The organism is Mucilaginibacter gynuensis (genome assembly GCF_039541195.1).
GTDB lineage: Bacteria > Bacteroidota > Bacteroidia > Sphingobacteriales > Sphingobacteriaceae > Mucilaginibacter > Mucilaginibacter gynuensis.
On the sequence record NZ_BAABFT010000009.1, the window covers coordinates 1 to 111,702 of the forward strand.

At 44.8% G+C, this 111,702-nt stretch carries 128 protein-coding genes, 1 tRNA gene and 1 pseudogene (1 of these 130 only partly in view); 59 read left to right on the forward strand and 71 right to left on the reverse strand.

The window, feature by feature from the left end; all coding sequences use genetic code 11:
• Positions 1-92: 92 nt before the first annotated feature.
• Complete coding sequence (locus ABD894_RS16820; RefSeq protein WP_345212231.1) at positions 93-2,318, forward strand: catalase; 2,226 nt, start codon at positions 93-95, stop codon at positions 2,316-2,318.
• Between the two features lie 46 nt (positions 2,319-2,364).
• Here ABD894_RS16820 and ABD894_RS16825 read toward each other — a convergent pair whose 3' ends face one another.
• The 5 genes from ABD894_RS16825 to ABD894_RS16845 form a co-directional block, all read right to left on the reverse strand.
• A complete protein-coding gene (locus tag ABD894_RS16825) occupies positions 2,365-2,835 on the reverse strand; it encodes an ankyrin repeat domain-containing protein (RefSeq protein ID WP_345212232.1) in 471 nt (156 codons plus the stop codon).
• Between the two features lie 172 nt (positions 2,836-3,007).
• Positions 3,008-3,379, reverse strand: a complete 372-nt coding sequence (locus ABD894_RS16830; protein WP_345212233.1) for a DUF4385 family protein — start codon at positions 3,377-3,379, stop codon at positions 3,008-3,010.
• An 11-nt stretch (positions 3,380-3,390) separates the two neighbouring features.
• A complete protein-coding gene (locus ABD894_RS16835) occupies positions 3,391-4,362 on the reverse strand; it encodes an SDR family oxidoreductase (RefSeq protein WP_345212234.1) in 972 nt (323 codons plus the stop codon).
• 222 nt (positions 4,363-4,584) lie between these two features.
• Positions 4,585-5,100 carry an antibiotic biosynthesis monooxygenase gene (locus ABD894_RS16840; RefSeq protein ID WP_345212235.1) on the reverse strand — a complete coding sequence of 172 codons (516 nt, stop codon included), beginning with the start codon at positions 5,098-5,100 and terminating at the stop codon, positions 4,585-4,587.
• Between the two features lie 190 nt (positions 5,101-5,290).
• Entirely contained in the window at positions 5,291-6,166 is an 876-nt protein-coding gene (locus tag ABD894_RS16845; protein WP_345212236.1) for an NmrA family NAD(P)-binding protein, read from the reverse strand.
• 85 nt (positions 6,167-6,251) lie between these two features.
• On the opposite strand from ABD894_RS16845, the gene ABD894_RS16850 reads away from it, so the two are divergent.
• From ABD894_RS16850 to ABD894_RS16860, 3 genes are all read left to right on the forward strand, one after another.
• Positions 6,252-6,800 carry a lipocalin family protein gene (locus ABD894_RS16850; RefSeq protein WP_345212237.1) on the forward strand — a complete coding sequence of 183 codons (549 nt, stop codon included), beginning with the start codon at positions 6,252-6,254 and terminating at the stop codon, positions 6,798-6,800.
• Between the two features lie 216 nt (positions 6,801-7,016).
• Complete coding sequence (locus ABD894_RS16855; RefSeq protein ID WP_345212238.1) at positions 7,017-7,427, forward strand: hypothetical protein; 411 nt, start codon at positions 7,017-7,019, stop codon at positions 7,425-7,427.
• A 101-nt stretch (positions 7,428-7,528) separates the two neighbouring features.
• Positions 7,529-8,116: a hypothetical protein gene (locus ABD894_RS16860; protein ID WP_345212239.1), complete on the forward strand. Its 588-nt coding sequence runs from the start codon at positions 7,529-7,531 to the stop codon at positions 8,114-8,116.
• Here the strand turns inward: ABD894_RS16860 and ABD894_RS16865 are convergent.
• Positions 8,100-9,116: an SMP-30/gluconolactonase/LRE family protein gene (locus ABD894_RS16865; RefSeq protein ID WP_345212240.1), complete on the reverse strand. Its 1,017-nt coding sequence runs from the start codon at positions 9,114-9,116 to the stop codon at positions 8,100-8,102. The two genes, ABD894_RS16860 and ABD894_RS16865, sit on opposite strands and share 17 nt — an antisense overlap.
• A gap of 675 nt (positions 9,117-9,791) precedes the next feature.
• Between ABD894_RS16865 and ABD894_RS16870 the strand changes: the two genes are divergently transcribed.
• Positions 9,792-11,309: a GAF domain-containing protein gene (locus ABD894_RS16870; RefSeq protein WP_345212241.1), complete on the forward strand. Its 1,518-nt coding sequence runs from the start codon at positions 9,792-9,794 to the stop codon at positions 11,307-11,309.
• Positions 11,310-11,315: 6 nt separating this feature from the next.
• A complete protein-coding gene (locus ABD894_RS16875; RefSeq protein ID WP_345212242.1) occupies positions 11,316-15,383 on the forward strand; it encodes a chemotaxis protein CheB in 4,068 nt (1,355 codons plus the stop codon).
• A gap of 343 nt (positions 15,384-15,726) precedes the next feature.
• Here ABD894_RS16875 and ABD894_RS16880 read toward each other — a convergent pair whose 3' ends face one another.
• The 11 genes from ABD894_RS16880 to ABD894_RS16925 form a co-directional block, all read right to left on the reverse strand.
• The gene (locus ABD894_RS16880; protein WP_345212243.1) at positions 15,727-16,101 is read right to left on the reverse strand and encodes a response regulator; all 375 of its coding nucleotides are present in this window, start codon (positions 16,099-16,101) and stop codon (positions 15,727-15,729) included.
• Positions 16,085-17,299, reverse strand: coding sequence for an ATP-binding protein (locus tag ABD894_RS16885; RefSeq protein ID WP_345212244.1), 1,215 nt, complete (start codon positions 17,297-17,299; stop codon positions 16,085-16,087). The genes ABD894_RS16880 and ABD894_RS16885 overlap by 17 nt, the downstream gene beginning before the upstream one ends.
• Positions 17,296-18,306, reverse strand: coding sequence for a PP2C family protein-serine/threonine phosphatase (locus tag ABD894_RS16890; RefSeq protein ID WP_345212245.1), 1,011 nt, complete (start codon positions 18,304-18,306; stop codon positions 17,296-17,298). The genes ABD894_RS16885 and ABD894_RS16890 overlap by 4 nt, the downstream gene beginning before the upstream one ends.
• Positions 18,299-18,712 (reverse strand): anti-sigma regulatory factor, encoded by a 414-nt coding sequence (locus tag ABD894_RS16895; protein ID WP_345212246.1) that lies wholly within the window; start codon positions 18,710-18,712, stop codon positions 18,299-18,301. The genes ABD894_RS16890 and ABD894_RS16895 overlap by 8 nt, the downstream gene beginning before the upstream one ends.
• Positions 18,693-19,103 carry an STAS domain-containing protein gene (locus tag ABD894_RS16900; protein ID WP_345212247.1) on the reverse strand — a complete coding sequence of 137 codons (411 nt, stop codon included), beginning with the start codon at positions 19,101-19,103 and terminating at the stop codon, positions 18,693-18,695. Before ABD894_RS16900 ends, ABD894_RS16895 begins: the two co-directional genes overlap by 20 nt.
• A gap of 11 nt (positions 19,104-19,114) precedes the next feature.
• Entirely contained in the window at positions 19,115-19,978 is an 864-nt protein-coding gene (locus ABD894_RS16905; RefSeq protein WP_345212248.1) for an STAS domain-containing protein, read from the reverse strand.
• Positions 19,979-20,773: 795 nt separating this feature from the next.
• On the reverse strand, positions 20,774-20,992 hold the full coding sequence (locus ABD894_RS16910) for a hypothetical protein (protein WP_345212249.1): 219 nt from the start codon (positions 20,990-20,992) through the stop codon (positions 20,774-20,776).
• Between the two features lie 295 nt (positions 20,993-21,287).
• Positions 21,288-22,286, reverse strand: coding sequence for an SDR family oxidoreductase (locus ABD894_RS16915; protein WP_345212250.1), 999 nt, complete (start codon positions 22,284-22,286; stop codon positions 21,288-21,290).
• 1 nt (position 22,287) lies between these two features.
• Positions 22,288-22,350 carry a DUF6496 domain-containing protein gene (locus ABD894_RS28200; RefSeq protein WP_425562976.1) on the reverse strand — a complete coding sequence of 21 codons (63 nt, stop codon included), beginning with the start codon at positions 22,348-22,350 and terminating at the stop codon, positions 22,288-22,290.
• A gap of 116 nt (positions 22,351-22,466) precedes the next feature.
• Positions 22,467-23,273, reverse strand: a complete 807-nt coding sequence (locus ABD894_RS16920; protein ID WP_345212251.1) for an SDR family NAD(P)-dependent oxidoreductase — start codon at positions 23,271-23,273, stop codon at positions 22,467-22,469.
• Complete coding sequence (locus ABD894_RS16925) at positions 23,273-24,481, reverse strand: zinc-dependent alcohol dehydrogenase (RefSeq protein ID WP_345212252.1); 1,209 nt, start codon at positions 24,479-24,481, stop codon at positions 23,273-23,275. The genes ABD894_RS16920 and ABD894_RS16925 overlap by 1 nt, the downstream gene beginning before the upstream one ends.
• Before the next feature lie 316 nt (positions 24,482-24,797).
• Between ABD894_RS16925 and ABD894_RS16930 the strand changes: the two genes are divergently transcribed.
• Positions 24,798-25,205, forward strand: coding sequence for a hypothetical protein (locus tag ABD894_RS16930; RefSeq protein ID WP_345212253.1), 408 nt, complete (start codon positions 24,798-24,800; stop codon positions 25,203-25,205).
• A 605-nt stretch (positions 25,206-25,810) separates the two neighbouring features.
• Here the strand turns inward: ABD894_RS16930 and ABD894_RS16935 are convergent.
• On the reverse strand, positions 25,811-26,635 hold the full coding sequence (locus ABD894_RS16935; RefSeq protein WP_345212254.1) for an amidohydrolase family protein: 825 nt from the start codon (positions 26,633-26,635) through the stop codon (positions 25,811-25,813).
• A gap of 141 nt (positions 26,636-26,776) precedes the next feature.
• A complete protein-coding gene (locus tag ABD894_RS16940) occupies positions 26,777-28,933 on the reverse strand; it encodes a prolyl oligopeptidase family serine peptidase (RefSeq protein WP_345212255.1) in 2,157 nt (718 codons plus the stop codon).
• 580 nt (positions 28,934-29,513) lie between these two features.
• Between ABD894_RS16940 and ABD894_RS16945 the strand changes: the two genes are divergently transcribed.
• From ABD894_RS16945 to ABD894_RS16955, 3 genes are all read left to right on the forward strand, one after another.
• Positions 29,514-30,104, forward strand: coding sequence for a Crp/Fnr family transcriptional regulator (locus tag ABD894_RS16945; RefSeq protein WP_345212256.1), 591 nt, complete (start codon positions 29,514-29,516; stop codon positions 30,102-30,104).
• 131 nt (positions 30,105-30,235) lie between these two features.
• Entirely contained in the window at positions 30,236-31,396 is a 1,161-nt protein-coding gene (locus tag ABD894_RS16950; protein ID WP_345212257.1) for an MFS transporter, read from the forward strand.
• Between the two features lie 8 nt (positions 31,397-31,404).
• On the forward strand, positions 31,405-32,520 hold the full coding sequence (locus ABD894_RS16955; RefSeq protein ID WP_345212258.1) for an FAD binding domain-containing protein: 1,116 nt from the start codon (positions 31,405-31,407) through the stop codon (positions 32,518-32,520).
• 51 nt (positions 32,521-32,571) lie between these two features.
• On the opposite strand, the gene ABD894_RS16960 is transcribed toward ABD894_RS16955, so the two are convergent.
• Positions 32,572-33,423, reverse strand: coding sequence for a Gfo/Idh/MocA family protein (locus ABD894_RS16960; protein ID WP_345212259.1), 852 nt, complete (start codon positions 33,421-33,423; stop codon positions 32,572-32,574).
• Positions 33,420-33,584, reverse strand: a pseudogene (locus ABD894_RS28205) (hypothetical protein); the annotation flags it as partial. The gene ABD894_RS16960 and the pseudogene ABD894_RS28205, both read right to left, overlap by 4 nt.
• 41 nt (positions 33,585-33,625) lie before the next feature.
• Here ABD894_RS28205 and ABD894_RS16965 point away from each other — a divergent pair.
• From ABD894_RS16965 to ABD894_RS16990, 6 genes are all read left to right on the forward strand, one after another.
• A complete protein-coding gene (locus ABD894_RS16965; protein ID WP_425562977.1) occupies positions 33,626-33,841 on the forward strand; it encodes a lipocalin family protein in 216 nt (71 codons plus the stop codon).
• A gap of 49 nt (positions 33,842-33,890) precedes the next feature.
• Entirely contained in the window at positions 33,891-34,277 is a 387-nt protein-coding gene (locus ABD894_RS16970; protein WP_345212260.1) for a TraR/DksA family transcriptional regulator, read from the forward strand.
• Between the two features lie 13 nt (positions 34,278-34,290).
• Positions 34,291-34,539 carry a DUF3253 domain-containing protein gene (locus ABD894_RS16975; protein WP_345212261.1) on the forward strand — a complete coding sequence of 83 codons (249 nt, stop codon included), beginning with the start codon at positions 34,291-34,293 and terminating at the stop codon, positions 34,537-34,539.
• Between the two features lie 95 nt (positions 34,540-34,634).
• On the forward strand, positions 34,635-35,225 hold the full coding sequence (locus tag ABD894_RS16980; RefSeq protein ID WP_345212455.1) for a PAS domain-containing protein: 591 nt from the start codon (positions 34,635-34,637) through the stop codon (positions 35,223-35,225).
• A gap of 3 nt (positions 35,226-35,228) precedes the next feature.
• Positions 35,229-35,441, forward strand: coding sequence for a hypothetical protein (locus tag ABD894_RS16985; protein ID WP_345212262.1), 213 nt, complete (start codon positions 35,229-35,231; stop codon positions 35,439-35,441).
• Between the two features lie 81 nt (positions 35,442-35,522).
• A complete protein-coding gene (locus tag ABD894_RS16990; RefSeq protein WP_345212263.1) occupies positions 35,523-35,783 on the forward strand; it encodes a Ku protein in 261 nt (86 codons plus the stop codon).
• Between the two features lie 69 nt (positions 35,784-35,852).
• On the opposite strand, the gene ABD894_RS16995 is transcribed toward ABD894_RS16990, so the two are convergent.
• The 3 genes from ABD894_RS16995 to tal all read right to left on the reverse strand — a co-directional run bounded on the left by ABD894_RS16995 (position 35,853) and on the right by tal (position 38,364).
• On the reverse strand, positions 35,853-36,755 hold the full coding sequence (locus tag ABD894_RS16995; protein ID WP_345212264.1) for an NAD-dependent epimerase/dehydratase family protein: 903 nt from the start codon (positions 36,753-36,755) through the stop codon (positions 35,853-35,855).
• A gap of 197 nt (positions 36,756-36,952) precedes the next feature.
• Positions 36,953-37,375 carry a hypothetical protein gene (locus tag ABD894_RS17000; protein ID WP_345212265.1) on the reverse strand — a complete coding sequence of 141 codons (423 nt, stop codon included), beginning with the start codon at positions 37,373-37,375 and terminating at the stop codon, positions 36,953-36,955.
• Between the two features lie 65 nt (positions 37,376-37,440).
• A complete protein-coding gene (tal, locus tag ABD894_RS17005; protein WP_345212456.1) occupies positions 37,441-38,364 on the reverse strand; it encodes a transaldolase in 924 nt (307 codons plus the stop codon).
• A gap of 14 nt (positions 38,365-38,378) precedes the next feature.
• Here tal and ABD894_RS17010 point away from each other — a divergent pair, with 14 nt between their 5' ends.
• Genes ABD894_RS17010 through ABD894_RS17040 form a run of 7 tightly spaced genes read left to right on the forward strand, consistent with a single transcriptional unit; the run spans position 38,379 to position 41,010 of the window.
• A complete protein-coding gene (locus ABD894_RS17010) occupies positions 38,379-38,507 on the forward strand; it encodes a hypothetical protein (RefSeq protein ID WP_345212266.1) in 129 nt (42 codons plus the stop codon).
• A gap of 1 nt (position 38,508) precedes the next feature.
• Positions 38,509-38,850, forward strand: coding sequence for a hypothetical protein (locus ABD894_RS17015; protein ID WP_345212267.1), 342 nt, complete (start codon positions 38,509-38,511; stop codon positions 38,848-38,850).
• A gap of 34 nt (positions 38,851-38,884) precedes the next feature.
• Positions 38,885-39,127, forward strand: a complete 243-nt coding sequence (locus tag ABD894_RS17020; RefSeq protein ID WP_345212268.1) for a hypothetical protein — start codon at positions 38,885-38,887, stop codon at positions 39,125-39,127.
• Between the two features lie 7 nt (positions 39,128-39,134).
• Positions 39,135-39,911 (forward strand): exodeoxyribonuclease III, encoded by a 777-nt coding sequence (gene xth, locus ABD894_RS17025; protein WP_345212269.1) that lies wholly within the window; start codon positions 39,135-39,137, stop codon positions 39,909-39,911.
• A 4-nt stretch (positions 39,912-39,915) separates the two neighbouring features.
• Positions 39,916-40,398, forward strand: a complete 483-nt coding sequence (locus tag ABD894_RS17030) for a DUF4385 domain-containing protein (RefSeq protein WP_345212270.1) — start codon at positions 39,916-39,918, stop codon at positions 40,396-40,398.
• Entirely contained in the window at positions 40,385-40,513 is a 129-nt protein-coding gene (locus ABD894_RS17035; protein WP_345212271.1) for a DUF2256 domain-containing protein, read from the forward strand. The genes ABD894_RS17030 and ABD894_RS17035 overlap by 14 nt, the downstream gene beginning before the upstream one ends.
• Positions 40,504-41,010: a 2'-5' RNA ligase family protein gene (locus ABD894_RS17040; RefSeq protein ID WP_345212272.1), complete on the forward strand. Its 507-nt coding sequence runs from the start codon at positions 40,504-40,506 to the stop codon at positions 41,008-41,010. The genes ABD894_RS17035 and ABD894_RS17040 overlap by 10 nt, the downstream gene beginning before the upstream one ends.
• An 82-nt stretch (positions 41,011-41,092) precedes the next feature.
• Here the strand turns inward: ABD894_RS17040 and ABD894_RS17045 are convergent, their stop codons facing one another.
• From ABD894_RS17045 to ABD894_RS17060, 4 genes are all read right to left on the reverse strand, one after another.
• The gene (locus ABD894_RS17045; protein ID WP_345212273.1) at positions 41,093-41,542 is read right to left on the reverse strand and encodes a hypothetical protein; all 450 of its coding nucleotides are present in this window, start codon (positions 41,540-41,542) and stop codon (positions 41,093-41,095) included.
• Position 41,543: 1 nt separating this feature from the next.
• Complete coding sequence (gene ligD, locus ABD894_RS17050; protein ID WP_345212274.1) at positions 41,544-44,285, reverse strand: DNA ligase D; 2,742 nt, start codon at positions 44,283-44,285, stop codon at positions 41,544-41,546.
• A 4-nt stretch (positions 44,286-44,289) separates the two neighbouring features.
• Positions 44,290-44,463, reverse strand: a complete 174-nt coding sequence (locus tag ABD894_RS17055) for a DUF3606 domain-containing protein (RefSeq protein WP_345212275.1) — start codon at positions 44,461-44,463, stop codon at positions 44,290-44,292.
• A 64-nt stretch (positions 44,464-44,527) separates the two neighbouring features.
• Complete coding sequence (locus ABD894_RS17060) at positions 44,528-44,710, reverse strand: DUF3606 domain-containing protein (protein WP_345212276.1); 183 nt, start codon at positions 44,708-44,710, stop codon at positions 44,528-44,530.
• 346 nt (positions 44,711-45,056) lie between these two features.
• On the opposite strand from ABD894_RS17060, the gene ABD894_RS17065 reads away from it, so the two are divergent.
• Entirely contained in the window at positions 45,057-45,353 is a 297-nt protein-coding gene (locus ABD894_RS17065) for an ATP-binding protein (protein ID WP_345212277.1), read from the forward strand.
• Positions 45,354-45,864: 511 nt separating this feature from the next.
• The gene (locus tag ABD894_RS17070) at positions 45,865-46,983 is read left to right on the forward strand and encodes a redoxin domain-containing protein (RefSeq protein ID WP_345212278.1); all 1,119 of its coding nucleotides are present in this window, start codon (positions 45,865-45,867) and stop codon (positions 46,981-46,983) included.
• Positions 46,984-47,158: 175 nt separating this feature from the next.
• On the opposite strand, the gene ABD894_RS17075 is transcribed toward ABD894_RS17070, so the two are convergent.
• Both ABD894_RS17075 and ABD894_RS17080 read right to left on the reverse strand, forming a co-directional pair.
• A complete protein-coding gene (locus tag ABD894_RS17075) occupies positions 47,159-47,308 on the reverse strand; it encodes a hypothetical protein (protein ID WP_345212279.1) in 150 nt (49 codons plus the stop codon).
• A 5-nt stretch (positions 47,309-47,313) separates the two neighbouring features.
• A complete protein-coding gene (locus ABD894_RS17080) occupies positions 47,314-47,640 on the reverse strand; it encodes a hypothetical protein (protein ID WP_345212280.1) in 327 nt (108 codons plus the stop codon).
• An 825-nt stretch (positions 47,641-48,465) separates the two neighbouring features.
• Between ABD894_RS17080 and ABD894_RS17085 the strand changes: the two genes are divergently transcribed.
• Positions 48,466-48,972, forward strand: a complete 507-nt coding sequence (locus ABD894_RS17085; protein WP_345212281.1) for a DUF5131 family protein — start codon at positions 48,466-48,468, stop codon at positions 48,970-48,972.
• 52 nt (positions 48,973-49,024) lie between these two features.
• Positions 49,025-49,180: a DUF5131 family protein gene (locus tag ABD894_RS28210; RefSeq protein ID WP_425562973.1), complete on the forward strand. Its 156-nt coding sequence runs from the start codon at positions 49,025-49,027 to the stop codon at positions 49,178-49,180.
• 241 nt (positions 49,181-49,421) lie between these two features.
• On the opposite strand, the gene ABD894_RS17090 is transcribed toward ABD894_RS28210, so the two are convergent.
• From ABD894_RS17090 to ABD894_RS17100, 3 genes are all read right to left on the reverse strand, one after another.
• A complete protein-coding gene (locus tag ABD894_RS17090) occupies positions 49,422-49,709 on the reverse strand; it encodes a hypothetical protein (protein ID WP_345212282.1) in 288 nt (95 codons plus the stop codon).
• 239 nt (positions 49,710-49,948) lie between these two features.
• Entirely contained in the window at positions 49,949-50,188 is a 240-nt protein-coding gene (locus ABD894_RS17095; protein ID WP_345212283.1) for a hypothetical protein, read from the reverse strand.
• 42 nt (positions 50,189-50,230) lie between these two features.
• Complete coding sequence (locus ABD894_RS17100; protein WP_345212284.1) at positions 50,231-50,377, reverse strand: hypothetical protein; 147 nt, start codon at positions 50,375-50,377, stop codon at positions 50,231-50,233.
• Between the two features lie 257 nt (positions 50,378-50,634).
• On the opposite strand from ABD894_RS17100, the gene ABD894_RS17105 reads away from it, so the two are divergent.
• Complete coding sequence (locus ABD894_RS17105) at positions 50,635-50,805, forward strand: hypothetical protein (protein WP_345212285.1); 171 nt, start codon at positions 50,635-50,637, stop codon at positions 50,803-50,805.
• Between the two features lie 445 nt (positions 50,806-51,250).
• Positions 51,251-51,655, forward strand: coding sequence for a hypothetical protein (locus tag ABD894_RS17110; RefSeq protein WP_345212286.1), 405 nt, complete (start codon positions 51,251-51,253; stop codon positions 51,653-51,655).
• 324 nt (positions 51,656-51,979) lie between these two features.
• Here the strand turns inward: ABD894_RS17110 and ABD894_RS17115 are convergent, their stop codons facing one another.
• The 5 genes from ABD894_RS17115 to ABD894_RS17135 all read right to left on the reverse strand — a co-directional run bounded on the left by ABD894_RS17115 (position 51,980) and on the right by ABD894_RS17135 (position 54,221).
• Positions 51,980-52,246: a hypothetical protein gene (locus tag ABD894_RS17115; protein ID WP_345212287.1), complete on the reverse strand. Its 267-nt coding sequence runs from the start codon at positions 52,244-52,246 to the stop codon at positions 51,980-51,982.
• Positions 52,224-52,403, reverse strand: a complete 180-nt coding sequence (locus tag ABD894_RS17120) for a DUF6922 domain-containing protein (protein WP_345212288.1) — start codon at positions 52,401-52,403, stop codon at positions 52,224-52,226. Before ABD894_RS17120 ends, ABD894_RS17115 begins: the two co-directional genes overlap by 23 nt.
• 21 nt (positions 52,404-52,424) lie before the next feature.
• Entirely contained in the window at positions 52,425-52,622 is a 198-nt protein-coding gene (locus ABD894_RS17125; protein ID WP_345212289.1) for a helix-turn-helix transcriptional regulator, read from the reverse strand.
• Between the two features lie 61 nt (positions 52,623-52,683).
• The gene (locus tag ABD894_RS17130) at positions 52,684-53,940 is read right to left on the reverse strand and encodes a site-specific integrase (RefSeq protein ID WP_345212457.1); all 1,257 of its coding nucleotides are present in this window, start codon (positions 53,938-53,940) and stop codon (positions 52,684-52,686) included.
• Positions 53,934-54,221, reverse strand: coding sequence for a helix-turn-helix domain-containing protein (locus ABD894_RS17135; RefSeq protein WP_345212290.1), 288 nt, complete (start codon positions 54,219-54,221; stop codon positions 53,934-53,936). Before ABD894_RS17135 ends, ABD894_RS17130 begins: the two co-directional genes overlap by 7 nt.
• 303 nt (positions 54,222-54,524) lie before the next feature.
• Here ABD894_RS17135 and ABD894_RS17140 point away from each other — a divergent pair, with 303 nt between their 5' ends.
• Positions 54,525-54,797 carry a helix-turn-helix domain-containing protein gene (locus ABD894_RS17140; protein WP_345212291.1) on the forward strand — a complete coding sequence of 91 codons (273 nt, stop codon included), beginning with the start codon at positions 54,525-54,527 and terminating at the stop codon, positions 54,795-54,797.
• Positions 54,798-55,113: 316 nt separating this feature from the next.
• Here the strand turns inward: ABD894_RS17140 and ABD894_RS17145 are convergent, their stop codons facing one another.
• Positions 55,114-55,503, reverse strand: coding sequence for a hypothetical protein (locus ABD894_RS17145; protein WP_345212292.1), 390 nt, complete (start codon positions 55,501-55,503; stop codon positions 55,114-55,116).
• Between the two features lie 862 nt (positions 55,504-56,365).
• Between ABD894_RS17145 and ABD894_RS17150 the strand changes: the two genes are divergently transcribed.
• Positions 56,366-56,698, forward strand: a complete 333-nt coding sequence (locus tag ABD894_RS17150; protein ID WP_345212293.1) for a hypothetical protein — start codon at positions 56,366-56,368, stop codon at positions 56,696-56,698.
• A gap of 20 nt (positions 56,699-56,718) precedes the next feature.
• Here ABD894_RS17150 and ABD894_RS17155 read toward each other — a convergent pair whose 3' ends face one another.
• The 3 genes from ABD894_RS17155 to ABD894_RS17165 all read right to left on the reverse strand — a co-directional run bounded on the left by ABD894_RS17155 (position 56,719) and on the right by ABD894_RS17165 (position 59,324).
• Entirely contained in the window at positions 56,719-56,901 is a 183-nt protein-coding gene (locus ABD894_RS17155; protein ID WP_345212294.1) for a hypothetical protein, read from the reverse strand.
• 199 nt (positions 56,902-57,100) lie between these two features.
• Complete coding sequence (locus ABD894_RS17160; RefSeq protein WP_345212295.1) at positions 57,101-58,378, reverse strand: hypothetical protein; 1,278 nt, start codon at positions 58,376-58,378, stop codon at positions 57,101-57,103.
• Positions 58,379-58,415: 37 nt separating this feature from the next.
• Complete coding sequence (locus ABD894_RS17165) at positions 58,416-59,324, reverse strand: HEPN domain-containing protein (RefSeq protein WP_345212296.1); 909 nt, start codon at positions 59,322-59,324, stop codon at positions 58,416-58,418.
• Between ABD894_RS17165 and ABD894_RS17170 the strand changes: the two genes are divergently transcribed.
• Together ABD894_RS17170 and ABD894_RS17175 are read left to right on the forward strand one after the other, a co-directional pair.
• A complete protein-coding gene (locus ABD894_RS17170; protein WP_345212458.1) occupies positions 59,323-59,922 on the forward strand; it encodes a helix-turn-helix transcriptional regulator in 600 nt (199 codons plus the stop codon). The two genes, ABD894_RS17165 and ABD894_RS17170, sit on opposite strands and share 2 nt — an antisense overlap.
• 33 nt (positions 59,923-59,955) lie before the next feature.
• On the forward strand, positions 59,956-60,741 hold the full coding sequence (locus tag ABD894_RS17175) for an enhanced serine sensitivity protein SseB C-terminal domain-containing protein (protein WP_345212297.1): 786 nt from the start codon (positions 59,956-59,958) through the stop codon (positions 60,739-60,741).
• A gap of 4 nt (positions 60,742-60,745) precedes the next feature.
• On the opposite strand, the gene ABD894_RS17180 is transcribed toward ABD894_RS17175, so the two are convergent.
• Both ABD894_RS17180 and ABD894_RS17185 read right to left on the reverse strand, forming a co-directional pair.
• Positions 60,746-61,954, reverse strand: a complete 1,209-nt coding sequence (locus ABD894_RS17180) for a relaxase/mobilization nuclease domain-containing protein (RefSeq protein ID WP_345212298.1) — start codon at positions 61,952-61,954, stop codon at positions 60,746-60,748.
• Positions 61,929-62,420, reverse strand: coding sequence for a MobC family plasmid mobilization relaxosome protein (locus tag ABD894_RS17185; protein ID WP_345212299.1), 492 nt, complete (start codon positions 62,418-62,420; stop codon positions 61,929-61,931). The genes ABD894_RS17180 and ABD894_RS17185 overlap by 26 nt, the downstream gene beginning before the upstream one ends.
• 15 nt (positions 62,421-62,435) lie before the next feature.
• Here ABD894_RS17185 and ABD894_RS17190 point away from each other — a divergent pair, with 15 nt between their 5' ends.
• Positions 62,436-62,699, forward strand: a complete 264-nt coding sequence (locus tag ABD894_RS17190; RefSeq protein ID WP_345212300.1) for a hypothetical protein — start codon at positions 62,436-62,438, stop codon at positions 62,697-62,699.
• Positions 62,700-62,815: 116 nt separating this feature from the next.
• On the opposite strand, the gene ABD894_RS17195 is transcribed toward ABD894_RS17190, so the two are convergent.
• A complete protein-coding gene (locus ABD894_RS17195; RefSeq protein ID WP_345212301.1) occupies positions 62,816-63,502 on the reverse strand; it encodes a hypothetical protein in 687 nt (228 codons plus the stop codon).
• Positions 63,503-63,734: 232 nt separating this feature from the next.
• Here ABD894_RS17195 and ABD894_RS17200 point away from each other — a divergent pair, with 232 nt between their 5' ends.
• Both ABD894_RS17200 and ABD894_RS17205 read left to right on the forward strand, forming a co-directional pair.
• Complete coding sequence (locus tag ABD894_RS17200; protein WP_345212302.1) at positions 63,735-64,010, forward strand: ArsR/SmtB family transcription factor; 276 nt, start codon at positions 63,735-63,737, stop codon at positions 64,008-64,010.
• A gap of 65 nt (positions 64,011-64,075) precedes the next feature.
• Positions 64,076-65,275 carry an MFS transporter gene (locus tag ABD894_RS17205; protein WP_345212303.1) on the forward strand — a complete coding sequence of 400 codons (1,200 nt, stop codon included), beginning with the start codon at positions 64,076-64,078 and terminating at the stop codon, positions 65,273-65,275.
• Between the two features lie 314 nt (positions 65,276-65,589).
• Here the strand turns inward: ABD894_RS17205 and ABD894_RS17210 are convergent, their stop codons facing one another.
• Genes ABD894_RS17210 through ABD894_RS17225 form a run of 4 tightly spaced genes read right to left on the reverse strand, consistent with a single transcriptional unit; the run spans position 65,590 to position 67,363 of the window.
• On the reverse strand, positions 65,590-66,189 hold the full coding sequence (locus tag ABD894_RS17210) for a hypothetical protein (protein ID WP_345212304.1): 600 nt from the start codon (positions 66,187-66,189) through the stop codon (positions 65,590-65,592).
• Entirely contained in the window at positions 66,186-66,419 is a 234-nt protein-coding gene (locus ABD894_RS17215; RefSeq protein WP_345212305.1) for a hypothetical protein, read from the reverse strand. Before ABD894_RS17215 ends, ABD894_RS17210 begins: the two co-directional genes overlap by 4 nt.
• A gap of 26 nt (positions 66,420-66,445) precedes the next feature.
• Positions 66,446-66,892, reverse strand: coding sequence for a nuclear transport factor 2 family protein (locus ABD894_RS17220; RefSeq protein WP_345212306.1), 447 nt, complete (start codon positions 66,890-66,892; stop codon positions 66,446-66,448).
• A gap of 12 nt (positions 66,893-66,904) precedes the next feature.
• Positions 66,905-67,363 carry a nuclear transport factor 2 family protein gene (locus tag ABD894_RS17225; protein WP_345212307.1) on the reverse strand — a complete coding sequence of 153 codons (459 nt, stop codon included), beginning with the start codon at positions 67,361-67,363 and terminating at the stop codon, positions 66,905-66,907.
• Positions 67,364-67,585: 222 nt separating this feature from the next.
• Between ABD894_RS17225 and ABD894_RS17230 the strand changes: the two genes are divergently transcribed.
• Positions 67,586-68,764 (forward strand): sensor histidine kinase, encoded by a 1,179-nt coding sequence (locus ABD894_RS17230; protein ID WP_345212308.1) that lies wholly within the window; start codon positions 67,586-67,588, stop codon positions 68,762-68,764.
• Positions 68,727-69,461, forward strand: coding sequence for a LytR/AlgR family response regulator transcription factor (locus tag ABD894_RS17235; RefSeq protein ID WP_345212309.1), 735 nt, complete (start codon positions 68,727-68,729; stop codon positions 69,459-69,461). The genes ABD894_RS17230 and ABD894_RS17235 overlap by 38 nt, the downstream gene beginning before the upstream one ends.
• Before the next feature lie 20 nt (positions 69,462-69,481).
• On the opposite strand, the gene ABD894_RS17240 is transcribed toward ABD894_RS17235, so the two are convergent.
• Positions 69,482-69,838 carry a DUF5655 domain-containing protein gene (locus tag ABD894_RS17240; RefSeq protein WP_345212310.1) on the reverse strand — a complete coding sequence of 119 codons (357 nt, stop codon included), beginning with the start codon at positions 69,836-69,838 and terminating at the stop codon, positions 69,482-69,484.
• Positions 69,839-69,876: 38 nt separating this feature from the next.
• Here ABD894_RS17240 and ABD894_RS17245 point away from each other — a divergent pair, with 38 nt between their 5' ends.
• From ABD894_RS17245 to ABD894_RS17255, 3 genes are all read left to right on the forward strand, one after another.
• Positions 69,877-70,392: a sensor histidine kinase gene (locus ABD894_RS17245; protein WP_345212311.1), complete on the forward strand. Its 516-nt coding sequence runs from the start codon at positions 69,877-69,879 to the stop codon at positions 70,390-70,392.
• Positions 70,393-70,502: 110 nt separating this feature from the next.
• Entirely contained in the window at positions 70,503-71,132 is a 630-nt protein-coding gene (locus tag ABD894_RS17250; RefSeq protein WP_345212312.1) for a Crp/Fnr family transcriptional regulator, read from the forward strand.
• Positions 71,133-71,210: 78 nt separating this feature from the next.
• Positions 71,211-71,885 (forward strand): NAD(P)H-dependent oxidoreductase, encoded by a 675-nt coding sequence (locus ABD894_RS17255; RefSeq protein WP_345212313.1) that lies wholly within the window; start codon positions 71,211-71,213, stop codon positions 71,883-71,885.
• Positions 71,886-72,138: 253 nt separating this feature from the next.
• Here ABD894_RS17255 and ABD894_RS17260 read toward each other — a convergent pair whose 3' ends face one another.
• Both ABD894_RS17260 and ABD894_RS17265 read right to left on the reverse strand, forming a co-directional pair.
• The gene (locus tag ABD894_RS17260; RefSeq protein ID WP_345212314.1) at positions 72,139-73,869 is read right to left on the reverse strand and encodes a serine hydrolase domain-containing protein; all 1,731 of its coding nucleotides are present in this window, start codon (positions 73,867-73,869) and stop codon (positions 72,139-72,141) included.
• 59 nt (positions 73,870-73,928) lie between these two features.
• Complete coding sequence (locus tag ABD894_RS17265; protein ID WP_345212315.1) at positions 73,929-74,732, reverse strand: helix-turn-helix domain-containing protein; 804 nt, start codon at positions 74,730-74,732, stop codon at positions 73,929-73,931.
• Between the two features lie 238 nt (positions 74,733-74,970).
• Here ABD894_RS17265 and ABD894_RS17270 point away from each other — a divergent pair, with 238 nt between their 5' ends.
• The 3 genes from ABD894_RS17270 (at position 74,971) to ABD894_RS17280 (ending at position 76,531) form a co-directional block, all read left to right on the forward strand.
• Entirely contained in the window at positions 74,971-75,414 is a 444-nt protein-coding gene (locus ABD894_RS17270; RefSeq protein ID WP_345212316.1) for an Hsp20/alpha crystallin family protein, read from the forward strand.
• Between the two features lie 73 nt (positions 75,415-75,487).
• The gene (locus ABD894_RS17275; protein ID WP_345212317.1) at positions 75,488-75,784 is read left to right on the forward strand and encodes a hypothetical protein; all 297 of its coding nucleotides are present in this window, start codon (positions 75,488-75,490) and stop codon (positions 75,782-75,784) included.
• A gap of 330 nt (positions 75,785-76,114) precedes the next feature.
• Positions 76,115-76,531, forward strand: coding sequence for a response regulator (locus ABD894_RS17280; protein WP_345212318.1), 417 nt, complete (start codon positions 76,115-76,117; stop codon positions 76,529-76,531).
• A gap of 77 nt (positions 76,532-76,608) precedes the next feature.
• Here the strand turns inward: ABD894_RS17280 and ABD894_RS17285 are convergent, their stop codons facing one another.
• Positions 76,609-78,483, reverse strand: a complete 1,875-nt coding sequence (locus tag ABD894_RS17285) for a glycoside hydrolase family 97 protein (RefSeq protein ID WP_345212319.1) — start codon at positions 78,481-78,483, stop codon at positions 76,609-76,611.
• A 122-nt stretch (positions 78,484-78,605) separates the two neighbouring features.
• Between ABD894_RS17285 and ABD894_RS17290 the strand changes: the two genes are divergently transcribed.
• Both ABD894_RS17290 and ABD894_RS17295 read left to right on the forward strand, forming a co-directional pair.
• Entirely contained in the window at positions 78,606-78,908 is a 303-nt protein-coding gene (locus ABD894_RS17290) for a cyclic nucleotide-binding domain-containing protein (protein WP_345212320.1), read from the forward strand.
• Between the two features lie 334 nt (positions 78,909-79,242).
• The gene (locus tag ABD894_RS17295) at positions 79,243-79,710 is read left to right on the forward strand and encodes a DinB family protein (RefSeq protein WP_345212321.1); all 468 of its coding nucleotides are present in this window, start codon (positions 79,243-79,245) and stop codon (positions 79,708-79,710) included.
• Between the two features lie 441 nt (positions 79,711-80,151).
• Here ABD894_RS17295 and ABD894_RS17300 read toward each other — a convergent pair whose 3' ends face one another.
• The gene (locus ABD894_RS17300; protein WP_345212322.1) at positions 80,152-80,424 is read right to left on the reverse strand and encodes a tyrosine-type recombinase/integrase; all 273 of its coding nucleotides are present in this window, start codon (positions 80,422-80,424) and stop codon (positions 80,152-80,154) included.
• A 33-nt stretch (positions 80,425-80,457) separates the two neighbouring features.
• The gene (locus ABD894_RS17305) at positions 80,458-81,201 is read right to left on the reverse strand and encodes a site-specific integrase (protein ID WP_345212323.1); all 744 of its coding nucleotides are present in this window, start codon (positions 81,199-81,201) and stop codon (positions 80,458-80,460) included.
• Between the two features lie 66 nt (positions 81,202-81,267).
• Between ABD894_RS17305 and ABD894_RS17310 the strand changes: the two genes are divergently transcribed.
• From ABD894_RS17310 to ABD894_RS17335, 6 genes are all read left to right on the forward strand, one after another.
• On the forward strand, positions 81,268-81,843 hold the full coding sequence (locus tag ABD894_RS17310) for a TetR/AcrR family transcriptional regulator (RefSeq protein WP_345212324.1): 576 nt from the start codon (positions 81,268-81,270) through the stop codon (positions 81,841-81,843).
• Positions 81,844-82,012: 169 nt separating this feature from the next.
• Positions 82,013-82,684, forward strand: coding sequence for a putative quinol monooxygenase (locus tag ABD894_RS17315; protein ID WP_345212325.1), 672 nt, complete (start codon positions 82,013-82,015; stop codon positions 82,682-82,684).
• A 33-nt stretch (positions 82,685-82,717) separates the two neighbouring features.
• Complete coding sequence (locus ABD894_RS17320; protein ID WP_345212326.1) at positions 82,718-83,563, forward strand: aldo/keto reductase; 846 nt, start codon at positions 82,718-82,720, stop codon at positions 83,561-83,563.
• 64 nt (positions 83,564-83,627) lie between these two features.
• Complete coding sequence (locus ABD894_RS17325) at positions 83,628-84,605, forward strand: aldo/keto reductase (protein WP_345212327.1); 978 nt, start codon at positions 83,628-83,630, stop codon at positions 84,603-84,605.
• A gap of 76 nt (positions 84,606-84,681) precedes the next feature.
• Positions 84,682-85,266, forward strand: coding sequence for a hypothetical protein (locus ABD894_RS17330; protein WP_345212328.1), 585 nt, complete (start codon positions 84,682-84,684; stop codon positions 85,264-85,266).
• A gap of 9 nt (positions 85,267-85,275) precedes the next feature.
• The gene (locus tag ABD894_RS17335; protein ID WP_345212329.1) at positions 85,276-85,635 is read left to right on the forward strand and encodes a hypothetical protein; all 360 of its coding nucleotides are present in this window, start codon (positions 85,276-85,278) and stop codon (positions 85,633-85,635) included.
• A 231-nt stretch (positions 85,636-85,866) separates the two neighbouring features.
• Here ABD894_RS17335 and ABD894_RS17340 read toward each other — a convergent pair whose 3' ends face one another.
• The 9 genes from ABD894_RS17340 to ABD894_RS17380 form a co-directional block, all read right to left on the reverse strand.
• Complete coding sequence (locus ABD894_RS17340; protein ID WP_345212330.1) at positions 85,867-86,730, reverse strand: SDR family oxidoreductase; 864 nt, start codon at positions 86,728-86,730, stop codon at positions 85,867-85,869.
• A gap of 78 nt (positions 86,731-86,808) precedes the next feature.
• Positions 86,809-87,378, reverse strand: a complete 570-nt coding sequence (locus ABD894_RS17345; protein ID WP_345212459.1) for a Crp/Fnr family transcriptional regulator — start codon at positions 87,376-87,378, stop codon at positions 86,809-86,811.
• 441 nt (positions 87,379-87,819) lie between these two features.
• On the reverse strand, positions 87,820-88,728 hold the full coding sequence (locus tag ABD894_RS17350; RefSeq protein WP_345212331.1) for a helix-turn-helix domain-containing protein: 909 nt from the start codon (positions 88,726-88,728) through the stop codon (positions 87,820-87,822).
• 25 nt (positions 88,729-88,753) lie between these two features.
• Positions 88,754-89,722 (reverse strand): DUF6268 family outer membrane beta-barrel protein, encoded by a 969-nt coding sequence (locus tag ABD894_RS17355; protein WP_345212332.1) that lies wholly within the window; start codon positions 89,720-89,722, stop codon positions 88,754-88,756.
• Positions 89,723-89,822: 100 nt separating this feature from the next.
• Positions 89,823-90,176 carry a hypothetical protein gene (locus tag ABD894_RS17360; protein WP_345212333.1) on the reverse strand — a complete coding sequence of 118 codons (354 nt, stop codon included), beginning with the start codon at positions 90,174-90,176 and terminating at the stop codon, positions 89,823-89,825.
• A gap of 222 nt (positions 90,177-90,398) precedes the next feature.
• Positions 90,399-90,758 (reverse strand): hypothetical protein, encoded by a 360-nt coding sequence (locus tag ABD894_RS17365; RefSeq protein ID WP_345212334.1) that lies wholly within the window; start codon positions 90,756-90,758, stop codon positions 90,399-90,401.
• A gap of 37 nt (positions 90,759-90,795) precedes the next feature.
• Positions 90,796-91,761, reverse strand: a complete 966-nt coding sequence (locus tag ABD894_RS17370; RefSeq protein WP_345212335.1) for an SDR family oxidoreductase — start codon at positions 91,759-91,761, stop codon at positions 90,796-90,798.
• Between the two features lie 206 nt (positions 91,762-91,967).
• Positions 91,968-93,206, reverse strand: a complete 1,239-nt coding sequence (locus tag ABD894_RS17375) for a site-specific integrase (RefSeq protein ID WP_345212336.1) — start codon at positions 93,204-93,206, stop codon at positions 91,968-91,970.
• Between the two features lie 241 nt (positions 93,207-93,447).
• A tRNA-Asp gene (locus ABD894_RS17380) sits at positions 93,448-93,524 on the reverse strand.
• A gap of 243 nt (positions 93,525-93,767) precedes the next feature.
• On the opposite strand from ABD894_RS17380, the gene uxuA reads away from it, so the two are divergent.
• The 5 genes from uxuA (at position 93,768) to ABD894_RS17405 (ending at position 98,698) form a co-directional block, all read left to right on the forward strand.
• Positions 93,768-94,970 carry a mannonate dehydratase gene (uxuA, locus tag ABD894_RS17385; protein ID WP_345212337.1) on the forward strand — a complete coding sequence of 401 codons (1,203 nt, stop codon included), beginning with the start codon at positions 93,768-93,770 and terminating at the stop codon, positions 94,968-94,970.
• A gap of 99 nt (positions 94,971-95,069) precedes the next feature.
• Positions 95,070-96,092 carry a PfkB family carbohydrate kinase gene (locus tag ABD894_RS17390; protein WP_345212338.1) on the forward strand — a complete coding sequence of 341 codons (1,023 nt, stop codon included), beginning with the start codon at positions 95,070-95,072 and terminating at the stop codon, positions 96,090-96,092.
• A complete protein-coding gene (locus ABD894_RS17395; protein ID WP_345212339.1) occupies positions 96,085-96,744 on the forward strand; it encodes a bifunctional 4-hydroxy-2-oxoglutarate aldolase/2-dehydro-3-deoxy-phosphogluconate aldolase in 660 nt (219 codons plus the stop codon). The genes ABD894_RS17390 and ABD894_RS17395 overlap by 8 nt, the downstream gene beginning before the upstream one ends.
• A gap of 10 nt (positions 96,745-96,754) precedes the next feature.
• Positions 96,755-98,035, forward strand: a complete 1,281-nt coding sequence (locus ABD894_RS17400) for an MFS transporter (RefSeq protein ID WP_345212340.1) — start codon at positions 96,755-96,757, stop codon at positions 98,033-98,035.
• A gap of 51 nt (positions 98,036-98,086) precedes the next feature.
• Positions 98,087-98,698 carry a hypothetical protein gene (locus tag ABD894_RS17405; RefSeq protein WP_345212341.1) on the forward strand — a complete coding sequence of 204 codons (612 nt, stop codon included), beginning with the start codon at positions 98,087-98,089 and terminating at the stop codon, positions 98,696-98,698.
• 625 nt (positions 98,699-99,323) lie between these two features.
• Here ABD894_RS17405 and ABD894_RS17410 read toward each other — a convergent pair.
• The 6 genes from ABD894_RS17410 to ABD894_RS17435 all read right to left on the reverse strand — a co-directional run bounded on the left by ABD894_RS17410 (position 99,324) and on the right by ABD894_RS17435 (position 108,670).
• Positions 99,324-101,516, reverse strand: coding sequence for a M56 family metallopeptidase (locus tag ABD894_RS17410; protein WP_345212342.1), 2,193 nt, complete (start codon positions 101,514-101,516; stop codon positions 99,324-99,326).
• 12 nt (positions 101,517-101,528) lie between these two features.
• Positions 101,529-101,900 (reverse strand): BlaI/MecI/CopY family transcriptional regulator, encoded by a 372-nt coding sequence (locus tag ABD894_RS17415; RefSeq protein WP_345212343.1) that lies wholly within the window; start codon positions 101,898-101,900, stop codon positions 101,529-101,531.
• A 1,413-nt stretch (positions 101,901-103,313) separates the two neighbouring features.
• Positions 103,314-106,379, reverse strand: coding sequence for a translation initiation factor IF-2 (gene infB / locus ABD894_RS17420; protein WP_345212344.1), 3,066 nt, complete (start codon positions 106,377-106,379; stop codon positions 103,314-103,316).
• A gap of 64 nt (positions 106,380-106,443) precedes the next feature.
• Positions 106,444-107,679, reverse strand: a complete 1,236-nt coding sequence (nusA, locus tag ABD894_RS17425; protein ID WP_345212345.1) for a transcription termination factor NusA — start codon at positions 107,677-107,679, stop codon at positions 106,444-106,446.
• A gap of 4 nt (positions 107,680-107,683) precedes the next feature.
• Complete coding sequence (rimP, locus tag ABD894_RS17430) at positions 107,684-108,148, reverse strand: ribosome assembly cofactor RimP (RefSeq protein ID WP_345212346.1); 465 nt, start codon at positions 108,146-108,148, stop codon at positions 107,684-107,686.
• 102 nt (positions 108,149-108,250) lie between these two features.
• The gene (locus ABD894_RS17435; protein WP_345212347.1) at positions 108,251-108,670 is read right to left on the reverse strand and encodes a hypothetical protein; all 420 of its coding nucleotides are present in this window, start codon (positions 108,668-108,670) and stop codon (positions 108,251-108,253) included.
• A gap of 57 nt (positions 108,671-108,727) precedes the next feature.
• Between ABD894_RS17435 and ABD894_RS17440 the strand changes: the two genes are divergently transcribed.
• Both ABD894_RS17440 and ABD894_RS17445 read left to right on the forward strand, forming a co-directional pair.
• A complete protein-coding gene (locus tag ABD894_RS17440; RefSeq protein ID WP_345212348.1) occupies positions 108,728-109,237 on the forward strand; it encodes a GNAT family N-acetyltransferase in 510 nt (169 codons plus the stop codon).
• Positions 109,238-109,319: 82 nt separating this feature from the next.
• Positions 109,320-110,342, forward strand: coding sequence for a hypothetical protein (locus ABD894_RS17445; RefSeq protein ID WP_345212349.1), 1,023 nt, complete (start codon positions 109,320-109,322; stop codon positions 110,340-110,342).
• 79 nt (positions 110,343-110,421) lie between these two features.
• Here the strand turns inward: ABD894_RS17445 and ABD894_RS17450 are convergent, their stop codons facing one another.
• Positions 110,422-111,702: the 3' portion of an FAD-dependent oxidoreductase gene (locus ABD894_RS17450; protein ID WP_345212350.1), read on the reverse strand. It continues 534 nt past the right edge of the window; only the last 1,281 of its 1,815 coding nucleotides appear in the window; its start codon lies off the right edge, out of view; its stop codon occupies positions 110,422-110,424.

Genomic DNA, 111,702 nt, shown 5'->3' on the forward strand with positions numbered 1-111,702 from the left:
AGCAGCCGATCAATTATTGACCGATGTCGCTGAAAACGACGTGAACTATAAAGCTTCAGAAGAAGCCTAACCTAATCCCAATACATAAGATAATGGCAACAAAAAAAGTCACCGGGAAAGGTGAAGACAAAACCGCCGATACAAAAAATGTTAGCAAAGGCACACAGCCGGTTAACGATAAGATAGAAAACCTTGCGCCACATACGGCGGACAGTACCGGCGAGTTCATGACCACTAACACCGGTTTGAAGATCAATGATGATCAAAACTCCCTGAAGGCCGGGGACCGTGGCGCAACCCTGCTGGAAGATTTTATACTGCGTGAAAAGATCACGCACTTTGACCACGAACGTATTCCGGAAAGGGTAGTGCATGCCCGTGGTTCGGGCGCCCATGGTGTGTTCAAAGTTTATGAATCGCAGTCAGCTTTAACCAAGGCATTGTTCTTAAACGATACAGCAGCAGAAACGCCAGTGTTTGTTCGCTTCTCTACAGTAGCCGGTTCAAAAGGCTCGACCGACCTTGCGCGTGACGTGCGTGGTTTCGCCGTACGTTTTTATACACAGGAAGGAAACTTTGATTTGGTAGGCAATAATATGCCGGTGTTCTTTATCCAGGATGCCATCAAATTCCCTGACCTGATACATGCCGTAAAACCGGAGCCTGATAACGAAATTCCGCAGGCAGCTTCGGCGCACGACACTTTCTGGGACTTTATTTCCCTGACACCCGAATCTTCCCACATGATCATGTGGGCAATGAGCGATCGCGCGTTGCCGCGCAGTTACCGCATGATGGAAGGGTTTGGTGTACATACTTTTCGTTTTGTAAACGCCAAAGGCGTAGCCAGCTTTGTTAAATTTCACTGGAAACCATTGCTGGGCGTACATGCCGTGGCCTGGGACGAAGCGCAGAACATATCGGGCAAAGACCCCGATTTTCACCGACGCGACCTGTGGGACGCCATCGACAGCGGTGCCTTCCCGGAATGGGAGCTGGGTGTACAGATCGTGCCGGAAGAAGATGAGTTCAAGTTCGAGTTTGACCTGCTCGACCCGACCAAGCTGATCCCCGAAGAACTGGTGCCTGTTCAACGTATCGGTAAAATGACACTAAACCGTAACCCGGATAACTTTTTTGCTGAAACGGAACAAGTGGCTTTTCACTTAGGGCATATAGTACCCGGCATCGATTTTAGTAACGACCCGCTGCTGCAGGGCAGGCTGTTCTCCTATACAGATACACAGCTGACCCGTTTAGGCGGCCCGAACTTCCAGGAGATCCCGATCAACCGGCCCATTGTTCCGGTGCATAATAACCAGCGTGACGGCTTTATGCGGCAGACCATCAACAAAGGTAAGACCAGTTACAGTCCGAATGCTATCGGAGGTAATGATCCAAGGCAGGCCAAAGAAGCGGAAGGCGGTTTTGTCAGCTATCCTGAACGTATTTCGGCCAGCAAAGTCAGGGCAAGAAGCAAAAGCTTTTTCGACCATTTCAGCCAAGCCACGTTATTTTTCAACAGCCAATCGGAACCGGAAAAGAATCACATTACCGATGCTCTGAGTTTTGAATTGGGCAAAGTAAAAACCGTGGCAATCCGCGAGCGTATGCTGGCGATACTGGCACAGATCGATAAAGGTTTGGCAGCAGCAGTTGCTTATGCACTTGGCATTCACATCCCGGAGAACCTGGCCGAGCAATTGAACCAGAATATTCCGGCCGATGGCGACCCGGCAGATTATGCTTCATTGCAGGTAGAAAGTTCTTTGGCGCAATCAACGGCGTTAAGTATGGCCTACACCGTGAAAGATTCTATTCAAACACGTAAGATCGCGATATTAGCCGCGGACGGCGTCAATGAAAAATCACTGACCGCTGTTAAGACGGCCGTTGAATCGGCCGGTGGTGTAGTAGAAATCATAGCTCCGCGTTTAGGTTTTATCACGGCTGATAATGATGCTAAGATCCATGTGGATGAAAGTTTACTGGGTGCGGCATCCGTGCTATTTGACGCAGTCTATGTGCCCGGCGGTACCAACAGCGTCGCCACACTGGAGGCAGACGCAGATGCGGTGCATTTTCTGAATGAAGCCTTTAAACATTGTAAAGCCATTGCCGCCGACAGTGATGCGGCGCAGGTATTGGAAGCGACATACTTTAGTAAGAAACTTCCGGATGAGTATAGTGAAGAAACGGTGTTGTCCGAGGGTATTGTCTTAAGTGATGAGGCGAAGAAATTAGCCACCTTATTTATTAAGGCTATTGCTCAGCACCGTTTTTGGGAGCGGGAAAAACCGAGAAAGATCCCGGCATAACGAACCCGCCAAAAAAGCCGCTCCTGTTTCAGGGGCGGCTTTTTATTTATGCCAATAGCGAGAGCGCTTCCTGGTTGCCCTGCTGCACCGCCAGATCAGTTACCGACAGGCCACGCGTGTCAACAATAGTTTTGTCAGCACCATGCCCGACCAACAGTCGCACCAGGTCATTTCTGCCAAACATGGCTGCAAACATTAAGGCCGTACCACCATTGCCATGCTGCAGGTTCAAATCAGCGCCATGACTGATCAATAGCTCCGCAATAGCAGGGTAGCCCTTAAAAGCAACACCCATCAATGCGGTATTACCGCCGTTATCAGCTGCGTTAACGTCTGCACCGTTTTCCAGGAGCAATTTAGCCGCTTCATAACGATCATTATAACAAGCAATGATCAGCGGCGTGTAGCCTTTTTCGTCACGCGCATTCACATTTGTTTGCTGGTCTAATAACTCTTTGATCACGGCCACTTCGCCTGTGCGGGCCGCATGTATCAATACGTCGTTGTAATTGGTCATTTCAAAGTTTTATTAGTAAAGGCATGGCAGCGCAGAATGTTTTATTAAACACCTGATCCGCGTATTAGCCGCATGGTGCAACTGGACACTAAAATGCACAGCGGCCCTGGGTTACATTTAAGGTTGCTTCCACTGATCAAAGAATATGGCCGCGGCTTTTGCTTTTTCTTCTTCACCGGTTCCGCGCCAAAGCAATATGATCGTGCTCTTTATCATACTTTTTACCACCTTTATAATTGGCGTAACGCCGCGCGCGGGTAAAACCCATTTGCAGGTATTTACGCGCCATATCAGCGCCAATAAAGTCATTCTTTTCCAAATAGCTCAGAAAAAGCTCATATATTTTTGCACTGCTCTCTTTAGCAATTTCTACTGTTTTGAACCGCCAGTACGGACCGATCTCGCTCTTATAAGGTTCGCAGATCAGCACACCTTGTTCACCTTTGCCTACACGGTATAGTTCCGGATGCTTGCGGTAATCGATTTCCGGCTTCCAGGCATAAGCCTTAGTATCGAAGTTGAGATAGCTGGGTTTGTCGACCATACCGCTGACATTTATTTCTTTGATGAGCCCAATAGCAGAAACCCCGCCGCAAAGCCTGCCAGCAGCGCGCCGGCAATATATTTACGGTGCGCTTTTGGCGCGCCCGGTATACCAAATCCCCCGTGCACGCTCATCCCGTAATCAACCGTATTAAAAAGGTTACCGTTGGTCGGTGCGATATCATCCGCGACCTTGAAATATTTGCGCATCACCAGCGCGGTCATTTTGGTGGTCAGTTCAGGAAACAGCGCGTGAGAGAATTTTAGGAGGAGGGAAGCGCTGCCTACATAGGTATTGGACTTAGGATTGGCGGCGACTTTTACCATCGCTTGGGCTACCCGCACCGGGTCATAAACCGGCGGGGCAGGTTTTAATACCTTACCCGTATAATTGCCTGCATGCAAGATGCCCGGCGTATCCAAAAACGCCGGAAAAAGATCACAAATGTAAATATCAGGCCAAGCGCTGAGCTCCGCTTTCAGCGCTTCCGAGAAACCACGCAAGCCAAACTTACTTGCCGTATACCCGGCGCCATACGGCACCGGCAAAAATCCGCCGATGGAAATATTGTTGATCAGCACGCCATAACGTTGCTGCTTAAATATGGGTAGCACCGCGTGCGCGCCATTCATATAGCCCAGCAAATTCGTTTTAATGACCTGTTCATGTACCTCCATGGGCGTGACGTCAAAATCACCGCCAGCCAGTACGCCCGCATTATTGATCCAGATATCAATGTTACCATGCCATTCGCCCGCCGCATCCGCCAGTCTGATCATGGCTTTCGGGTCGGCCACGTCTGTCGGCAGCACAAGTGTTTCGGCACCAAGCATTACACATTCTTCTGCCAGCTCCTTTAAAGCAGTTTCATTCCGCGCCGCCAAAACCAGGCGGACACCAAGTGGTGCAAATTCAAGTGCGGCTGCCCGGCCTGCGCCGCTGGAAGCCCCGGTAATAACAATGGTCTTTTTATGTAAATTCATAGCGCTTGGATGTGGATGATCACTATTTTAAGAAACTTAATTATGGTGATCCGATACTATGGTCAAACGTAATATGAGGCGTATGGTTTCTATTTAAGTAATTAACTTAATTGATCGCTACCGAGATCGTTAAAGCGCACGATGGAAGCATTGGTGTACAAAGTACTGGTCAGGATGGCTCCACTTTCTTTTTGATTTGCCGTTATTAAATCTGTGAGGTAATTACGGCTTAAGCCACCGGTGTAATGCTTTGGTCAGAAACGGCATAACGAGCCAGTTTAATAAGCCAACCATACAAGCGGATGTAATCAGTAAACGAACCGGCACGGGCAAATCCTTAATGATAAGACCTACGGTGTAGAAAAGAAGAAGGCTGGTAGGAAATACGCCGAGCAGAATCACCAGCGCCATTTTCCAGCGGGGTGGAGCACCGGTGGAAAGGAACCAGAACTCAAGACCATTCAGATCACGGTAAACCGGCGGTTCCGTAAGCGTCAGGGCATAGGCTTCCCATTTCTTAAATTGCTCGGACTGGTAAAAAGCATCCCGTTCGGCCGGGTCTTGAAAGGTCCGCAGAATACCGATCTCGCTTTCATCACCCGGTAATGATGTGATCATGCTTGCGCCATGCACGCCGCCTTGCGTAAAAGATTCACCCATGAATTTCCGGAGTGCCTGTTTGAATTCGTCCTCCTTACCGGGTAAAATTCTAAGGGTAATAGCGACGTGTACCGGCATAGTTTATGATTTGACCAAATTTACATATTTATCTTGCAGTACCATGGGTAAGAATAGCTTTTAAGGTAACTCCAGTAATTGAATGCGATCCGCGTAAAATAAGCTAATGTTCACCCGTCGGATAATCAGCACTGAGGCTTAGATCCTTCAATGCCTCAAAGTTCTCCTTTAGCTGGTCCATGGAATTATATTATGATTTACGGGGTTGAATATAATCTTCAATTTTACTCCAGGCCAGTTCCGCATAGCGGCTGTTGTCCGTCACCTCATTATGCGCACTAAACATGCTGTGCATATACATGCTTTGCTGCCATTTGGCGTACAGTTCCTGTTCGCCCTCGGGGTGCTCCGCCCGTTGCTGGCGGTTATATTGGTCAAGTCCGGCGAGGGGACCCATGTCTTTTAGCGTATAGCCAGTCAACTCAGTCAATTCTCTCGGGCTGGGCTGGAAACTGGCGATACGCAGGTAGCGCGGCGCTGTGTTATCGAGGGCGGCTTCAGCGGTAAACGTAGCCGTATCATTCATGCTCGTAAAATCTACTTTCCAGTCCGGCTTTTCCCAATAACCGATGGTTTGCTCTTGATGATCAAGCAGCGGGATATTATAGGTCAGCAGTTCGGCAAATGCACCGTTGAAAATACTGGTTGGCGTGATCGGCTGCTGATCCAGCATTCTGGCAAATTCCCGGCGCAGGTCAAAGTTCCGGTTCTCCCCGTCGGCCAACTGTGTATAGTCCGTACAAAAGTCAGAGGGAATAAAACGCGGCACGCCAGCCTTAACTGCTGCTTCCAGCAATAGGCCTTGCGTATCTACAATGACGTCCCGCAAGCCAGCAAGCGCGGAAACAACACAAGAGGCCCCTTTTAAAGCATCGGCCAGTGATGCAGCATCAGTCATATCTACCTCAATAATCCTTGCGCCTAAACTGTCCAGTTGTGCTACTTTCTGCTCATCACTGCCCGGACGGACGATGGCCTGCACCTTTGCACCTTTGCTGAGTAAAGCTTTAATGATCCGGCCGCCGAGGTTACCGGTGCCGCCTGCTACTACGATCTCTTTTTCCATAACCAGGTAACGGGCGGCGGGCCCTTTTGTTCGGGGAAATACATGGCCCCGCCAAACCGCAGGCGCTGACATTTGTTATTCAATCATGATCAGGAGATGGAATAAATGGCAGACAGGCGTGGTGCTTGGTATCGGCGCGGCGGCGATCGCGATAAATTTTGCATCATGTGTAAGCATACCAAAAGGTGCCAGGGCGGTCAGTCCTTTTGATATAGACCGTTACTTAGGCAAGTGGTATGAGATCGCACGGATGGATTTTAAGTTTGAAAAAAACCTGGACCACGTGACCGCGGAATATTCATTGAATGCAGATGGCTCGATCCGGGTAGTTAACAAAGGCTATCATTACCTCAAAAAACAATGGAAGGAAAGTATCGGTAAGGCCAGATTTGTCAAAAGCCCTGATACCGCCCGTTTAAAAGTTTCCTTTTTCGGACCCTTCTATGCCGGTTATAACGTCATCGCCATCGACCCGGAATACCGCTACGCGATGGTAGCCGGCAATAACCTGGATTACCTGTGGCTGCTGTCCAGGGAAAAATCAATCCCTGCCGCTGCACAAACTGCCTATTTGAAACAGGCTGTAAACCTTGGTTACGATGTGAGCAAATTAGTCTGGACGAATCAGCAATAATTTTTTAATGTTTAGTCATTGGACAAGATTCGTTTTATGATGGCTCATGACCTGCGTGGTTTCAGGGCAAATAAATACCCCATACCATGTTGGAAAATTTACCGGCGGCAAAGTGAATCGTTAAGGCCCCTTCGGTAATTTATAGACATTCATCCGGTGGCTTTGCTGATAGATCGGATCGTTGACCAAAATTGTTTCACCGGAAGCTTTCCAGGGATGATCCCAGATATTCAACCCTTCCAGGCGCAGCTCTTCACCGTCGATAACCGATCTGTAAAATTGCCAATTTTCCATGTCATCACAACATTCGTCGTGCCGGCTTGTTTGTTTAGCATCATACCACTCCAAATGAAAATCTTTTTGACGCTCATTTTCTTACATGTGGCATTTTATTGCTCAAATCCAGCGCTGGCGCAAAAAGCGTATGAAATGATCAGTTATAAAACTACAATAGCCGGCAAGGCAACCACTTTGCAATTAGCAGATGGTTACTTGCTGGCGAGTAAGGTGAAAATCTTGTCAAAATTGGGTAACCAGGAATTTTCGCCATCAGCTGATGAGCCGGATGCCAAAGGCGATCTGAGATTTGATCCGGTGAATTCAAAAAACAACAAGGATCCTGTATAACATTAAAAAAAATAACCGGGACGGAATATCCGTCGCGGATTGAGGCCGCTTATTGGGATGGTAAAGTCCAACATACGCTGGTCTTTAAACAGAAGTAGGCCATGTCACCGCACCGAAAATATTGCACACCTGATTTTGTTTTTGAGCAAGTCTTTACGCAGCCGTATGTAGTAATTTATCCGGCAGTACTTGTTGGAATTGTTCCGGCAGTCTTGTTTTATGTATTGTTCATCCGCCATTTTTTTAAGCACGTCGGCCTGGCGCTCTCATTAGGGATCGTGATCATTATTGTGTCGCTGATCACCAGTTTATTATCAAAGACCGTCCGGATTTACTTTGATGAGAAATCAATTTTTATCAGCGATAGCCAAGGCGATTTTACCAGATATTTGAAAAGAGAAATTGCCGGGATTTATTGTTACGATTACGAAACCAACAATAAGCCGAACGTATCCATTACTATAATCCTGACAAATGGTAAAAGGTTTGATTTAAATAGTATCAACCTGTTTGAGCGGCCTGATCAGGCAAAAGCACAAATGTTAAGGCAGTTTTTTACAGCGGCTAAAAAAAGACTTCATTTAACTTATGTACGAAAAAACAGATGGCGCGGGCTTCAAGGTTTAGGAGCCAACTGGTATGTACCGTTAAGGAATGATTTGCTTGGCAACACTACCATGGTAATTTAACTTTATAAACCCGGTAGGGGTAATCCGTCTTATCTGCTCCCTTATGGAATTTAGGCAGCCTGTTCAGCTGCGACGCGCTGAAATACAGGTAACCGTCAGGGCCAACACCCATGGAGTCGGGCCAGCTGATACGGGGATTTTTGATCAATGTATGTAATTTTCCGTCGGGACTAAAATAGGTAATGGCGTTGTCGGGTGAATCACTCAGAAACACATTGCCCTTAGCATCGGCCGTCATGCCATGGCAAACACCTGTCTCTGCTACTTTTTCCACTTTTCCTGCGGTCTCTCCACTTGCCAAGTCAGTCGTTTTGATGCGGTACAGCCAGGTTTGGTTAATGGCCCTGAAGTAAAAATACCGGTTATCCGTACTGAGTGCGATCCCATTGACATTGGACGAAAAGGCGTTACCCTTATCATCAACCACATCTTCACCATCCAAATACAGTTTGAAAGCAGGATCAGCTTTTGTGGTCGGGTCATCTTGCAAGGCCAGCCGGGTTTTACCGCTTTTCAGGTCCAGCACGACAATCGCAGAAAGCCCGGGGTCGGATAGATAAGCTAAATGGTGCAAATGATCTACCCGTACATCGTTCAGGGCACTTTTTGTTTTATCTAAATCGTCAAACGTATACGTTCTTTTTACGGTATTGCTGGCGAGCTCAAATTGGACCAACTTGAATTTTCCAACTATCATGCCGCCACCAGGCGCTGAATCCAGCACCCATAGGTTATTCTGTTCATCCGTCCAAAGGTCCTGTACATTATTGAACTGGCTTTGATAAGCCGCATCAGGGTAGGGAACCCGCTGCCCGTTTTTGATCTCGGTCAGCGCGTAAAGAAAGGGCTCATGATGCGGAAAGCCGACAAACAAACGTCCTGAAGGGGATACTTTACAGCCAATGGGCTGGTTTTTTCCGAAGGAGGCGACTTCAATAAGTTGTTGTGCTTGCGCGATGGAAGCGATCCCCGCAAAGAGTAATAAACAAGCAATTTTCATAAAAAGATAACACAATATCTCAGATTGGGTTTATTAAAAATAAGAAGCCAGATAAACAATTTAAATGCATAGTTATAGGCTATTTTCGCGGCATGAAGAACTTTATGATAGATGCGGAGAATAATACTTTTTCTTTCAATTCCATGAACCGGCGCAAATTGTAGTTGTTTCAGGTCAATGTGAGCCATGAAGGTCAGCCATTCAGGTTTCACCTACAGTTGAATGAAACTATGGATGAATTTTACATTGCTGCAGATAAATCAAGCTGTAAGGAAGTCTATTATCCGGCGGAGAAACTCGGCAGAGCCGCCTGCAAGTCCATGGTCATATTCTTAGCTGGTATCGCCATTAATGAAAGCTTCGCGTCATTATGATAAGGGCAACTGCCTTTCAGTACCTTTCGGCGGTACGTGAAAACCAAAGCACTATGCAAAGATTTTATAGATTTGCTGATCGACATCATCCGGGTGATATGTAATTTTATGAATTTGATGGTTACGGGTAGGGTATTCCTATGGGTTGTATCCGCCAAGGCAATTTGTTTTCCTTATAAGAAATCTATACTTTAGCCTTACATCTGCTATATTCCCGTCTATTCACCGTTCATCTAACGGCGTGCAAGACGCTTTAGCTGTGTTTGAAAAATCCAAAAGATCCCTGTTAGAAAAAACGTGAATGGCTAAGAGAAATAACTATGACTCAGAATTTTGTGGCAGTTTGCCCCTGAATCATATCAATGTGATCCAAACATATGGGTACCTGGTAGTACTTGACGCAGGTAGCTACCGCATCCTGCAGGTCAGTGAAAACTGTGCCGGGCTTTTCCAAGCCGATTTGCCGGAGATCACCAGCAATTTATTCAGCGTTTATGCCGGTACGGGGCAACTGAAAGAATTGCAGCAACGTTTTGCGGAACGCTCAAAAGTCAAGATACCGCTGCCGTTGACCATCGCCGGCAAGCGGTTATTGGCGCTTGCACATTTTAAAGAGAAGCTGATCATTCTGGAGATAGAAAAAGAGGACGCCGGAACAGAACGGTCTTTTACCAATGTTTATGATGAGGTCAAATATGCGATGGCCGCGATGGAATCTGCCGAAACGATCGAAGAGGTCAGCCGGACAGCGGTTTATGAATTAAGAAGGATCACTGGTTTTGACGGGGTGATGATGTACCGTTTTGATGAGGAATGGAACGGCACTGTCATCGCAGAAGAGAAAGAAGGAAACCTTGAGAACTACCTGGGGCACACATTTCCGGCTTCAGATGTACCCAAACAGGCACGGGAACTTTACTTGAAAAATCCTTACCGGCTAATCCCTGACCGCCAGTATGTGCCGGTGAGACTATATCCAGTCATTAATCCGGTTACCCGCGCTTTTATTGATCTTTCTGATTGTAACCTGCGGGGTGTAGCGGCCGTGCACCTGGAATACCTGAAAAACATGAACGTGTCCGCTTCGATGTCAATTCGGGTCATCCATAATAATACCTTGTGGGGGCTTATCGCTTGTCATCATCTGGAGCCTCATTACCTAAGCTTTGAACTATGTTCCGTATGCGAAATGATCTCGTCGGTCATTTCCAACAGGATATCCGCCATATTGAATAAAACTTTGTTCGACGTGGAAAGCGAGTTGCAAAAACAACAAACCGCGCTAATCGCACAGGTGTATGCGGAAGACGACCTGGTAGCCGGCTTGCTAAACGAGAACGGCACTAACTTGCTAACTATGTTTCAGGCCTCCGGCGCAGTAGCTGCTTACCGGGGCGGCTATTACACTCTGGGGGATGTTCCTGACCACGACATGGTTGAAAATCTCCTGCTTTGGCTGCAAAATAAAAATATTGAACGGGTATTCTGCACCGATCAGTTACCCGGGCTTTTTGACGAGGCTGTGCCTTACGCGGCGAAGTCCAGCGGTTTGCTGGCCATTGCCATCGCGAAGGAAAAAGGAGAGTATATTCTGGCCTTCCGCCCGGAAGTAGTACAAACGATAAATTGGGGCGGAGATCCGACCAAGACGATCAACTTTGACCCTGATGGCACAAAATACCACCCGCGTGCCTCATTTAAGATATGGCAACAACAGGTACACCATACGTCGGATGCCTGGACCGTTCAGGAACTGGAAACAGCAGAAAATCTGAGAACCTTTATTTATGAATTCAGTACCAAGCAAGCAAATTACTAAGAAGGCGTGGCGAAGAGAACCTTGAAAATTCCAGAACACAGGTCGCTGGACCGGTATATCGTGGCCATCGGTGCATCCGCCGGAGGCCTGGAGGCCATCCATGAATTTTTTGACCATATGCCGGACAATTCCGGTTTTACATTCGTGGTAATCCAGCATCTTTCCCCCGATTACAAGAGCCTGCTGGCCGAACTAGTGGCCAAACACACCCGTATGAAAGTGCTGGAAGCGGCCAATGACGAGAAACTTCAGCGTAACTGTGTTTATATTATACCGACCAAGAAGCTGATGACTATTAAAGGACATCAGTTAAAACTGGCAGACAAAATCAAAGATAAAACGCCGAACACAGCTATAGATACATTTTTCTTTAGCCTGGCCAAGGATAAAAAAGATAAAGCGATTGCCATTGTGCTCTCGGGAACCGGTACCGATGGTACCAAGGGGATCGAAGCCATCAAAGAAGCCGGGGGGATGGTTATGGTCCAGGAACCGTCCTCCGCTAAATTTGACGGTATGCCTAATAGCGCCATCACTTCGGGTAATGCCGACTTTATTCTGCCTCCTGCAAAAATGCATTTGGAACTGCACAACTTTGTGCAGCAGAAATCCGCGCCGGAACTAGCAGCGGAACAAGTGGATGACGGACTGATGAGTGAGCTTTTCCAACTGGTCAGCCAAAACAGCGATCAAGATTTTAACTTGTATAAAACGCCTACTATTTTGCGCCGCATTGCCCGGCGTATGGCCGCTGTCGAAGTTCCCGATCTTCGGGATTATGTGGACTTGCTGCACCAGGACGCCGGAGAGGTCAGCCTGCTGGCCAAGGATTTCCTGATCGGCGTGACCAAGTTTTTTCGTGATAAGGCAGCCTTTGATGTTTTGGCCAAGGATATAATCCCGGAGCTGATCCGGCAAAAGCAGGATGGCGATCTGCTGAAGGTTTGGGTCTGTGCCTGTAGCACCGGCGAAGAGGCATACTCCATTGCTGTACTAATCAACGATTGTTTATTACAGGCCGGCAAAAGCCTGGAAGTAAAGATCTTTGCGACCGATGTGGATGAAAAAAGTATCGAGATCGCCGGTAAGAACAGTTACCCGCTGACGGTGGCCAAGGAAATCCCGGCATCATTACTCAAAAAATATTTTGTAAAAGACCGTAAAAGTTATTCGGTCATACCATCCATCCGCAAACAGATCGTTTTTGCCCGGCACAATGTGATCAAATCACCGCCTTTTATCAAAAATGACCTGATCACCTGTCGCAATATGCTGATCTACATGAATAGCCTGCTGCAGCAGAAAGTCGTGGCTACCTTTCATTATTCCTTGAACAGGGAGGGTTTTCTGTTCCTGGGTTCCAGCGAGAATGCATCTAGCATCAAAGAGGGGATCACCGAGATCAGCAGCAAATGGAAGATCTACCAAAAATCAGGTACGATCAATTATGGCCTGCACCACACGTACACCGCTGCCGCCCCATCTTTGAAAGTGCCCGAGAGTAGGCCCCTGAAAACGATCGATTCTGGAAAGACCATTGAGCAGGAATTCCTGGAATTGATGACCGAGGAATTTGATGCGGTGGCGATTTTTATCGATAAGAATTATATTGTTCAGGACACAATCGGAAATTATCGCAGGTATTTGAACCTGCCGGAAAAGAAACTCGACCTGAATATCCTGAACCTGGTCAGCCGGGATGTTGCGATCGTGTTGAATACCGCTATCCGGCGGGCCTGGAAAGAGCATAAAAAGACCTATCTCAACAAAATACGCATCAAGCGGGAAAATGAAGAACTGTATTTGCAGATTACCGTTAAGCCACCTGAAGGAGGTTCCCCATCTGGCTACACGCTGCTGATGTTTACCGAAACTAAAGCCGAGCCGGGCACTAAAGAAGGTATTACGCTGCAAACGGTAGGGCCGGAGCATCAGCAGGAACATTTACTCGAAGTGGAAGCTGAATTAAATGAGACTCGGGCAAATCTGCAAATGGCGGTCGAAGAAATGGAGACCACCAATGAAGAACTGCAGTCCAGTAACGAGGAATTGCTTTCGGCCAATGAAGAATTGCAGTCGGGTAATGAAGAACTTCAGAGCTTGAATGAAGAGCTGCACACGCTGAACTCGGAGCATCAGGTTAAGATCAGGGAATTAATAGAGCTAAACGATGACCTGGACAATTATTTTAAAAGCACGGATATCGGCCAGATCTTTATCGACTCGGGTATGCGGATCCGCAAATTCAACCCTGCGGCCATTCATATCGTTAACCTGATTGAAGCAGACATAGGCCGACCTATTAGCCATATTTCCAGTAATTTACAATACGATCATTTGGTGAACGATATCCACACCGTACTGTCGAGCGCACAAATGTCGGAAAAGGAAATCAGGGTCAGGAACGGGACCAATTACCTGATGCGCATCATGCCTTACGTACGTAAAGACAAGCAACGCGATGGTGTCGTGATCAGTTTCATTGATATTACGGTCATTACCGAGCTGAATAATATAATTTCGGGCGTATTCAATGCCAGTTCGGCGGCTATCCTGGCTTTCAGGGAAACGCGTAACCGCTCGGGTAAGATCAATGATTTTAAATGTATCGCTTATAATAATGCGGCACTGCAGCTTGTCGGCAAATCCGCAGAGATGATGGAAGCCCAGCCGTCCGTAAAGGAATTTGCTGATCTTTCGCACACCATTGCATTTGATCAGTTCGTCAAGGTAGTCGAAAGCGGTAAAGCCCTTCATACCGAATTGCAAACCCTGTCCAATGACTGGTATCAGGTGGTCACAGCCAAAATGGATGACGGTTTTGTTATCAGTTTAACCAATGTTACCGACCGGCGCAATGCGGAACAAAAACTCCGGAAAAATTACCACGAACTGATCACGGCCAGGGAAGGATTGAAAGACCTCAATAACCAGTTGGAGGACAGGGTTTTCGAACGCACCCGGAAGTTGACTGAAAGCGAAGAACGTTTTAACCTGGTAGCCAAAGCCACCAATGATACCATCTGGGACTGGAATCTGATCAATAATACCATGTGGCGCAGTGAGAACTTCACGGTCATGTTCGGTTACGAACGGGATGAAGCCAGTAATCATATCGGCTTCTGGTTTGAAAAGGTTCATCCGGCAGACCGGGAACGGGTACAGGACAGCGTTTACTACGCTATTAACCACCAGGAAAAACACTGGTCGGCAGAATACCGCTTCCTGAAAGCGGACAATACCTACGCCTACATTCTCGATCGCGGCAGTATTCTGGAAGATGAGTTCCGGACGCCCTACCGCCTGGTGGGCTCGATCATTGACATCACCCGGCAAAAGGAAACAGAAACTCACCTGATCAAAGCACAGGAGGCAACCGAGGAATTGATGCGTAAAAAGGACGAATTTATGAGCGTAGCCAGCCACGAACTGAAAACGCCGGTAACCAGCCTCAAAGGTTCTTTGCAGATATTGCAGCGCATGGCGTCGAAAATGGACAGGAAGGACCCGATGGTATCCTTCATAGATAAGGCGGAGAGGCAAACGGGCAAGTTAACTGTGCTGTTAGACGATCTGTTGGATGTGACCAAAATCCAGGAAGGAAAACTGCTGCTGAATTATACCCGATTTGATGCCGTAAGCATGCTACGGGAAAGTATTGAGGAAGTACGTGCGCAGGGCGGAACACATCGCTTGGTTTTTTCCTGCGATGACGTTGCGGAAATTAACGCAGACCGCACCCGGTTGGAGCAAGTTGTTAATAATTTTCTGACCAACGCGATCAAGTATTCGCCCGGTGCTGACCAGATCGTTATTACTTGCGGCGTGGAAGGCGCATACTTTAAAGTAACGGTGCAGGACTTTGGCATCGGCGTGCCGGACAGCAAACGAAATTTCCTGTTCGATCGTTTTTACCGCGTCCAGGAATCATCGACGCATTTTGGCGGATTGGGCCTCGGTCTTTATATCTGTGCGGAGATCGTTGAACGGCACCATGGTGATATAGGGGTCGAGAGTGAGGAGGGAAAGGGTTCCGTATTCTGGTTCAAGGTGCCGGTGGATAAAATGGAATAAACGCAGGTTATCAGCCTGTTTTGAATAAGTAACACCGTTGGCGGGTTGCCCTATTTAATATTCAAAAATAAATGATCCAAATTCAAAAGCATTCATTACAGAATGCTTTTATTAGTCTTTTAAATGGATATTCCGGGTTCATGACCATCGTTTTCCGAAAACGGGTGCAGTGCTTTCTGTTGCATTTTGAGCATGCTAAGACCTGATTTGTAAATTTGAATATAAAAACCTCAATGCACTTCGCTGACCAGATAGTACGGAACTGCATAGTGAAGCTTACCGGAATGTCCAGTCAATAATTGAATACCGTTTTTTAATATTGATTGAATTGCAATATTGCATGTCAGTGGGCTTCAATAGCCTGGGTCGTTATGTGACGAAGTTGATCAAGATCGAAGGGCTTGGATAGTATGAGATCCGCACCTGCATCCGCTGCCAGCATTTCAATATCGCTGTTGGCTGAAAAATAGATAACAGGAATATGCGCCAGAGAACTGTTAGCCTTGATCTTTCGGGTAGCTGTCACTCCTCCTTCTTCCGGAATCCAATTGTCCATCAGGATTACATTTGGCGCAAATGAAGTGATCCGTTCCGTAAGGTGATTGCAATCTTCATACGCCAGCACCTCCCAACCATCCTCTTCAAGTATATAAGTGCATATACTTACTATATCCTCGTCATCATCAAAGATGAGTATTTTCTTAACTTTCACGTTCATTTTTTTCTATGATCAATGGTAATGTAAAACAAAAGGCAGATCCTTTTCCTTCTTCGCTTTCCACCCAAATCTTACCGTGGTGGTCAGTAACGATCTTGGAGGTTATATACAGTCCCATCCCAAGCCCGGTGTGGCTTTTTATAACATCCTTTGCCCGGTAAAATTTATCAAAAACAGATGTCATGACCTCGGGAGACATCCCGCGCCCTTCATCACTAATAGTTACAGTAACTGATCCGGGTACAGTCTTTTTTGTCTGAAGTACGATCCGCGTATTTTTGTCGGAATATTTGCCTGCGTTTCCTAAAAGATTGGCCATTACCTGCTCCATTCTGAGCTCATCGATCAGCACCTGGACATCATCCCCTAAAATGATCTCAAAACGGTGATGGGGTAAGATGTGCTCCATTACTGCTATCTGTCCTCTTAAAAACTCATTGAGGTTCGCCGGTTGAATATTATACTGGAGATTGCCGTTTTCTATCCTGGAAATATCCAGGAGTTGTTGTACGAGCGCATGCAGCTTATTCGACTGGATATCGATCTTGTTTAATAACCCGCGTAAATGATCACTAACAGGTTCTTTCGTGGCATTGGCCAGTTGCGTATACGCCTTTAAAATGGTCAGGGGCGTTTTAATCTCATGACTGGCAACAGAAATGAACTCTGTTTTCTTTTCATCGATCAGTTTAGACTGGCGTAGCTCTTCATCTTTTTCTGTCGCAAGCCGGTTTAGCGTCGCGTTCCGCTGTTTGATTTCTTCGTAGGCGTTCAGCGGCGATTCCTCCTCAAAATGGTTTTTAAGTATATTGACCTTGACAGGATCAAGTTTTAAGGAACGGGGTAAACCGATCTTCAAGGTGATCAGGTTGCTGTTTGCTGACTCACTCAACTCAAACTCAGGTACCAGCTTTTGCGCGTAATAGAACCCGGAATCCGCATTGGTAAACCTGATCTCTTTTTCAAAAGTTATGTTAGCTACCAGGCTGTAACGGGTTTTGTATTGGTCCAGGCCGATCTCCAGGATGCCGGTGTCTGTGTGTTCGATTACCGTTCTGGCGATCTCGGATACCGCCGTGGCGAATGTGGTTTGCGTGGCAACGGTCAGGCCCAGGCGCTCCGCGACTTTCATAGACCGCTTATGTGCCAGCACAAGGTCCATTTCATTTTCCAGGGTAATTGATACGATTGCTGTCATTTTACTTTTGCGATTACCACCGACATGTCGTCATTCCGGCGGGCGTGATCTTTATAAATAGCGGCGGCTAAAATGGTCAGGTCATACTTATACATCATCGGATATCGCATCAGCTCGATCCGTGTCTTAATTCCGTCTGAGCAAAGCATGACCTGGTTATAATCTTCGACGGCGTAATCCTGGTCATTCATGGTATTTGGAATATTATGTCCCACGATACCATTATATGACATATGGTTTTTAAAATTAACCGGCCCGAATACACGTGCTGCGATATTACCCACACCGGCAGAGGTCCAGACCCTGCGTGAAAAATCATACCCTAAGATATTGATCACCGCGCCCCGGGTCTTCTTGATGCTGCTGTGTATAAACCGGATCGTTTCCGTCGGACTATAATCCGGAAAGACTTTAAAGGCATTGGCCGCCTCGTTTATCGCGAAGTTGGCCTCCGGGCCGTGCCCCAGTCCGTCAGCCAGCATCATTTTTAGAAATTTATCGGTTTGTTTAAAGGTAAATCCGTCGCCGCTTGTTTTTTCTCCTGGCTTGTAGACCACAATCGGACGCATGATCACCTTGCTTTTTTCTTTTATTCTTTCAGGGTCACTGTACACCCGGCTCAGCGCGATGGTGCCCCAGCCGATCTGCGAGTATAATTCAAATGTATCGGACAGGCGTTTCATGCTGCCCAGGCCATGGCCAAGTGTGTTGGAGGTCGAGACACCATCCTGCATCATCCTGGTTGGATTGACCATGCCGGGGCCATTATCAATGCTGATCAGTTCGACATAAGGATTGCCGCCATTGGGAAACACGCCCATCAGCAGTTCGCCGTCGTCGCTGTATTTAAACAGGTTCGAGGTCATCTCTGCGACGATTAGGTCAAGCGCGTTGATCCGCGCCGGCGCAATGCCGCCATCGGTAGCTATCCGGTGAATTTCTTTTTTGATCAGCGAAAAGTAACTGCGGTCATTGGCCGTAAAACTGATATGCGTTGCATCAACCATTGGCCCATTTTAAGATTGTTACCACTGTGCCTTCACCTACTTTACTTTTAATATCAAATTCATTGACCAGCCTTTTGGAGCCGGGTAGCCCCAGGCCCAGACTTTTACCCGTAGAAAAACCGTCCCGCATGGCCGCGGCAATGTCCGGTATGCCGGGACCCCGGTCGGAAAAGGTCAGGCGGACACCATTGTTGCGCCCGCTGGAAACCACCTCCACGATACAGACGCCGCCATCGGCATAACGCATCATGTTGCGCACAAGTTCACTGCAGGCGGTCAGTAAACGGGTCTGGTTGACCAGTCCCATTTTTATCTTAACCGCGGTTTCCTTAACGCGGTTCTTCAAAAAAACCACGTCCTGCTCTTTGAGTATCTGTATGGTATCTTTATTCAGCGATAAGATCATCTGCGGTCTGGTCTTCGTCTGCGTCCTCTTCGGTCTCGTCAATCATGGACTTCAGCAGGTTCATGCCTTTTTCCATATCCAAAGCGGTGTGCACGCCTTTCAGCGGCAAGCCCAGCTCAATTAATGTAATTGCTACCGCAGGCTGCATGCCCACGACCACGGTTTCTGCGTCAAGTATCTTGGACATGCTGGCAATATTGCCGATGATCCGTCCCATAAATGAATCCACAATGGAAACGGCCGAAATATCGATCAAAACCCCTTTTGCATTGGTCTTGTTGACCATTTGTACCAGGTCGGCCTCCAAGTTGAGGGCCAGCCGATCGTAAAGGTCAACTTGTATTGTCACCAATAAAAAGGCTCCCATCCGGAGAATAGGAATTTTATCCATGAGCTTAGAAATTAAAATTTGCTAACTGTACCGGTCTTTTTTACTTCCAGGCGCATCACTTTAAACGAATAGGCCAGCGCGCTTGCCAAAGTCGCCTTGGTGATGATATTGGAAAGATCGATACCTAAATGTACAACCGTTTGTGCGATTTCGGGACGGATACCGCTGATAATGCATTCAGCGCCCATCAGACGTGTCGCACTAACCGTTTTAATTAGATGCTGGGCGACCAGTGAATCCACGGCGGGTACTCCGGAAATATCCAGAATGGCGATGCTCGAACCTGTTTCCACAATCTCCTGCAACAGGTTTTCCATGACGATCTGTGTGCGTGCACTGTCAAGCGTGCCGATGATCGGCAATGCCAGGATGCCGTCCCAAACCCGAATCACCGGCGTTGAAATTTCGGTGATTTCATCCGTCTGGCGCAGGATCACTTCTTCACGTCCTTTAATAAAGGTTTCAAAAGTGACCACGCTAAGGTTGTCCATGATCCGGTTAACCTTCAGGCTTTCCTGAAAAAGAGCCGTGGGATCATTGGTCATCTCCTGCTGCAATACTTCCAGGATGGCTTCTTTCAGCGAAAAAACAAAGTTACCCGTTTCTCGTGGACTGAAGCCCTGCCGGGCACGCGTAATAGCGATGCCACCCAGTATTTCAATTACAGGGCTCCATTCATCAGCATCAAGGTTCGTGAAATTCTCAGAAGATAAATTACCGACTAAAGCTGTGATCAGCTCTTCAGACTGGCTACGTAGTTCATCGTTACTGATGAGGTCCTCACGCAACCCGTCATCAGCTAATTGGTTCTTCATCCAGCGCTCCAGGATGTTTTTTTTCTTGTTTTTTAACAATTGATGTGTTTTAAGTGACATGAGTGAAGAATACAGGTTAAACGATAAGCTATATGATCCAAACTTGGCAAAGTTGAATTAAAATAATGCGGAAAGGTAGAGAATCACTTTGATAATCTAAAATCTTATTCCGCGCCGTAAAAAACAGATCATGAATAATTTTGAAAAAATCCAGTAAAATGGGTCGGAACAACCGGTCAACGAAGCATGAACAGACAATGAACAATTACAAAACCAATGGCGGAACCACCAGGTCAATTTCTTGTTTTTGAATGTAGTCCCAACCTTAGTTTTCCAGTCGTAACTGTTATTTTCAGATGTGTCTATTCGCTTCTAAGATCGTTCCTACTGACCTTTAAGTCTACGTATTGCAGCGTTCAGTTCGGGGCCCAACGCTCTTTTTACGAAAATGGATTTAGGCATGATATCTTTCAGCGATAGAAAGTTGTAGGATATTTTTGATTTGTCAGTTTAGTCCATTAAAGTCAGGGCCTTTTTTTTGCGGACATCAAAATATGATGTTTCAATGCCCTCCAGTTTCGCATAATAAACGTTGTATTTACAATAGCAATTCGACAGCATTTAATCTGAAGCTTTCCTTTGAAGTATGCCGTTGGCAAGATCGTTTATAGCGATCAACCGGGTGACTAAACGTATAAAATGCATTTTTAGCGCCGCATTAACTAATCTGATCAGTTAAAACAAATAGGCCCTATCATAAACTGGATAATCCCGCTTAAAAACCATCACCTTTAATATTTTTCATGTCTTCCGCTACTTCCTTGCTGAATCTATCCTGCCTTGCTTCAAGATCAGCTATGATACTTTTTCGATAATGTGGGGAATGATATGGATCTGCCTGAAAACTTTTTGAATATCCAGCCACTTTACCTTACTGGTCTGCATACGGATAAAGCCCGTTGTTACCAAAAACTTATCAATTTTAAGACTTCGGACGTAACGATAATCATCGAACGCGGCAATGGGCTTATCATAGGTTAATCTGCTGATGAGTGTTTTAGCCTGCTGCACCATTTCATCACTGAAACCTAACTGATCGGCAATCTTGTGGAACGGACGACGGGTTACCTCTTCTTTGGCCAGCTGCTTAACATGATTACTATGGGAAAGCTAAAAAACAATTAGCAAAAAGTAAGATGAGGCGCGGTGATGCCATGGCAATTGATTGAAAGAAGAGGCTTTAGGAGACAGCCTTTTCTTTTGTTTGATTTATTCGGATAGTTGAGGCGGCTGAGACAGTTATCGTACGGATGATTCTCAGAGCCTCAATCTCATTTCTGAGATAACCTCTTCTTTTTATGCTTGTGGATCAAGGCTGGCCGCCGCCACCGGCGGCACCATAGACCTGGCCCGTCGCGTAACTCGCGTCGCTGGCGGCCAGCTGCACGTAAATGGAAGCCAGTTCCACCGGTTGGCCGGGACGACCCAATGGCGTTTGACCGCCGAATTGTCTCAGTTTCTCCATGGTCGAGCCACCACTCACCTGCAAAGGTGTCCAGATGGGACCCGGGGCTACGCCATTCACGCGGATACCTTTCGGGCCTAACTGTTTAGCCAGTGATTTAACATAATTGGTTGTCGCCGCCTTGGTCTGGGCATAATCATAGAGTTCCGCCGAGGGGTCATACGCCTGCTCGGAGGTGGTACCGATGATGACCGAACCGGGTGGCAAATGCGGCAGGGCGGCTTTGGTCGTCCAGAAGGGGCCATAGATATTCGTTTTCATGGTGGCGTCAAAAGCTTCGCTGGTAATATCCAGGATGGATTTTTGCGTTTGCTGCCTTGCCGCGTTATTCACGAGGATATCCAGTCCGCCTAATTGACGCACGGCGTCATCGACCAGCTTTTTACAAAAGGCCTCGTCGCGCAGGTCGCCGGGAATAGCGATGGCTTTAACGCCTTTCTTTTTCATCAGGGCGATCACCTCCTGGGCATCCGCTTCCTCGCTCGGGTAATAGTTGATGGCCACATCCGCGCCTTCATGGGCACAGGCGATAGCCGCTGCACGGCCCATGCCGGAATCGCCGCCGGTGATCAGTGCTCTGCGGCCTTTTAAACGGCCGGAGCCTTTATAACTGGTTTCGCCATGGTCGGGTTTCGGGTTCATATTACCAGCCAGTCCCGGCCAGGGCTGTGACTGTGCCTGGAAAGGAGGGCGTGGATATTTGGTGGTTGGGTCCTCCAGTTTCAGGCTGTCCGCCGGTTGATTGTTTACGGCGCCGAAGGCCGGTGCCACGGTAGCGGCGGCCAGGGTGGTGCCCAGGCTGGCCACCATCTGCCGGCGGCTCATTTTTTGATTCTCTTCCATATCAGTCTTTCTTTTTAGGCGCTTTGGCACCGTCCTTCCGGGCTTCGGAAAGCCCGATGTCGATGGCTCGTTTTTTACTCGTTACCTTTTTACCGCACGCTTTTCAGCGTGCCTTCTTTTTCTTCGTTTAAGGCCTGGCGGACCTTGTCCTGTGCTTTTTAGAATATTTCACCATGATGATTATGGGATTTGCTGCTGTTGTTTTTGTTCAACCGGTTTTTGCTGTTCATACATCGTATGGGCCACGTTGCTGTCGGGCATGAGGTTGCTCATATTCACTTGTGCCTTATTCTTAAAGCCGGAGATCACGCGGTCTGCACCGGCCATTAGTGCGTTGTAGCCATCTTTGGCGACATCGGCTGGATCCGATAGTGCTTCTTTATCCTGAACTACTTTGCTGTTCTGCATACCGGCTTTATTAAAGAAATCCGTGTCGGTAGCACCCGGCATCAGCGAGGTAAAGGTGATGCCCGAATCTTTAAGTTCTTCGCGGATGGCGGTAGTGAAAGAAAGCACAAAGGCTTTGGTCGCGTGATACACTGCCTGCCAAGGGCCGGGTAGTTTACCGGCGACCGACCCCAAATTGAGGACTTTGCCTTCACCACGCACGGCCATTTCTTTGACGAAATGTTTGGTCAGGATCACCAGGCTGCAGATATTAAGGTGTATGATCGATAGTTCACGTTCCAGGTCGTTGTCTTTGAACAAACCGTACACGCCCATACCTGCATCGTTAACTAAGACGTCGACCGGGGTGTTCACTTCAGCGCATAAAGCCCTTGCCTGTTCCATGTCTGAAAGGTCTTTGGCGATCGTTTGTACCCGGATGCCAAATATTTCCAGCTCAGCGGCAGTATTTTCCTGCTCATGCTGGCTGCGGGCCACAATGATTAAGTTATAATGATCGTTGGCGAACAGCTTCGCCAGTTCTTTGCCGATACCGCTGGTCGCCCCCGTGATCAGGGCTGTTTTTTGTTGATTTTCCATTAGTTCTCGATTTTAACAGGTTCTTTGTTTTCGGTCAGTTTTTGCTGCTCCCAGGGTTTGAGCACCACTTTCACACAGTCTTCTTCCTTTTTATTAAAGATCTCATATCCGTGTGTAACCTCACTTAAAGGCAGGGTATGGGTAATGATATCATCCAGCACTACCTTTTCTGTTTTGACCAGTTCGATGAGGTGATCAATATAATTCAATACCGGAGCCTGACCCATCTTCAGCGTAATGCCTTTATCAAAAGCACGGTGCAGCGGGAAATTATCATAGGTAGAACCATAAACGCCCATGATAGATACGGTGCCCATACGGCGTACGGCTTTTAGGGCCAGATCGATCACTTTCATACTACCCACTTCAAAATTGATCAACGCTTTGGCCTTGTCGAAAATATTGCGTTCGGGTTCAAAACCAACTGCATCCACGCAAACATCGGCGCCGCGGCCGCCGGTCATTTCGCGGATCGCTTCTACCACATCGACTTCGTTAGGATTGAGTGTATCCACTTTATTTACTGCTTTAGCCTTCGCCAAACGATAATTCAGCGGGTCTATAGCAATAACACGGCTGGCACCATTCAGCCAGGCCGCTTTTTGGGCCATCAGGCCAACAGGGCCCGATCCGAAGATCGCCACGACCTCACCGCCTTTCAGCTGTGCCCAGTCAATCGCAGACCAGCCTGTAGGAAAGATATCGGTCAAAAACAGAACCTGTTCATCGGTCATGTTATCCGGTACGATACGTGGACTAATATCAGCGTACGGAACGCGTACATATTCCGCCTGCCCGCCGGAATAGCCGCCATACAGATCCGTATAACCAAATAAGGCGGCGCCTTTTTGATCGGCCATATCGCCGTTAGGGCCGTAATGTTTGTAATTAGAGTTCTCGCAGGCCGGCGAGGCATCATGCTGGCAAAAAAAACAGTGCCCGCAGGAAATGGGGAACGGCACAACGACACGATCTCCTTTTTTGAGATTTTTAACCCCTTTGCCGACTTCTTCGACGATCCCCATAAACTCGTGGCCCATGATCATCGGTTTGGGTTGCGGTACCCCGCCGCTGAGAATGTGCAGGTCTGAACCGCAAATGGCGGTTGAAGTAACTTTTAAAATAACATCGGTGTCTTCCTGTAATCGTGGGTCCTCAACTGTATCATAACGTATATCGCCGGGTTTGTGAAATACTGCTGCTTTCATGGTGGTTTTTCATTAGTTTGATGTCTTTGTTTAACTTGAAGTAAAATAATTTGTTTAATAATATTTGAGATTGTTGTAAATCGTTTTGTATTACCTTAGCCGTAAGGTAAATTTCTCAAATGGTTCGGCAGCTCGCCTATCTGAAAGAGCACAGGTGTTGATCTCCTGCATGCTAACGATCAGACCATGCAGGCATTCAGTGATCTGGACCCTGAATATTTGACCTGACGCTGCCGGCGAAAGCCCATATCATATTTCAATCGGTACAAGGGCAAACAATCGCCGGATTTTGTAAATTTATTCCCCAATTTGAAGTATGCGCATCGTCTCCCTGATAAATCTGATCGCTGAAGCTGAGCAGCCCATGAACATCCTTCTTGCCGACGTACCGCACTTCACCATTGTTGCTTACAATCAGGCATATCAGCAAGCGACTTACACGCATCACTGTAATACTGTAGCTGAACCCCTTGGGAGGCATTTGAGCCCGACAGGGCGGGTTGGAGTGAAAGGCGCTGCTGGATGCACTTTGCCGCGCCCTGGAAACCGATACGGCTTTTACGACCGTTCCGTTCCATTACAACATCCCTGCAGTTCAAATCTGAACCTGGCGGAGTGCTGGTGGCAGTTGGATATTGTTCCGGTGCAAGAGGCCGGCGGCCAAGCCGGTTATTTACTGGTCACTTGTTATAATATCACAGAGCGGATGAGCAGGGCGAAATAGCCGGACAGGCTATTTCTTTAAAGGTCTTTAATCCGCAGAGCAACGCCATCGGGTAACCGGCCACTGTCTCATCGGCGTTGCCCGGTTCACGTAGCAGTCGACAATCGGTTCAATGTATAATTTAGACCGGCCTTGGACTACAGCCGTTTTATGATCCCGATACCTCTCTCGTTTTCATTTATCTTTCCCTCTTTTTTTGCAACGATTAAGTCAACAATCATCAAATTAAAATCATAAGGATCCATCCCTTAAATTGCTGTTCCCGTTGGCAGTTGAGTTCCTCGTCAATAATCACCTACGTACGGTCCCGGATGGTAAGGTAAAGAGACTTTTTGAAAATGATACAGAATTGATGGTTTGGAAGTTTAGTATGATAGTTCCTAGCGGGAGCGCTTTCATGTAAAGATTATTGATTATTCGCGCGATGTTGATATGTTCTCCTAATTGGCCGCTGCGACGACAGGCCGCAGCCAATGCCTTAGAAGTGAACCCTTATGGCAGGTGTCTTACATTAGGCTTGTTGATCAAAACAGGCGCCAAATTTTTTGCTCGAACATCTCTAGCGCTTTCAATGATGACGGCGATTTGGTTGCAAAATGCGTGGCCTACTGAAGATGGAAAAAGTTCGCCGCATTGTTATAAAACAGGTCGTTCTTTTGCTGCGTATTTAAAAACGGGGCATTCTCAACGTTTTTTATCGATAATGGGATGGCATCTTCCCATATCATTTGATCTGATCCATACATCAGGCGCTTACCGAAGCCCGCCGTGAGCAAAGCTTTCAGATAATCATAAAATTCCTGAACGGGAAGTATCCAGTCAATCACGGAAAAATCCGCATACACCTGGGGGTATACACCCATGATCGCTTTTGTTTCCTCCAGATAGGGATACCCCATATGCATCATCTGAATCTTAAGTTTAGGATGTTTTTTTAATACTGGCTCAAGACAGGACGGTTTCCCGGCAGCTATGGTAAAGTTGGGGGATCCGTGGTAGGGTGTTTCCGGCGGCCCGATTCCAGTATGCACAGCAACCGGAATGTCATACTGTTCACAAATAGCCAAATAAGGTTCAGATATCGATTCATCCAGTGTCCGCCCTTCATATTGTAATCCCAATTCACCAAAAACAGTAAATTTCTTCGCCATGACCATCTTCCTGAAAGTGGCGGTATCCGGTATGGGATTATTTTGATGATCAGGATATTCCAAAGAACTGATGAAACGTTCAGGATCGGCGCTTATATAATCTGCATTCCTCTTCAATGTGCCCGAGCAGATTGCTTTTACGACATTATACTGCTTCAGCAAATGATAATTGCTGGAGAGGATTGCCTCATTGCTGCCTGCGTTCGGCTTCTTGCCTGTCGCCGGATTAGGCGGGGGCTGCAACCCATAATCACCGGCTGATCGCGTATGAAAATGCACATCAATAATCTTCCGTTGCTGCCCCAGGCAGTAAGAACTTAAGGAAATAATAATAGTATGGTTAACGAACGCATAATTTATTGCAGTTTGTTGGATGAATGATAGTGGTGAAATAGATGTTTTTTTGAAATACCTGGCTTTTTATCTGATCTTAAACCCCGGATGCCCTGCCTGCCATAAGGCGAAGGCGTACATGTTTGCAAAGTTGCGAAATGTAACCGTCTTATCTTCCGTAAAATGCCCGTTATCATAGTTGACCTGCAGGAGAACAGGTTTACCGGAAGAAGTCGAATTTTGCAGGGCGGCGGTAAATTTTCCCGGCTGCCAGATGATCACCCTTGGGTCGTTCATGCCGCCAACGCTGATCACAGCGGGATAGGGTGTGCCTTTTTTAACGTGATAAAGTGCGTCCATTTCATACAGGGCTTTGCTTTCCACCGAATCTTTAAACGTACCGAATTCCGCGATGTTATCCGAATTCGGTGTCAGTTCAAAGCGCATGACATTGGTGACGCCCACGTTATTAATAGCCGCGGCAAAAAGATCCGGCCGCTCGGTGATGGCGCGGCCAATCAGTATGCCGCCGGCGCTGGTACCTTCTCCGATCAGGTGGCGGGCGCTGGTATAGCCCGCCCTGATCAGGTATTCGCCTGAGGAAATAAAATCCTTCCAGGTATTTGGCTTGGTCGTTTTAAAGCCCGCTTTATACCAGGACAAGCCCTTCTCACTGCCACCACGGGGATGGGTAACGGCGACGATGACGCCCTGATTAAGCAAGGCGAGATATTTCGGATCGAAATGAGGCGTGGCTGAATGTCCATAGGCGCCGTAGCCGGTCATAAAACAAACAGTGGAGCCATCTTTTTTCAATCCTTTGCGGTAGATGATACTCAGCGGGATCAGGGTCCCGTCATGCCCGGGAATCTCAATCTCTTCCACTGTCAGCTGATCAAGTCCCGGGTATTTGGACTGCCGGTGAAAAGTGCTTGGCGTAAGTTTACCGATTGGCGGCGAATAGTTATAAGTTACGGGCGGATAAAGCCAGGAAACGAGCGATACATACAAATCGTTTGCCTGAGGATCATAGCTTCGTATACCGCCTACACCACTTACAGGCAGGGGGATATTGTGCAGTTGACGGGTAGCGGCATGATACGTTTGCAGGTATGATCGCACCACATCGTCTTTGGTGATCAGCAGGTAATCTTTACTGGCGCCGATTTCATAGATCTTATTGCCTTCCGCGACCGCGACCTTTGCGACCCGCACGTCAGGACTCGCCAGTGAGGTCACCAGCACACGTCCATTGGGCGCGCCCTTGATGCTGTGCAGAAACAGCTGCCCGCCAACATCTGTCAGCCCGGCTATACTATCCTCACGGCTGATCAAAGGCTTCCAGTTGATCTTTGCTTTTGCCAGGTCAGTTATCGGTGCGATCACCACATGCATTCGGTAATCAACCGTCATCAGATTCCCGATCAGGTGCTGTAGATCATTACTTACATACACGGTAGGGACTTCGGTCTTGCTTATACCGAGCTCCGGATTTTTGGAGGCGGATAAGATTACCCGATCATTCTGCGGATTAGTTCCCAATGCATGGTAACAGGCCTGCGTATTCATCTGAAAATTGACATCAAAGGGATCTGCCGAATTTAATACGGTATAAATAATACCCCGGCTATCAGGAGCCCAGGTAAATTCTTCCCGGACAGGTGACAGTTTGTCGGATAGAAATTTGTTACCGCCGACGTCAATGACCCGCAATGTGGCAATCTCGCCACCGCCATTGGCAATAGCAATTGCGACCATCTTTCCGTCATGGCTGGGCAGGTGATCTAACATATAATAGCCTTTACCGTTCTGATATGTGGAAGGATCGAACAACAGTATTTCAGCGCCATGCTCACCCTGCTTGTAGTATAACTTGCCAATGTTTTCTCCCGGCATGGTTTTGCGGAAAAAATATCGTCCGGCGCGTCGTTTGATGGCCGAATAGCGTTCTGGCTGCATTCGGTCAAAGCCGGTTAAGGTGCTGATCAGGCTGTCCCGGCCCGGAATGCGGTCGAGCAGTCGTTTGGTATATTCGCCCTGTGCCATTACCCATTCTTTCACATCCGGGGCGCTCACATTTTCCAGCCAACGGTAATTATCTTGAACCGTTTTGTCGAAATAGCGGTCCTCAACGGTGGTTATGCGTGTTTTGGGCGGCGTCAGTTGCGCCAATGCCGGCATAAGCGGAAATATTGATACAATCAAAAAGATGGACAGAGGTGTGGATGGCCAGGTTGACTTCATGTATAAAGCGTTTATTGATCACTAAATTAGGTGTTCTGACAAGACTTGTCAATCATATTTCTTAAGATTTTGAGGTTGATATCGCCTACACCGAATTTTAACACTTTATTAAGACATTGACTCGTTTCCATATAATTACATGATGCATCAATAAAATCAGAAACAAGTACCCGTTGGCCATTTCTTCAATGGTGCCACCCCGTTTAACAAGATAACCCTAAGCGTTCGTGGATCGGCGTTTTCATATGTCCCGGCGACAACACATTTACCTCCGTTAATGTGCCTGGTTGGGTGCAAGCCTACGATACAGCCACTTGGCTTTCCTCGCTCAAAAATTCGCCAAAAATAGCGTTAGAATGAATTTTTATGATCTTGTATAAACGCCGGAAAGATCTTATGTCGGGTATTTGCTGTAAGTATGGGAAACACCGATAATAAGTATATCCACCTGGTGGACACTGGCTTGAATGGAGATCAACAACAGAATTAAATACTTTATTATAAGACCTTTTAGTAAAGTTTTTATGATCTATGATTATCTTGCTTCCAGATTTATTTACTTACAGGCTTAAACGCTCACATGGCAGAATTTGATCCGCTTGCAACACATATCCGAAAACGCATCAGTATAACAGATGATGAGCTCAATGAGTTCTGTCGAAGTTTTAAACTGGTTAAAGTTAAAAAACGGCAGTTCATTGTACAGCCTGAATTCGTCGCCAAATACAGATTCTATGTTGTCCAGGGCAGTTTCAGGGCTTATGTTATAGGCGACGAGGGCCAGGAACATACCATACAATTTGCTATTGATGATTGGTGGATCTCCGATTACAACAGTTATATTTTTCAACAGCCTGCTTCGATGTTCGTGATGGCCCTGGAGGACAGCGTAGTGCTACAGATCAGCTATGAAGCAGAGCAGGAGCTTAAAAAGCGCAGGCACGTTTATGAAACTTTCTTCCGCATACTGGCCGAAAACACTGCAGCTCATATGGCGCGCCGGGTTATCGTCAATCTGACCAAAACGGCCGAGCAACGCTATGAACTTTTCCTGGAGCGTTATCCGGTCATCGTAAGCAAAGTGCCGCAGTATGCCCTGGCTTCCTTTCTCGGCATGACCACCGAGTACCTTTCGAAGCTCCGGAATAAGCGGGTATCACGGGAAAGTTAATCTGGTTCAACATTTTTTGTTGATCCAGTTCGCCCTTATTTCCTAAACCAGTTCATTGGCGCGAAGCACGCATTGTAACCAACTTTGTATTGTCCGGTCAGGATAATAACAATACAATAAAAACGCTTACAATGAAATCTTTAACACGAACTCAGGTTTTAATTATGGCAGCTACCGCCGGGATTGCCGTAGCGAATGTTTATTACAGCCAACCTATATTGCATGCCATTGCACAACAATTTCACATCAGTGCGGAAAAAGCGGGCACCATATCTGTGTTATCTCAAATTGGCTACGGCTTAGGCTTGTTCTTCCTGACACCTATTGGTGATATGATCGAGCGCAAAAAGCTCATTCTTTATCTTCAGATAGGCTTGATCCTTTCCTTATTACTGGTTGCCTATTCGCCTACACTTACCATACTATACGCTGGAAGCCTGCTAATAGGTGTATTTTCGGTTGTAGCACAGGTTATCCTGCCTATGGCCGCCAGCTTGGTTAAAGAGAACCGGGGCAAAATAGTAGGGCAAATATTCACAGGTATACTGGTGGGCATTTTAGTAGCACGTGTATACAGTGGTTTTATTACGGGATGGTTGGGCTGGCAATATGTTTACCTCTTATCGGCTGCTATGGTATTTTGTACTGCTATATTGATGCAAGTGGACTTCCCATCAACCACCGAGTGGTTTACCGGAACCTATGGCGGGCTTCTCAGATCAACAGTTGCCCAGCTACGCAGATTTCCATTACTACGCCGCACTGCCTTGACCGGTATGCTGGCCTTTGGCACACTTAGTGCTTTTTGGGTAACCCTTACTTTTTACCTGAGTGATGCACCGTTTAATTATTCTGCATCTCATATCGGCTTATTTGGATTACTTGCCGCAGCAGGGGCTTTGATAGCGCCGGTATTTGGTAAACTGGCAGACAATGGCACACCTCGCAGGTCTTTACTATTTGCCACCGGCTTAACATTAGTAAGTATCCTTGTGTTAATATCGTTTCCGGGTGCTATTGCCGCGATCTGGGTCACCGTTATCCTGCTTGATATTGGTGTTCAGGCTACCCAAGTTACCAACATCGCCGTTATCTATTCTCTGGATCATCTGGCTAACAGCCGCATCAATACCGTTTACATGACGAGTTATTTTATCGGCGGCGCTTTGGGCTCCTTTATCGCTATACAATTGTATAATGCAGGCGGCTGGGGCTGGTCAACCTCTTTTATGGCGCTGTTAGCAGTTGCAGCAATTGTAAATGTGGTTACAAGCGGGTCTAAATCTAAATAATTAACACAATGAATATCATTATAATAGGCGGTTCCATTGGCGGATTGTGTGCAGGTATCGCACTGCAGGAAAAAGGGCATTTGGTAAGCATTTATGAACGCTCGCCCGGCGATATGAAAGACCGTGGTGCAGGGTTGGTCATCCAGCCCGATCTGATGGACTACCTGATAGAAAAAGGCATAGCGCCACGGGAGGTATTTGGCGTACCGGCTACGCAGCGGCAGGTATTGGATGATAACGGTAGTATAGCACTGATCTATCCTAACGATACCATATTTACATCCTGGAATTATTTGTGGCGCAGGTTAAAAGATTTCTTTCCATCGGCTAATTACCTTACTGGTTTTGAACTGGATGGTGTTACTGATAATGGCGGCACCGTAACGGCGATATTCAAAAACGGTGAAGAGAGAACTGCGGACCTGCTCATTGGTGCAGATGGATTTAACTCGGTGGTTAGAGAATATGTAGGTCCGAACATTCACCCGCTTTATGCCGGCTATGTTGCTTACCGTGGATTGATTCCCGAGAGTGAATTAACTAAGGAGGAGGTGGCTTTCTTCAGCGACAAGTTCTCTATCTATCCTTATGATAACTCACACCTTTTATGCTACCTGGTTCCTGGTCTTAACGGCGAATTAACGGAGGGCAAAAGACTATACAACTGGGTTTGGTACCAAAATAAAACGAAGGATGAATTAAGAGATTTATTAACAGATCAAAATGGCCTGCAACGTGATTTTACTGTTCCGGCCGGTTACTTGAGTAAGGCAAGTGTGGAAGATCTCAACCAAGCTGCATTTGAACAACTACCGCCGGTATTGCGTGATCGAGTGCTTCAAACAGCTCAGCCATTTTTACAGGTAATTCTGGATATGGCGGTACCACAGATGTACAATGGCAATGTGGTGGTCCTGGGAGATGCGTCAAGCCTGGTAAGGCCTCATACCGCTTCAGGCACTGCAAAGGCGTACCGGGATGCGGTCACTTTAGCTATGAGCCTAGAAGAACACCCGGATACGAAAACCGCGCTAGGGTTTTGGAATAAACAGCAATTCCGCCATGCAAAAGCCCTGGCCATACATGGTCAGCAACTGGCTGCACGAAGTGGATTAGGAAATTGATCGAATATGTTGCTGAATATTGGCAGCATTCTCTGTTGTCCGATCGGCAGTCTATTCACTTGACGGGGGCTTATTATTTATCTTGTTCGCTTGTGCAAATCTTTCTACACGGTCAATTAGATCATGAAGGGCGACACCATCTTCGAAATTAGGCGCCTTTCGTGACCCTGTTCGTACATCTTCAGCAATAATTGCGTAAAGGTGAGCAACATTACGTGCTCCTGAAAACGACGGCCAACCATCGTAAGCAATCGGGGGCGGCAAGAGCGTTTTCATATCTTTTTCTTCACCTTTCGCGCCTTTGATCGCAAGTTGAACAATTTGGCCATGGCCATTTTCGCCGGTCACCTGCAGGTCACCCTCAGTACCGTTGATCTCCCATAATAAGTTGGTGCCGCGGGTTATCCCGCCACGGTAATGTACGGACAAGGCGGCGCCGCCTTGTAATGTTCCGTGAATCATTATCTGATCCGGGGTGTTTTTTTTCTTCAGGTCTCCTGTTTCAATAACTTTAACGTGATCGAAGTGAGTAAGTGTCCGGGCTGACAACTGGTCTATACCTCCGAGAACCTCCGTTAAGCCTGCCAGCGTGTGTGTTAAAGGAATGGCTTGCAGCGTTGCGCCACTAGCCTGTACGTAGAGATAATAATGGTCCTCAGTTATTTCATTTCCCCAGCTACCGCCAGCGCCGATCAGGGTGGTGGATAATACTTTACCTACATACCCATCTGCGATCAACTGTTTCAGGTAAGTCACCTCGGGGGCGTAGCGCATTTGTGTTCCGATAGCAGCAACAACACCCTTCTGTCTGGCCAGCTCGGCCAGTTTCCGGGCTTCCTCCGATCCATTACCCAGGGGCCATTCGCAAAAAACATGTTTGCCCGCATTCAACGCTTCGCTCACAAGTTCAAAAAGTGATATGGAACTTTAACGGTTACCACGACCAGGTCGATCTCCGTGCAGCTTACCAGTGATCGCACGTTGTCAAAGGCATAAGGTAGGTTTAATGCCTCTGCTGATTTTTTTGAGCTCTCATAGCTGCGGTTAGCCACACCTACGATCTCAAAATCATCGGCTAATGTGAGTGCGACCTATTCACTGAATCCTGACGGTTCGATTCTATGCCGGTTATAATGTGATCGCTATTGACCTGGACTATCGCCATGCGCTGGTGGCCGGCAACAACCTGAATTATTCATGTCTGCTATCGCGCGAAAAGGTGATACCGGCAGCGATTCAAACGGCTTACTTGAAACAGGCCAACGCATTAGTCTACGATGTGTCCAAGCTGATTTGGACGAAGCATGAACATGGAAGATAAGGCGTTGATTTTTTAGCAAACCATCTCCCTGTTTTGTTGTTGAAAGCACATGCAAAACGAATACAACAAGACCCGCTATAACGATACCGAGCTGCTGGAATTTAAGCAGCTGATAGATGATAAGATCAGGATGGCACGTGAAGAACTGGACGAATTGACCGCAGCCTTAAGCTCATCGAACAGTAATGGCGATGATGCGGCCATTGCGGGTAAAACCCTGGAGGACGGTTCGGCGACCTATGAAAAGGAACAAACGAATCAATTAGCGGCCCGGCAGAAAAAATTCATCGAACAACTGGAAGCCGCGCTGGTCCGCATCCAAAATAAAACTTATGGTATTTGCAAGGTGACAGGAACACTGATTCCGGCAGAACGCCTGCGCGCCGTGCCGCATACTAGGATGAGCATGGCCGCCAAATTAAAACAGGTGTCCTGATTATTTGGACCTCATGTCCGTTAAGCCTGATATCGCAAAAGCTATCCTTCAAAGCGCCGCAGAACGCGGCGCCTTGAAGACGACCTGCCCCTCCGAGGTCGCACGGGCGCTTTTTCCGTCGGACTGGCGTAGCCACATGGGCGAAGTGCGCGGCGTAGCTTTTCAATTACAGGAAAAAGGAAAGGTCGTGATTACCCAAAAAGGGATGCCCGTTACCGGCGAACCGGTGAAAGGGCCAATTCGTATCGGACTTAAACTATAAGTCTCTGTTTTTCCCGGATCGCGTTCAGCGGTTTTGATAGGATTGTTCTGATGAATAATTTAAAACAAATCCGGCGCCGGCCCGCTTATGAGAGCATGCATCGCTATGAACAGATCAACCAATTCTTAAATGCCTCGGCTTTCTTTTATACGATTGCGATCGGCATGGACAGCGTTTACACCTATGTGAGCCCGAACTATGATCGCAACTTTAGTTTTGGCAAGGGTACCCTGCGCGGACAGCATTTTTCGGTTACGCTCCACCCGGAGGATGTCCAGATCTGTGAAGCCGCCGGTCCGCAATGTTTCCAGGACCCGGGCCACCTGTTTCCGGTCACTTTGCGTAAACATGATGGCCGCGGCGGGTTCGTGACCACGCAATGGGAAATGCAGGCGATGCTGGATGAGCAGGGCTTACCGCAGGGTATTTTCTGCATAGGTTATAATATCACCGAGTTTGTAGACACCAAAACGAAACTGAACCTGGCCGAAACGCACCTGGACGAGATCAGCTTCATCCAGTCTCATGGGGTACGGAAACCACTCGCCAATATCATGGGCCTCACTAAATTATTACGCAGCGCAGAGAATGAGGCCGAGCGTGAAGAGCTCATGAATATGCTGGCCTTGAGCGCCGATGAGTTCGACCAGATCATCCAGGAAATATCCGCAAAAGGCAGCGCTTAAACAATGCGGTGGTTAAACAGTTATGTAAGTATGGAAAATTACCCGATCACGATCAGTGTTGACAAGGCAGTGCATCATTTCGAGGTGGGTGAATATCCCCATCATAATGAGCAGCAGTGCAAGTATAAAGTATTCGAGAACGGCGTATATGTGGCCAGTTTTGAGCCGGATGCGCAGTATTTCTGCCTATCTGCCAAAACCCGGAGAGATCAATGAAGAAGTGCTGCGATTGCTGGCAGATCAGATCGAAGGGCACCACCCGCATGGCATCAATGATAATATTAGAAAACTGAAATTATGAGAAGCATTTGGACCGGTTCGATTGGCTTTGGGCTGGTGAGTATCCCCATTAAACTGTTTTCGGCGGTGCAGGAAACCCGGCTTGACCTGGATATGCTGGTTAGCCGCGACCACGCGCACATTAAATTCCAGCGGCTGAATGAGAACACCAAGAAAGAAGTGCCTTATGATAAAATCGTCAAGGGTTATAAATATGATGAGGACTACGTGATCATCGAGGATGCGGATTTCGAGGCTGCGGCTTACGCACTTCAGTAAAGGAAGATTAAGTTTCCAAAATATTAAGAGTAATTTAAGAGTTTGGTGGACAAGTTTCCAAACAAACTGTTAGTCCACCTTCACATATTTCCGCCAGTTATGTTGTTCTTTGAATCCCAGAAGCTCACGGATTTTGCGGTTTGAAAACAGGGCTTCATGTACCTCCAATTCACGGGTAATGGGCACACCGGGAAAAAAATTTTCAGCCAATTCTATGCTTGGAATAATCGCACCATTGTGATCATTACCAGCATTAAAAACCTGAAAACCGAGATTATCTTTTTTCAAACATAAATCTACAATTTGTCCGAGATCACGTGCATCAATATAACAGAAAGCATTCCTGCGACGCGCTTCAGGATGTTTTAAATAATAAGGAAACAGTTCTGTGTATTCTTGGGGCTCAATTACATTGCCAATACGAAGTGCATATATATCAAAGCCTGAGCGTCGCTGGAAGGCCCGTGCCGTTTTCTCATTCACAACTTTCGACAATCCATAGCTGTCCATTGGGTCGACATCATAGTCTTCTTCTAATGGCAGCAAATGAGGGTCGGTTTTGCCATCTGAAAAACAAATTCCGTAAGTGGTCTCCGACGAGGCAATAATGATTTTTTTAATTCCAAGTTTTACGGCTGCTTCAATCACATTATAAGTACCTATGGTATTGACCCGAAAAGTTTCATTATCAGTTGTAAGTAAGATCCTTGGCACAGCAGCAAAATGTACTACAGCATCAAATTTTGGTACGCCGTCACCCTGTTCCAACTCATCTAATCCTGCGTACGAACTCATGGCATTAAACATTTGCCCTGAATCGGTAATATCAGCCATCAGATTGTCTACGCCCGGGTAATCTAAACGTGCCAGGTCTACATTCATCACCCTATACCCCTGGTTCAGGAGGTAAGGTATCACGTGCTTTCCTGCTTTTCCTGATCCCCCCGTAAAAAATATCCGCTTTATACTCATGATTTTACTGATTTATAATGATTTAGATTTTTGTCCCCGCAGGTGTTCATTGCTTCACCGTTAGTGATTACATAGGTAGGAACAATGGAATCCTATGAATGTTAATGATTGATTTGACTTATTTTTCATGCATCATGTACATTTATCTGATATATCGCCTTATTCATTATTTGTTCAATAACATCAAGGTTTTTTAATCAATTATGGTTCTTGGGAAACGCCTTTGCAAGGTTGATTCCTGACGTTCCAACTAAGTTCCTGGATGCTGTTCCCTTCGCAAACTGTTTTCTCGCTCGTCGCGACATGGCAGATGATTGACATTTCGCCTTTTCGGCTGCGTTGTCCTTTGCCAGATCGAAATCATCGAATGTTTTCATCGGACCATCATAGTCCATATTCAGACATATATTCATTCCTGCATCTTTCAGTTCTTTTTCAAGTGCATAGCAGTCCGCCACATGTTGAAAGGGCGTGGTTAAAATGTCTTCCCGTATATTTTCAAATACGTCGCTGCTAACGTACTGTTTTAATAAAGAGAACAGGTCGTTGTACATATCGTCGGCCACAGACCGGGCCGGATAGACCGCATCGTCAAGATCAAATAGAAACGCTTTTTTCATGTGTAGCGTAGTGCCGTATGATGTTCGTAATTGTTTGGCGCACTTATCATAGGTGTAAGAGTAGTTTATCGTTTTATTTTTTCAGTGATGGAGGCAAGAAGTTTTTTATACGGGATTTCAAATTTTTTTATTCCCTCTTTTTCCAGCTGCAAAGCCACTTCTTCCATATCAATTCCGGACTGGGCTATCGCCTCCAGGATGGTCAACGCCTGTTCAGGCTTTTGCTCCAGTCGGTTATCCGGCAGACCATGGTCCCTGAATGCCTCGATCGTAGCCAATGGGACGGTATTGACGGTATCAGGGCCGATGAGTTCTTCGACATAAAGCGTGTCTTTAGTTGCCGGATTTTTATTGCCCGTGCTTGCCCATAGCAGTCGTTGTGGTTTAGCTCCGGCAGCAGCCAATCTATCCCAGCGTTCGCCACTAAAGATCCTGCGGTAGAGTGTAAAAGCTGTTTTAGCCGAAGCTATAGCTGCCTTACCTTCGAATTCGACCAACCCCTTTTCTTCAAGTAAAGGATCTACCATCAGGTCGATGCGGCTAAGGAAAAAGCTGGCCACAGACGCGATCCGTCCGATCTTTTCCCCTGCAGCCAATCTGAGTTCCAATCCCTCGATATAAGCGTTGGCGATGGCTTCATAGCGTTCCAGGCCAAAAATGAGCGTGACGTTGATATTTATTCCCTCACTGATCGCTGTTTTGATCGCCGGTAGGCATGGCAGCGTACCAGGGATTTTGATCATCACGTTTTTGCGGTCAACAGCCTGCCATAATTGCCTTGCCTGGGCGATCGTATTTTCTTCATCTAAAGCAAATAACGGGGATACCTCAAGGCTTACATAGCCGTCTGCTCCGTCAACTTCCTCATTGTAAAGTGGCAAAAACAGGTCGGCCGCGTCCTGAATGTCCTTGATGGCCAGTTGATAAAATATGTTTTCCGGATCGGATTCGGATTTTGTAATTTCAAAAATAGAAGTATAAGGATGAATACCATACGGAACTGATGAATATCATTGAGCAAAAAGCCAAAGGCAAACGCCCGACCATCAAGAAGCTGAAACCGAAAGCAGCGAAAGGCGACGATCTTTATGGTCAGTTGATGAGCAGCCTGACCGCTAAAAAAGGTGCCTGAGATGATGCATCCGGTTCAAACGAGCATTCCGCAGGTAGATGGCAGCGATCGTTATGTGGTCATCGAACCGGTCCTTGAAAGGGATGGTGATAATGGCCTGCGCTCAACAGGCGTTTTTAAAATCTATAAAGACGCATTCGGTGATGAACCCCATTTGTTTACCGAACCAGCAGAAAGCGACGGGCCGGCCGACGAATTGCCGGATGAGGATAAACCCGATTATCCCGGTAAATTTTTATTCGAGAATGGCAGGGTTCAGCATTTTGAGGGCCAGGTTTTAAGCGTCGCCGAGCAGGCCTATCTCGCGGTTTTTATCGAAACTTACCAGGAACCGGATATTTAAAGGAACATTACGCTAAAAAACCTGTTACCTCTATATGAAAAATCCATTTAAAAAAGACGATCATACCGGGCTGATTGTAGGAATAGCAGTTGGTATAACGGCTGGTATTGCCTTAGGTTGGCTATATCTTACAGATAAAGGTGATCATTATCGTCGCCAACTGACAAGAAAATTTAAGGAAGCGGTTAGTGATACAGCCGCCGATGTGATTGACAAAAAAACGTTCATTCCGAAGAAGGCCGCTAAAGTGGCGACGGATGCAGTGCTCAAAGACTAGGTAAGATTTGAAAATCGCCACCTATAATATCAACGGCATTAATGGTCGTATCGGCAACTTACTCCGGTGGTTAGAAGAAGCTGCCCCTGACGTAGTTTGTTTACAGGAACTCAAAACGGAAGATCATAAGTTTCCTGAAGATATATTATTGAAGGCGGGTTATCATGCGATCTGGCAGGGTCAGAAAAGCTGGAATGGCGTGGCTATTCTCTCCCGCTATGGCGAAATACAGGAAACCCGCCGTGGTTTGGACGGTGACCCGGATGATACCCAGAGCCGTTACATCGAAGCATTTATCAATGGAATCGTAATCGGTTGCTTATACCTGCCCAATGGCAATCCTTATCCAGGCCCCAAATTCGATTATAAACTTAAATGGATCAAACGCCTTACCGCCCATGGTAAAAAACTAAATGGTTTCGGTTTACCGGTGGCCCTAATTGGTGATTATAATATCATGCCTACCGAACTTGACACTTACAAACCAGAGAAATATGTAGATAACGCGTTATTCCGCCCCGAGTCGCGAAAACTTTGGCGCCAACTGGTTAAATCCGGCTGGACGGATGCCATTCGTAAGTTACACCCTGATGAGCGCTTCTATACATTTTGGGACTACCTGCGTAATGCCTATGGGCGCGATGCTGGTTTAAGGCTGGATCACTTCCTGCTTAATCTGGTATTGGTAGCAAGATTAGTTTCCGCCGGGGTTGATAAAGATGTGCGCGGCTGGGAGCATTCCAGCGACCACGCACCGGTGTGGATCGAATTGAAGGAATTTTAAGCCAATGCCGGATCAACCCAGTTACCTCAATTTTGATAAAATTAACTATGCCTGGCATCCGGACATCGATTACCGGGCCCATCCCGAAAATTACCGTGTGGGTAAAGGTAAGCAGGGGGTGCTGACCTGTGAACCCTGTAAAAGCGAGATTGGTCCATACTGGCGGTTTAAATCAGAGGACGTCGCCAAAGAAAGTAGCAAAAAGATCTATGAACTATTTTTAGCATACCTCGAAGCGGGTGATTTTGTTGGTGCTGATATGGCGCGAAAGTACCTGCAAATGGGTTACACCCACGCCAGGCGCTACGCTAATTACAAGGGTGGTAAGAAAGACGACGCCGAAAAAAATCATGCGCAATTAGAACGGGGTACGGGCGATCCCGAAAAAGCAAGGGCGGCCAATATATTCTATGACTGCTGGAAGGCTGCTGAAGCAACAGAATCCTATGCCGCAATGAAAAAACAATGGAAGCATGAGAGGGGTTAAAAAACAGGACCTGCCGCAAAAGATTTGCTTAGTTTGCGGAAGACCCTTTACCTGTCGTAAAAAATGGGAAAAGGTTTGGGATGATGTTAAATATTGCTCAGATAAATGCAGGTAAACGAAAAAAGACCATTAATACTAACGCTAAGCATTGATCCGGATGGTCAGGCTTTTTTTGAAATGCAACGGAAACGATATTTTCCGCCTGAACGAAATTTCCTGGCTGCACATCTGAATTTATTTCACCAGTTGCCTGATGATCCTGCAACTTATGATTATTTGGCCGGGTTGAGGATCCGGTCTTTTGAACTGAACGTCATAAGACTGATGCATTTAGGCGCCGGGGTAGCCTACCGCATAGATGGTCCTGAACTCATATCGTTGCACCGGATGCTGAGCTCGCATTTTTCAAAAGATTTGATTCCACAGGATCGGCAAGGATTCCGGCCACATATCACTATTTCAAATAAGACTACTCCTGAAAATGCATCCGAACTTCTCAAGCAATTATCCGGCGATTTCAAGCCCTTTAAAATCCAGGCGACCGGCCTTGATCTATGGACCTATTTAGACGGTCCATGGAGACATGAGCGAACGTTTAGTTTTGAATTATAGAATTTTCATTTAGTTTGTTTGCTGCATTTCCAAGCTTTTGGATATGACTGCGAAGCCATTCTATCAGGTGCCCGGATATTGATTAATCTGCTTTAGCGCGAATTGATTTTATAGTGAATGCCGTGACCAGACCGCCGATCAAATACCAGGCAACGGTCATCAATTTTGTTTTGTCGGTTCGGGTAACCGGCGCATCACTTAAGCCCATCCGGTCGGGTAGCGTTACGGCACCTATTCCGGCCGAAAGCCCTACAGCTGCTCCGCGCAATAACAGATAGGTCTTTTTGCCAAAACCTATGGTGCTGTAAAAAAGTGCGTTGCTTAAAACATCACCCGTCAACGTCGCTAAAAATAATGCATTGCCCGTCGGCGGAGTTAATCCCATGGATTCCATCCCTTTGGTTAATGCTTCCTCGCCAACCAGATCCACCCGCGGCGCATCATGATCAACGGCTTTAACGGTTTGATGAATGATGTTTAGTGCGATGGCTCCGGCCAGTCCCCCGATAATGTTGCTGATGATCTTTTTCATGTTACCCGAATATACTTTGTGCTTTTTTAATGGTTTTCGCCAGGTCTATACCTTCACCCAAAACGCCTTTGAACAGGTCGCCCGTTTCTTTCAGACGGTCCAGTGCGTTGTGGATGTTAAAATCCTGGATGGTCAGCCCGGGTTTTACTTCATCCCAGGTGAGCGGCATGGAGATCGTGGCACCGGGTTTGGGTCGCAGCGAGTAGGGGCCGGCAATCGTCGCGCCTGGGCGGTTTTGTAAAAAGTCCAGATACATTTTTCCTTTCCGCGCGGCAATGCTGCGTTCCAGGCTGGTGAAATTCGGTATCTCTTTGTGTACCAACTTAACTATGATATTGGCGAACATTTGCGACTGGTCGTAACTGTATTTGCCTTCTAAAGGTATGTAGATATGCATACCGGTTGAGCCGGAGGTTTTCGGATATGCGGGAACGTCAATGGCATCTAAGATTTTTTTTACTTCCAGCGCTGCTTGCACCACCTGGTCGTAAGTATGTTTGTCCGGATCAAGATCAATTACGCAGTAGTCAGGATTATCCGGTGTCTCTGCACGGCTAAACCAGGGATTGATCTCTATGCACCCTAATGAGTTCATCCATAGCAAACTTGCCTCGTCGGTTGCTACCAGATATTTCGTAACTTTCCCTTCTCCGGTGACGTGGTCAAAAGTTTTGGCCCAGTCAGGAGCTTTGTCGGTAACGTTCTTTTGGTAGAAGCTTTGGCCGTGGATGCCCCCCGGAAAGCGATTCAAAGACATCGGACGATCTTTTAGGTAAGGCATCATATATTCGCCAACCTTGTAATAATAATTGAGCATCTGCCCTTTGGTGATCTTATCTTCCGGCCAGTAAAGTTTTGTGACGTGGTTGAATTTGAGTGGATGACCGCAAACGGTTTTTGTTTGTGTGTCCTCAGTGGGGTTAAGCAGCGTTTTTCGCTCATGGGTTTTTATCGGTTCCAACTTCAGACTGGCATCTTTGGCTTTGGCTTTTGTTGTTGTTTTTGAAGGTGTTGATTTGCGTTTTTCTAGGGTTTCCGGAATTGATGTTTCAGCTTCCGCAAGGGTTGTTTCGGTTTCTACCGGAGTTTCCAAAACGACATCTTTCGCTTTTTTGTCACTGCGCATCCCTTTAAAAGATGCCTGGCGAAAAACGCCGTCACCGGTTACTTCGGCAAACCCTACTTCGCAGACCAGTTCAGGTTTTAGCCAGGTTGGTTTCGCGCCCGTTCTTTTCGGCCGGAAGCGCGTGGGTTTGTCCACATCTACTTCATAATTGAAAGGGCTTTCGTCAGTGACTAACGGCTTGAACTGCGCCATCATTTCCTTTTGGAGTTTATCAGAAAAACCAGTGCCAACTTTGCCCACGAATTGAAGTTCCTTGCCTTTGTAAACGCCCAATACCAAGGCGCTAAACGATTTGCCGGTGCCCTCATTTTTGGTGTAGCCTGCAATCACAACTTCTTGTCGCCGCTGCACTTTAACTTTAAGCCATTCCTTGCTGCGCAGGTCAGCGGTATAAACGCTGGCCGCTTTTTTAGCAATAATGCCTTCCAATCCCATTTTTACTGCGGCTGCGAAGAAATCAATGCCGTTAGCATCGAAAACTTTGCTTTGACGGATGTGGTCGTTATCGGTCGGGAGTATTTCTTTAAGGATCGCCTGGCGTTCAACGAGTGGTAGTTCCATCAGGTTTTTCCCCTCGTACCATAAAATGTCAAAGATGTAGTAAACGAGGTTGCCATCCGCTTCGCTGCGCCAGTTTTGCATAGCACCAAAATCAGAAATGCCTTTTTCATTCAATACAAGTAGTTCCCCATCAAGTACGGCATTCATGCTCCAACTTTTTAATGCCTCGTTGATGGGGTAATATTTTTCAAAGGGGAGATTGTTGCGGGAGATCAACTGCGCACCATCTTTTTTATCAAGAACGGCAATAGCGCGGTAGCCGTCCCATTTGACCTCAAACAGCCAGCCGGGTTCATCAAATGGTTCATCTACTAAAGTGGCTTTCATCGGTTTAACGTTGGCGGGAACTTTAGACTTTGGCGCGGCTTTTAAAATGGCTTTTACATCGATATCCGGCGCATCTTCTGTTGCTACATCTTCCGCCAGTTCCTCATCGGGAACCACATCTTCTTCATGCCCGTTTTGCCATACTTTTTCACTCGTTTTTTCCATGGTTTCAATGGTCTTCCCTGAAAGCACGGATTTATCCTTTTTGGTAATATCCTCGCTGGTGGCGAACTCATCTTTATGTTTGATCATTAGCCAGCCATTTTCGCCCATGCCATGCGTTTTAACCATAGCAAATTCACCGTTCAATTTCTCGCCGTGTAGTTTAATTTTTAGCTGGCCGCTTGCCAGTTGCTTAAGCAGGTGTTTTTCCTGCGCCTTTTTCCCCCTGATCGGTTCAATAGGTTCATAAGTGCCCTCGTCCCAAACGATCACCGTCCCGCCACCATATTCCCCTTTCGGTATAATCCCTTCAAAGTTTAAATAATCAAAAGGATGATCCTCTACCATCATCGCCAGGTGTTTCACCTTAGGATCAAGGCTTGGTCCTTTTGGAACGGCCCAGCTTTTTAATACGCCATCCATCTCCAGCCGGAAATCATAATGCAGTCTGGAAGCATCATGCTTTTGCACGACAAAAATAAGGTTATCCTTATCCTTGCTTTTTCCGGCTTTGGGTTCGGCGGTCTTTTTAAAATCCCGCTTTTTGGCGTATTCGGTCAGGCCCATGGTGTTATTTTTTAAGTTCACGCTTTACATCCGGTGCGATAGTTCCGGCAGCCAATACTGCCGCTTTTACTTTATCCTGGGATACATTGAACTCCCTCGCCCAAAATTCCAGGGCATAGGCGTCGTCAATGTCAACTGTTCTGGCATCTGTAGTAGTTCCCTTTATCTTTCGGTTCATTTTTTACAGGTAGATAAATGACAACAAAGCCCCTTCCGGGGCTTCTATTAAAACTTCGTTTGGGCTATCCCTTTTTCTTATCGGCAAGATATTTTTCGATAACCTTACGGTCATTGGAGCCGGTTGCTCTCTTGGCGCCGACGAGCGCCTGCGTGCTGACGCCTAACTTCTCAGCTTCGTACTTTACTTCGTACTTTTCACCGGAATTAACTTTTTTACGGTCTGTAGTTGCCCCTTTTGTTGCCATAGTTTTTTCTTGTTAGATGTAACTCAAAAACAAGGGATAGCAAAGATGGTTTTAACAGATAAGTAAACAATTGTCCCTATAAATAAATATGGAAAACTCGAAGCGCTCAATGATATAGGGCTGCTGTACAAATAGTCTGCACCGAATCTTCGCAATGTCACTCATTCATAAAAAAAATAATATTTGTCGGATGACTTAACATCAATGGAAATGTCGAAATATCTGCGGAATTGATTAGCTATCTGGTTGAAAAGTTATGGAGTCGCCAACAACATTCGGTTTGAGACAAATATAATACCCTTACAACTTGATATTTCGCAAGCCATCCCTTTAGGTTTAATATTAAATGAAGCCATTACTAAATTCGCTTAAATATGCTTTCATTCCCAATAAGCCTGGGAGAATTTCCGTGTCCATGACGGAAGTAAATGCGGAGCAACTACAGCTGAGCATTGCAGATAATGGTATCGGTATTCCAGCAGAAGTACAAGAAAGCCCACGTGGTACATTGGGCATGCGGCTTATGAAAGGTTTAAGTGCAGAGTTACATGGCGATTTCAATGTAAGGCAAGAGTTTGGAACTATCATTACGCTAATATTTTCAAGAAATCCAGTATATATCAAAAAACGGAAAATTATGTGAACGAGTTCGGAAATAATGAATTAAAAAGGATTTCAAAAAAGATCTGCTACCACATTGGTTAACAAGCACCTGAAGCTGATCGCGGAAAAGGCATGTATCAAAAAACCATTATCCCCTCACATCGCCCGGCACATTCGCTCGGATGGCCATTGATAAGATTAATAACCCAATGGTAACAATGGAGCTGTTGGGGCATTCATCGCTTGCAGTACATCAGCAATATCTAAATGATATCCGAAAAAGATATACTTGATAAGGCAGGAAAGATATATTTGGGTAAACAAAAAATCGCAACATCTCAACTACCTATCATACTTGCTGAAATTGCCGCGCTAAAGATTTTATCAGTCAAAAGTTCAATAATGTACACCTTTTTCCTTGTTACTAATAACTTCCGTCCCCGGCAACAATGATATAAAGCGGCCTTAAAAGTGACATCATCACATTTCATAATTTAACACTTATGCTTTATATTTAGCCAATAGAGTAGCTAAACTGCCTACAATAAAAAATGAGAAACACTATTGTTATTCTGCTTGCTTTGTTTTTAACTATCGAGGCACATGGTCAGCAGTACACTATCAACGGAACGGTTAATGATATAGATTCCGGAATGATACGGATGTACAAAGCAGACCTAAGTGGTTTTGCCGACAGTGCTGTTATTAAAAGCGGCAAATTTGTAATGCAGGGCAAAGCAAAGATTTCCGAGAGGCATGGCTTTGTTATTACTCCGGGCACCTGGATGTTTCGAGCATTTTTAGAAAATTCAAACATGACGTTTAACATTGATACAATTGGCGCAATGCATCAATCTGATAATTCGGTAATGATATGGTCAATAAATCAAAAAGGCTCGGCTATAAATGATATTTATCTTAGGTTTAAGAAAGAAACCGACTATAGTTATTACTACTCATCCTTGGAATCCATTTATAAAAATGGAGGTGATAATCAGATTCAAATGGATTCATTAAAGCTACTTATGGTGGAAAAGCAAAAAAACTGGATCAAAAAGTTTGTCGATAAAAATCCTTCGTCTATAGCAGCGGTATATATATATAATGACTACTATGAATTATTTAAACAGTTTTATCATAATACTCCCCCAGGATTCAAAGAAGCTGTTGCTCAATTTACCGGAGATGCAAAAAAAACGGAATGTTATAAAAACCTTGCTGTAACTGCCGCCAACCTTGTGAACAAACATATAGGAACACCAGCACCTAACTTTGCATTGTTACAAAGGGATAACACCAAGTTCAGTCTATCTGAAACGAAAGGCACCTTTGTAATGATAGATTTTTGGGCAAGCTGGTGTGTACCATGCAGGGCGGCTATCCCCAATTGGAAAAGCGTGTATGCCAAATATCACGATAAAGGTTTGAACATAGTAGGTGTATCAGACGATCAAAATCAAAATAGTTGGAAAAATGCGCTCGATAAGGAACTTATGCCATGGACGCAAGTGGTTGATGAGCGTACACCAAGTAAGCCCGGAAATGTTAGCACGTTATACGGCGTTAATTACCTGCCCCACTATGTGCTTATTGATAAAGAAGGTAAAATATTACTTTCAACAGGCGACGAGGGAACAATGATGAACAAAATTGCAGAAATTTTCAATTAGAGCTAATCGTAAATTTTTCAGGGTACATTAAAACAAGTGATTTTTTAGACCGGTAATATCCGTGATTAAAGATTATGGATATTAAGTGTTTCCTAATTGTTAGCTAATATTCATAATAACTCAGGTTATTTAAATGGACTTACCCGCAAGCGACGCAACGGCCTATCGATTAGCTTTAATTAAATTTCTCTCTCACCGCCAGTGCCCATTCCAAAGCTACTATCTTTGCGGCGATTTCTGGTAAATCGTGATGCTCATTATCTGAATGCTGCATAAATTGTTTCAAGTCTTCAAGTTCTGATACTATTTCGACCTCCGGTCTCATGTTTTTTAATCTATTATTAATTCAAGTCCTGTAAGTGCAAAATAAAGATTCTGTAATTGATGAACAAATTGTAATTGATATTTACAGATCGGATAACCACCGTCCATTGGCTGTAAATTAATCGGCTCTATGTACATATAATGCCCTGTAATATAATATACTGGAGGCTGTCCTTCAACCAATGTGTCAAGCTTAAACCCTAATAAAAATAACCAGTCCTCGGTTAAAGGAATTGGCTCCAAGTTGTCCATGGTCATCATAAACATATCAACATTAAAAGGCTCACCTTGAATTAGTATTGTGTTGCCAATACGGAGGTCACTGCGTTTCATGATGTGAAAATAACAATATTTTCACTTTAAAACCTGAAGTTGTAATGTCACTAACCCATGTTAAATTTTGCGAAACCATAGGGAACATATCCTCGTAAAAAATGCCAATATTAATCACCTTATATAGTCGCAATGGTTGTTACCCCTGCAATCGAAAATTCTAATCAACTAACATGCCCTAAATGCCAAAGCTTGGGAGTAACAAGGATACCGCGGTCTCGTTTAGTGAGACTGATACTTTCGGACAATGTGAGGCACTTTAAATGTTTCAAGTGCTTTTTTTCTTTTTACCGAAAAGTCAAATAACGCGGGATGTTTAAAGTAATAATTTTTGCAGTAATTGTATCGCTGATATATTTGCTTTTCAAGGATCATCGTGACTAACAGCAATACTCTATTTACAACTGACTCAAAATGTCCAATCATCATTTATCGATTGGGTATAAAAAGATCCCAATATTGGCATTTTCTCGATAGGCGATTCGTAATTTTTGCAACCGTCAAGGTTTTTCTTGCCTCACAACTTGCGCGGTCGGTATCTACCAATCTGATCCGACCCTGATAATTAATTTTTGAATGAATACATTTACGAACCCATCTATTTTATCTTTAAGTTCAGGATTGAGCAATATCACCTCTCCGGTAGATCTAATTACATAAATGCAACTTGTCTCACCTTTTATTTTGGAGTCTAAATTTGATAAGTAGTATTTACGTTCGTATTTTCCAGTATTGCGGATGCCATCAAGCTTTTAATATCCGGCTCCACTCTGATTTTGCCATCCTTAAATTGAAGATTGATTATAAACTTCATCTAATATTTGTATGCCCGCCATCGTCTTTAATAGCCTCAGTATACCCGTTGGTTATAATCGATTCCCGATCAACTGTTGTCAGCACCCGCGCCGGATCCTGTCATCAATTGAATGGACAGAGGAAACGTGGAATCCGGTTACAGGTTGTAAAAAAATCGGTCCTGGCTGTAAGTTTTGCTATGCAATAGTTATGTCAAGGCGACTAAAAGCAATGGGTGTTGATAAGTATAAAGATGGATTTAAAATCACACTACGTCCAACTACATTGAATATTCCATTCACTTGGAAAAAAGAAAAAGTGGTATTTGTTAATTCAATGAGCGATTTTTTTCATGACGAAATACTTACAGATTTTATAAAATCTGTATTTTTAGTTATGAACACCACTCCGCAACATACATACCAGGTTTTAACTAAAAGATCGGACAGATTGATTGCTATTGCAGACCAATTAAAATGGACTGATAATATTTGGATGGGAATATATGTCGAAATTCTAACTATGTTAAAGAATTGATGAACTCAGCTTAGTTCCAGCAAAAACAAGATTTTTATCAATCGAACCGCTTTTGGGGAATATTGATGACTTACCGCTTAGAGGTATTCATTGGGTGATAGTAGGAGGTGAATCCGGACATGGAGCAAGGCCGGTAAAATTTGAATGGATTGACAGTATTAGGGTTCAACGTAAGGAATTCCCTGTTCCTTTCTTTTTCAAACAATAGGGAAAACCAAAGTTTAATGTTAACCCTGGCGATCCAACCATTGATAAAAACCATCTTTTACTTGCGAAAGGAGGTTCACAACTGAATGGTATAATATATCGTGAGCTACTACTCACTCAACAAAAAATCAGGTAAATCCAACCCCTTGTTCCTATCATCACCAGTGCCAACGCGTTCAATGTGATGGGTGGTGTTCACAACTATCTTGTTGCCGCTTGTACGATCGTGATATATGCTTGGGCTACCTATTTGGTCCTTGCTCCTCAAAATCAGACAACAACTGATCGACAATATCAAGATATCTCATATAAGGAACCTTCCTCTTTTCAAACTCTGCTTCAATTTTTCCCGCTGCTAATTCAAGTGCAAATCGGTATCTCGAATTCAGGAAATGACTATTGGGACTCTTTTTTAAAACGCAAGGTCGCATAACCCCCGTGTTGTTCTCATAAATGAGTGCCGGTTCCATCGGCTCACCAGGATTTGAATAATAGAGTGCCAACGTTTCGAAAAGATACGTTGGGTCCATTTATTTTAACTTTGAATATTTGATCAGTAGTTTGCTTACTCTCAGTTCCCGCTGTAGTTTTGCCATAAAATGGCGACAGTTTTTCAATGTCCATAGCTTAAATCAGGTTTTAAATATACAACAATGGCATACATTGTAGTATGACAATATCCGGCCGTAACGGTAATTTCCTTGTTGAATTTGAAGATGGTACCAGGTGCGTGATCATTGGGAGACTGTTGAGGAAAGAAAGTGAAGGTTTAATCTATAGGAATTCCGCTCTGATTTAGATAGCCAATAATCGCGCCTCCAACTTCCGGTATGTCAATCTTTTTCGACCGATCCCTCATCTCTACAAAATCCCATTTGCCCGAATAATTATAGCATATTAGGTAAAATGTATCGGGATTAAACACCTCAAAAAATCTTTTAAGCTTTGGGTGGCGCTTCACCATCAATTCCACCCCGTATACTGTTATTGTAAAATTATAATCGTCCATGTTGCTGCATTTGACGTAGCGAATATACAATAGTATTAAACATTATGATTGAACATATTCCATTATCAGGTTACCCAACTCACGGGTATCCATATCGGGCGAATAGACAGCGGTAACGCTATATATCGTCCAATCTTCATTGAAGGCTATTTCACAGTATCTGCCTTGCTCATCTGTTATATTGTACACATGTTCATTATTTCCCCTTTTGTAAGCAACTTGATACACCTTGTTTTTTGAGTCTGTCACTGAAAATATGGTTGCCATCGATCGTTTTTTTATCTAAAGCATATTTCATGCCGTAGTATTTCTGCATAGTGATATCCCGAGTCAATTTTTGTGTTATGTATATTATCGTCCGGATCTACGGAAATGCCATTGCAGGTTCCCAACAATAGGCTACAATAACTAACCGGGTTGCGCTAAGTAAGCAGCAGCTGGCCCAAATGCTTGCAGAGGAAAAATACAGGCAACAGCAATCTACAGCGGAGTTAAAGAATAACTCCCGCGAGATGCTTAATGCAAAAGGATCGATAGCGCAGCGTAAGGCAGCACTGGAAAGGCTAATCACCTTACGGCAGGTTATCCATAGCAGAGCGTGGTACACCATAAGGTGAAAGGATGGCCAGCATCATAAAAGGTACGCGCGATCAGGTCAAAGGCCTTGACGATCAAACTAAAGGCGGGAGAGTGGTATTGCCGGTTTCTTTGATGCTATAAAAAATAATATTGGTAGCACCCTCGGCCACCGGCTAGAAAGATTAATGCCGAATTATCTCATCGTTTATCTAACCTGTTTTACCCTTTGTAGGTAATTATCGCATTTAGCGAACGGCAACCCTTTTGGGTTCCTTATAACACTGCATAAGAAGTTTTTGGCCTCTTTCTTTAGGTCTGTTATATACATGAAATTAAATATACCGCACAGAGCACATAATGTAAATCTCAAAATATTTTTTTTCTAAATAGAATCATAATATCATCGATTACTGATATTTGGCACGGATCCGGTTGCCCTTAATAGTGACTATATGTTTAGTATAATCTTAAGAGATATTATAAATGATCATTGAAAACAAAAGGTTATTCGTAATCCTATTTTGCACTTTCATATCTGTCGGGTTGATAATAACAGTTTTGATGTTAAGACACGATAGACTAAAAACCTCAGAGGGCTATGTTAAGTCCTTCAATAATAAAATCGTTGGCCAAATCAGTGAACTCGAAGCCAGCCACTCTATTATCAAGATAGATTTGACAAATGGGGATAGGTATATTTTTGCTCAAACCACAGAGTCCTATTTAAAAAAAGATTTTATAAAAAATTCTTATGTAGGGGATTCGATTTTTAAAAAAGCGTTTTCAAACAAGATCATCATTAAGCATAAAGATTCAATCCACCTATATACAATTTTGAAAAATGACGGCCCAAGCAAGTCCCTATCAGGCATGAGCGGCAATAATTGACTCAAACAGGATAGGCTTATTGGATAATAAAAAAAACCTGCTATGTAGGAAACTTAGCAGGTTTTAAACCAATTTTTGCAAGAAATATTTTTTGCTTCCCAAAGATATAGAAAAATGATTTCTCTTTTTGAATCCAGTTAGCACAAAACCTTCACATAATCTGGATGTTAATATTCCTAATCGTCCCATAATTGATAGCATTAATTAATATTTGGTTAAGGTCATTTCGATATATACACCTTCCGGTGGCGTTAAATATGGTTCATTATCTTTAGGAGAGTAGCTTAACTGAGCCTCTGTTTTGGTAAGCTTTTTTACCCTAAATTATTCTTTAGCGCCATAATTCTGCTTATTTTCTATGTGTATAAATGTTAAGGAATCCCCAACCAAAGTGTATTGCATAGTAAAGGTGTTGCCATCAAGGGTTTTCTCTTCAAGGGTATTATCTCCATTAAATATATAGTACGCCCCATGAAACTGAGCGGTATTTTCGTCTCGTATAGTAACGCCATTAGAGATTTGCTTCAATGTTTTGGCAGTTAAAACCCATTTGCCTTGAATGAGTGGCTCATCGTTCCTTTTCCGCATCATTTCCACGTTCGAAAACACGTTGTATCACCGCTTTATATTGTTTATGCCAGTCGATCTTATCCATGTCCGTGTCCCAGAATAGCGCTTTTCTGAAAGATGGCGCGCCCTTATGTTTTAATTTCTTCTTTACCTGGTCAATTTCATAATGCGCCTGCAACAAATAGAACGCGCCTTCCTCTCAACCCAGAGCGTGATCAATTTTCAGGGAAAGCAGGGGTGATAAACCTCTCCGTGCTTTTGTAACTTCATTGATAACCTGCGGATACTCGCCGATAGAAATGGCAAACGGTCCCTTTTTTAATTGACGCTTCGTTAGTTCTCTTTCCAGAACACGTCCCGGATGAATGCCATAATATTTTTCAATGTCGCTGCTCATATTCAAAAATAAACAATTATGTTTATAAATAAAAGTTTATAAACAACCTATATTAAATCTTTTAGTCATCCTTCGCCAAGGTCAATTCCTGTCCTGCATACTTTTTCTTAAGGGCTCTCATATCCCTGCTTACTTTGGTGTCAGTGACCCGCGCATAAATTTGTGTTGAGCGGATATTCTTATGTCCGAGCATCTTCCCCACGGTTTCAATGGGAACGCCGTTAGTCAGCGTTACAGTCGTCGCGAAAGTATGCCTGGCACAATGAAAGGTAAGCCATTTCGTCCAGCCCGTTTCTTTCATAATTTCCTTCAGGTAAAAGTTAACCCTCGGATTGCTAAGCTTGGGAAGAAGAAAATCCTCATCAGGGGTTCGCGGATAGCTTTTATAATGATCGATCAGTTTAAGCGCCGGAGATAACAGCGGAACCCTTACCCTGTTATTGTTTTTCATGCGATGCGTTTCCAGCCAGATTCCACCGTCCTCACCTTTGACTATATCTTCCGCCGTCAATCGCACGGTATCCGAATAAGACAAGCCGGTGTAACAGCTAAAAAGGAAAAGATCCCGGGTCAATACCAAACGTTTTTTCAGTTTTTTAAGCGCAAGCACATTTAGCTCTTCACTGGTCAAAAATTCACGGAAAACTTCCTCCTTTTTTGCCCGGTAAGCGACAAAAGGATCGCGCTTAGCCCAGCCGATCTCATTGGCAATTTTCATCATAGTCCGTAGTTTTTTCACCATTTGGACCGCCGTATTTATCTTTACACCATAATCAGCTTTAAGGTAATGGTCGAAGTCCCTGACGAGTTGATAGTCGATATCATCGAGTTTGATATCATCTTTTTGCGTTTTCAGCAGTAAGAACTTTCGTAATACCCGAAAGACCGACTTGTATTTCTGCAAGGTTCCCGCCGTGTAACCTTTACCCAAAAGACCGGCGATCTGGTTAGTGTGATAATCCCAAACATCAGACAACATCTTTGGCGGCTCAAGTTCTTCACCTTGCATCAATTTACGAATATGTACGGCTGTAAACGTTTTACCCGCTGCATACAGATCTTGCCGGCAGGCATACGCCCGGGCCTGTAAAACATCCAGCCAATTATTGATCGACCTGGCATATTCACGTGTGCCTTTGACCCGTTTAGCTGCACGATCCCATTCCAAGGGATAGCATTTACGGCCCGTCGACCACTCTTCCCGGGAGCCATTCACTGTTATCCTGATGTATACAGGATGTTCTTTGCGCTTGTCGCCGGATCTGATTTTTGGAAAAAAGATAACCTTGTAAGTCTGTCGGACAGGTCGTGCTAGGATTTCCGCTTCGGGCTTTTTTTTTCACCCTTGTTAAGTTCTTTGTCGATATCTTCCGCACTGTAGAAATAAGTTTTACCGATTTTTCGGGCAACCAGCGCACCGGTCACACGCAAATGATTAAGCGTTCCGGCAGATATATTCAGGAACTCACGAACATCCTTGCTGCGTAGCCATTTTTGTTTGCTAACCATTTGCGAATCCGTTATCGGTTTCAGCAATTCGAACAGTTCCTTTTTGAAGTTATCTAAATCCTGTTTGGTTAATAGGTCGTTTGGTGTCACTATATATTTTTAACGCTAACATACTCGTATGGCACAGGATAATAAAATTATACACCTGCCTAAAGCATACTTACCGAGAATTATTTAGACCTTATTGCGGCCTAAAGACAACCAAGAAGATAATTCAATTATTCTATTCAAACGGCAAATCGATCGTTTTGCGGCCAATACAGATTAGTGATCATTATTTTCAGTTCGAAAGCGAATGATTTCATATCTAATAAAAATCTTTCGGTACTACCTAAACACTACCGAAAAAATCACGATAGACCAGGGTACGTTTGCATAAACAATATCAACATCATGGCAGCGGAAATTATCACCAAAGAAGACCTTGACGCGTTTGAGCAGCGTCTCCTTCAGCATATTCGATTACTCATCGGCGGGAGCCCGGCAGAACCAAAAAAATGGCTGAAGAGCTACCAGGTAAGAAATATGCTTCGAATATCACCGGGAACCCTGCAAACGTTGCGGGTGAACGGCACGCTATCCTACACAAAGATCGGCGGCATACTCTATTACAAACAGGAAGACATCCTTAAATTATTAGAGGGGGAACAAAAACGGAAATCTTAAAGCGGAAAGGAGACAGGCCATCCCGGCAGTTATGCGTCTTTCCTTCTTTTGTTTTTTGCCGGCTTGCCAATAACAGGCATTGCTACGCTTAAACAGCAGGGAGTGCTAAGACGTGGGATAGTCAAGGGTGGCGCATCTTCTATACAGGCTTTCAGCGCCATTTACCTGCCCTTGACGATTTCGCGGCTGTGTGCTAATTTTGTGTTTGCGGTGCAATGCCAATGAATGTATTCAATTGATTTTTTAAGCTTTATCTTTTTAAGGGCGGGTATGAAATCCCAATGCGTAAAGCTGCACCATTCCATACGGTCCGCTTTTAGTTATTAAGCCTTTCAACCTTCCCGATGTCCCTTTTGGGTGAAATGCTAAAGTAGTATACTCCGTAAACAGCATCTCCAAAGTCGTTACGGCCGTAACATCTTAAAAAAACAGTATAGCTAACGGTTTTTGTTTTTTCGGTTTGCGTTAATGAATTAAGCTGTAAATATAATTCGTCTTTTCTTTTGATAACCCTAAGATACTCCGATAAGCTTTTGTCCCTCATCATCATTAAGGTTTTCATCCAGTTTTGATTCAGGGCCGAAGCGGTCGAATCTGTAGGGGCCGGTTTCTGTTTTTCACGCTTAATGCTTTCAATCGTCTCACGATACGGCGATTCTGATGAGGCAGTATCTATGGCCGTAAGTTTTCTTTCGTAGGCAGTCAAGGAGTCTTTTAGCGCTTTTTCATTGTTGACCGGTAACAATCCTATCCTGGAAAACCGATAACTCCCCGGTTCCTTAAAGTGTAAGGGTACATAAACGGATTCAAAATAACTGCGGGCATGTTTTTTTAGTACCTGTTGACGTTTCAACTCATTTGCGTCTTGTGCTAGTGCAGGCCTGATACAGTAAGCTGTAACGATCAATAGGATGAATAGCAGTGTTCTTATTTTAGTGTTTTGATTGTACATTCATTCAAAGATGTTTACGTATTTACAGGGTTGATAAAAAAAGCGAAAATAGCTTTAATTTCTCCCGCCATAATTGGTAAATCTACAATCGTAAAGTATTCAAAGGGGGGCAACCGTCGATTTATAGCATTGATGGATAAAAGAATCGGAAGCATCACATAGTAGTATGGATAGATCAGACCAAATTCATTTTAAAATATCAACTTTCAACACAGATCGTTAAACGCTAACGCTATCGGTGTTCTTTAAATAATAAATAGATACAGCTTACAATCATTATAAACACCGCCGATTTAATCACTTTTGACCTTCCTGTAAAACTTAAAAAAACATTTGAAACATTTAAAATGCTTAATGTTGTCCGATAGCAAGAGTTTAACGAATCGGGATCTCGGAATTCGTCGCACACCGAGACTTTTACACTTGGGGCATGTTAAATGGTTTTCAAATTCAATTGCAGGGGTAACAACCATGATATTTTGTTAAAAGGTAATCAATGTCGCTACTGCTTTTTACGTGTCATAATAACATGTGGTTACTAAATTTATTATTTTTAATCGGCGGCGAAATAAATCAGCAATAGTTGTACACGATAGAATCCGTAGATTCGCCTTTAATGGAACCTACCGAATTACGTATTGGAAATATTGTACAACTTCATGGAGATCCTTTTTATGCCGATATTGACACGCTGGGAAACGCGAGTGGAGAGCCGGTTATCTTAAATGATCAATGGCTGCAAATGTTGGGATTTTATGTTGTAGTTCTAAATGACGGCGATTCCCCTATTTATCATAAACATGGACTTGAGATATACATCGACTGCGAAACACTGCAGCCTATGTTTTACGGCTTTCAAGTTTGTAACTATCGCATCCAATACGTCCACCAACTTCAAAACCTCTACTTTGCCCTGACCGGGGAGGAATTAACCATAATGGCCATGTGAGATGGAGGCACTGACTTAATCTATTCCATCCGCTTTATAAACTCATTATCGCCCTCAACCGGAATCTCACCGGCCTGGCTGTCATCTGTTTTAGCGTCGGCAGCTATCAGCTGAGCTTTTATATTTTCAAGCTCCAAATTTTTATCAATTAGCGACACTAGTGATTTGATTTGATCGGGGGTGATTTCAATTTGTAATATCATAGCATTGAATAAGCAAACGGTGAGCCAAAAATCTACTGTCTTCCCGTTCCTACCAACTGGAAAAGGTTATCTACTAAACGCTTTGATAAAGATCACCGGGAAGGCAGCCAGGCATAATATTTTTGCAATCCTTATCAACAGTTGAAAAACAATTAAATCATTATCCATTGTTATTAAATTGAATAGCACATCATAGTTATTAAGTACAAACAGGATAACACTCCGCCAAACTGTTTAGAAACCGTTCCCTGAAATCATCAAAATGCTCCTTCAGGATCGTTACCCGGTTACCGTGGTCGGCAAACCAGTTCAACAACTCGTCCTCTTGTAAGGAGCCAACAAGATAATAATGATTGGTCACGGCATGCACGATAAATAATGGCGTTTTCCTGTACGCTAATCCCATTTCCTTACCATTGATCCTGCACACCGGCTCCAACAGGTAATGATCATTTTTGTCCGACAATAAAAAACTGACAGCGACACCGCCGGCCGATACCTGGCACGGTTGCATCATGTATTTTCGCGGCTTATCCTGCCAGTTCTTAAAACCGTAGGAATAAATGGAATGAAACCATGTTTCCTGCTGTAATTTCGGGATGATCTTTCGCCACAGGTTAAACATGACCACACTTGCTTTTTTCCAGGCAGCGGCATGTCCTTCCCGATCAGGATGGCCTGTTGATCTGGCCGTTTCCCATTGGTCATAACAAAACTCCTGTAACATGATCTGGTTATTGGTTTGTTTGATGTGATGAGGTTTAGGTTTATCCCTTCTCAGGTAATTATGATAATACGCAACCTGATCACCCTTCTTGTTCATTGTCGCTATATAAGGCACCAGAAAAGGCAGGTGACTGGTCGGATGCTGCCTGCTGTTGAATTGCAGGGCAAAGCCCATTACTTGCGTGCTGCCGTTATTTTTTGTTGTGTCTATTACTGTTTCCTGCGGCTTTTCGAGGTTGAGGTCGTGCAGTTCCGGGAAGCCAAAGCCCGGCTTGTAAACAAGGCCGTATTCTTTTCTGGGCCGGATGTCGAGTTGAAAAGTACTCTGTGTTATTTTTACGAACCTTTCCTTGTTTTTTCCTTTACCGATGATGCCCGGCCAGTAATAATGATTCAGGTCTGTTTCGTCGTAACGCCACATCAGTTTATGCAAGCCAAAGAAGGCATGGGCGCATAGCTTTTCGCCCGGCATGCCACAATCACAGGCCACGTGTAATTCCTCGGGCTCCACGTGCAGGTAGATGTTCAGTGCCTTCTCTTTAAATAGCTCTAACTTAACGGTTAGTATATCGTTAGCGAAATGAACATAGTCATACTTAATCCGGTGCAGTGAACGGTAATCCCGGGGTAAGGGTTCATAATACTTGTCAACAACCTCTTTACCTAATAAAAGGCGGTCATTTTCTAATGGAATCTTGAAGAAAAAGGTATCAGGTGGCAGTATCGTTGGCAGGGTTGGTTTCTTAATCATAGCGGCGATAATTTGAGGAGAATTAATAGTATAATAACTACTGGTGTAAGGAAGCCGGTAATCCCGGCATGAAATCAAGAGGCGCAGGCGCTTCCGCTGTCAACTTCAACTCATTGAGCTTACGGGAACAGAGCTTGTCGGCAAGGCTAAGCAATTGCGCAACTTGCCTATACAAGGCATTTGCATCTTCTATGCTGATATGGAAATCCGTGCTGTACCTCGAACCGGAGTAGCTGTCGAGCAGCAACTGGAATAAACGCCTTTCCGGTTTCGTATGTAGCGGGAACAGATTGGCAGGCTGATCAGAAAAGCATTTGCAGAGGTTAAGCAGGCGTCCTAAGTGATGGATATCCGCGCGGTAACCGATATGTACCCTAACTAAGGCCACCAATGTTTGTTCCATCACCTGGTGGATTAAAAATATGGCCGCCGTCGCATTATTGTTTGTAAGGCATTCTTGCGCGGATCTGAATAATCCCTTTGCCATCGTTGACCGGCTGCTGTAATGCTCTTCGGCCAGTTGTAATAATAAAAGCGGTGATATCTCAGGGATGTCGAAATCCGGTACCAGTTTTCCGTCAAGGGCATACAATACCACGCCATCTTTATAGACTTTATTAAAAAAGCCGGGGCCATTTGTCATCGCACCTTCCACTGCTTCTTTACTGTGAACCAACATCGTGATTGTACCTTTATGAAAGTGTGTAGCTACATAATCCTGGACATTATGCTCCATCCGGTACGTGCTTTGCGTAACCATCAGTAAATGGTAATGGGTGTTATGATCCGTTGCAGGATGGCGAAAACAGCCTGATGAGGCCGTGCTGTAGCTGACACAACCGAAACAGATGATGCGATCAGGATTGTAACGTTCGATGAGCCGGGGCAGGAAGTCCTGTAGTTGTTGGTAGGACGCTGCGAGTTGGTAATGATGATGTTTGATCATGGTACTTTGCGTTGATCTTTTCAAAGTACGGCAGGCTTCAACTGCTATCCTATCCCGGCTGTTTTCTATCGGGGAAGTTAAATGGCATAAAATATCTTCGCGGGTAACTCAAAAAAGGCTTTTCTTGGCGGTCTTAAATTTTATTATCTTTGTTTTACACCCTACATCGAATATGAGCACAACAACTGAAAGACCGAATCCAATCCATCAAGGCCGCAACATAAAACGTTTCCGTGAAATGCTGGGGCTTAAACAGGAAGCCCTTGCCATCGAGTTGGGCGAGGATTGGAGCCAAAAAAGGGTTTCGTTGTTAGAGGCCAAGGAAACGATTGATCCTGATATTTTAAGCGAGGTTGCAAAAGCTTTAAAAGTATCTGAGGAAGCTATAAAGAATTTCGACGGCGAAATGGCCGTTAATGTAATTTCAAATACTTTTCATCAACATGCATTTATTAACAGTGCAGGTACTTTCAATATTAATCCTGTAGAAAAATGGCTTGAAGTATTGGAGGAAAACAAGAAACTATACGAGCGTCTGCTTGCAAGCGAACAGGAAAAGGTTGAACTGTTAAAAAGTACGTTGAAGCACAAACAATAATCATTATCACTCATACCCTGAATAGACAGAAACATGGGCATTTTTGATTGGCTGAAAAAGAACGTTACTGCAACATCCAAAGTGGCTGAACCTGCAAACAAACTGGAGGCGGTTCTTATGAAAGCAGCTACCGAACCCGCCTACAGGCCCGAATTCTACAACTTGTTACTTTCCGAAGAACTTGTGGTTATCACGAAAAAAAACGACATGACGCAAGGCAACCACACGCTTGAGCAAGATACTACTATTAGCATTGCCACCCTCAATGACGGTAAAATACCGGTGTTTACTTCAACAGACAGGATATTCGATAAGGGCGTAGTAAAAGAAACGGTTCCGTTCGTCGCCATGAAAGGTGAAGACCTTTTTAAAATGATCGCAGGCGCTACTTTCATCCTTAATCCCTATTCGGATCACGGAAAGGAGTTGCTTCCTGCCGAGATTACTAACCTGCTCAACGGCACCGTGCTGCAACCCGAACACCAGCATGTCACGATTGAAAAAGAAACTCAGGTTCTCATCGGGCAACCAGAGAAATACCCGCACAAGATGGTTGAATCGCTAAAAATACTGTTTGCTACCAAACCGGCGGTAAAGGCCGCTTACTTGGGCTGGATACACGATCCGACTTCCGGAATAGCACCGCATTGTATCATTGGGCTTGATATTGAAGGTGCAGATCCGTCCATTAACAATGAAGCCGGTTTCCTGGCGCAAAGCCATCTCGGCCCCGGTGAGATCGTAGACATTATCAGGGTAACCAATGAGCCGGGGATTTCGTCCTATTTCCTTTCTACATCGCCCTTTTACAAGAAGTAGGACACTACCGACTGTTCTTTCGCGCTTTTTTTTCTTTTAGTCTATTCCTTCCAAATATTGCCTCGTCATCAACATCGTCGCTGATCTGAATACCTACAGCAGTATCCAACCGATCATATTCAATATCCCTGTCAATAAGACGATGTAAATCAGTACCCGGTGGTTGGCCTTGCTTTTCGTCAATTCCTGTTCTATTTTCTCCTGCCGCTGTATGATCTCTTTCATGAGCGGTTGATTGATGGACGTCTTCTCCGTAAGGTTTTTGATCGTTTGCAGGAAATCCTGTAGGGAAGTGTCCAGTTCCGTTGGTTGCTGCTGCCTGTTGGTCGTACTTTGCTCTTGTCCTATCGTTTGTTGCGCTAATCGCCGCGCTGTCTCTGCCTTGTTCATAGTCTATGCGTTTAATAATTTCACTCCATTTAAACCGGTTGCCCAATGCCTGGCCCCGTATCTTAAAATCATTATGAAAATAAGTGATGCCACTAACTCTACCTGTAGATGCCTGATTAAAAAGTAAAGAGATTCCATGACGCTCACAGCGTTCGATAAAATCTTGTAAAGAAATGCGGCTGGATGGCAGCAACAGTAACATCTTTTCTTGTAGTAATAGTTTTTCTGATACGATGCCTGTCCGGTCGATCATTTCCAGCTCGCTCTTAGTTGGCGCTTTCATGGTTCTTCTTGTCCCTGCACACGTATTATTCAGCTCACTCGTTATAGCATTACTTTGTTTTATTGATGGATTGTTATCCGGCTCTACCGCTACGATATTATACTGATACTCCAATTGTCTTAATATGGCTTCGCTTTTTCTGTAGTTCTGGCTGTCCGAAACTACGCTTCCGTCAAACCGGATACGGTTTACCAATAAATGAAGATGCAAATGATCGGCATCGTTGTGCCGGAAAATGAAGTATTGATTATTGTCGTAGCCGCTTTTTTGTAGGTATTGATGCGCTATCGCCAACAGTTGTTTGTTATCCAATTGGTCTTCCTGTGCAAAATTAAGGCTGGTATGGTAAACATACCTGTTCAATGAGGGTCTTAAACTGCGCACTAAATCCACCTCTTGTTTGATGATGCGTAAATCTGCCGAAGAAAAATTACTATCCAGAAGTTCAGCCCGCTTACTTTTATCCGGGTGTAACATTTTGTGCCAATTGTACAGCAAAGCTCCCATAAAACTTTTACCGATCTTTTGACTGGCTATCATTCAGTAATAGTTTAATGATGAAATGCTGCTGCTCGGAAAGCTTCCGCAAAGCTGACGTTATACCAAAAGGAAACCTGCCGGAGTTGGCGTGTTTAGCAAGCTGGTTGATGTTCGTCCCGATCTTTTTAAGTTCGACATAAACATCAATATCGATGCGCGCCATTTTAGGTTCGGGAACGCGCCCTTTTAATAACTTTTCCCTGGCAAAAAGATAATTGGACATACCTGCAGCCTTCGCAGATTGCTGAACCTGAAGCCGTTCGGCCACGTTTAACCTGATGGTTATTTTAAAAACACGCTTCTTGTCCTGTAGTATCTTAGGCCTTGCCATACCAATGCACCGTTTTGAGTACAAAGTTCTATAGCCTGTTCCATATTTTTTCGGTAGTACTTCGGTAGTACCGAAAGATTTTACTAATGTGGCCGGAGCACTCCAAGCAGCGTGAGGAGATAAATGATCGTCCACAAAACAATCAACCCTATGGCGGATTTGTCATTACTTGTTAATTTGGGTATTGACATTTTCCTAAGCATAAATAATTTTTTGTTCCTCATAATGCGTTTGGAACCTATTAGAGTTATTATCAAAAATAATTACAGTGCTCACTTTTACAAAATGCCAAACCAAATCAATGCGCAGGATTTTCTTTCTTTATATGCTGAACATGGTGAAGCATATTGGGTTCGGGTGTCCCGACAAGTCGTTTTGGGCTGCCCAAAACATGGCTTGCTTATCCTTCAATAACACTAAAAAAGACATTACCTCTAATTGGTTTTCTACATCGTGAGGTAATGTCTTTTTTTTTTAATATATTGGATTCCAAACTTTTTTAATGAGATTGACCAAATAAAGCAGCACCATCATTTTTGGCACGATTGAAGCGAGCATGTTAATTTAATGATAACATCATTTCTAACCTCTCCTAACTCCACTATGGCAAGGGCGGTTGCAAAGTATATCAGAACGACTTCGATCACGGAAATAAGATAAAAAAGTGTTTTGACAGGCGGATACCAATCCGGCCGTTTGCCTTGTGGTAATGTGACAAAAATTTTGAAAGCATCAGTGAGGTAATAACCCCAAAATATCATGTTCAAAATGAATAAAGGAATAGCGATACCTACAGCTGTAATTCCCAAAGTGGAGAATACCGTTTCGCTTCGTTTCTGCAATTTCACTCTCAGCAAAGCAAAACCCATAAAAGCAATGATACCTCCTGCGATAAGGACGGTATACCTGACCTGTTGCTCAGTGGCCGTAGTCACCCAATCCGCCAGTTTTAGTGGCGGTGGACCCATGCCTGCAAATAGTGGGAACAGCATCCAGGGAACAATTAAAAGCAAGGCAGCATTTGTCCAGCCCGAGTCAATACCTATTGATCGAGTTGTCTTAAGCTGCCAAATGGCTATTGACATCAGGCAGAAATTCAAAGCCCATAGCGTTGTGTAAAGCGGTACTTCCGCATGCCCGATCCCGAATCCAATGCCCGCTGTAGCCAGAGGGACTGAGTACAAATAAGCTAATGCGATCTTTTGTAAATGATTCATAACAAACGTTCTAATAAATGTAGTGATTCCAAATGATTTAAAACACACCCTTAAAGATACTTTAGTAACATTTGATGATAGATGTGCTTTAACTACTCTTTTGACGATATGCTTGATGACGTGTAGCAAAAATTTGTCAGGTTAAATTCAAATAGATAGATAGATTTCGATATATCAATGGTTGCAGTACCTTTGCACAAGTAGATCATCTTTCCAAATGATGCAAAAAAATATGGACATCAAAAAAATAGAGAAAATATCCCGGGCATTAAGCGATACTAACCGGATAGCTATTTTACAGGAATTTAAAAAGAAGAAGGACTGTCTTTATTGTGCCGAAGTAAATGATCTGCTTGATCTTGCGCAGCCTTCTGTTTCGCATCACCTTAAACAGCTGGTAGACGCCGATCTATTGCTTTCGAAAAAAGAAGGCCGCAACATTAAATACATGCTCAACCAGCAAGTGCTTAACGAATATATAAACTGCTTAAACGATCTTAAAGATTAACATCTTCCGATCAGACAGAAAATACTGCAACTCAAACATATCGACATATTTAAATAGATAAATAAATGAACCGTTCTATATATATACTTGCCTTAGGTGCTTTTGGCATCATTACCACCGAGTTTGGTGTTATTGGAATACTACCGACCATCAGTCGGGAATTCAAGGTGTCACTTGAAACAGCCGGATGGCTGCTAAGCGCTTTCGCGCTGACCGTGGCTATATCATCCCCGTTTATAACCGCCTTAACAACAAAGATAAACCGCAAATTTTTACTGTGCCTTGTATTGGGCGTGTTTATCCTGTCAAACTTGCTTTCGGCTTTCTCACCTAATTTTACGGTGTTATTGATCGCCAGGATACTGCCGGCATTTTTCCATCCGCTATTCTGGAACATATCACTTGCCGTGGCATTTAAACAGAATGGTGCCAAAGCCGTTTCTGTAGTTATGACTGGACTGAGCATTGCTACGGTATTGGGCGTACCGATAACTACTTATGCTGCGGATTTCTTTCATAACTGGCAGGCATCTTTTATTCTGACCAGTATGATCAGCACCGTTGCCTTTTTGGGTTTACTATTTTTCATCCCTTCAATTCCTGGCAATAAAGAGCAAGGCGCCAAAAGCCAAACACATGTGCTGCGGGAGCCTAAATTATGGATCAATCTTGTTTCCACCGTCCTGACACTTGCCGCTATGTTTTCAAGCTACAGCTACCTGGCAGGCTACCTCGAAAAGATTTCGCGGATGAACGGCGCGCAGATCAGCATCATGCTGCTTTTATTCGGCAGCACGGGTATTGTTGGAAATTGGCTGATCGGTAGGGCCATCGCCAAAAAGGTAATGCTCACAAGCCGGGTATTTTATATTTTACTGATCGGCGTTCAAATTTTAGCGTACTATTTCGGCGGCTTTTTTATACCTATGATAATTATCGTTTCTCTTTGGGGAATGATCCATACAGGCGGGTTCCTGGTTCCTAATATACGTACCACTCAAAGCGTGCCACATTCGGCATTGGAATTCGTTAACAGCCTCTTGACTTCATGTTACAATATAGGCATTTCTTTGGGTGCGTTATTAGGCGGCCTCATGATAGCATACTTCGGCATTCATCAAATTATTTGGATGTCCGTACCATTATTGCTTATAGCCTACGGCTTAACCTTTTTAGTAGGTTCAGGGCCACAAAACGGTGATGAAAAGATCCCGGATGAACTAGTGGGACAAGAGTCAGTTGCAGTAGTAAGCGGACATTTTTAAGAGATTTGCGCAACATCAGAGCCAAAAAACGCCGGATATTTATATTCGACTCTAACGGTTCATCACGCAGCCCGGGAAAATCGGCTAAAAGCTACACTTAATGGTATGTACAGGTGCGCGAAAATCTTGTGTTTATTACCGACCGGCAAGTTGAACTGTCATCATGATGACTGTTGGTCATCATGATAAGGAGCTCACCACGAACGTCCTTTAATCTAACGATATATGAGCAACTTTGCGTCCGTTTGAGCGTAGGTTGTAAGTTTACGCTATAGCTTTTCGAGGCTTCTTGCGCGCAAAGTAATTAACCAAAGCTATTGCCTGATCAGCCATGGCGTCACTCTTTTAGGCCCATACCATTCAATGGTACTTAATGTCGTTGTGATCCGGGCCCAACCAAAGTCGTAGGCGTCAACATATAATACCTTCCCATCACTGGAGAGAACGCCATAGTAAGGAATATTGGCTGTTAAAGGCTCGGCAATATCCGGGTTTACACCAGCGAACGTAATGCGTGAACCATCCTGTTTATAGTTCTCTCTCCAAAGTACCTTCTCATCGTAAACGTAATACACGGGTTTACCACCCTGGTTATAATTAGTTTGCCCACTTTTTTCAAATGCGACAATATTGACATCCGGAAACCAATCAGGATGCTCCGGCTGTGACCAAACACCAACTACACTGGGCGCATCTTTGGGGAATAACTTCATGTCTACCATGGAGATAATAGGTGATGAGCCACCGGTGATGGTTTTCTTATCAGCAGAAATGGTATACACCTGCGGCGAATTGAATTGCTCATCCCCTGGCAGATCAAATAGGATCGTAACGGTGGTTTCGCCTTGAGCACCCTCTTCCACTTTTGTTATTTTGCCATGCACATCGCCCCGGCGCCATACACTAAGCGTCAAATGCGACCACGCGGTAACGCTATCCTTTGCCCCGAAACGTAAAGACAGCGGACGGGGTAATAATGATTGCCAATGTTCGCAAGGCCGGTATATTCAGTGTTCGAAAAGCTGTAGAGGCCTTTCGTGTCTTTATCCGGGTCTTTCTGTGTTTTATCTTTTTTACAACCGATACTTAATAAAAGCAGGTGCAATACTGATACTGTGATCAGCAGGTGAATTATTTTTTTCATAGTGTTATTTTATGTTCTAAACTTCTTTACTTCACATCAATGATGGTGGCCTGCCGTGCAATGATCTTCCAGCCTGCATTTTCTTTTAGCCAGACGTTCGTGTACCGGCGGGTAACTTTTTTCCCTACATTGTCTGTCGCTTTTTCGGGCTCATTTTCTTCATAACCCATGGTTACTGCCACCGGTCCGGTGATGGTTACCTTTTCGATGACACGACTGAAAGTTGTATAGGCGATCTTGCCTTCCTTCATGAGCTGCCGTATCTGCGCAATGTTCACCACCATGTTCGCCGGATTATTTACCACAAAGCCGGGCGACCATAGCTTTTTCAGCGTAATGGTGTCACCGCTGATGGTAGCCTGTGCTTCCAATTGATCCAGCTTGCGGATCTCGGTCTCGACGGCGGTTTGAGCCATGGAGAATTTGATAGAGAGTAACAGAACAGCTGATAAAATGCTTATTTTTATGATCATAGTGTTGTTAAGTTATTTGCTATTCACAGGGAAAAGGTTCTCATCTACCTGCGTACCCTGGCCGGCCACACGGCACCAGTTGCCAGCGGTTTTATGATATACTTCCAACCGACGGACCTTGATATTTATATCTTGGCCATCTACCACGATATTTACATTGATCAGCAGGTTTATCACTGCGGTCGTGCCATCGTAAATTCGAATGAACTCATTGCCAGGTACCGGCCTTAGGGACTTGAACACCAGCTTCTCTTTTTTCTGCGCTTCGATCCATTGCTGCCGGGTGAAGGAAATATCGCCTTTAGGCCCAACTGCGATCATATCCGCGCAATCGATGTTTGTACCGGGTCCCTGGCTGCGCAGGAGTTGCCGGATTTCTTGTCGCTCTTTTGGATAGCTCGTTGTATCGGTCTGCGCGAACGCACCAAGCGATAAAGAGGTCAAAAAAATTAAGGTGATCAATGCTTTCATAGTAATTGTTTTTATTTCAAATCTAGCGGCGTTGATTATATGAAATCTGGAATGTAGCCCGACCTTGTCAATTTGAAAACATACAGCTGATATTTGTCTATCAGATCATTTCGTCGTCGACGAAATGATCTGATAGACTGATTAATTACGTTTGTCGAATAAGTCGCCGGAAATAGTTCGCTTTGATAGCCTATGTGTATCTTAGTATGATAATTACGTTCGATGCAGCAATTACCATTTATTTATTCCAACCGTATCAAATGGCGGTTGTCGCGGCATTTCAGCTTTTGGTTGCTCTGGTTCCTGTTCCAACTTTTGCTATACTCGTTCTCTCCGTCACCTGCATTGCAGCGACAACCATTTTTCCATCGCCTGCTCATCACATCGCCGGAAACCTTGATGTATTTGATCCCAAGTATGTTTTTGGCTTACACACTGATGTATCTGGTCATTCCTGAACTGGTGCTGCCTGGCCGATATGGCTGGGCTACTATAAGTGCGGCCCTTTTAGTTTTTTTAACGGCGGCATTATCAGCGGTCTTATCCATGACAGTGATCGACTACTTTCGTCATCTCAATGCGGATAAGATATCGCCACTCGTTGCCCGTGAGCCTCATCCGGCATTTTATGTACAATTCGGTGTAGCCATGCTGGCTGGTCTGCGCGGGAGTATTACGGTAGGAGGTGTAGCCGCTGCTATCAAGTTGATGAAGTGCTTCTATGAAAGGCAGCAAGCTGCCCTGACGCTGGAAAAGGAAAAAGCTAATGCTGAACTGCAAATGCTGAAAGCACAGCTACACCCTCATTTCCTATTTAACACGCTTAATAATATTTACTCGTTCACACAGGAAGTATCCGAGAAGGCATCCGGAATGATCATGGGCCTATCTCAACTACTCCGCTACATCCTTTACGATTGTAGCAAGCCGTTAGTGCCGCTTGACAAAGAGCTGAAAATGATAAAAGATTATTTTCAGCTGGAGTCGATGCGCTATGATGACGGTTTGGACCTATCGATTCAAATGCCAAAATCTACCGATCATTTGATCGCCCCATTATTGCTTTTACCCTTCGTTGAAAATGCCTTCAAACATGGTGCAAGCCAGGTGACCGAGCATCCCTGGATCAGTCTCGCTGTTCATATAAACAATAACGAACTGTCGATGAAGCTGATCAATGGCAAGCCAGCCACCATCAGCAATATGAACCCCGGTATCGGGATCGCCAATGTTCGCAAACGTCTGGAGCTTTTGTATCCCGGTAAACATAAACTGGTGATCAATGATGAAGAAGAAATGTACATTGTCAATCTGACAATCACGCTGGCAACCGCACCTGCTCAAGTGGTCAAAAATGTTTATCATGCAACCGAACAAGAAATACAACTGCCTCATTGTTGACGATGAACCGCCTGCCAGGGAGGTCTTGCGACGTTATATCGCTCAGCTACCGATGCTTACCCTCATCAGGGAATGTGGTAATGCGGTGCAAGCCATTGGTATGCTAAAACAACAACAGATCGATCTGCTGTTCCTGGATATTCAGATGCCACAGATCTCGGGATTAGATCTGGTTAGCACACTTATTTATCCGCCAAAGATCATCCTGACGACGGCATTTGAACAATATGCGGTCAGGGCCTTTGAACTGGATGTTACAGATTATCTGGTCAAGCCTATCCGTTTCGATCGGTTTCTGAAAGCGGTTATGAAAGCACTGCCGGAGCACGAAGTCAAGAACGAAGCCCAACCACTGGTCAACACCCAGGAAAAAATGGATCATGCTTTCTTGTACTTTCGCGCCGATCGCAAAATGGTCAAGGTCATGCTTGGCGATATTCTATACATCGAAAGCTTAAAGGATTATGTAAGGATAAATACGATCAAAGGACCGGTCATTACTAAATACGCGATCACTTCCCTCGAGAGCATGCTTCCGGCGGCGTCATTCATCAGAGTACATCGTTCATATCTTACATCGCTGGATAAGATCGATTCGTATACCCAAGATGAAATTAACATAGGAAGCGATGTAATTCCGATCGGAAAGCTCTACCGGATGCAAGTGTTGAATGTTTTGACAAACGCCAATGGCTGAGAGCTTTCATTTATTAGAGGTCAGTTAACGTTAAATCCAACGTCCTCCTGGCGTTTCTTGCGCATTAATTCGTAAGATCCACGAATGTAGACGAATAAACCCGCTCTTACGTCATCTGATGCATCAACGCGAATATGGTTCTCGTATTTATTACCCACTTTGATGCTTTTGATGACCGGCTTCGCCGAAAGTGCCACGGCAGAATAAAATTTAATGTCCAGCCATTTTTTCATCGGACGAATGATCAGGAATCCCACCCTCCGGGTAAAGACAATACAATTCGGCGTTACACCCACGAGTACTTTTTCCCAATCCGCCACTTCGGCTAATATCTTATCAAACGCCAATACCAGTTCCGCAGAGTAGCCTTCGAACAAGCTGTCCAGGGCGGATCCAACCGCAGACGAATAAACTGTTGGCCCTGATCGATGACATGCTAAACCTGACGCGGATCAAGGCAGGCGAACTATTATATCATTTTGAGCAAATGGACCTGGAACTATGCCTGCGGGAAGCGGCGGCAGCGGTACAGGCGGCAACTCCGGGGCGGGTTATCGAGGTAAACGCTGAACCAGCGCTGCCGGCGGTGAAAGCCGATGCAGGACGGATCGGACAGGTAGCTAAGAACCTCCTGAGTAATGCACTGAAATACTCGCCGGGTAACGCACAGGTCAAATTAGCGCTTTACCGCAAATCGGACAGGTTCGAGATCAGTGTCAGTGATCATGGCATCGGGATCCCGCGGGGAAAACTCAAGCGGGTATTTGACCGTTTTTACCGGGTCGATACTTTGCCCAAGGGAAAATTCGAAGGCCTTGGTTTAGGCCTCTTCATCGCCGCAGAGATCATTCATAAACACCGCGGAAACATCTGGGTCGAAAGCGAGGAAGGAAAAGGGTCCGTATTTTATTTTTCATTACCCGTTAACTGACAGGTATCCGACAGGTCACACCCGAAAAATGCTATTAGAACGCTGACAATTTACAATGCGGTGAAACAAAATTTGCAGGCATCGGGTAGTTTTGTTCGAAAGCACTGAATATGAAAATTTCCAAGGTCGTTCCAAAAGCTGATGATCACCTGCCGCGGTTCAGGAAGGAGATCGATCAATGGGTGGTATTCGATGACCAAGAGTGGGAGGTCTTGACCGGTCATATCAGGCTGATCAACATCAAACGCAATGGCCATTTTGCCGAGATCGGTTCGGTGTGTGCACATCTGGGTTTTCTTATATCGGGCTCGGTGCGACTTTTTCATCTCAAAGATGGCGTTGAAATCACCGCGTACGTGACCCTTCCCAACGAATTCATCAGTTCATATAAAAGTTTTATCCGTCAGGAGCCTGGTTCTCTTGGTATCCAGGCAATAGAAGATTCTTTGGTGGCGGTTTTTGACCGGCAGAACTGGGAGCTTGCATTAGATCATCCCGTTATAGGACACAAGATCGAACGGTTAGGCAGACTGATCGCCGAAAAGCTCGTGTTCTGTTATGAGGACAGGTTAGCGGCGTTCATCACGAAGACCCCCGCAGAACGGTATGAAGCGCTCATCAGTTGCCGGCCCGAAATGATCCAAAATATACCCCAACATTACCTTGCGAATTATTTAGGGATCACGCCCACATCCCTGTCGCGCATCCGGAAAAGAATAACCCGGTCCGGTAAGCAATAGTCCGTTTTTCTTGTCTTTTGTATACGATCTGAGGCGTGGTGACCTCCTAATTTTGTGGGAACAAATAGGATAAACACCATGCAAGAAGATCTGATAAAAGAGCTACCAGCCGGTAGCCAAGAACTCAATGAAAAATTACAATGGCGCTACGCGACCAAGAAATTCGATGCGGCTAAAAAAGTGCCCCAAGCTAAGATCGAGCGCATCCTCGAAGCGGTAAGGTTAACGCCAACATCCAGCGGGCTGCAACCATTCGAGCTGATCCTCATTACCAATGACGAGATCCGCCAGCGTATCCGCGAGGTAGCCTGGGGCCAGGCACAGATAACCGACTGTTCGCACTTGCTGGTTTTCGCCGCCTGGGATGATATCACCCCTGACCGGGTCCATATGATGTTCGATCTGACCAACGACATCAGAGGCTTTAAAAATGAAGGCTGGGAGAATTACAGACAACAACTTCTCAAGATCGTAGCCGATCGTGGCCAGGAAGCGAACTACCAGGCCGCCGCCCGTCAAGCCTACATCGCCTTAGGCACTGCATTGATCGCCGCCGCATTCGAAGAAGTGGACTGCACACCCATGGAAGGATTTGACCCGAAGGCGGTCGATGAGATCCTCGACCTGGGTAACAGAAATTTACGAAGCGTTATCTTATTACCCTTGGGTTACCGTGCCGAAGAAGGAGACTGGCTGGTCGAATTAAAAAAAGTGAGACGAAGCCGCCTTGATCTGGTAACAGAGATCCATTAATGACATGGTTCACACCGTATGCCTCGCCATACTGAAATCTATAGGGCCGCCTCGTTATCACTGATGTAAGGCGGCTTTTTCTTGAAGCTCACGGTATCTGATCATCCAGTTGTGTCGCCCTCGCCATGGGGTCGTAGCTTTTTATTTGGGCAGATAAAACGTCTGGACGGACCTGCCGCCAATATGCCCGTTCATTCAGTACTTTGTTCAGGAAAAAAAAACTTTCTCCGCAAGAATTCCGCGCCGAATTCGATCAGTTGACCGGCAGCTTGCGGAAATACAGGTTTCGCATCCGGGGAAAAGTGAACCGGCAGCCGGAAATATGGCCTAGACTATCGCGGCTAAATTCAACAGTGCCGTCAAAGGCCCCGCTGAAGCGGTCTTTGCTTTCCGGTGTCAGTTTCATGTCGCTATTGTAACCGGGTTGGATGACCAGTTGTCCGTCGATGACCTTGAACCAGTAGCTTGTAGGTACTTCGTCGCTGTAAAATAAGCCGGTGTATTCCGAGAGTACAAGCTGGCTTTTATCAACTGGTTCCGGTGCCGGGGCGGTTTTCTGTGATGCGGCACTGACCAGCTTGCGGGCGGTGCTCGTTTTACCTTTGGAACTGAAATACAATTCGGCGATCTGGCGTGCGATAGGGCGGGAATTGACGTCATTATTGTTGGCCAGGTAGACGACCGCGATATCATCATCGGGGAAAATGCCGACATGGGCTTTAAAGCCGGCGACAGCGCCGGAATGCCCCAGCTCGAGGTGTCCCTGGTGATCAGCGATCATGAGACCGGAGCCAAAGGTCGTTAATGTGCCGTCATTCAGTTTTCCGGGCGAGGCCATTTTATGGATGATATCGGCATTGGTTTTGGGATGTAGTAAATGCTTGGCCCAAATGGCCATATCCCGGGCGGTCGAGATCACGCCGGTGCCGCCATAGAGGTCGCCCAGAACATATAGCTTTTTCGGGCCGTTCGCGGTCCGGTCGTAGGAAGCTGCGATGCCGGGCAGAAGCTGGCCTTGTTCGGTTTGGACAGCGCTGGACTGCATACCTAGCGGATCAAAAATATGCTGTTTGACAAATTGCGCGTAGGACTGTCCTGACAGGCGCTGTATGATCACTGCGAACAGTGTGCAACCCGTATTAGAATATAACACGTCTTCTCCAGGAACGAAATTCAGGTCATGCTGGCGGGCCAGCATTTTAAAGAACATTTCCCAGGTATCGATCTCGTATCGCGCCATACCCCGCAAGGTCGCATAATCCCGCAGACCACTGGTGTGCTGGGAAATTTGCCGGAGCGTTATCCGGTGGCCAAAATCGGGTAATTCAGGTATGTATTGTCGGATGTCGTCATCCATACTTAGTTTACCGGCTTTTTCCAGCAGGAACATGCAATAATTCGTAAAAGATTTGGTAATGGAACCGATCTGTTGCGGCGTGGTTGTGCGGAGCGGGATATGATGCTCCAGGTCAGCCATACCATAGGCTTTTTCAAAGACCAATTTACCGCCTTTGAGGACGGCGACCGCTGCGCCAGGGGATCGCGGATCGTCAAAAGCTGCCATGAGTTCATCAATCCGCCCTGCTGTATTTGCCGCTTTGGATCTGACCGTAGCTAAGGTAAGCTCATAATAGGGTCGATCTCCGCCGGTCCATTGGGCGGTGACGCTGATACGGTAGCTGGCTTTTTCGACAGAGATCAACGTTGCTTCTTCAGGACCGCTGTTTCCGTTGGCGCCGTCGAATTCTCCTATTGGCCTGCCTTTCTGATCATAGGTATTGACTTTGACATCCGCACCATGCTGCACGATACGGACTAAAGCGAACTGATTTTTTTCTAAATGGACCTGGTAAATATGTTGCTGCCCGGCCGCAATGGTCGCGGTGACTTTCTTGCCTTTGACCAGTATGCCTTTTTGCTCCTGTGCGTAAAGTGGTGTGCTTAACGATAGCAACACGAAAACTAACCTTTTAAATAAGCTCATAGTACCCATGATTTAGACAACGAAGATCGCTTTAGGCTACGCACTAAAATAGGATGAAATTAGCCGGTGGTCAAGGCGCGTAAACGTTTGGGTAAAAAACCGGTCTCGTCTTTTAAAGCACGGATGAAATGACACTGATCAAAGAAACCGCAGTGGTAAGCGACCTCGGTCAGCGAATAATTACCGTCTGACAGGAGGGCTAACGCCTTTTCCAGTTTGAGGCGGCGGCGGTATTCGCCCAGGTTACAGGCAAAATAGCGTCCGAAATGTTTGGAGATCGTTACCGGGTGTACCCCGGCGATATCCGACAACTCGCGCAGGCTGATCTCCCGGTCCCAGTTATCGTGCAGGAATTCGCGGACGATGTTGACCCATAACGGTGGACGGCTCGTCACGATCGCCTGCTGATCCTGCAGTAAACTAAGCGTGAGAAAATGGACCTGATCCTGAGAACCGGCATCCTGAAGATCCAGCTCACGGAGCAAACGTAACATGACCAGCCCAGCGCCCGGTGTGTTCGTCAGTGTTTCTAAATGATTCTCTTTAAGCTCGTACTGCTGCATAAAGGCCGGTTCTAGCTCCAGGTTGATATTTCTTCCGGTGCCCGGACCCATTTGGGTCTGGTGATATTCTCCGGCACGGATATAAGAGAACTTTTCGCTGTTGGTCAGTAAACCGTTCAGCCTTTTCCGGCCGACCAGCACGTCCCCGGTCAGGCTGTAACTTAAGTGGGCGTTCTCATGCGTATGCAGCGGAGAGCACAAGCGTTCAGCCCGGTAATCCGTCAGGGTGACCCGCAAGCCGCCTGCGGCGAACGAACTGCTCACCTGTCCCGAATACTCACCTTTCGCTAGCTTTAACATATCCAGGAAATATAGGTTTTTTTTGTCGCTTTAGCCAGATCCGTGATGAGTTCGTTGAGGATATGTGAATGAACGGTCAAGTGAAATTTTGACATTCCTGACATGAAAAAAAATCATTTTTTCTGATCTTTTTTCAGTCCACATCGGTGTTATGCGCACTGGCACATAGGTTGAAAGACGATCACCAGTTTAATTAATTATAAGTTTTGATCCTTATTAAATTAAGGAGGAAAGACCTATGACACTGGTTAAATTCAATTCTGACAAACGTCACAACGGTTCATTTTTGCCAGGCATTAATGACGTATTCGATTCGATCTTCAACGACACTTTTTTCAATGACCGCCTGACCAGCCGGGTCCCTGCGGCCAACATCAGCGAAACTGAGGACCACTTTCATGTGGAATTGGCGGCCCCGGGTCTGAAGAAAGAAGATCTTAAGCTGAACCTGGACCGCAATGTGCTGAACATTTCTGTTGAGCAAGGTGCGCAAAACAGCGATGAGCAAAAGAATTACAGCAAGCGCGAGTATAGCTACGCTTCCTGGGTGCGTTCGTTCACGCTACCTGAAAGCGCCAATGCCGAGAATATTGAAGCGAGCTACACCGACGGCGTATTGAAGATCGATATCGCTAAACGCGAGGAAGCTAAAATAGTGCGTCGTCAGATCGATATCAAGTAATTTTAAAGTGTATTAGTTCTATGAAGGGTTCTGCTTGCAGGACCCTTCTATTTACTACTTAAATTTTGAGGTTATGGAAGATCGCTTTTCTTTATTGCTTAGTTTAAAGACCGTGACGGGTTTCGACGTATTCGGTGAATTTGGTATAGGCGATGATCGGCTGGCGGCCAAAGCCCTGTTCGACAGTTTGGCGGGTAAGGAACCATTAAATGAGTTGGGCCTGTTGCATATCGATCTGATGGAAAAAGACGGTGCTTTGCCGGCCAAAGTCATGACCAAACGCTGTAGCCTCCAGGAACTGGCTGCTAACTGCAGTCTGATCACTCGCGAAGTTTTCCGCCAAAAAAATCTAAAGATCGATGATGAATAACAGGCTGGTTATGACAATGCTAACGATCGCTATGGTCGTGATCATCAGCACTTGGCAACTGACCGAACACGGATCCCCGGAATTGCTTAAGCAAGTGCTGGGTGTGATAACGGTCTGTTGGCTGGTCTATATACTGTTTCGCATGCCGCAGGATGATGATGACTGGGCCGGTCAATGTTAAATAAAAAAGCAGCCCTTAGGATCGCTTTTTATTTAACTATTTTCTGACCCACACCTATTTTGTGCTGTAGCTCCTCGATACGTTTCGAGGCCTCGGCCTTGGATCAGATCATCTGAAATTTATGGCGCAAAGATCGCTATATAAAGCACATGTCCGATACCCTTTCCCCAAGCCTGCTGGTCATAGACGATGACCCGTTGTATCATCTTATCCTGCAGCAAAAGCTGCGTGGCCATCAGGTTTATAAAAGCGTTGCTTACAGCCTCTCGGCGGAACCTGTGCTGGAAATGATCATTGAAGAGCGCCAGAATGCTGATCTTCTGCCGGATATCATTTTCCTGGACCTGGAAATGCCCGGTTTAAACGGCAGAAATTTCCTGCAACTGTTCAACGTCATTCACCGCTCATTAGAGAAATGGATCGATATCATCATTATTTCCTCCTCAACCGAGCAAGCGGACCGGTCCCTGAGCCGGAGCTATGCGTTCGTCAAAGGCTATTTTGATAAAGCAAGCGGGCTTGATATGGCGGTACATTTGCCGCAATTTATTCCCAAAAGCAGGTAATTTTTTCCTCATCGACCCAACTGACCATTCAATGTAGCGGTCTTTGACCGTGGTGACCTGAAAGATGACAATAAGCTTTAAAACTGTTTGATCATGATACATGCACCACCGCCGGGTGCAAGTTTGACAAGCAAAGTGTCGTCCTTACCTACCAGCCTTTTTGAGACCTTATAGCTTTCGGTAGGCATCCGGTAATCGGCATCTTCTCCATCCTGGATGATCACAGCCTCATATCGGCCTTTCTTTAAAAAAAACAGGGGTATAGCCAGCTCCCGGGAAAACTCATTGGTGGCTGCGCCAATGAGCCATGTTCTATCTGAAGCCTGCCGCGCCATGACAATGTATTCGCCGATCTCTCCTTTGATCGTTCTGCTTTCCAGCCAGGGCATTTTTTGAGCGGAAATAAATCGCAGGATCTCCGGGTGCTTTTGATAATGCTCGGGGATATCAGGTATGACCGTCACGCCGGAAAAAGTGATCAGGGTCCGGGCGGCCTCCGCGACCAGGGTCGTATTTGTCGCATAGGCCGGCGCATGGGTTCTTCCTTTCTGGCTCAGGTCCGCCAAGCCATTGTTCATATCCAGCGGGCCGGCGAGCATGTTCACGAATACGGAAGTAACGAAGGTTTTAGGCTCCAGTACGGTGGCACCATCCAGTTGTGCCTGGCAATACTCCCTTGTGACGGCATTCGGAAAGGTCCGCATCTGGCCGTAAGGATGTACCGGGCCATCATGAAAGTCGCATAGCAACCGGTTCTTTGCGCACAATTCGGTGATCATACGGGTGCGCACGTTCTTTTCCGCCGGGCTGCCTGACATGAAACCATATTTGATCCCGGCAGCACCCCAGTCACCATATTGTTTCAAGGTCTGCTCGATCGGGAACCTCCGGCCACCGACATCATTCAAATATAGCCAGATGCCGACATTCCGGGTCTTGCCATAGCTGATGATCTCGTGTACCTGGGCGACCTTACCACCTTTGAGCGGATCGGAATCTTTCCCGAATTCGGGGCCGTACCAATCGGCATCCAGCGCGAGGTACCGCATATTGTTGGCCGCGGCAAAGTCCACCATTCTTTTCCAGGAAGGGAGCGACATGTCGTATTTGAAACTATCGATCTGCGCACCGGCGATGCGCCAGTCCCAAACGGCAACGCCTGGCTTTACCCAGGAAAAGTCAAGGTCCTTTGAAGGTTCCGGGTTCAATAACTCCAGCAGATGCGAATCGACGAGGTCGCCGGGACGGGTACCATACATGATCACTTTCCACGAACTGCTGGGCTTTGAGGCGATCGTGAACAGGGTCTCGTTCTTTCTGGACCGTAAGACTAGCGGCTCCCCCCATGACAGATCAGCTTCATGAACAGCGAGATAACTGCTATCATCTGCCTTGACGGTCATCACCGGTAACCGTGTACCGTCACAGTCCGCTAATTTTTCCGGACCGATGTTAGCCCGTTCGCCGTTATAATACCAGGCGGTGTAGTTCCCTTTGAAATTGAATTGCGTGAGATCATTTATCGCTTTTTCTTTAGGGAACTCATATCTGAAAGCAACGCCGTCGTTGTAGGCTCTGGCGATGATCTTAAAAACTTTCATATCCAGGGTAAGTTCATTGTAGCGGTCGGGTACCGAAGCTCTTTTCCCCCATACCGGTGTCCAGACCGACCGCACGGAGCGGCGGGAAAAGTTGACCTTCGCAGCCTTGCCAAGACCGCTCAAACCCATTTCGGAGTTCGCTAATAACGTTTTTGAATGGGCCGAAAACGTATAATTTACCTCACCCTGCGGGCCGAGACCAAGTGTTAATTGTAGTGCTTTATCCGGCGACCTGAGCACCATTGTTGACTTGTCATCTCTAAAAGGAACAACGCGTGTTAGGTGCTTGCTTTCAGCGTTTAGTAGATGAGATATAAAGAGTAAAAAGATGATCAGCGATCTGATTTTCATAGCTAAATATAGTTCTTCACCAAACATACTTAAAAAGTGCCTCTTTGAAAGATATTCAGAATCAAGGGCAGGATAAAGTGAATGGCTGACCAATTACTGTTTCTTATCATTAGATTTGGGTGATGCAGGATCAGCTACAACAACTCAAGGCATTCATCAGCGCCATGTCACCCTTGCCGGATGATGATCTGTCACAATTCGCCGGCCTATGGAAACCGAGAAGTGCCAAACGTAAGGAGATCCTGACGGCCGCCGGTGAACGTGAAAAACATCTCTACTTTGTGCTAAGTGGCGTGCAGCGTGTCTATACTTTGATGAAAAAGGACGCTAAGCGACCCTGGTATTTACCTATGCGCCATCGTTCGGCGGCGTACTGGATGCGATGCTGGAAGACCGGCCTTCGAAATATTTTTATGAAACGCTGAGCCGGTCGGAATTTTTGTACGCCCCATTTTCAGAGATCAGGCTGCTGCAGAGCTCGAGTCGGGCGATAGACAACTTTATACAGGTTTCCCTGGCCGCTACGATCAGCGGGCTTTTACAAAGAATGGTGGAACTGCAATGCTTTAGTTCGGAGGAAAAATTCCGAACACTAATATCCCGTAGTCCTCATATCCTTCAGCAGATACCTCATAAATACCTGGCCAACTATTTAGGTATTGACGCAACCAATTTCAGCAAACTGATCAATAGAGCCATTATTTGATAATGATGGTAAATACCAACATTTATTCGCTTTTATGATCGCAATTTTGTCCTATGGATCATCAAAAAGAATTAGACCGGACCAGGTTCTTTGATCAGCTGCATGAACTGGCCGAACAACCTCTGCGCCAGGCCATATCGGTCTATCAAAACCTTTCGATCGATACGCTCGATCGGCCATCAGCTGATGGCGGTTGGAGCATGACGCAATGCCTGGAACATCTTAACACTTACCACCGGCACTATTTGCCATTGATCACTACAACTATAGCTAAAGACCCGGGGGGCTCATCAGTTAACGTCAAAAGAGGTTGGCTGGGTAATTATTTTATCAGGCTGATGGATCCTGATCACAAGGCGACCAAGTATAAAGCGATGACGAAGCATGTCCCGGCTGCCGGACTCCATGCTTCGGAGGTCATTGCAGAATTTATGGACCATCAGGAGCGCCTTAGTAAGTTTAAAAATGACATCTTAAAAAACTTCATATTATTCGGTAAATCATCTATATCGCAACGATGAGGTTTAGTCAGCTTTAGTTTTTAGCTCGATTTCGTCGTTACGAATATCCTTCGCCAGCATCTTTAACTGTTGCATAGACCATCAATAGGGGTTGCCGGCGGCGCTGAATGAAACCAAAAATCTAAGATTATCGATCTTAACTCTTGAAGAAATAATTAAATTCTATTCACTGTATTGGTTGTTGAAATATCTAATGATGGATAAAATAAACTTAATTCTTTTATAAAATTCGATAATATTGATGAGAATATAATTCTATTGATTCGAAGTAAATTATTCGGTTAACACTATAGTTAAAATATGATTTAAAGAATACAACTTGCTGAATGTAAGGGTGTAATACTAAGTCGACACGGTTCCGTCCAAAACGAGTTACCTTTCGCTCGCAGCCTCAACGATACTTCAATCAATAAATGCGGCCTCTTAGTCACTGCGCGTCTTTTAAGACTCCATATCTATTGATTTTCGTTTTAACACTGCCATATCCCGGCTAATCTTTTTTTCTTGAACTCTGGCATAGATCTGAGTTGTGGTAATTTTGGTATCCCCCAGCATCTTGCTAACGGTTTCAATAGGCACATCATTGCCTAATGTAACTGTTGTTGCAAATGTGTGCCGTGCAATATGTGTAGTCAAATTTTTATCGATCTCGCATAAATCAGCAATTTCTTTTAAATAAGCATTCATTTTCTGATTGCTCTTAATCGGCAGCAATTTGTTTGCAGCAATACAATGCTCGCTATTTTTTTATTTCTTTATAATGGCCAGTGCCTGGGGTAATAGTGGGACATTTGCAACAATCTCGGTTTTTGTTCGGTTTGTCTCTATCCAGTACTCATTATCATTTCTTTGATGGACATTTTCAGGCGTCAGCTTTTGGGCATCTACAAAAGCATAGCCGGTGTAACAACTGAAAAGAAAACAATCTCTGACTTCCTCTAATCGCTTTATTTTAAAGTCCTTTGATGTAAGCACCGACAGTTCTAGTTCTGATAAATGCGATCGCGCTATCTTACGGGTGGTACACTTGAACGCTAAGAATGGATTATGCGCTATCCATTTATTATTGACAGCAATTGATAGTATTCTTTTTAGCCGCTTGATGTAACTCATTGCGGTATTGTGCTCAATGCCTTCTTGTATCTTTAGGAATTTTTCGAATTGACTTATAAAAGTAAAATCAAGTTCTTCAAGCAATATGTCCGGCTTTTTGTACTTTGTTATTATAAACGCGCTTACCTTGCTTCTTATAGTCTTATATTTAGTTACTGTGGCCTTTACGTAGTCTCTCCCCACAAGGTTCTCGATCTCCTGATTATGTTCATCGAAAATCTCCAATAAGCTTTTACCAGTAATCTCAATTAGTGGTTGACCTGTAAATTTATTTTTGATTTCGTCCGCACTGACAATTTCACCTTTACGGTTGAACGCAGTGTAAATCTCGAATAATTCGTTGCTTACTTCAGTAATATACCTGTTAGTGATGCGCACTTCTTCACCTTTAAAAAAAACGAATTTAATTTGGAACGTTAGGTTTAATATAACTATCTTTGCTCCATGCCAAGAAACAAGGAATTTGATTACGATGAGAAGCTGGTGACGGCAAGGGACCTCTTTTGGAAGAAGGGTTATAATGCGACTACGATGAATGACCTGGTGGACACTTTGGCGATCAACCGGAGCAGTTTGTACCTGGCGTACGGCAATAAACATGAGCTTTTTATAAAGTCACTGGGCAATTACATCCAGCAAAAGGACAAGCAGTACAGCCATGCGGCAAAGAAAAGTAAAAAGCCTTTAGAGGCTATCCGTCATATTATCCTATCTGTGACCGTTTCAGCTATAAAGGATACCAACTGCCTGTTCACCAACTCCGTATTTGAACTGGCAACGACGGATACAGAAGTAAGTAGTATTCTAAGAAAGCAGACGCTTAAAGCCGTTGACCTGTTCGAGCAATTGTTGAACCAGGCTAAAGCAGATGGCTCACTTAAATCATCCAAAGAGCCACGCGCCCTTGCGCACTATTTAGTATCCGGTCTGGTCTCGATTTACAACACGCAGATTCTTTTTAACGATGCAGCGTTAACCAAACAGACAGCAGAAATTTTAATAGGCTCAATTAACAACTAATTTTTTTGCCTTATTTTGAAACGATAGGTTTAATATAATTATGAAAAAATACGCATATCAAAGCGCAATAGCATTGCACTCGGCTCCGTTCGTGAAACGCTTCATAGTATTTACTTCCCTCGCACTAATGGTGCTATCATGTACCCACAGTAACCAACAATCGCATCAGATGGAAAAAACGAAGATCCGAAACAATTATATAGAGACAGAAACCTTCCAGGAAATAGGTTTTTTCGGCGACGTTAAAAAAGAGCAATGGCCCAACTTCGTTCAAGCCGTACAAAATAACATCAGGTATTCGCGCCGGGAAGCGCGTAACATTTCCTTTAGTCTGTACCAGCCCGAAGACGGCAGGTTGCAGCCCATATGGTTTGAACGGTTTAAAGATAAGGCGGGACATAACTACCATAAAGAACAGGGCTATTTTAAAAATGCCATTAGTGTTATCCAGCAATCATTAAAAGGAGAAGCAAGATCTATTTCACTACTGCTGGTGGACAGGCTACGCGCCATAACGGCCAAGGCCGCTGACTACCCTAACAACTCCCGCCATGTCATCGTGCTATTCGATGTCAAACCAGGAAAGCGAGCAGCATTCATCGATGCCATGGCCGCAGCTGCATCATTCTCGCGCGGCGCGCACGGAAACCTCGAATTTAACCTCTATGCGTATGCAGATGATCCAAACAAGTTCGTCCTTATTGAAGGCTGGCAAACTGTGGCAGACCATGAGGTGCAGCTTAAGCAGGATCACATTAAACGGTTAAATAGCGCATTGGAAGGCTTATTCGCATCAAATCGTATGGAGACCCGCTGGATCGTGAAGGATATCTCTCAATAATACCTGAATAATTAAAAATTCATATATATCAATATGCAAACAATCAAATTAAATAACGGCATCGAGATGCCGATGGTAGGTCTGGGCGTTTTCCAGATACCTGACCTGAACGAATGTGAACAGACGGTACTAAGTGCCATAAAAGCAGGTTACCGACTGATTGATACGGCCTCTCTTTACCAAAATGAATCAGCCGTAGGCAATGCTATCATAAAAAGCGGCGTCCCCAGGAAAGAACTTTTCATTACCACCAAGCTTTGGGTGCAGGATGCCGGTTATGAGAAAACCAAAGTAGCGTTTCAAAAGTCGCTGGACGAGCTACAACTCGAATACGTCGACCTTTACCTTCTCCACCAGTCCATGGGCGATTACTACGGGTCATGGCGTGCGATGGAAGAATTATACAAGGAAGGCAAAATCAGAGCCATTGGGATCAGCAACTTTTTCCCCGACCGCTTGGTAGACCTGATCGCACATAATGAGATTGTCCCGGCCGTGAATCAGATTGAGATCAATCCATTTTATCAAAGGGCTACTGAGCATGAACTGTTGAAGAAGAAAAATATCGTCACGCAATCCTGGGCATCTTTCGCTGAAGGGAAAAATGAAATTTTCAGTAATGAGATATTGACCCGCATTGGCCAGAAGTACAGTAAATCAGTCCCGCAGGTTACCCTGCGCTGGCTCGTACAGCAAGGCATTTGTGTTATTCCCAAATCGGTGCGTGATGAACGTATGATCGAAAACTTTAATATTTGGGATTTCGAACTGAGCCAGGAAGATTTGAATGCGATCGCAACACTGGACACCGGCAAAAGCGTCTTCTTTGACCACCGTGATCCGGAAACCGCAGAATGGCTTACCAAACTGACCTTTTAAATAAGTTTTGCGACGCTAATATTAAAAAATGCAAACTTTACTATAACAATTATCAATTAAGAGCATGAAACATAGTAAACTGGGAGCACTTGAAGTTGGCCGTATCGGCCTGGGTGCCATGGGCATGTCTGCCTATTATACCATGGGTGAAGGCAACGAAGCGGAATCCATAAAGACCATTCATAGAGCGATTGAGCTGGGCGTGACCCTGATTGACACTGCCGAAGTATATGGGCCTTACACCAACGAAGAACTGGTCGGCAAAGCCCTGAAGGGCAAACGGGACCAGGTGGTAATGGCTACCAAATTCGGTGTAATCTCGCATCGCAATGGCGGCATTAACGCCATGGACAGCAATCCCGATAATATCCGCGTAGCCGTAGAGGGTTCACTCAGGCGCTTGCAGACTGATTATATCGATCTTTATTATCAGCATAGGGTTGACCCAAATACACCCATTGAAGACACAGTTGGTACGCTTTCCCAATTGGTCAAAGAGGGTAAGATACGGCATATAGGCCTTTCGGAGGCGGGTGCCGCTACCATTCAAAGGGCTCATGCAGTGCATCCCATTACAGCGCTGCAAAGTGAGTACTCATTGTGGGCACGTGATCCGGAGCGTGAAATATTGCCGTTGTTGCGCCAGCTTGGTATCGGCCTGGTGCCTTATTCGCCTTTGGGCCGTGGTTTCCTTACGGGTCAAATTAAATCTTTGGAACAGATTGCCGATGACGACTGGCGTAAAACCAATCCGCGTTTTAGTGCTGAGAACTTTTCAAAAAACTTGCAGATCGTGCGGGAAGTGGAAGCCATTGCTGACCAGCTGAATGCAAAGCCAGGCCAGGTCGCCCTTGCATGGCTACTGGCACAAGGTGATGATATCACGCCCATTCCGGGAACAAAGCGCACGGAACGCCTAGAAGAAAATGCGGGAGCTGACAACCTGGAACTTAGCCAAGCCCACATCGAAAAGCTAAATCAACTTGCACCTGCCGCTGGCCAGCGGTATGATGAAGCCAATATGAATTCGATAGAAAAATAGCCAGCCGCATGGCACTATGTAAGTTTTAACCGTCCTACGTATTTTATTAACTATGTAGCTATCAAAAAAATCGCTGATGATTAAAATGATTTATACACTGGCAAGCCTGATGATTTCCGGTACTTTATTGGCGCAGCATATAGATGGTGCTAAAATTCAGGACCAGTTCGGATTAACAGGGGATAGCATTTCGCTTCCTATTTCCATCATTAACACTTACCCATTTATTTCGGGGGAAATTAATGGCGTTAAGGGTAAACTGATGTTTGACACCGGCAATCAGAATGCCTTGGATATCAATAATAATATAATCCCGCTCTCCTTTCAAAAGGAGGTGGGTAACGGGCAGGTTGCGAGCGGTCAAAAGTTTAAAAAGTATATTAATGATACTATTGAGGAGGTAAAGCTGGTAAACGGGTTGCGTTTTCAGAACTTAAAACGAATCCCCAGTGCTAATTACGATTTTTTACAAAATAATATTACCCCCGATTGCATAGGATATATAGGCCATGATTTTTTCAAGGGATATCTTTTTAAACTGGATTACACCAAGCGGCAAATTACTTTTTACAAAAACACTTCGGAAAGAGAATCATCAAAAGATTTTCTGGTGGGAGAAAAAGTATTAGCTGTTTTACAGTTCGAAACAAGAAGGCTTTAAAATCATCCCATGATCAAAGTAAAAGTGGACAATGTTGAAATGCTCGCATCTTTTGATACGGGAGGTTCCTATGGAGGATTAGAAATTACCGTAAAGGATGCTCAAAAGCTTAAGAAAAAAAAACTGAAAGATTATGGTAAAGATGGCTACGATGATGAATTAGTTTCTTTATACAATGTGAGTATAGACCCTCAATTCACTATCGATCAAATAGGTATCTACAAAGAATCCGGGGATGACAACAGCCACGTCAGGAAGGCTCTGGGCATAACCGAGGACAATTTTTTGACTTTCGCTTACCGATTTTTGTCGGAATATAAAACGGTTTGGGATTACGAACATCAGAAAATATATGTTTTAGCATATTGACGAGATATAGGGAGTATACAGGGCCTCTCGTTGGATTATAGCATGTAATTAACTCTAACTATAAATTGATAATAACGCCTGGATTGCTTAGAGTAAATTTTATGAAGGATGATTATCAATTGGTGAAATTGACCGGCGCGTTTAGGTTGCCGAACCACTTTGATAAATAAAAGCGGCAATGGATATGAACCATTGCCGCCTTAACTGTCTGTAACAAGTCAATTGAATGTCTTATGCTAATAGTTCGCCCATACCAAACACCGTCAGGCCTTTACCGAATTGCTCACTTACAGCCCGGTTGGCCGCCTGGATATATTCCCCTGTTATCGGGTCCACAACGGTCCTTAACGGCCTTTTGCCTTTTTCGGCACCGATCAAACTCACGATGGCATCGGCAACATCCTGCGGGTTAGGGTTTTTAGCCTGCATCTCCGCAGTTAGGGCGGCTACCATTTTGTTGGGTATATCTGCAACTGCGCCGTACCCCTCAAAGACGCCCTGATCGGACGCGGGGTTGTTCTTTTGCTGCATTTCAGTAGGGAAAGCACCCGGCTCCACGATAGCCACATCTATGCCCAAACGTTTCACCTCGTAATGCAGGCCCTCACTAATCCCTTCCAGTGCAAACTTGGAGGCCGCATAAATGGTAGCGAACGGGAAGGATACGCGACCAAAGCCGCTGGTCACATTAATAATCAGTCCATCGGCCTGTTTGCGCATGTTGGGCAGCACCTGTTTGATCAGCCGCCAGGGGGCATAAACGTTGATATCAAAGGTAGTGTGCACATCGGCCGTGGTAAAGCTCTCGGCCACCCCAGTCATCGCGTAACCGGCGTTGTTCACCAGCACATCAATAGTGCCTTCTTTCGCTATAATGCGCTCAACCGCCTGCTTCACACTTTCGTCGTCAGTCAGCGTTACATCCAGAACCGTAACATTTGCTACAGCAGAAAGGGCCTGGGCTTTTTCCAAATTCTTACCCTGGGTATCTCTCATGGTAGCGTAAACCTGGTGGCCTAATGCAGCAACGCTATGCGCGGTCAGCCAGCCGAAGCCACTATTTGTTCCTGTTATCAAAACTACTTTTTTGCTCATTTTCTTGTTTTTTAAAATAATGATGCAAAGTTTGGTAACTATAAAATGAAACCATTTACCATTTGGTAAAAAGCCCCCTTAACGGATATTTTTTCTTATCCGGCTCAGTGACTGTTGGGTTATCCCAAGGTAGGACGCAATATGGGAAAGTGGGACGCGGTTGAGAAGACCGGGAAACTGTCCGATAAACGATAAATACCGGGTGGTGGCATCTTCCGAGACCAATGGGCTTCGTCGCTCAATTGTTTTTAACAGGCAATTCTTTAAGATCAGGTGCTCAATATCTTTCCAGCCCAAAACGGTATTGCCCATTTCGTCCCAGTCTTTCTTGGAAAAAACAAGGAATTGACAATGGGTAACTGCCTGAATGTACTCGGAGGCTACCATTTGTGCCTCAAACCGTTGCTGGTCAGATACAAAATTGTTCTCGTCTATAAATGAATGCGTAATCTCTTCGCCTTTATTGTTATAGTAACAGAAGCGGACAACCCCTTCAAGAAGAAATCCGACGTACCTTGGTATCTTTCCGGCTTCCGAAAAATATTCCTCCTTAGGAAGTTCCAGCGTTTTCGCTTTGCTTAAAATGAAGTCCGTTTGCTGTTTATTGAGATTTCCGAACTGTAGGATGTAATTGATAAAAGCTTCCATAGGCCAAATTTCAGGTTTATTGAGGGCATTGCATTTACCATTTGGTAAAAAAACAGCTATCATGACTTTTATAACTGCAAATTACAAAATTCCATCGTGCCATGCCTCTGGTTTGCCGCATCAGGGATTGCAGCGGGTATCCTTTTCTTGAAAAGAAAGATAATAGCGGAAAGCCCGGCCAAAGGGATGCCATTTAGTTATACTATCTTGATGTCGTCCAGAATATCGTTAAAGTTATCGTCCAAGATTGTCCTGATAGGAAATGGGGTGTTTCGTAAAGTGGTGATACAAGGTAAGTCTGTTTCAATTTATCCGGCCGTCCCTAAACCAATTATGGTCTTTTGTTGGGCAATCTAAGTGACGGCGTTGGATAGGTAGAGGTGCCCGGCATTAACTCATGATCCAAACCTCTTACAACCATACCTGTAATTTATAATCACATCAGTTGAAGGACTGCCTGAAATCCAAAGGGCTTTGATTGGTCTTGCTTTTAAATAGCTTGCTAAAGGATTGAGGGTGTTCGAATCCAAGCTGGTATGCGATCTCACTAACCGTCAAATCGGAGGTAGAAAGCTTTTCTTTCGCTTTTTCTATTAATTTTTCATGAATTAACTGCTGCGTGGTCTGGCCCGTAAGCTGTTTTAGCACACTGCTTAAATACTTTGATGAGATATTCAGCATATAAGCAATATCGAGAACGCTTGGCAATCCCTTAGTGAGCAGGTCTTCACTATTGATGCAGTCTGAGAGTACGTCCTCAAGGCGGGTGAGTATTTTATGGTTCGTTATTTTGCGGGTAATGAACTGGCGCTGGTAAAAGCGTTCGGCGTAGTTCAGCAGCGTTTCAAGGTGTGAGATAATAATATCCTGGCTAAACTTATCAATATTGGAGCTATACTCTATCTGGATGTTGTCAACAATGCCGTTGATGATCGCTTCTTCCCTGTCGGAAAGAAATAAAGCCTCACAGGTGTTGTAGTCAAAATATTCGTACTTCTTAATTTTTTTTGCCAATGGTGTATTCCACAAGAAGTCAGGATGGATGAACAACATCCAACCGATTAAATCGTGTGGCACGCCGTCGTCTTCGCCGCGCAGTATTTGCCCCGGGGCAAGGAAAGCCATCACACCTTCATCAAAATCATATTTCTGTTGGCCATAAAAAAGTTTATCACAGCCACGCTTCATAGATATCACGTAAAAATCAAATATGACCGCAGTAATATCGGTCCTGTTCTCTAAACCTTCAAGATTTATAATACTGACGAGCGGGTGTTGCGGTTTATCATAGCCCCCAAGCCTGTGCAACTCGGTTATGGTTTTTATCCTGTGTAATTCTTTATTTTTCATTGCGTACATTTATTAATCGCATGGCTTACTTGCCTTTTGAAAACGGGTTGAATGAGATACCCACACTTGCATACGGTGCCGGATCCGCTTTGACCGACCAGGTGTAATCTGAAAAAGTCCTGTCTTTTTCAAAAATACGAACAAATGGCGCAGCTCTGTACCCGGCAGACATCGTAAGCATAAGATGGGCCGGTAGCAAATGTTCGTAGACCAACCCTGCATTAGCATCTACCTGGCTGTACTGGTAGGTTTTATTGGTTCCATTAAAATCATGAAGGAAAAATGTTTGCTGATCAAAGTCGAAACCTGCTGACAGCCTGCCATTTTTTGAAATACCTGTCCGCAAATAGGCATATCGGGGAAGCATCAGGTCTAAGGTAGTCCTGCTGCTAAGTTTGTTGTTGTATAAAAAGATGGGCATGACCGGTACCAATGCGGCAGGGTCTGCGGTTGCCAGCAAACCAACACTCATTCTTGTTTTTTCATCCGCTTTAAGGACGAGGATACCGGAAGCCATTCCACGTACCCGTTCTATACTTTTGTCGCCCCCATCCAGGAATACGCTCGTAGAATATACTGCTGTTATCCCAAATAACCTGGAAAAGTAATTGAAAGTCAGGCCTTCTGTATGGTAATGGTGGTCGCCCTGAAAACTTTCCAGTGAATTGACTCCTTGTCGCAATGAAAAGTCTTCTTCAACAGATAGGTAGCGGTACATTCCGGTAGCCTGTAATTGCCAGCGGCGTTTGTTTACCAGGTCAATATTGGTACCAATGCTTAAAACAGACCAATTTGTGATTTTTCCATCCTGCTGGTCATTTTGGTCCTTAAGCGCAGGCGTAAAATTGTAGTTGCCGAATTGTTTGTAGTCGACCTTTAAAAAGGGCCGGTCTGTAAATTCAGCTGAACGGTTTTGAGGCGTTTGCTTTTGAATGGTATCCAACGTGTCGTTTTGACCTTGTGCGCTTGCAAGTAAGGGGAAGAATAAACCCATTATCACGATTATGCTTTTCAAACTACGAAGGGCTGTTTGCGTGAGTTGTCCGGCCGGTAACATCTTATATATGAACATTATTGTTTGATTGATTTTGAAGTTATTTTATAAAAGGATACTTTATCCAGATCAAGATCAGGGGAATTGCTAAAAATGGAATCTCTATCAATGCCATTTTATAATTTCCGGCATGCAGGGCAAGTGCCATAATGAACACAACCGATAAGGCATTGAGCAGGTTGCCGCTGAAAAATGTCTTGGGTATCAGCAGCAGCAATCCAACCAATACAGCACAGATGCCAAATACAGGCATCGTCCATTCCGCCAAACCCAACTGGGACATCATCTTTAATGATTCAGGGTTCTTCTTATAAGTATATGAATTCCACCCGTGACTAAAACTTAAGCCTACAGAAACGATCAGTAAGACCAGGGAAATGACGTTCTTGATCATCTTAGTTAAGGACGTAATTTTGTAATACGTAACCCCCGATCAACCCAATTGGAGTGCCCAGGATCGCATTGATCAGCGCGGTCCGCGCCTTTTTAGGAAATGCTCTACTAAACCTGTAATACAGGTAAAATCCTACCGGCGGCAATGCGTTCGACAATATGGTTAAACCCATGGGAAGCTTGTCATTGATTTGAATCGTTTTCATGTCATTTACTTTTAATGTTATTTAATATTTACCCAAAGTTCTTCCACGTTGAAACTTATATGGGACACTTTGGTCTTGTCAGGCATGTCAACAGCTGTTTTGTTGCCGTCTTTGATGATTTTGGTATGCTTTAGCACCTCTTCCAGGTTACTTTTATCGCTTTCGGTCCATTTGTCCGTGCCATAGTCAAACACTTTTTTACGCTCTATCCGTACTCCATTCAGGGAGTCGGTAAAAGCAGGGTAAGTATGCATGTAAGCGCTATCGACCTGGAGCGTAATGCTTTCGCCCGTCTTGTTAGTGATGTACACCGTTTTCCTGGCATTACAGGACGAAAGCACAACCACGAGTGCGAATACAGCCGTTAGATGTTTCATTTTGCTTATTTAATAAGTTGTTGATATGGGAACTTACCTATTCCTGTAAGCCGGATAGTAACCTGAAATGGCTGGTACTGAAATCCACGCCCGATAGTTCCTGAGATACTTCCCATAATTTTGCGGCAACATTTTCATCCTCTGCCTGCGAGGGTATTTTTGCTATGGCTGGAAATCCCCTTGTCTCCGTCATTTTGTTTGGGCCGTAATAAGCCCCTCCTTTAGCCTCCGGAGAAGTGGCTGCATACAATGTTGGCAAGGCTCCATGTGCAGTTGGCTGGAACAAGAAAGGAAGAAAGGTCCTCATGATCCCCGGGCCGCTCCATCTGCCTGCTCCGGTAATAAGCAGATTTGTACGGGAAACACCCGGATGGGAGGCTATACTGGTAATACCCCAATGGTGCTTTTCACTTTGTCGCTGAAGCTCTAAAGCAAACATCAGGTTAGCCAGTTTTGACTGGCTGTATGCTTTGGATGGGTTATAGGATGATGTTGATTGAAGGTCATCAAAATTGATTTTGCCGGCACGGTTTGCTACACTGGAAACAGTGACAACACGGGCATAAGGTGACTTACATAATAATGGAAGAAGCTGTGCGGTCAGTGCAAAGTGGCCAATATGGTTGGTGCCGAACTGCAGCTCAAAGCCATCGGCAGTTTCGAGCCGTTTTGGTGGTGTCATTACACCGGCATTGTTAATTAATAAATCAATGGCTTGCCCTTTTGAAATCATCCTTGAGGCAAAGGCACTGATTGAAGACAGATCTGCAAGGTCTATCTTCTCGAAACTTACTTTTGTCTTGGGATTAGCCTGCTTGATCTTAGCGATTGCATCCGCCCCTTTTTGAGCGTTACGCCCCATCATTATTACATCCCATCCCGATGAAGACAGGGCTACTGCATCTTCGTACCCAATACCTTCCGTACTACCGGTAATTAGAGCTAAACCGCTGTTCCTTAAAGGAATTTGGGATGTGGTCCAATTTTTAATTTCGCTTTGCATTTTAGTTGATTTTATTATTGCAAAGTTCAGGAAGGGTTAACAGGCGGATGTAGCCAAAAGTCGCATTGTTGTAGTGGAAAGGTAGACTAACCCTTTCGGGTATTTGGGAACCATCTGTTAAATCCCGGAAGAACGGAGAAAAAGCATTTTCCGCCATACATATAGTTAAACTACTAAAAAGCTAATTGTTGTACACAAATTGGCTTTTAAGAATCTATATCTATTAATTTTCGTTTCAGTACTGCCATATCACGGCCTATCTTATTTTCCTGAACTCTGGCATAGATTTGAGTTGTAGTAATTTTGGTATGCCCCAGCATCTTGCTTACGGTTTCAATAGGTACATCATTGCCTAATGTAACTGTTGTTGCAAATGTGTGTCGTGCAACATGTGTAGTCAAATTTTTATTTATCTCGCATAAATCAGCAATTTCTTTCAAATAGGCATTCATTTTCTGGTTACTCTTTATTGGAAGCAACCTGTTAGCAGCAATACACCAATCGCTGTCTTTGTATTTCTTTATAATGGCTAGTGCCTGGGGCAATAGTGGAACATTTGCAACAATCTCGGTTTTTGTCCGGCTCGTCTCGATCCAATACTCATCGTCATTTCTTTGATGGACATGTGCAGGCGTCAGCTTTTGGGCATCTACAAAAGCATAGCCGGTGTAACAGCTGAAAAGAAAGCAATCTCTTACTTCCTCTAATCGCTTTATTCTAAATTCTTTTGATGAAAGCACAGACAGTTCCAGTTCGGATAAATGTAATCGCGCTATCTTACGGGTGGTACATTTGAATGCTAAGAATGGATTATGCGCTATCCATTTATTATTGACAGCAATTGATAGTATTCTTTTTAGCCGCTTGATGTAACTCATTGCGGTATTGTGCTCAATGCCTTCTTGTATCTTTAGGAATTTTTCGAATTGACTTATAAAAGTAAAATCAAGTTCTTCAAGCAATATGTCCGGCTTTTTGTACTTTGTTATTATAAACGCGCTTACCTTGCTTCTTATAGTCTTATATTTAGTTACTGTGGCCTTTACGTAGTCTCTCCCCACAAGGTTCTCGATCTCCTGATTATGTTCATCGAAAATCTCCAATAAGCTTTTACCAGTAATCTCAATTAGTGGTTGACCTGTAAATTTATTTTTGATTTCGTCCGCACTGACAATTTCACCTTTACGGTTGAACGCAGTGTAAATCTCGAATAATTCGTTGCCTACTTCAGTAATATACCTATTAGTGATGCGCACTTCTTCACCGCTGCCTTTCATAAAACCTGTGCGCGCATCCCATTTTTTAAGATTTAATCTCTTCCTGAGGGATATTTCTGCACGTTTGCCATCCACCGTAACCCTTGCGTAAAGGGGTACGAGGCCATTGATATCTGCCTTTGCTTTGTTTGTCCAGAAAAGGACCGAAAAACTTCTAGAATTTTTCATAGACCATTGAATTTTGAGTGACCGAATAAATACATTTTGAACTGTTTTGATTTGCTTTGCAATTCATTCAAAATCAATCAATTATAACCTATTCGGTTACCTCAAATTTAATGAATCTAAATAGGTAACCGAATAGGTAACCGAATGATCCATTTTTATTGGTATGAAACGGGCGCTTATGGCATAAAAAAAGCGCCTAAATCATTGATTTAAGCGCTTTCGATGGGTTTTGACACCCTTTTGGCGGAATGGACGGGACTCGAACCCGCGACCTCCTGCGTGACAGGCAGGCATTCTAACCAGCTGAACTACCACTCCGTTTTTCCGAAATCCGTTTTGTTTTTCGGTGTGCAAATATACACAGGTTTTCTTATTCCACAAGGGGAGGGTTGTAAAATAGTTCAATTAATTTTTAATTAGTTTATACTGCTTTGATTATGTGTTGATTATATTTTATAAAAAAATGAAAATATATGCCCACACATATCAAAATGGCTTATTTTAGCCTCAAATTATTTAAACCAAGGCGGTTTTTAGCTTAAAAAACTGTTTTTATATACTATGATCAACAATTTAAAACAAACGTTTCGCTGGTTCGGCCCGGCAGATCCGGTTACTTTGCAGGCTATTACACAAACGGGGGCCACAGGTATTGTAACCGCCCTGTATCATATAGCAAGCGGGGAGGTATGGCCGCTCGACGAGATCCTGCAGCGTAAGCAAATAATAGAACAGGCCGGCTTAACCTGGGATGTGGTTGAAAGCGTGAATATTCACGAAGCTATTAAAACAGCCGGTTCAGATCGCGACAGGTACATCAATAACTATATTGCCACTATTAAAAACCTGTCATCGGCCGGTATCAACATTATATGCTACAATTTTATGCCCGTGCTGGATTGGACACGTACCGATCTTGATTTTCGACTGAACAACGGTGCGTCGGCCTTGCGCTATGATGCAAAAGCGCTTGTCGCGTTCGATCTGTATATACTGGAGCGGGAGGGCGCGCTTAAAGATTATAGCAAAGAGCAGCAGGCTGCTGCCAAAGGCTACCTGGCTGGAATAACCGCTGAACAAAAACAACAATTGATCAATAACTTGCTGGCGGGTTTGCCCGGCACTAATAAAACGCTCACCATTCCGGAGTTTAACAGCTACTTGCAACGGTATGCCAATGTGGATGCTGTGGCGTTGAAAAGTAACCTTCAATACTTTCTGCGAGCTATTGTTCCGCATGCTGAGGAAGCGGGTGTGAAAATGTGTATCCATCCGGATGATCCGCCGTTTCCGATATTGGGTTTGCCGAGAGTGGTATCTACAGAAAAAGATTTGGAAGATGTAGTGAACGCCAGTCCGTCGCCAAGTAATGGTATTACTTTTTGCAGCGGCTCGTTAGGGGCAAGAGGCGATAATGATCTGCCCGGCATTGTGGACCGCTTAGGCACGCATATTCACTTTTTACACCTGCGTAATGTACAGCGCGAGGCCGACGGCAGCTTTTACGAGGCCGAACATTTAGGCGGCAATACTGATATGTACGCGGTAATGAAAAATATCATCATCGAACAAAAGAAACGGGAAGATGCCGGTCGCACGGATATCGCCATACCTATGCGACCGGATCACGGGCACAAAATACTCGACGATTTTAGGTACAATACCTATCATGGTTATTCGGCTATCGGGCGTTTAAAAGGCCTGGCCGAGTTACGGGGTTTGGAATTAGGCACAAAAAGAGCGTTATTTGAAAAAGAGGATTGATCTGTTGATCCGCGCAGCTACCAATTACCAAACCTATGATACCATTTACCGGGCAACCGTTTCCGTTCAAATTTAATGTTAACCTCTACCTCAATAGCAATGGATAATAAAGGCGCTATCTTATCATTTGGCGAATTGTTACTGCGGATAACTCCTGATGCTGATGGCCAATGGCTGCAAAATAATAACCTGCCGTTTTTTGTTGGTGGTGCCGAATTGAATGTAGCCACCGCATTGGCCTTATGGGGATTGCCATCAAAATATTTTACAGCGTTGCCGGATAATGGTCTGTCGGCACAAATCATCACTTACTTACAGCAAAAAAATATCGATACTACCCCGGTACTCTTTTCGGGCGACAAGATAGGCCTCTACTTTTTAACCAAAGGGAAGGACCTGAAGAACGATGCCCTCATTTACGACCGTGCACATTCAGCCTTTGCTAATTTGCAACCGGGAATGATTGATTGGGATAATGTACTTGAAGGCGTAAGCTGGTTCAACTTCAGCGCGATATGCCCGGCCATCAGTAATAACGTTGCCGAGGTATGTAAGGAAGCTTTGCAAGAGGCCTCGAAACGTAACATCACCATATCTGTCGATTTGAATTACAGGTCGAAGTTATGGAAATACGATAAAACACCACAAGAGGTGATGACGGAACTATTACCTTATTGCGACATCGTAATGGGTAATATTTGGGCCGCCGAAACTATGCTGGGTATTGAAGTAGTGCCCGATATTCATGAGAGCGGGCAGCAAAGCATCTACCTGAAAGAAGCCCTGAATACTTCACAAAAAATTATGGCGCTATACCCTAAATGCAAGGCGGTTGCCAACACCTTCAGGTTTGATGCTAAAAGCGACATTACTTACTATTCGGCATTATACACCGGCGATAAACTGTATCATTCGGCCCAATACGAAACTTCGCATATTGTAGATAAGGTAGGCAGCGGCGATTGTTTTATGGCCGGGCTTATTTATGGTTTTTATAACGATTGGGCTCCTGCCGAAACATTGGCTTTCGCTACCGCGTCGGCCTTTCAAAAGTTGTTTGTAGAGAGCGATGCCACCAATAAAACTGTTGACCAGATCAAAAAAACGATAATTTATGAGTAAGAAAGCCGATGTGGTAGATGCCATTATTGTGCAGGGCATGCTGCCCCTGTATTTTTATGAAGATGCCGAAGTAAGCGTACAAATTGCCCGTACGTTGTATAAAGCAGGGGTAAGGGTGTTTGAATATACTAACCGGGGGGAAAGCGCGCTCGAAAACTTTAAAGAGCTTAAAAAGGCGCAAAAGGCCGAAATGCCCGATCTGTATTTAGGGATAGGCACCATAAAAACCCTTGCCGAAGCCGAAGCCTTTATTAGTGCCGGAGCCGATTTTATTGTAGCACCCGTAATTAACCCGGAAGTAGGTAAGCTTGCGCATAAACATGGCATGTTATGGATTCCCGGATGTTTAACACCTACCGAGATTTTTACCGCTCAGCAGCACAAGGCGGCTATTATAAAACTGTTCCCGGCAAATATATTAGGGCCGGGCTTTTTGAGCAGTATAAAAGAGCTGTTCCCCGGTCAAAAGTTTATACCAACAGGCGGGGTTGATACCACTAAAGAGAATATCCTCGACTGGTTTAGGGCCGGGGTTTGTGCTGTGGGCATGGGCAGTAAGCTCATCAGCAAGCAGGTGTTAGAAAATAAATTATACGATCAATTATATACCGATACCATACATGTGAGCGAGATAATACAAAGTTGTAAGTAAACCACCAATTATGCCTTCACCTAAAACCGGTAACTACAGATGGGTAGTAGTTGCCTTGTTGTTTTTTGCTACCACTATCAACTACCTTGATAGGCAGGTACTAAGCTATTTAAAGCCAACGCTCGAAAAAGAGTTCGGCTGGGATAACACCACTTATGGCTACATCAACGGCCTTTTTCAGCTTTTTTACGCTACCGGGTTATTAATATCGGGTAGGTTTATCGATAAAATTGGCACCAAGTTAGGTTACACTATTTCTATCGTGGTATGGAGCCTGGCCGCCATGTTGCATGCTATCGCCAAAACATCTTATGGTTTTATGGCCGCGAGAGGATTGCTGGGTTTGGGCGAGTCGGGCAATTTCCCGTCGGCTATTCGCAGCGTGGCCGAGTGGTTCCCTAAACGGGAGCGGGCTTTTGCCACCGGCATCTTTAATTCGGGCGCTAATATTGGCGCTGTGGCCGCGCCGATATGTATTCCGCTGATATTGGGTTTATATGGCTGGCAGGCGGCTTTTATTATCACCGGGGGAATAGGCTTTGTATGGTTGATCTTTTGGGTCATTTTTTACGAGATCCCCTCCAAAAAGAAAAACCTCGACCCGGCCGAACTTGCCCTTATCAATGAAGACGCAGTTGCCGAAACTGCCGCGGATGCAAAAATAGGATGGGGCGCTTTGTTCCGCATAAGGCAAACATGGGCATTTATAACAGGCAAGTTTTTAACCGACCCTATATGGTATTTCTTTTTAACCTGGCTGCCCGATTATTTCAGCAAAACCTTCCATCTCGATTTAAAGAAACCTACGTTGCCGCTCATTATCATTTATACAGCCACAACCGTTGGCAGTATTGGCGGCGGTTACCTCTCATCGTACCTCATTAAAAAGGGCTGGTCGCCGTTTAAGGCACGCAAGGTATCTATGCTGATATTCGCGCTTTGTGTGGTGCCCATTGCCTCTGCACGTTTCTGTACCGATATGTGGCAGGCTGTTGCATTGATCAGTCTGGCTGCTGCCGCGCATCAGGCCTGGAGCGCTAACCTGTATACTTCCATGTCCGATCATTTTCCTAAAAGCTCGGTCAGTTCGGTTACAGGTATCGGTGGTATGGCGGGTTCATTCAGTGGTTTTGTGTTCCCTATCGTGATTGGGTACGTGCTGGATATTTATACCCGGCTGGGTAATGTAACGGTTGGTTATAACCTCATCTTTTTGTTTTGCGGTATAGCCTATATCCTGGCCTGGACCATCACCCATTTCCTGATGCGAAATGCCAGGCCGGTTGTTTAAACGTTTTTCATTTATACCGAACACTTTACGCGCATTAACTGTTAACGCAATATGAGCATAGCCGATCAAAACATCCCCGAACAACGCGAAGGTGAGCATAATGATGTAATTCAATATGTTGATCTGCCTACTGTAGCCGAAGCGCACCATTTGTTTATACTGGTGAAAGACCGCCTTAAAGATGTATCAAACTGGCATACCTTCACCGGTCCGGTTGAATCAAAGTTTGGCATAACCGATACACAAGGGCGCGAAACTTATAAGATAGTGGAAAAGGGCGATCATATTTACATCGATATGCCCGGGCCGGGCTCTATCAGCGGCGGCGGTTACGATTGGGTACGTGTAGAAGCCCTTCGCGAGCACGATAATGCCGAAGCCGAATCGGAATATGTAGCCATAACCGTGCGACCTGTAGCCAACCCCAAAAAGCCCGGAAGCGTAATAGCGCATTTCTTTAGCCATAACTCCACCAATACCTTTATTGTAGAACGTTACCGCAACCGGGTAAGCGCGGCAGTACATGGCCGCAACGAGCAACCCAATACCGACGGCAACCTGATCGACGATATCCGTAACATCATAGTAGGCCTAACCGCCCGCCACAGCCTCAGCGGTCCGCACTGGCAGGTGTTTGTCGATAATATTCTGAAGCAGGGGTAGAGGGATTATTGCTTCATTAGTTTCTGCGTGCTTAATAATGATGGCTTATATTCGAATGAGTAATGTACTGTTTTTTCGAAAATCAATGCCTGTGATACTCCGTAACCGATAGCCCCGTGATCCGCTCATACGCGCACAAGGCATTAAGCACAGGCCGGTATCCGCTATTCCCGGGTTTAGTTGGGAGAGGGTAGTGCGAGTTTGGAGATGCAATTGCCTTGCTATATGTTTTGCCTCACCCAACCCTCTTCAACGGAGAGGGCTTTGAATTTTTATATATTAAATATTGCTTTTTTCGTCAGCAAACAGCTTCGGACGAAAACGGGCAGAACTGTGATGGCCATGAGCGCAAAGGCGGGCATAGGAACTTGTTGCATGCGGGCAGGAATAGCGCATTGGGGCAAAAGTTCCAGCCCAAGTTCTGACTGTTTTGCAGGGGAAGGCCTCGTGCGGCAAAGAAGCCTTTTGCTGGACAAGCCTTTTTGTTACTTTTGTGGCGACAAAAGTAATGGGGCCCTGCGCCCAAGAGCAGACTAACGTTAATTGCAGCACAATCTTTGAAAAGAGTGTAAGAACGCAAGGTGATTACTTTGCGCCTCGTAATAACAATAATAATAAATTAGGCTTAGTTTAACCTTACAGCCGTTAACTCCATCGGATTATCCCCCGCTTTTTCACCGTATTTGTTTTGGGCGTATTCTTTATTAAGTGGGGTAACGCGCCATGCCATATCCTTACCAAGCAGGTACGGTTTTTCGCCGGCCTCGTTGCCGTTAACAACGAGGAATGATGCACGGATGTTTACATGCTTAACGTCCAATTTAATAATAGCTTCGTTTTGGCTGTCGTATTGAATTACGTGGCCTGTTAAAACAATCGCTTTGTTTGAAGTCTTCCACAGCAGCGAATCGGCAGTTAAGAAGACTGTATTTTTCACGTCCTTTCCTGGGTTTTTATTAACAGCACTGTTAAGTTTTGTTGGGTATTGGGGCGCAGTAGAAGAGATTGTCTTATCGGATAGCGCCCCATAAGTAATTGCTGTCTTCATATTAGCTTTCCATGTTAAGGAATCGGCCCGTAGCACAGTAGTAGAATAAACTTTCTGGGTGGCCGAAACGTTCGTTTTTACAGCGGCCTTTTTGTCTGCGGCGAATGTTTTTACTTCCACCACTCCGTTAATGCCCCTTTCTCCAAATACCGGTTGTGCTTTGGCCGGACCGAAAATAAATACTGTTTGAAGCTTTTGCGCTGACATCTTTTTTAATTCGTTAAAGGTAGTTTCTTTATTATTGATCAGGATCAACGCGTTTTTCAGTGTCTTCAACGAATCCTCAATTTGGATCACATTTGCCATCAGCCTGATATCCGCGCTGTTGTAAACCGCGTTTCCTACTAAGGTTATCCTGCCTTTTGTTTTATCCGTTATTACAGAATCCTGGGCAATTAATTGGGTAGCCGGTACTGCTTTCTGCTTTACAATGGTATCCGCTTTTTCGGCAGAATCCCTCTTCATCATTACTTTTACAGCTTTTGATCTAAAGCCTTTGTACGATTTGTAAAAAGCCCAGGCCTCTGTATTCAGGCTATCATTATGGATCGCGGTCGACATGGTAGCCAAAAAATCATAACAGCTCTTGCAGTTTTTACTCGCAGTTTTACGTAGCCCGATCAGCTCTATTAAAGAAGATGGCTTCTCTTTGTTAAAAGGATATGCAAAGCGTCTTTCCGCATAAATATAGCCCTGCTTATTAAATTTCAGACTCACATGTAAAGTATTGTCTTTACCTACAGTATAAGGTACAGTTATGTATCCGTCGCCCTCTGACGATGCGTCAACGGGTTTGTAAATACCCTTTACTTCAACATCGGGTATAGGTTTATATGTTTCCAAGTCGTAAAATATAACGGCGTATTTAATGCCATTGTCGTTAGTATTCAGCTTGTTGCGGCAGGCTAATAGTATCACTGCCAGCAAGGGCAGCACGAACATAAATTTCAGCAGGTGTATTTTGGCGGTTCTTACTTTGTTCATCATCATGATCCGTTTTTTTAAGGATGAAAAATTAAACTGATTTGCAATCCGGTATTTGGGTATTCCCACCACTTTAAGCAGGTGGTATTGATAAGCCTTTTTATCAAGCCCGGCATTAAGCACTTCATTATCGGCTATAAACTCCAGATTTTGGCGAATGCTATGCCTGATCAGCCAGGCGAAAGGATTATACCAGTTGAGCGCGCACAGGCATTCGCCTATAAAAATATCAATGGTGTGCTTTTGTACCACGTGTACATACTCATGCAGAATAATCTCTTCCAGCTCCTGCTCGGTGTGCATCTCCCGGTTAATGTATATCGACTTGCCGAACGAGAAAGGCATAATCTGCTCGTCCACATGGTAAATAGGCGTATCGCTATCATCATTCAATAATACCGCCCGCTTTTTTATCCGGTTGAAGGATATCAATTGCATTACAATCCTGATGGCCATTACCGTGATACCTAAGAGTATGGCAGCCATCAGCATGTCCCAGGCATCTAAATGCAGACCGGTATCTTGTACAATAGTCCCCGTTTGTTTACCGGCGGCTATATTTTGAATGGCAGGTATATAATTTATGGCTTCCTCCTTTAAGGCCACCTTTTGCACCATAGGCGATACATTGATGAACGGTATGGCAAAGCTTAGCAGCGAATAACCAGCCAAGTACCAGCGGTTCCAGTTATAAAAAGTTAACCGGCGCAATACCAGGTAATAGAACAGGTAAATGGCGCTCAAACAGAGCGACAGTTTTAAAATATAGGTGATTAATGCAGGCATAATGTTTAGGTTTTATAGTTGTTTTTTATCGCCCTTTTCAATCATGTTAATGATCTCTTTCAGTTCGTCGGCGCTTATTTTTTCTTCCTTGGCAAAAAACGCTATCAGCTCTTTATATGAACTTTTAAAATAATCGTTCACAAAGCCCTTCATAAATTTCTGCTTATACTCTTCTGCCTTTATAGCGGGCGAATAACGGTATGAGTTGGCCAGTTTTTCGCCTTTTACAAATCCTTTTTTCTCCAGGTTCTTCACGGTTGAAGCGAGGGTAGTGTAAGGAGGTTTAGGTTCGGGCATAATTTCCAGTATATCTTTTATAAAACCCTGTCCCAGTTTCCATATAACCTGCATGGTTTCTTCTTCCTGTTGTGATAATTTTTCCATAGCAATTACTAATTATTCGTAAATTTACGAAAGTTTCGTAATTATACAAATGTTTTTTAATTATTTATTTAAAGCGTATTGTTTAGCTGTATTTAAGCCTCGGATTAATTCTATTTATTAATGGGGCTGGTGCTGTTTTTTTGAAAATCAATGCCTGTGGTACTTCGTAACCGATAGCCCCGTGATCCGCTCATACGCGCACAAGGCATTAGGCACGGGCCGGTATCCGCTACTCCCGGGTTTAGTTAGGGGAGGGTAGTGCAAAATGTAGGGGTATAATCGCCGCGCCATGTTAGTTATGTATTTGCAAATGAGGCATGGGGTAGGTATACTGTAAAAAAAAGGATAATCCATTTTATTAGTTTTTATTATTGCTATATTTATTAACCATTTATACTGAGCCAATTAACCTACTTAAATATTGTTATGTTATGAAGACAAGAAAATTGCTTTTTATACTTTTTTTGATGCAAGTAGCATTCGTAACTGTATCATACATTGCAAAGTTTAATCATATTGAGTACACGCAGTTAATTATATCAGTATCTATAATGGGCTTCGTAGCTTCGTTTATACTTTGCCTGCTCATTACCCTACGCAGAATATCGAAACGACTTAACGTTGGTAGTTGAGTTTTTTAATAAGATAATCCATTAAGTATAAATTATATTCTATTTCTATTTTCCGTCAACAAAGAGCTCCGGGCGAAAACGGGCAGAACTTTGGTGGCCTGGAGCGCAAAGGCGGGCGGTTTGAGAAAGAATTAGCCTTATAAAAAACATTTGTCATTGCGAGAAACGAAGCAATACCGTAGCTATGCGTGTTCGCCCTGTATAGTTCGCGATTGCTTCGTTTCTCGCAATGACATTTTGGATAGGGCTATTACCTACCCGTCAGCAAGCAGCTTCGGGCGAAAGCGGGCAGAACGGTGGAGGCCAAGAGCGCAAAGGCGGGCATAGTGAACTTGTTGCATGTGTGGTGGGAATGAGCGGAGAAGTATGGGGCAAAAGTTCCAGCCCTAAGTTCTGCACGGTTTGCAGCGAAGGCCTTGCGCGGCAGAGAAGCCTTTTGCTGGACAAGGGTTTTGTTACTTTTGCCCTCAAAAGTAATGGGGCACTGCGCCCAAGAGCAGACTGACGTAGATTATAGCACACCGCAACAAGCAGAAGAAAGCAACGAGACCTACCATGACATGTTAAAAAAACTGTCATTCTGAACGCCGTGAAGAATCTTCTCGCCATGCTTATCTGCGATAGATGCTTCGTTCCTCAGCATGACAGTGGAGAGAAAGGGTACAGGCATACGTCATTCGTAAAGTCGCCCGGATAATAAAACCGCAATGGCAAGAGTATATTATAAACAAAAAAGGCTTACCCATTGGGTAAGCCTTAGCTATATCGTTAGCGTATATTATTAAGCTAATTTACGTTTTACTTCAACATTTTCGTAAGCTTCAACAATGTCACCTACTTCAATATTGTTAAAGTTTTGGATGTTCAAACCGCACTCGTAGCCGGTTGCCACCTCCTTAACGTCATCTTTAAAGCGTTTAAGTGATGCAAGCTCACCGGTGTAGATAACCACACCTTCGCGGATGATACGGATCTTGCTGTTACGGTTGATCTTACCATCCAATACCATACAGCCGGCAATTGTACCCACTTTGCTGATCTTGAATGTTTCGCGGATCTCCACGTTAGCAACAATCTTCTCTTCAAAGGTTGGTGCAAGCATACCTTCCATCGCTGCTTTTATCTCGTTGATAGCATCGTAGATGATTGAGTAAAGCCTGATATCAATTTGCTCTGCTTCGGCCAGTTTACGGGCACCACCTGAAGGGCGTACCTGGAAACCGATGATGATCGCATCAGATGCAGAAGCCAGCAATACGTCTGATTCGGAGATCTGACCAACGGCTTTTGATATGATGTTAACCTGTATTTGCTCGGTAGACAGTTTCAGCAATGAATCTGACAAGGCCTCGATAGAACCATCCACGTCACCTTTAACAATAATGTTAAGTTCTTTAAAGTTACCAACTGCCAAACGACGGCCGATCTCATCAAGTGTGATGTGTTTTTGTGTACGTAAACCTTGTTCGCGTTGTAATTGCAAGCGTTTGTTGGCAATTTCACGTGCCTCCACTTCGCTTTCAAGCGCGTTAAACCTGTCGCCCGCTGTAGGTGCACCCTGCATACCCAATACCTGTACAGGTGTTGATGGTCCGGCAGATTCTACACGCTGACCGCGTTCGTTGGTAAGCGCCTTAACACGACCGCTGTAACAGCCTGCCAGTATCGGATCGCCCACTTTTAAGCGGCCGGCCTGTACCAATATGGTGGTAACAATACCACGGCCTTTATCTAAAGCAGCCTCAATAACGGTACCTACGGCACGTTTGTTAGGGTTAGCTTTCAGTTCAAGCAATTCGGCTTCAAGCAATACTTTTTCTAACAGCAGCTCAACATTTAAACCTGTTTTTGCTGATATTTCCTGGGTTTGGTATTTACCACCCCACTCTTCAACCAAAATATTCATGGCTGATAGTTGCTCACGTACTTTATCGGCATTTGCTCCCGGCTTATCAATTTTGTTGAAAGCGAAGATGATAGGGGCACCTGCGGCTTGCGCGTGGTTTATGGCCTCGCGGGTTTGCGGCATCACACTATCGTCGGCAGCAATTACTATAATAACTATATCGGTTACCTGTGCACCCCTGGCACGCATAGCGGTAAACGCTTCGTGACCCGGTGTATCCAGGAAGGTGATCTTTCCTTTATTTTCTGGTAATGTAACTTCGTAAGCGCCAATGTGCTGGGTAATACCCCCGGCTTCGCCGCCTATTACGTTGGTTTTGCGTATAAAATCCAGCAACGATGTTTTACCGTGGTCAACGTGACCCATAATGGTTACGATTGGCGCGCGTGGTATTAAATCATCCGGATTGTCTTCTTCCTCCAGATTGGCTTCTTCATCCTGCGGCTTAACAAACTCTATCTGGTAACCAAACTCGTCGGCCACTATAGTTAAAGTTTCAGCATCAAGCCTTTGGTTGATGGATACGAACATACCCAGGCTCATACAGGTAGAGATGATCTGTGTAACAGGTACATCCATCATTGATGCCAGCTCGTTAGCGGTAACAAACTCGGTAACCTTCAGTACCTTTGATTGCAGTTCCTGCTCCATTGCCAGTTCTTCGGCATTTGCAGCTACATCATCACGTTTCTGACGGCGGAATTTTGCACGCTGTGCAAATTTACCCGATTTACCTGCACCACTAAGGCGGGCCAATGTTGCCTTAATCTGGTCTTGTATATCTTTTTCTGTAGGTTCCTCTTTCGGGGTACTTGGCGGGGCGTTACGGTTGTTCCTGAAATCGGGACGGTTACCACCACCCTGACCCGGACCGCGGTTGTTATTGTTGTTCCTGAAATCGGGACGGTTGCCGCCACCTTGACCACCCTGGCCTGGTCCGCGGTTTTGTCCGCCCGGATGGCCTTGACCACCCTGACCGCCTTGCTGACCCTGACCTTGTTGCTGGTTAGGATTATGTCCCTGGCCGCCTTGCGGTCCGCCCGGGTTATCTTTACGCTTTCTTTTGCGCTTGTGGTCTGCGTTAGTATTTGATGATGAAGCTACCGGGTTACGCTTAGGCTCGTTAACAGGCAGGGTAATTTTACCTACAATGTTAGGGCCGGTAAGGCGTTGCGCTCTCGCGCGTATTACATCTGGTTCATCATTTGCCGGTGCGGCGGGTTTAACCGGCTCTTCGGCTTTTGGTGCAACGGGCTCCGGTTTAGGCGCTTCAGCTTTTGGTTGTTCAACCGGTTTAGGCGCTTCAACTTTAGGAGGTTCCGGGGCCGGTACTTCTTTCTTTTCAACAACAACAGGTGCTGGTATTGGTACCGGTGCAGGCTCTGGTTGTTTTACCTCTGCCTTTGGTTCAGGCTGCGGGGTAACAACAGGTTCCGGTGCAGGTTCCGGTTTTGGCGCTTCGGCCACCGGGGCTTTTTCTGCAGGCGCTACAGGCCTTGCATTAAGATTGTTAAGGTCAATTTTGCCAACAACCTTTACACCCGGCAGGGCATCGTTACGGTCGTCTGTTTTTTCGGGCGCAGGCTCTGCGGCCGGTTTAGGCTTCTCAACCTGCGGCGATGCAAACTGGCCGGCATTCTTGATCAGGATCTCTTCGTTCTCAAACTCGCGTGAGCGCCTGTTTTCAACAGGTTTTTCAGGCGTTTGAACGGTTTCTTCCTTTCTGATCTTGCCGATGCTGATCTGTTTGGCTTCTTCCTTAATAATCTTGTCAACAGCAAATTCCTTCAACAGGGCATCGTACATGTCACCGTCAAGCTTAGCCGCCGGGTTTTTATCAATTTTATAACCCTTCGATCCAAGGAAATCGACAATTGTACCTGTTCCTATATTCAGCTCCTTTGCTGCCTTAAATAATTTTATTGATTTGTCTTCTGACATTTATTACTCTTTTCTCTGCTTATAAGTTGTGCAAAAATACGATTTTAATTCCGGTTAATCATTTTTATTCAAACTCGGCTTGTAATATTGACATAACTTCTTTGATGGTTTCCTCTTCAAGGTCGGTACGCTTCACCAGCTCACCAATTGTTAAGCCCAGTACAGATTTTGCGGTATCTAAACCAACTCGTTTAAATTCGTCAATAATCCAGCTGTCAATCTCATCTGAAAATTCTTCAATATCCACATCCTCATCCAATTCATCTGCCTCGCGGTAAACATCAATTTCATAACCGGTTAGTTTACCTGCAAGCTTAATATTGTGCCCGCCGCGACCAATGGCCAGTGATACCTGGTCTGGCTTTAAGTATACCGCTGCCGTTTTCTTCTCATCATCTAACTTAATAGACATGATTTTGGCAGGTGATAAAGCACGCTGTATATATAACTGAATATTGTTGGTAAAGTTTATAACATCAATATTTTCGTTCTTTAACTCGCGTACTATACCATGTATACGTGATCCTTTCATACCTACGCAGGCACCTACAGGGTCAATACGGTCGTCGTATGATTCAACCGCAACTTTGGCCCTTTCGCCGGGTTCACGTACAATTTTTTTAATGGTGATTAAGCCATCAAAAATTTCAGGCACTTCCAATTCAAACAAACGTTGTAAAAACTCAGGCGCGGTACGTGATATGATAATTTTAGGATTGCTGTTCAGCATATCCACTTTATGTACCACCGCTTTTACGCTGTCGCCTTTTTTAAAGTAGTCGGCAGGTATTTGCTCGGTTTTAGGTAATAGCAACTCGTTACCTTCATCGTCAAGCACAAGCGTTTCTTTTTTCCAAACCTGGTAAACTTCGCCTGTTACAATTTCACCTACTCTATCTTTATATTTTTTGAATATTTCGTCTTTTTCAAGTTCTAATATCTTAGAAACAAGCGTTTGGCGCGCGGCAAGTATAGCACGGCGACCAAAGCTTTCCAGCGTGATCAGCTCTACATATTCGTCGCCCACTTCAAGGTCGGCATCAAATTTATGCGCTTCTGCCAGTTCTATTTCCAGGTCATCATCCTCACTAAAGCCATCTTCCATAACTGTGCGCGTGCGCCATATTTCAAGGTCACCGTTATCAGTGTTCACAATTACGTCGCAATTCTCATCAGTGCCATATTTTTTCCTGATCATGCTTCTGAAAACATCTTCCAGAACGCTCATCATGGTAGGGCGGTCAATGTTCTTGAAATCTTTAAATTCCTGAAAAGAATCAATTAAATTAATATTGCTCATTTCTTTACTTGAATGATATTATAACTTTTGTTTCTGTTATTTGATCAAAGGGGATGGCGCTTTCAATATTTTCAGCCTTCTTCCCTTTTTCTTTTACTTTTTCTTCAATAGTGATAGTGTTTTCATCAGCCGCTATCAGCTTGCCTTCTCTTTTGGTACCAACGGTGGTTGTAATGGATAATTGCCGCCCAATGTTTTTGTTGTACTGCCTTAAGGTTGTTAATGGTGTATCGATACCGGGTGATGAAACCTCCAGGTTATAGGGTGTTTCTATCACGTTTTCTTCTTCGAGATGAAAGCCTACGTGTTTGCTAATCTGCACGCAATCATCAATTCCGATGCCGTTATCACCATCAACCAGTACTATAAGTTTGCCACCCGGCTGAAATTTTATATCAACCAGGAACAGGTTGGGCTTATCTGCAATTTTCTCCTCAACCAGCTCGGTAACACGTTTTTCAATATTCATTGTCCGTTTTCCGTTTGATTGGTAAAATAAAAGAGGGGGCTAAGGCCCCCTCTTTTTAATTCGACTGCAAATATAATAATTTTTATCTGTTTTTCAAGTGCTTTAGGGCTTAAAAATCAAATCGGTATAAGGGTGTTGGCCGGGTTTGTTTTTGCGGCTCAGCATATCCCAGCTGGTGCCGCCCTCGCTGTAACGGTAAAAGCGTACAAAATAAGTTTGCCCTGTTACAAAGGCTGTATCAGGAGTGAAAAATACCTGGTTTTGCACCAGTTTATATACGCCCGGCTGTGGCGGCTGAAAATCTTTCAGATCAGTATCGGCAGGCATGCGGTAAACCGGTAGGAGGTTTTGCCATTTGTTTACCGTGGTATCACGCTCTATCTCATGTGCCACATCGCCGTTAAGGCTGGTAAACTTTGCCGTTTTATGGTCATTGGTCATGCTTATTTGTATGGTTTGATTGGCCTGTTTTTCGGCACAACCCATGCAGCATAACAATAAAAACAGCGCTATCTTTTTCATGATTTTTACCGCGGCAATTTAGCCAATTAATTATTTTTATACCCATACAACAATAGCATGATATTTACCGGTACCAATTTTATTTTACGTAGATGGCAAACAGATGATGCCGTCGCCTTACAAAAACATGCGGATAACCCCAATATATCGGGTTGCCTGCTTGACAGATTCCCGTATCCTTATTCGCTTACCGACGCGGTAACTTTTATCGGCCTCAAAAAAGATGAAACCCCGATAACCAATTTCCCGATAGTTGTTGACGGAGAAGTAGCCGGTGTGATCGGGCTCGATTTTCGGCAGGATGTATACCGTAAAACACCGCTGTTAGGTTATTGGCTGGCCGAGCAGCACTGGGGTAAAGGCATAATGCCCGAGGCTGTAAAGCTGATAACCGGCTATGCCTTTCAAAATTTGGACATTATTAATATACTGGCCTTTGTGCTGGGCGGCAATCCAAAATCAATGCGGGTACTTGAAAAGGCCGGGTATAAAAAACAGGGCGTCATCAATCAATCGGTAATTAAAAATAATGTGGTGATGGATGAACATGTTTACGCAGGGCGATGAAAATAATTGTTTTATTATTAGCCTTATGTGTTGTTTTTATTTTTTTATTTTTGAAAAAATTGACTTATAATTAACTATTAACATGAAGAAACCTATAGCCTTATTTTTAGCGGCCGGACTGACTATTACTCAATTTACAAATTGTGGTAAAAGTGGAGGGCCTGATGATGGTGGTGGCAGCACAAGTATTGATATTATTGTTAAAGATGCCGACAGTTGGAGTTCGGTAAATACATCATTAAGCAATGTTGGAGGCGCTACTGTTAAATTATACGATAGCCAGCAGGCAGTTACAACTGATAAGCCTGTGTACACCGCCACTGCCGACGACGCGGGGCATGTTGTTATTCCGGTTGAGTATAAAAGCCAGTATTTTATAAAAGCCAGTAAAGGCAACCTAAGTAATATTTATGAGGGTTATGTTATTTTTGGTGTATTTATTAATGCTACCGAGGTTGCCGCTGCAGGTATTCAGCCAACACCTGCCATTGGTTGGCCAAAAGTAGCAGATATTAACGGCGATGGCAGTATCACTGAAGCTGACAAAACCACTGCGGATGTAATAGTGCCTTTGAAAGATAACAGGCTAAAGAAAACTATATATGTAGCTAAGCCGGTTGCCGGGCAAAAAATGGTGACTTTAAGTAATCCTGAATATCCGGTTACTAAAGCCAGTTTGCAGCATCCCGATCAATGTTTTGGCAGTATCGTATCTGATTTTACCTGTCCGGAGAAGTTTTATGATACAGCAAAAGGATTATTATTTGTTGATGACAGCAAAGTATTGCGTTATATAAATGGTGTACTTCTTGTAAAAGGCGTTGGTAATGTTTTTGATATAACAGGTAAAATAAATGCAGGCATAGCAACTGTTGAGGGTAAAACTTTAACATATACCAATATTGTACTAAAAAATGGTGTTGTAACCGGAAAAGTAGCGGCCATAATTGAGCCGGGGAGCTGTTCAGATGAGCCTGATTATAAATTAAGTTATGTGTATGATTTAACTATTGCATTAGGATATACTTCACTAAATAATGTTATTCATGCTGCCGCAGGCAGCCCGTTTACTGAAGGCACTAATCGTACTTCGGTAGCACAATAATTTTTATCGTAATTAAAATAAGCCGGTGCAAATAGTCATTTGCACCGGCTTATTTTTTACAGGATATTTAATAGTACTATTAATTGATCACCCTGCCGGTGATATCAACTTTGCGGGCAAACGGATTTAAAAATTTGTTGGTTAAAGCCGCGAACTCATAGCGGGTTACCGGCCTGTTTACGTCAAAGTCGGTTTTGAATTTGTATTTGGTTTTCCAGGTTTTTTGTAGCGTGGCCTGGAAAGTCTCCGGATCGTTCAGCGTGATCTCGCAGATGAACGATAGCAAGTTACCCAGTGTGAATTTTTCAGCTGTTTTGTTTTTATTGAACCACAAAAAGGTGCGGGTGTAAGTTTCAGTAAGTATGGGCTTTATATCTTCGGTGTTTACCGGGGCATCGGGCCCAAAATAAATTTGCGCGCTGTTGCCGTTCACCTTCTGTATACCTTTTAGTAAACCGGTAACACAAATTTGCTGTATCGAACGGAAATAAGGATCGTCAAACGCCACATCGGCCAGCGGGAATATATAGCCTTTATGATCTAACACCTCGCCCTGAATTATTCTAACGTTTAAGTTTTTTGTATCCGTTTTAAAGAAAGCGAGGTAAGCGGCAGTAGCACCCACGCCTTGCCCTAAAGTCATTTGAACGGCCGGGTCGGCGGTAGATGCATTTACAAGGTGCGTTACTGATAGTGCTTTTTCGGTTAGCAACAGGTTGCTTTGGTTAGCCGCCACTATAGCACCCAAAGGTATAGTATAAGCCGGGAGCGGGGGATAATTAACTATTGCTCCGTTTGCGCCATAGGCCTGTGTTTGCAGTGCATCAGCAACTGCTATCGCGGTGCGGTATAATTTTGTTGGTCTGTCATACGGGGTATAAATATCGCTAAGTGTTAGCTGGATAATGCCCTTCGCCTTTTTATACTCACGAATAATAGGCATATATGGCAGGTGATCGGCAGTTAGGTATTCTTCCAAACTCATATTTTTGTAACCCAGCACTGTTTGCAGATAATAAACCATGCCTAAGGTATGCAGCCTTGCTTTGGCAAAAGTAGCGGCTCGGTTTTCGGGTTTCAGCGCATCTGCCGTTACCGGGTATTGGTTGGCGCAGCAGTTAAGCAGGTATTTATCGTTCAGTATCTTGCTATCGTTCAAAAGCTTTTTTATATCGATGCCTTTTAAGCAGCTGTATGTTTCGGGGTTATAGCCTTCGGGTTTTTTGATGGTTCTGTCGGCGGCCCGGCCGTTATCTTTCAGTATAGCTAAAAAGCTGATGTTCTGTATTTGGTCTGTTGCGGTTTCGGGCGCTAAGCTTTCACCCGTCGCAGCGCGACTATCAGTTCCTGTACTAAAAAC

What these genes read in the sequence shown, in the direction of transcription:
- ABD894_RS16820 (WP_345212231.1), top strand. Translation starts at nt 93, where the DNA reads ATGGCAACAAAAAAAGTCACCGGGAAAGGTGAAGACAAAACCGCCGAT.
- ABD894_RS16825 (WP_345212232.1), bottom strand. Translation starts at nt 2,835, where the DNA reads ATGACCAATTACAACGACGTATTGATACATGCGGCCCGCACAGGCGAA.
- ABD894_RS16830 (WP_345212233.1), bottom strand. Translation starts at nt 3,379, where the DNA reads ATGGTCGACAAACCCAGCTATCTCAACTTCGATACTAAGGCTTATGCC.
- ABD894_RS16835 (WP_345212234.1), bottom strand. Translation starts at nt 4,362, where the DNA reads ATGAATTTACATAAAAAGACCATTGTTATTACCGGGGCTTCCAGCGGC.
- ABD894_RS16840 (WP_345212235.1), bottom strand. Translation starts at nt 5,100, where the DNA reads ATGCCGGTACACGTCGCTATTACCCTTAGAATTTTACCCGGTAAGGAG.
- ABD894_RS16845 (WP_345212236.1), bottom strand. Translation starts at nt 6,166, where the DNA reads ATGGAAAAAGAGATCGTAGTAGCAGGCGGCACCGGTAACCTCGGCGGC.
- ABD894_RS16850 (WP_345212237.1), top strand. Translation starts at nt 6,252, where the DNA reads ATGATCAGGAGATGGAATAAATGGCAGACAGGCGTGGTGCTTGGTATC.
- ABD894_RS16855 (WP_345212238.1), top strand. Translation starts at nt 7,017, where the DNA reads ATGATCCCAGATATTCAACCCTTCCAGGCGCAGCTCTTCACCGTCGAT.
- ABD894_RS16860 (WP_345212239.1), top strand. Translation starts at nt 7,529, where the DNA reads ATGTCACCGCACCGAAAATATTGCACACCTGATTTTGTTTTTGAGCAA.
- ABD894_RS16865 (WP_345212240.1), bottom strand. Translation starts at nt 9,116, where the DNA reads ATGAAAATTGCTTGTTTATTACTCTTTGCGGGGATCGCTTCCATCGCG.
- ABD894_RS16870 (WP_345212241.1), top strand. Translation starts at nt 9,792, where the DNA reads ATGGCTAAGAGAAATAACTATGACTCAGAATTTTGTGGCAGTTTGCCC.
- ABD894_RS16880 (WP_345212243.1), bottom strand. Translation starts at nt 16,101, where the DNA reads ATGAACGTGAAAGTTAAGAAAATACTCATCTTTGATGATGACGAGGAT.
- ABD894_RS16885 (WP_345212244.1), bottom strand. Translation starts at nt 17,299, where the DNA reads ATGACAGCAATCGTATCAATTACCCTGGAAAATGAAATGGACCTTGTG.
- ABD894_RS16890 (WP_345212245.1), bottom strand. Translation starts at nt 18,306, where the DNA reads ATGGTTGATGCAACGCATATCAGTTTTACGGCCAATGACCGCAGTTAC.
- ABD894_RS16895 (WP_345212246.1), bottom strand. Translation starts at nt 18,712, where the DNA reads ATGATCTTATCGCTGAATAAAGATACCATACAGATACTCAAAGAGCAG.
- ABD894_RS16900 (WP_345212247.1), bottom strand. Translation starts at nt 19,103, where the DNA reads ATGGATAAAATTCCTATTCTCCGGATGGGAGCCTTTTTATTGGTGACA.
- ABD894_RS16905 (WP_345212248.1), bottom strand. Translation starts at nt 19,978, where the DNA reads ATGTCACTTAAAACACATCAATTGTTAAAAAACAAGAAAAAAAACATC.
- ABD894_RS16910 (WP_345212249.1), bottom strand. Translation starts at nt 20,992, where the DNA reads ATGGTGCAGCAGGCTAAAACACTCATCAGCAGATTAACCTATGATAAG.
- ABD894_RS16915 (WP_345212250.1), bottom strand. Translation starts at nt 22,286, where the DNA reads ATGGAAGAGAATCAAAAAATGAGCCGCCGGCAGATGGTGGCCAGCCTG.
- ABD894_RS16920 (WP_345212251.1), bottom strand. Translation starts at nt 23,273, where the DNA reads ATGGAAAATCAACAAAAAACAGCCCTGATCACGGGGGCGACCAGCGGT.
- ABD894_RS16925 (WP_345212252.1), bottom strand. Translation starts at nt 24,481, where the DNA reads ATGAAAGCAGCAGTATTTCACAAACCCGGCGATATACGTTATGATACA.
- ABD894_RS16930 (WP_345212253.1), top strand. Translation starts at nt 24,798, where the DNA reads ATGCGCATCGTCTCCCTGATAAATCTGATCGCTGAAGCTGAGCAGCCC.
- ABD894_RS16940 (WP_345212255.1), bottom strand. Translation starts at nt 28,933, where the DNA reads ATGAAGTCAACCTGGCCATCCACACCTCTGTCCATCTTTTTGATTGTA.
- ABD894_RS16945 (WP_345212256.1), top strand. Translation starts at nt 29,514, where the DNA reads ATGGCAGAATTTGATCCGCTTGCAACACATATCCGAAAACGCATCAGT.
- ABD894_RS16950 (WP_345212257.1), top strand. Translation starts at nt 30,236, where the DNA reads ATGAAATCTTTAACACGAACTCAGGTTTTAATTATGGCAGCTACCGCC.
- ABD894_RS16955 (WP_345212258.1), top strand. Translation starts at nt 31,405, where the DNA reads ATGAATATCATTATAATAGGCGGTTCCATTGGCGGATTGTGTGCAGGT.
- ABD894_RS16970 (WP_345212260.1), top strand. Translation starts at nt 33,891, where the DNA reads ATGCAAAACGAATACAACAAGACCCGCTATAACGATACCGAGCTGCTG.
- ABD894_RS16975 (WP_345212261.1), top strand. Translation starts at nt 34,291, where the DNA reads ATGTCCGTTAAGCCTGATATCGCAAAAGCTATCCTTCAAAGCGCCGCA.
- ABD894_RS16980 (WP_345212455.1), top strand. Translation starts at nt 34,635, where the DNA reads ATGCATCGCTATGAACAGATCAACCAATTCTTAAATGCCTCGGCTTTC.
- ABD894_RS16985 (WP_345212262.1), top strand. Translation starts at nt 35,229, where the DNA reads ATGCGGTGGTTAAACAGTTATGTAAGTATGGAAAATTACCCGATCACG.
- ABD894_RS16990 (WP_345212263.1), top strand. Translation starts at nt 35,523, where the DNA reads ATGAGAAGCATTTGGACCGGTTCGATTGGCTTTGGGCTGGTGAGTATC.
- ABD894_RS16995 (WP_345212264.1), bottom strand. Translation starts at nt 36,755, where the DNA reads ATGAGTATAAAGCGGATATTTTTTACGGGGGGATCAGGAAAAGCAGGA.
- ABD894_RS17000 (WP_345212265.1), bottom strand. Translation starts at nt 37,375, where the DNA reads ATGAAAAAAGCGTTTCTATTTGATCTTGACGATGCGGTCTATCCGGCC.
- ABD894_RS17010 (WP_345212266.1), top strand. Translation starts at nt 38,379, where the DNA reads ATGAATATCATTGAGCAAAAAGCCAAAGGCAAACGCCCGACCATCAAG.
- ABD894_RS17015 (WP_345212267.1), top strand. Translation starts at nt 38,509, where the DNA reads ATGATGCATCCGGTTCAAACGAGCATTCCGCAGGTAGATGGCAGCGAT.
- ABD894_RS17020 (WP_345212268.1), top strand. Translation starts at nt 38,885, where the DNA reads ATGAAAAATCCATTTAAAAAAGACGATCATACCGGGCTGATTGTAGGA.
- ABD894_RS17030 (WP_345212270.1), top strand. Translation starts at nt 39,916, where the DNA reads ATGCCGGATCAACCCAGTTACCTCAATTTTGATAAAATTAACTATGCC.
- ABD894_RS17035 (WP_345212271.1), top strand. Translation starts at nt 40,385, where the DNA reads ATGAGAGGGGTTAAAAAACAGGACCTGCCGCAAAAGATTTGCTTAGTT.
- ABD894_RS17040 (WP_345212272.1), top strand. Translation starts at nt 40,504, where the DNA reads ATGCAGGTAAACGAAAAAAGACCATTAATACTAACGCTAAGCATTGAT.
- ABD894_RS17045 (WP_345212273.1), bottom strand. Translation starts at nt 41,542, where the DNA reads ATGAAAAAGATCATCAGCAACATTATCGGGGGACTGGCCGGAGCCATC.
- ligD (WP_345212274.1), bottom strand. Translation starts at nt 44,285, where the DNA reads ATGGGCCTGACCGAATACGCCAAAAAGCGGGATTTTAAAAAGACCGCC.
- ABD894_RS17055 (WP_345212275.1), bottom strand. Translation starts at nt 44,463, where the DNA reads ATGAACCGAAAGATAAAGGGAACTACTACAGATGCCAGAACAGTTGAC.
- ABD894_RS17060 (WP_345212276.1), bottom strand. Translation starts at nt 44,710, where the DNA reads ATGGCAACAAAAGGGGCAACTACAGACCGTAAAAAAGTTAATTCCGGT.
- ABD894_RS17065 (WP_345212277.1), top strand. Translation starts at nt 45,057, where the DNA reads ATGAAGCCATTACTAAATTCGCTTAAATATGCTTTCATTCCCAATAAG.
- ABD894_RS17070 (WP_345212278.1), top strand. Translation starts at nt 45,865, where the DNA reads ATGAGAAACACTATTGTTATTCTGCTTGCTTTGTTTTTAACTATCGAG.
- ABD894_RS17075 (WP_345212279.1), bottom strand. Translation starts at nt 47,308, where the DNA reads ATGAGACCGGAGGTCGAAATAGTATCAGAACTTGAAGACTTGAAACAA.
- ABD894_RS17080 (WP_345212280.1), bottom strand. Translation starts at nt 47,640, where the DNA reads ATGAAACGCAGTGACCTCCGTATTGGCAACACAATACTAATTCAAGGT.
- ABD894_RS17085 (WP_345212281.1), top strand. Translation starts at nt 48,466, where the DNA reads ATGCCCGCCATCGTCTTTAATAGCCTCAGTATACCCGTTGGTTATAAT.
- ABD894_RS17090 (WP_345212282.1), bottom strand. Translation starts at nt 49,709, where the DNA reads ATGGACCCAACGTATCTTTTCGAAACGTTGGCACTCTATTATTCAAAT.
- ABD894_RS17095 (WP_345212283.1), bottom strand. Translation starts at nt 50,188, where the DNA reads ATGGACGATTATAATTTTACAATAACAGTATACGGGGTGGAATTGATG.
- ABD894_RS17105 (WP_345212285.1), top strand. Translation starts at nt 50,635, where the DNA reads ATGCTTGCAGAGGAAAAATACAGGCAACAGCAATCTACAGCGGAGTTA.
- ABD894_RS17110 (WP_345212286.1), top strand. Translation starts at nt 51,251, where the DNA reads ATGATCATTGAAAACAAAAGGTTATTCGTAATCCTATTTTGCACTTTC.
- ABD894_RS17115 (WP_345212287.1), bottom strand. Translation starts at nt 52,246, where the DNA reads ATGATGCGGAAAAGGAACGATGAGCCACTCATTCAAGGCAAATGGGTT.
- ABD894_RS17125 (WP_345212289.1), bottom strand. Translation starts at nt 52,622, where the DNA reads ATGAGCAGCGACATTGAAAAATATTATGGCATTCATCCGGGACGTGTT.
- ABD894_RS17140 (WP_345212291.1), top strand. Translation starts at nt 54,525, where the DNA reads ATGGCAGCGGAAATTATCACCAAAGAAGACCTTGACGCGTTTGAGCAG.
- ABD894_RS17150 (WP_345212293.1), top strand. Translation starts at nt 56,366, where the DNA reads ATGGAACCTACCGAATTACGTATTGGAAATATTGTACAACTTCATGGA.
- ABD894_RS17155 (WP_345212294.1), bottom strand. Translation starts at nt 56,901, where the DNA reads ATGATATTACAAATTGAAATCACCCCCGATCAAATCAAATCACTAGTG.
- ABD894_RS17160 (WP_345212295.1), bottom strand. Translation starts at nt 58,378, where the DNA reads ATGATTAAGAAACCAACCCTGCCAACGATACTGCCACCTGATACCTTT.
- ABD894_RS17170 (WP_345212458.1), top strand. Translation starts at nt 59,323, where the DNA reads ATGGTACTTTGCGTTGATCTTTTCAAAGTACGGCAGGCTTCAACTGCT.
- ABD894_RS17165 (WP_345212296.1), bottom strand. Translation starts at nt 59,324, where the DNA reads ATGATCAAACATCATCATTACCAACTCGCAGCGTCCTACCAACAACTA.
- ABD894_RS17175 (WP_345212297.1), top strand. Translation starts at nt 59,956, where the DNA reads ATGGGCATTTTTGATTGGCTGAAAAAGAACGTTACTGCAACATCCAAA.
- ABD894_RS17180 (WP_345212298.1), bottom strand. Translation starts at nt 61,954, where the DNA reads ATGATAGCCAGTCAAAAGATCGGTAAAAGTTTTATGGGAGCTTTGCTG.
- ABD894_RS17190 (WP_345212300.1), top strand. Translation starts at nt 62,436, where the DNA reads ATGGCGGATTTGTCATTACTTGTTAATTTGGGTATTGACATTTTCCTA.
- ABD894_RS17195 (WP_345212301.1), bottom strand. Translation starts at nt 63,502, where the DNA reads ATGAATCATTTACAAAAGATCGCATTAGCTTATTTGTACTCAGTCCCT.
- ABD894_RS17200 (WP_345212302.1), top strand. Translation starts at nt 63,735, where the DNA reads ATGGACATCAAAAAAATAGAGAAAATATCCCGGGCATTAAGCGATACT.
- ABD894_RS17205 (WP_345212303.1), top strand. Translation starts at nt 64,076, where the DNA reads ATGAACCGTTCTATATATATACTTGCCTTAGGTGCTTTTGGCATCATT.
- ABD894_RS17215 (WP_345212305.1), bottom strand. Translation starts at nt 66,419, where the DNA reads ATGAAAAAAATAATTCACCTGCTGATCACAGTATCAGTATTGCACCTG.
- ABD894_RS17220 (WP_345212306.1), bottom strand. Translation starts at nt 66,892, where the DNA reads ATGATCATAAAAATAAGCATTTTATCAGCTGTTCTGTTACTCTCTATC.
- ABD894_RS17225 (WP_345212307.1), bottom strand. Translation starts at nt 67,363, where the DNA reads ATGAAAGCATTGATCACCTTAATTTTTTTGACCTCTTTATCGCTTGGT.
- ABD894_RS17230 (WP_345212308.1), top strand. Translation starts at nt 67,586, where the DNA reads ATGCAGCAATTACCATTTATTTATTCCAACCGTATCAAATGGCGGTTG.
- ABD894_RS17235 (WP_345212309.1), top strand. Translation starts at nt 68,727, where the DNA reads ATGCAACCGAACAAGAAATACAACTGCCTCATTGTTGACGATGAACCG.
- ABD894_RS17250 (WP_345212312.1), top strand. Translation starts at nt 70,503, where the DNA reads ATGAAAATTTCCAAGGTCGTTCCAAAAGCTGATGATCACCTGCCGCGG.
- ABD894_RS17255 (WP_345212313.1), top strand. Translation starts at nt 71,211, where the DNA reads ATGCAAGAAGATCTGATAAAAGAGCTACCAGCCGGTAGCCAAGAACTC.
- ABD894_RS17260 (WP_345212314.1), bottom strand. Translation starts at nt 73,869, where the DNA reads ATGAGCTTATTTAAAAGGTTAGTTTTCGTGTTGCTATCGTTAAGCACA.
- ABD894_RS17265 (WP_345212315.1), bottom strand. Translation starts at nt 74,732, where the DNA reads ATGTTAAAGCTAGCGAAAGGTGAGTATTCGGGACAGGTGAGCAGTTCG.
- ABD894_RS17270 (WP_345212316.1), top strand. Translation starts at nt 74,971, where the DNA reads ATGACACTGGTTAAATTCAATTCTGACAAACGTCACAACGGTTCATTT.
- ABD894_RS17275 (WP_345212317.1), top strand. Translation starts at nt 75,488, where the DNA reads ATGGAAGATCGCTTTTCTTTATTGCTTAGTTTAAAGACCGTGACGGGT.
- ABD894_RS17280 (WP_345212318.1), top strand. Translation starts at nt 76,115, where the DNA reads ATGTCCGATACCCTTTCCCCAAGCCTGCTGGTCATAGACGATGACCCG.
- ABD894_RS17285 (WP_345212319.1), bottom strand. Translation starts at nt 78,483, where the DNA reads ATGAAAATCAGATCGCTGATCATCTTTTTACTCTTTATATCTCATCTA.
- ABD894_RS17290 (WP_345212320.1), top strand. Translation starts at nt 78,606, where the DNA reads ATGCAGGATCAGCTACAACAACTCAAGGCATTCATCAGCGCCATGTCA.
- ABD894_RS17295 (WP_345212321.1), top strand. Translation starts at nt 79,243, where the DNA reads ATGGATCATCAAAAAGAATTAGACCGGACCAGGTTCTTTGATCAGCTG.
- ABD894_RS17310 (WP_345212324.1), top strand. Translation starts at nt 81,268, where the DNA reads ATGCCAAGAAACAAGGAATTTGATTACGATGAGAAGCTGGTGACGGCA.
- ABD894_RS17315 (WP_345212325.1), top strand. Translation starts at nt 82,013, where the DNA reads ATGGAAAAAACGAAGATCCGAAACAATTATATAGAGACAGAAACCTTC.
- ABD894_RS17320 (WP_345212326.1), top strand. Translation starts at nt 82,718, where the DNA reads ATGCAAACAATCAAATTAAATAACGGCATCGAGATGCCGATGGTAGGT.
- ABD894_RS17325 (WP_345212327.1), top strand. Translation starts at nt 83,628, where the DNA reads ATGAAACATAGTAAACTGGGAGCACTTGAAGTTGGCCGTATCGGCCTG.
- ABD894_RS17330 (WP_345212328.1), top strand. Translation starts at nt 84,682, where the DNA reads ATGATTAAAATGATTTATACACTGGCAAGCCTGATGATTTCCGGTACT.
- ABD894_RS17335 (WP_345212329.1), top strand. Translation starts at nt 85,276, where the DNA reads ATGATCAAAGTAAAAGTGGACAATGTTGAAATGCTCGCATCTTTTGAT.
- ABD894_RS17340 (WP_345212330.1), bottom strand. Translation starts at nt 86,730, where the DNA reads ATGAGCAAAAAAGTAGTTTTGATAACAGGAACAAATAGTGGCTTCGGC.
- ABD894_RS17345 (WP_345212459.1), bottom strand. Translation starts at nt 87,378, where the DNA reads ATGGAAGCTTTTATCAATTACATCCTACAGTTCGGAAATCTCAATAAA.
- ABD894_RS17350 (WP_345212331.1), bottom strand. Translation starts at nt 88,728, where the DNA reads ATGAAAAATAAAGAATTACACAGGATAAAAACCATAACCGAGTTGCAC.
- ABD894_RS17355 (WP_345212332.1), bottom strand. Translation starts at nt 89,722, where the DNA reads ATGGGTTTATTCTTCCCCTTACTTGCAAGCGCACAAGGTCAAAACGAC.
- ABD894_RS17360 (WP_345212333.1), bottom strand. Translation starts at nt 90,176, where the DNA reads ATGATCAAGAACGTCATTTCCCTGGTCTTACTGATCGTTTCTGTAGGC.
- ABD894_RS17365 (WP_345212334.1), bottom strand. Translation starts at nt 90,758, where the DNA reads ATGAAACATCTAACGGCTGTATTCGCACTCGTGGTTGTGCTTTCGTCC.
- ABD894_RS17370 (WP_345212335.1), bottom strand. Translation starts at nt 91,761, where the DNA reads ATGCAAAGCGAAATTAAAAATTGGACCACATCCCAAATTCCTTTAAGG.
- ABD894_RS17375 (WP_345212336.1), bottom strand. Translation starts at nt 93,206, where the DNA reads ATGAAAAATTCTAGAAGTTTTTCGGTCCTTTTCTGGACAAACAAAGCA.
- uxuA (WP_345212337.1), top strand. Translation starts at nt 93,768, where the DNA reads ATGATCAACAATTTAAAACAAACGTTTCGCTGGTTCGGCCCGGCAGAT.
- ABD894_RS17390 (WP_345212338.1), top strand. Translation starts at nt 95,070, where the DNA reads ATGGATAATAAAGGCGCTATCTTATCATTTGGCGAATTGTTACTGCGG.
- ABD894_RS17395 (WP_345212339.1), top strand. Translation starts at nt 96,085, where the DNA reads ATGAGTAAGAAAGCCGATGTGGTAGATGCCATTATTGTGCAGGGCATG.
- ABD894_RS17400 (WP_345212340.1), top strand. Translation starts at nt 96,755, where the DNA reads ATGCCTTCACCTAAAACCGGTAACTACAGATGGGTAGTAGTTGCCTTG.
- ABD894_RS17405 (WP_345212341.1), top strand. Translation starts at nt 98,087, where the DNA reads ATGAGCATAGCCGATCAAAACATCCCCGAACAACGCGAAGGTGAGCAT.
- ABD894_RS17410 (WP_345212342.1), bottom strand. Translation starts at nt 101,516, where the DNA reads ATGCCTGCATTAATCACCTATATTTTAAAACTGTCGCTCTGTTTGAGC.
- ABD894_RS17415 (WP_345212343.1), bottom strand. Translation starts at nt 101,900, where the DNA reads ATGGAAAAATTATCACAACAGGAAGAAGAAACCATGCAGGTTATATGG.
- infB (WP_345212344.1), bottom strand. Translation starts at nt 106,379, where the DNA reads ATGTCAGAAGACAAATCAATAAAATTATTTAAGGCAGCAAAGGAGCTG.
- nusA (WP_345212345.1), bottom strand. Translation starts at nt 107,679, where the DNA reads ATGAGCAATATTAATTTAATTGATTCTTTTCAGGAATTTAAAGATTTC.
- rimP (WP_345212346.1), bottom strand. Translation starts at nt 108,148, where the DNA reads ATGAATATTGAAAAACGTGTTACCGAGCTGGTTGAGGAGAAAATTGCA.
- ABD894_RS17435 (WP_345212347.1), bottom strand. Translation starts at nt 108,670, where the DNA reads ATGAAAAAGATAGCGCTGTTTTTATTGTTATGCTGCATGGGTTGTGCC.
- ABD894_RS17440 (WP_345212348.1), top strand. Translation starts at nt 108,728, where the DNA reads ATGATATTTACCGGTACCAATTTTATTTTACGTAGATGGCAAACAGAT.
- ABD894_RS17445 (WP_345212349.1), top strand. Translation starts at nt 109,320, where the DNA reads ATGAAGAAACCTATAGCCTTATTTTTAGCGGCCGGACTGACTATTACT.